This is a genomic window from Flavobacterium sp. LHD-85, from assembly GCF_030929595.1.
In the GTDB taxonomy this organism is placed as follows: Bacteria; Bacteroidota; Bacteroidia; order Flavobacteriales; family Flavobacteriaceae; genus Flavobacterium.
On record NZ_JAVFVR010000002.1, the window covers coordinates 1 to 114059 of the forward strand.

The window sequence follows — 114059 nt, forward strand, 5'->3', positions numbered from 1 at the left end:
AAAGTTCTGATTTGAAAGTTCTGATTTGAAAGTTCTGATTTGAAAGTTCTGATTTGAAAGTTCTAGTTTAAAAGTTCTAGTTTGAAAGTTCTAGTTTGAAAGTTCTAGTTTGAAAGTTCTAGTTTGAAAGTTCTAGTTTGAAAGTTCTAGTTTGAAAGTTCTAGTTTGAAAGTTCTAGTTTGAAAGTTCTAGTTTGAAAATTTAGAATGTTTCACGTGAAACATTTTGATTTGAGGATTTGATTTAAAGATTCCAGTTTTTGGAATTTGGAATTTTTAAAATTGAAGATTAAAAAAAATGCGTTCCACGTGGAACAAGAAAAATATAAATGTAATTCTAGAAACCGCGTTAGCGGTTTTTGGAGAATAATAAAACAAAATGTTTTTAGAAGAATACGATGTTATTGTGGTTGGTGCAGGCCATGCTGGTTCTGAAGCTGCGGCTGCGGCTGCAAATTTGGGATCGAAAACTTTATTGGTTACAATGAGTTTGCAAAACATAGCACAGATGTCTTGTAATCCTGCGATGGGTGGAATTGCAAAAGGACAGATCGTTCGTGAAATTGATGCGCTTGGTGGATATTCAGGAATTGTTTCTGATAAGACTGCGATTCAGTTTAAGATGTTGAATAAATCAAAAGGACCTGCAATGTGGTCACCAAGAGTTCAAAGTGATAGAATGCGTTTTGCAGAAGAATGGAGAATGATGTTGGAGGCAACTCCAAATCTTGATTTTTATCAAGAGATGGTAAAAGGGTTGATAATCGAAGATGGAAAAATAAAAGGAATTAGAACTTCGCTTGGTGTGGAGATTCGTTCCAAATCTGTGGTTTTGACAAACGGTACTTTTTTGAACGGTTTAATTCATATCGGAGAAAAACAATTCGGAGGAGGTAGAGCAGGAGAAAGCGCTGCAACCGGAATTACCGAAGATTTGATCAAAGCAGGTTTTGAAGCTGGAAGAATGAAAACAGGAACGCCACCTCGAGTAGATGGACGTTCTTTAGATTATTCTAAAATGAATGAAGAAAAAGGAGATGCAAAGCCAGCTAAGTTTTCTTATTCAGATGTGACTTCTCCGTTAACGCATCAGCGTTCTTGTTACATGACGTATACGTCGTTGAATGTTCATGATATTTTGAGAGAAGGTTTTGATCGTTCTCCAATGTTCAACGGAAGAATCAAAAGTTTAGGACCAAGATACTGTCCATCGATTGAAGATAAAATAAATCGTTTTGCCGATAAAGAACGTCACCAATTATTTGTTGAGCCTGAAGGATGGAATACTTGCGAAGTTTACGTAAACGGATTTTCAACTTCACTTCCAGAAGATATTCAATTCAAAGCGCTTCGTTCAGTAGCAGGTTTTGAGAACGTGAAATTCTTTAGACCAGGTTACGCAATCGAATATGATTTCTTTCCTCCAACGCAATTGAAACATACTTTGGAAACAAAGTTAGTTGAAGGATTATATTTTGCTGGACAGATTAACGGAACAACCGGATATGAAGAAGCAGCTTCTCAAGGTTTGATGGCTGGAATAAATGCACACTTGAAAGTACACGAAAAAGATCCATTGATTTTAAAACGTGACGAGGCGTACATCGGAGTTCTAATTGATGACTTGATTACGAAAGGAACAGAAGAACCATATCGTATGTTTACATCGAGAGCAGAATATAGAACATTGTTGCGTCAAGATAATGCCGATTTCAGATTGACTCCAATGTCATACGAAATTGGTTTAGCTTCTGAAGCACGTTTACGCAGAATGGAAAAGAAATTGAATGAGTCTGAGAAGATGGTTCAATTCTTCAAAGAAACAAGTGTTACAATTGCAGAAACAAATCCGATTTTGGAAGCAAAAGAATCTGCGCCAATTTCTCAAGGAGATAAAATGTTTAAGATTTTCTCTCGTCCGCAGATTGAATTAGAAGATATGTTGAAATTTGAAAAGGTTGATGCATATATCAAAGAAAATGATTTGGATGAAGAAATTGTTGAGCAAGCGGTGATTCAGGTGAAATATTCTGGATATATTGAAAAGGAAAGAAATAATGCCGATAAACTAAATCGTTTGGAAGAAGTAAAAATTCCAGACAATTTCGATTATAATAAAATTAAATCAATGTCGATCGAAGCAAAACAGAAATTAAGCAAGATTCGTCCTGTAACTATTTCTCAAGCTTCAAGAATCAGCGGAGTATCACCAAGTGATATTTCCGTGCTTTTGATTTATATGGGAAGATAAAAAAAGTATGCAGTCTCAGTTTTCACCTTCCAGTTTTTACTGAGACTGTAAACTGAGACTGAAAACTTTTAAATGTTCCACGTGAAACTATAATTTTTTTTAGTTTCTATTTTTGGAATCCAATATAAATCTAAAATATAAAGTCAGAAATCTAAAATTGTTGCTGTTCCACGTGAAACCTTTTCAAGAAAAAAGAAATGATATTTAGAAAATAAGTATCATTTTTAATCGTTTCAAATATGGAATTGATTTCTCAGAAGCTTAAAAAATAGATTTGCAATTATGTTGAATTATTAAATTTGCGAAGTCAAAAAAGAATTTAAAAGAATAAAGAAAAACAAGAATCCTAAAAGCGATAAATTTTCGTTTTTAGGATTTGCTATAAATTAAACCCAAATATCTATAAAATTTAAAAATGAACGTTTTAAACAAAAAACACTTTCTTACGGTAAAAGACCATTCTGTTTCAAAAGAAATTTTTGATTTGTATTATGATGAAGAATTAGATATGCTAATTACTTCTCCACAACCTGAACTTCAAAATTTGGGTAAATATTACGAAAGCGAAGATTACATTTCACATACAGACAACAAACGTTCGTTATTTGAAAAAGCCTATCATTTCGTAAAAAATATTGCGCTTAAGAATAAATTAAATCTAATCAATAGCCAGCAATCGAGAAAAGGAAAAATTTTGGATATTGGAGCTGGAACTGGAGATTTTCTCTTGACGGCAAAAAATGATGGTTGGGAAACCATTGGAGTAGAACCTAGCGATCGGGCTAAAAATATTGCTAAAGAAAAAGGAATTTCATTTGTAGAAGAAACTAGCACTTTAGAAAGTAATTCTTTGGATGTAATTACCATGTGGCACGTTTTAGAACACGTTCCTAATTTAGAGATTCAGATCCAAGAATTGAAGCGTTTATTAAAACCAACTGGAACATTAATTGTTGCGGTTCCAAACTACAAATCATTTGATGCGGGTCATTATGAAACTTTTTGGGCCGCTTATGATGTGCCAATTCATTTTTGGCATTTTTCTAAAAAATCTATTCAATTGCTTTTTGAAAGAGTAGATATGAAATTAGAAAAGATACTTCCAATGAAGTTCGATTCGTTTTATGTGAGTCTTTTATCGGAAAAATATAAAACAGGAAAAATGAATTATATCAAAGCTTTTTTCGTTGGGTTAAAATCAAATTTAAAAGCTAAAAATACAAAAGAGTATTCATCGCATATTTATGTTTTGAAAAACAAATAAATCAAAAAAACTATCTAAAGCCATTTTGCCTCTAAAAGACAAGATGGCTTTTTCAGTCGGAATAAAACAAGACAAAAAACACCTAAAATATTGCGATAACATTGTTTTATGGCTATATTTTTTTCTATAAATAAAAACAATATCATAAAATTTGCGCATTTTTTAAACTTTATGTTGATGCTATTGATTTTTTTATATTTTTGTCTTCAATACTTAAAAAAATAGAATTAAAAAAAATGAAAAAAGCATTAGTTATTATCGCACTTTCAGTTTTCGCAGTTTCTTGTAACAAAACAGCAGAGGTAAAGGAAGTAAAAACAGCTTACGTGGATACTTCGGTTTTGATGAAAGAATACACTGAGGCAAAAGATTTAGAGGCAAAGTACAAAGCTCAAGCGGAAGAAAAAGGTAGACAATTACAAGCTGAGATTTCACGTTTTAAACAAGACGCTGCTAATTTTCAAAGTCAAGCGCAAGCAAATGGTCAGGCTTGGGCACAGCAAAGAGGTGCTGAATTGCAAAAAAGAGAGCAGCAATTAGGTTATGCACAACAAGCATTAGCTCAACAATTACAGCAAGAAAGTGGTGTTGAGATGGATTCTCTTGTTAGTGGAGTTAAAAAATTCATTAAAGATTACGGAAAGAAAAACGGTTACTCTTACATCTATGGAACAGGAGATGCAGCAACAATTTTGTATGCTGAAGAGAAATACGATATCACAAAAGAAATTATCAAAGCTTTAAATGATAAATACAAAGCAGAGCCAAAAGCAGATGCAAAACCAGCAGCTGAAGCAAAAGAAGGCGAAGCTAAAAAATAAAACTACCAAACTAACTAAATTACTGAAAACCTAAATCCACTAAGATTTAGGTTTTTTCTTTTTATAAAAATGCGGTAATTTTATTATTTAATACAAGCCCAATGCAGAACGTTTCAGAAGCGGCAGCTTACACTTTACAATTCATCAATCAGACTCAGAAATCTATTTTCCTTACTGGAAAAGCAGGTACTGGAAAAACTACGCTTTTGCGAGAAATCATCGCGACAACGCATAAAAATACTGTGGTCGTTGCACCAACGGGAATCGCAGCTTTGAATGCTGGAGGTGTAACTATTCATTCTATGTTTCAACTTCCGTTTGCTGCGTTTATTCCATCGTATGATGTGAGTGCACAATTTACAGAAACAGTAAAATTTGAAAACAGAGAATCACTTCGCCGCCATTTCAAAATGAATAACGTCAAGCGAAATGTAATCAAAAACATGGAGCTTCTTGTGATTGATGAAGTCAGTATGATGCGTGCCGATTTGTTGGACGCGGTTGATTTTATGATGCAGACCGTTCGAAGAAATACACAGCCTTTTGGTGGAGTCCAGGTTTTGTTTATTGGCGACTTGCTGCAATTGCCGCCTGTGATTCGTGATGAAGAATGGCGAACGCTGAAAAACTATTACCGCGGGAAATTCTTTTTCCATTCTCATGTTCTCCAAACGTATCCGCCGATTTATATCGAATTGTCGAAAATTTACCGCCAGACCGATGATGCTTTTATCTCTGTTTTGAATAATTTGCGAAACAATCAAATCACTCCAGAAGACATAGCTATTCTAAATCAATATGTTAAGCCTGATTTCGATTTCAAAGAGAACAAAGGTTATATCACCTTGACGACTCATAATGCCAAAGCAGATTCTATCAACTCTCAGTCAATCAATGATTTAGATGGAAAAGAATATGTTTATACGCCATTTGTGGTCGGAGATTTTCCAGAAAAGATTTTTCCTGTCGAAGAAGAGTTGAAATTGAAAGTCGGCGCACAGATCATGTTCGTCAAAAACGATTTGTCTTTTGAGAAAAGATATTTCAACGGAAAGATGGGCGTAATCAAATCGCTTTCAGATGAAGAAATCTTTGTTCACTTTCCAGAGGAAAACATGACGTTGGAAGTTGAAAAGTACGAATGGAAAAATATCCGATACAAAGTCAATGAACAGACGAAAGAAATAGAAGAAGAGGTTTTGGGAACTTTTGCACATTATCCGATCAAGTTGGCGTGGGCCATTACGGTGCACAAAAGCCAAGGTTTAACTTTTGACAAAGCAGCGCTCGATGTATCGCAAGTTTTTCTACCTGGGCAGGCCTATGTAGCGCTTTCGCGTTTGCGTTCCTTAAACGGGCTTATTTTGCTTTCTCCGATACAGATGAATGGTATTTCGAACGACCAAGATGTGATGGATTATGCTTTGAATAGAGCAACAGAAGAAGATCTGAAGAATTCACTGCATTTTGAAACCAAAAATTTTATTCAGAACTATTTGATAAACAGTTTTAATTGGGGCGAATTGGCGCAAGAATGGCGAAATCATCGTTTCAGCTATAACGAAAATGCGGCAGGTTCCGAAAAAACGAAACATGCGGTTTGGGCACATAAACGCATGGAAATTATAGAGCAACTTTTAGATCCTTCGCAGAAATTCATTTCGCAACTCAATAAAATTTTCATCAAAGAAACGGTCGATTTGTTTTTTGTGAAAGAAAGGGTAGATGCGGCGTATGATTATTTCTTCAAGCCAATGGACAAATTGGTGGATGATCTGATTTACAAAATGGCCGAAATCCAAAAATTTAAAAAAGTAAAAGAGTTCTACGAAGAGCTTAACTTTTTGGAAGATCTTCAGACCAAAGCGGTTTTGCGATTGATGAAAGCCAAGTTATTGATTGAAGTTGTTGTTGCAGGAGAGGAAATCAGTAAAGAAAAGCTTTCGTCGCCAAATATTAAAAATTACAAAACGAACAAAGCGGAAAGGATAAGAGAAGAGCTGAAAACGACAAATACAGACATTTTTAGAACAGAAGAACCCGTTGTTCGATACAAATCAGCTAAGGCAGAGAAAAACGAGCTTAAAACGGCTAAAAAAACGACAGTCGAAGAAACATACGATTTGTGGATGGATAAAAATTCTATTGAAGATATTGCAAGAATACGTAAATTGAATGTCCAGACTATAGAAGGGCATTTGGTAAGACTTATTCAAGCGAAAAAAATCGAAATTACCGATGTTCTTCCGTACGATAAAATTTTGGCTTTGCGAGAAGCATTTCAATTTTATCAAGAAGAATCTTTGAGTCCTTTGAAAGAAAAATATGGAGATGAATTTACTTGGGACGAGCTAAAAATGTTCAAAGCGAGCATCAATTGATTTTTTGAACGTCCCACGTGAAACACGGTTTTCTATTTTTCAAAAATCTAATTTCTAACGCATTAAATTATTTTTGAGATGAAAATATTTAAAATATTGCTAACAATTCTGGTGTTTAATTCTTCGTTTTTGATTGCTCAGGATTTGAAGCCAGAATATCAAAAGTTCATTTCGAAATTTATTCTCGAAGTGAAAAACGGCGATAAAGAAGCAATTGCAAAGCGAATAAAATTTCCGTTTAAGAGAGAATATCCAATTCCATCAGTGAAAGATAAAGCAGATTTTGTAAAAAGATATAATCAAATTTTTGATAAAGTTTTGATTGAAAAAATAACAAAATCAGATCCTGAAAAAGATTGGTCTGAAGTGGGCTGGCGTGGGATTATGCTAAACCGTGGAGACATGTGGATTGATATTGATGGAAGAATTATCAGCATCAATCATCAATCTGACGAAGAATTGAAAATGAAAAATTCGTTGATAGCAGTACAGAAGAAAAATGTAAATGTTTCAATTTCAAATTTTAAAGAACCTGTTGCTATTCTAGAAACTTCAAAATTCAGAATAAGAATTGATGATTTAGGAAATGATAATTATCGCTATGCTTCTTGGTCCATTAAAAAGGAAATGACTGAAACTCCAGATCTTGTAATTGAAAATGGTGTTTTCTTTGCAGATGGAACAGGAGGGAATCATCATTACGAATTCAAAAAAGGTAATTTTAAGTATGAATGCCATTTTACTGTTTTGGGCGAAAAAAATTCGGCGCCTGCGGCGTTATTAGTATATCAGTCTGGAAAAGAAATTTTATCTCAGGATGCAAAAATTGTTTCACGATAAACATTGGAAAGAAGCTGTTTTAAAAAGATCTTTTTTTACAAGATATGGCGTAGATATATAAATATCGGTTAAAACCCCAGCGGAGCGACATATTTATTATAAAATTATGTCGCTCCGCTGGAGCTTTATATTGTAAATATTTATTCTTTGCTATAAATATTTCGCTTCTCCGTAGCTTAAAAAGAATCTGTTCTTTTGAAACAGTTTTTTTATATGGCTGACATTGCTCTTTCTAGCTCCCTTTCTTGTGTAATCTGAGTTAATTTCAATTTCTGAATATTTAGCTCATTTTCTCTGGTCTTAATTTTCTGTTTTTGAATTTCTTCTTCAGAAATTGAAGATGTTGTTATTTTGTTTTCAATTTTCTGATTGACAAGTTCCAGTTTGCTGATTTTTTCTTTTGTCGATTTCAAATCGCTTTCAGATTATGAGAGGTTCTTCTTTTTTGTTTCGAGATCTTTTGCTCTTTTTTTAGCTGATAGATCTTGTCATCCAACATTTTATAATTGTCATTCAATTTTTTTTGCATTTGAATTTCAGCTTGTTGGTGCTCCAATTCTTGTATAGTGTTTGTTGTTTGCTGAGCAAAAAAAGATTGTGAACTCAGCAATAATAAAAGAACTAATGTTTTTAAAATTTTGTCCATAATGTTTAATTTTTTCAAGCGAATTTATTCGAAGAAACTTTGATAAAGTGTGAATCAAAGTCTTGAAAACAACAGAATAGGACAAAAAAAATCCCGCTCGATTAGAACAGGATTTTAAAATTTTATAGGTTTTCTACCAGAATCCAAGCTTGAGGATTTTCGCCTTTTTGTATTTCTTTTTGAGCTTGTTCTGCTTCTTTCATTGTAGCATAACTTCCGTACAAAACAGGAAACAATCCGTGTTTGTTTTCTTTGAGCATTCTTGCTTTGAAACCGTCTTTAATTAGTTGGTTGTAAGCTTTTCTAGCATTTGCTTCACTTCTGAAGGCACCAGCCATAATATGATATGGCATTGTTGTTTCAACAGTTTCAACTTTAGCAGAATCAACAGAAAGAGTTACAGCTGGAAGCGGACTTTTGATAAAGAAAGTGGCTTCTTGAATTTTGTTCTGTACTTTTTTCTGAACAGCCTGCTCTACAACAAGTGTTTGGTTATCAATTTGGTTTTGATATAAGGGGTAACCTATGCTTCCTGTAATTCCAAGTCCTAGAACAAGAATGGCAGCATAACGCAAGAATGGATTTGAAGATTTGGTTTCTTCTTCATTTTCGTATAATAAAACAGCATCTTTTTCTTTTGCTGCAATCTTTTCAATTTTTTTCTCGAAAACCTCTTTTTTCACCATTGGAGAAACGAAAGGACTTAATCCAAAAGAAGTTGCCAGATAATTTGTCTGATCGTTCGGTTTGAAAACAATATTGCTTTCAGAGTTTAAACGAAGTTCGCCAATGTTCTTTAAAAGAATTACGCCTTCTTCTTCCAAAGTTTTTTTCCAATTTAAAACCTCAAAAGCAATTGCGCTCACGGCAAAACCATAAGATGTTTTTTCAGCTTGTGCTATATGATTTGCTAACAATCCGTCATTATTTTTGATACGGCTATTGAAAGAAATGGTTTTTTTTGGAGGAAAAAACGAATTAGTGCTTTCATTCAGCTGCGCCGAATGAGTTTCTGTTAAAAATGCACCAAATCCTGGAACCGTTACACACTGATAACGATACAATAACTGTGAGATATATACTTCGATTTTCATATTAACAAAGTTAGCTAACGAGCATAGTTATCAAAATTTTATTCACAATTTTTATTAACAATTAGGAATTATTTTTAGACAATTCGTTTTCAGTTAGTTAATATATTGTTTTGCCTTCTGTTAAAAGGAAGATAAGAATTATTTGTAAATTTTATTAGGAAATTACTTTGTTTTATAGATATTTGCGCTTCATAAAAAGAAGATTTATCTTTTCTATTTTACATAATGTTTAAAACAAATGACAGATCAAGAATTGTTTAATTTGCTTGCCTTAATGAAGGTTGACGGAGTAGGAGACATAATGGGTAAAAAATTACTTAATTCATTTGGTGATGCTTCCGCTATTTTTAAAGCAAAGAATTCCCAATTGGCTGCCGTTGATGGAATTGGATCTGTTTTATTGAAAAATTTGAAAGATAAAACTGTTTTTGAAAAAGCAGACAAAGAGCTTTCATTTATAAAAAATAACAATATTCAGGTTTCTTTTTTTCAGGAAGAAAATTATCCAGAACGTCTCAAGCATTGCATTGACGCACCAATTCTGATTTTTAATGCGGGAAATTTGGATTTCAAAAACAGGAAAATTATCGGTATCGTTGGCACACGTCAAATTACTTCGTATGGAACTGATTTTTGTAGAAAGTTGATTGAAGATTTGGCTCCGCTCGATCCTGTAATTGTAAGCGGTTTTGCTTACGGAGTCGATATTGTGGCGCATCAAGCAGCAATGGATTATGGTCTGCAAACAATTGGCGTTTTGGCTCATGGACTTAATCAAATTTATCCGCGTGCGCATAAAAAGTATATGGCAAGAATGGAAGAGAATGGTGGATTTATAACTGAGTTTTGGAGTGATTCTAATCCTGATAAAGAGAAGTTTGTCCGTCGAAACCGTATTGTCGCCGGAATGACTGAAGCTACAATTGTGATTGAATCTGCTGATAAAGGAGGATCTCTAATTACTGCAAATATGGCCAACGAGTACAATCGTGACGTATTTGCTGTGCCGGGAAGAGTGACTGATAAATACAGTCAGGGTTGTAATAACTTGATTAAAACGCAGAAAGCAAATGTGCTGACAAGTGCTGCAGATTTGGTATATATGTTGAATTGGGATATTAAAGAAAAACAAAAAAATATTCAAAAACAGCTTTTTATAGAGTTAGATTCTGACGAACAAAAAATCTATGATTTTCTCCAGAAAAATGGAAAGGAATTGCTTGATCTCATTGCTATTGCGTGTGATATTCCAATTTTCAAATTATCAGGAGTTTTGATAGGTATGGAATTAAAAGGTGTTATAAGACCTCTTCCTGGAAAACTTTTTGAATCAATTTAACGCAGAAAATCCTATATATTATATTATGAAAAGGTTGTTCAATCTGTATAAAACATAAATCAGTAAGAGTTCAAAAAGTATATTTAGAATTTGAAATACTTATGGCGAAATATTATAATCCTCAATAATATTTGTCTATCTTTTTTATTTTTAAGAGGTTAATTTATTTGATGTTACGAGAATATATTATAAAAGAAAAACGCTGACCAGTTTTAGTATGATCAGCGTTTCTATCAAAGAGTTTGGTTTAAATTATTTCTGAAATCCTAAAACTTCTCTAACTTTTGCTAGAACACCATCTGCAATTACAGAAGCTTTTGATGCGCCTTTTTTCAATAAAGCGTCAACTTCTTCTAGATTATTGATGTAATAGTTATATTTTTCTCTTTCTGTTTTGAATTTTTCTGTAATCAATTCAAACAAAGCTTGTTTAGCGTGACCGTAACCGTAGTTTCCGCCTAAATAGTTTGCTCTCATTTGTGCAGTTTGTTCTTCGTTTGCTAACAAAGAATAAATGGCAAAAGCATTGCAAGTATTTGGATTTTTAGGTGCTTCAAGAGGAGTTGAATCTGTTTCAATACTCATTACTTGTTTGCGTAATGTTTTGTCATCCAAGAATATATTGATGATATTGTTGGCAGACTTGCTCATTTTTCCTCCGTTTGTTCCAGGAATCAGCATAATGTTTTCTTGAATTTTTGCTTCAGGAAGAACAAAAGTTTCGCCCATTTGGTGATTGAAACGAGCCGCAACATCACGAGTAATTTCTAAATGCTGCAACTGATCTTTTCCAACAGGAACAAATTCAGCATCATACAATAATATATCCGCTGCCATTAACATCGGATAAGTGAAAAGTCCCGCGTTAACATCGTCCAAACGATCTGCTTTATCTTTGAAAGAATGAGCCAAAGTCAATCTTTGAAACGGAAAAAAACAGCTTAAATACCAAGTCAATTCAGTAGTTTGAACCACGTCAGATTGTCTGTAAAACGTCACTTTATCAGGATTTAAACCACAAGCAAGCCAAGCTGCGGCAGTGCTATAGGTGTTTTCTCTTAAAGTTTTTCCGTCTTTAATCTGAGTGATTGAATGCAAATCGGCAATAAACAAATAAGATTCATTTGCTGGATCGTTTGATAATTCGATTGCCGGAATAATTGCTCCTAATAAATTTCCTAAATGCGGTGTTCCTGTACTTTGAACACCCGTAAGTATTTTTGCCATTCTAGTTTTTTTCTGAAATGCAAATGTCGCGATGTTTTTTTTAATTACAAAGTTTGTAGCTTTTTAACGCAAAGAGCGCAAAGGGTTTTCGCAAAGTAAAGAAGTTTTATTTCTTTGAGAAATTGCTTTGCGATAAGTTCGCAAAGCTTTTTATAAATATAAGAAAATATTTATAAATTTACTGTTTTTTAAATTATGACAGAAAACGAAATTTCAAATATTATAATTGGACTAGCAATTGAAATTCATAAAAAACTTGGATCAGGATTGTTAGAAAGTGTATACAAAGAATGTTTGTTTTATAAAATTAAACAGCGTGGGCTTCTTGTTGAAAAAGAAAAATCTTTGGCATTAATTTTTGAAGAAGTTAAGCTGGATTGGGGATACCGCATTGATATACTGGTGGAAAACAAGTTACTAATCGAGATAAAAAGTGTGGAATCTCTTACTGTTAATCATTTAGCATAAACATTAACCTATTTAAGACTAGGAAATTTTAAACTTGGCTTTTTAATAAATTTCAGTGAAAGGCTATTAAAAAATGGCATCAGAAGAATTGCAAATAATTTATAGATAAAGCTTTGTGATCTTGTTGCAAAGCAAACTTTTAAAATAATTACTTTGAAAACTTTGCGAAAATTCTTTGCGCGCTTTGCGTTAGAATAAAGCTTACACTTAAAAAAATCTTGTTTAAAATTCATTTCTGTTTTCTTACATTTGGAGCTATGAAAATATTTAAAATTGCTTTTTGGATTCTTTGGCGAGTTTGGTTTTATGTTTTGATGGCCATTCCAATACTCATTATGTTCCCTTTTCTGGTCGTTTCTATCCTTTCTGAGAAAGGATATCCATACTTCTTTAAAATGGCTCGCATTTGGGCTAAATTTATCCTTTTCGGAATGGGTTTCTTTTATACTGTAAAACGCGAACAAAAGCTGATTAAAGGCAAAAGTTACATGATTGTGGCCAATCATACTTCTATGACCGATATTATGCTTACGTTGGCTTTAATTAAAAATCCTTTTGTTTTTGTTGGGAAGAAAGAGCTGGTAAAGATTCCTCTTTTTGGATTTTTCTATAAAAGAACTTGTATTCTAGTTGACAGAAGTTCGTCTAAAAGTAAAAATGAAGTTTTTAAAAGAGCGCAAAATAGATTAAATCAAGGTTTAAGTATTTGCATTTTCCCAGAGGGCGGAGTTCCAGATGACGAAAGCATTTTGCTGGATGAGTTTAAAGATGGAGCATTCAGATTGGCGATAGATCACCAGATTCCTATCGTACCTATTGTTTATCCAGATAGTAAAGAACGTTTTTCGTATACTTTTTTGAGTGGAAGTCCTGGAAAAATGCGCGCGAGAGTTTTGCCTTTTGTAGAAACAAAAGGATTGACAAGCGACAACAGAAAAGAATTAAGAGATCGAGTTAGAAATATGATTTATAATGGTTTAATAGATTATCAGAAGGAATAACCATAAAAACATTATGTAAAATACAAAAGCCGGTAGATGATAAATCTACCGGCTTTTCTTTGAATTAAAAACCCCTATTTTTATTCAAAAGCTTATTATCTGTGAATTATCTTTTCTGAAATAAAACGCAATACTTTCTTAAATTTCAATTTGGTTTTTCTTCGGTTTTTATTGTACAACAATTCCATTTTTTCTTTCATGATTAAAAATATTAATGGTTGATAATAAAGAGTTTGGTTAATAACTCAAGTTAATGTCACATTATTATAGATTCAGAGAAATATAAAAGGTTGCGTTGCAATTGAAAAAAAATTGACAAAAACCCGTCAGTTTGAACAACCAACGGATTTTTTACTCAAATAACCAACCAATGTAAATTCTAAAAAAACGCCAAATTGATATATGGCAGTACCAATTGCAAACTGCTTTTTTTAATAGATGAGGGATTGGTAAAAAGGTTGCGTGAAAATTTCATTTTTTTTCAAAATAAAAAAAGCCGAGCGATTTTTTTTAATCACTCGGCTTTTTAAGAGTCTTTTTTTAGATTTATTTTTTAGGCATTTGCCAGTTCTTTCATATGTTCTTTAATTTTAACTTCCAGTTCATCAGCAAGTTCTGGGTTGTCTTTAATTAAAGCTTTAACGGCGTCACGTCCTTGACCTAATTTAGTATCGCCGTAGCTGAACCAAGATCCTGCTTTTTTAACGATATCAAATTCAACAGCTAGATCTAAGATCTCTCCAGTTTTAGAAACACCTTCTCCGTACATAATGTCGAATTCGGCAGTTTTAAATGGTGGTGCTACTTTGTTTTTAACAATTTTAACTTTAGTTCTGTTTCCGATTACGTTTTCACCATCTTTAATTTGAGCAGAACGACGAATATCTAAACGTACAGAAGCGTAAAATTTAAGTGCGTTACCTCCGGTTGTAGTTTCAGGATTTCCGAACATAACACCAATTTTTTCACGAAGTTGGTTGATAAAGAAAACTGTACAATTTGTTTTGCTGATAGTTCCAGTAAGTTTTCTCAAAGCTTGAGACATCAAACGTGCATGAAGACCCATTTTAGAATCTCCCATTTCGCCTTCAATTTCGCTTTTTGGAGTTAACGCTGCAACTGAGTCAATTACAACGATGTCGATAGCTCCAGAACGAATTAGGTTTTCAGCAATTTCTAAAGCTTGTTCCCCGTTATCTGGTTGAGAAATGATTAAGTTTTCAATATCAACATTTAATTTTTCAGCATAATTTCTATCAAATGCGTGCTCCGCATCGATAAAGGCAGCAATACCGCCTGCTTTTTGAGCTTCTGCAATTGCATGAAGCGTCAAAGTTGTTTTTCCAGAAGATTCTGGACCATATATTTCGATAATTCTTCCTTTCGGATATCCGTTTACTCCAAGAGCTAAGTCTACACCTAGTGAGCCAGAAGAAATCGTTTCTACTTCTACAATGGCTCTGTCGCCCATTTTCATTACGGTTCCTTTTCCGTAGGTTTTGTCAAGTTTATCAAGCGTTAATTGTAGTGCTTTTAATTTGGCTTCTTTCTCTGAACTCATTTTTTTCTAAATATCTTAAATTATTACTTTGTCTTTCTGGATAAAAATAAGAAAATTCTGCTATATTTTTATTAGTCAGTTTTATAATTTGTAAAATTACTTCTTTTTTTGAAGTTTGATTGTTCCAAATTGTCACAAAATCGCTTTACAAAAATAAAGCCTTTAATTCGGTAGCATCAGAAGGTTTTATTTTGCCAGCAAGCAGTAAACTCAATTGTTTACGACGAAGGGCAGCATCAAAACGTTGGATTTCTATGTCGGTTTCTGGAATAATTGCCGGCACTTCAACCGGTCTTCCGGTGTCGTCAACAGCAACGAAAGTGTAAATAGCTTCGTTGGCTTTGGTTCTATTTCCAGATTCGCGATCTTCTACCCATACGTCGATAAAAACTTCCATCGAACTTTTGAATGATCTTGAAACTTTTGCCTCTACGGTTACAACGCTTCCAAGCGAAATTGCTCTATTAAAAGCAACGTGATTTACAGAAGCCGTTACAACAATTCGGCGCGAATGTCTGCGGGCCGCAATACTTGCCGCTCGATCCATTCTGGCTAATAATTCACCGCCAAATAAATTGTTTAAAGGATTTGTTTCGCTCGGTAAAACTAAATCAGTTAAAATAGTTAGGGATTCTGAAGGATGTTTTGGATTCATTTTTTTAATCTAAAATTTAAAAATTGTACTGGTTAATTCAACCAATAAACTGCCATTACAGCTGGTATAAAATATATAACAATGGTTCTCGCACCATCGTAATCTTTTGCAAGTCTTTGTCCGAAAAGCATCATTAACAAACATATACAAGAAAAAATAGCTCCATAAAAGCCAAATTCTCTGCCATTATTTGTAAATAATTGAATTCCGCCCACAACACATAAAATTCCTGAAATCAATTCTAAAATCAATAAATGAAATAGAGCCAGAGGAACTTGATTTTTTAATGGAGTCTTGGCAAAGTGCTCTTTAAGCCAAGCGACATTATCTTTCCAGTAGAAAATTTTTTCGTAACCCGATTGTAAAAAAGTTAAAGCTAGAAAAGCTAGAAGTAAAATTGAGGCAACATTGTTCATTATGAATTATTTTTTATGAATTAAACGAGTCAATTTGATCGATAAATCGGTAAGAATTATTTTTGCATTTCCGTTTCTTTCAATGTGATACATAGCATCTGAAAGTTCTTTGAATATTTCGTGAATGTTATTTCCGTTTACGAAAGGAGCAAAATTCTCTAATTTGAATTTATCAACTTTCGGCTCAATGTAAACCAAACTTGGTGTTTGATAATTTAACATAAGAGCTTGACGGAACATTTCGATGCAATACTGAATGAATTTTTTCTGGCTTTCGCGTCCCAGTGCAGCGATCTGCTCGCTCCATGAAATTAAATCCTGAATGGCCGCTGCGTTTCCTTTTGCCCTAAAAGCAGCACGAACCCAATTGACAAACCATTGCTCAAATGGAAGATCATCATCATCTTCTTTTAACAAATGCAAAGCTTTACTAAAATTACCTTGCGCCTGATGCGCAATTTTTTTGGCTAAGCCGGCGTCTATATTTTCTTGGGCAATTAAAGCATCGGCAATAACTTTTTCTGGTAGTCCATTAAAATGAATTACCTGGCAGCGCGAACGTATGGTTTGGATAATATCTTCTTCGTTTTCGGAGATCAGAATAAACATCGTTTTGTCTGATGGTTCTTCCAGAAGTTTCAAGAGTTTATTAGAGGCCGCAATATTCATTTTATCGGCCATCCAGATAATCATGATTTTGTAACCGCCTTCGTAAGATTTTAGCGAAAGCGATTTTAGAACTTCTTGTGCATCTTCGACACGAATTTCTCCTTGTTTGTTTTGTACACCAAGAATTTTATACCAATCGAACAAACCTCCGTAAGGCATTTCTTGAATAAAGCTTCGCCAATCCTGAATAAAATCTAAACTTTTTGGTTTTGTTTTTACATCTTCGGTTGTAACGGTAGGGTAAATAAAATGCAGATCGGGATGTGATATATTATCAAACTTAAGATTGCAAGAATCGTTTCCGTTCGAGTTTTCGTCGCCAGTATTGTTGCACAAAATATATTGAGCATAAGCAATGGCGGTTATTAAAGTACCACTTCCTTCTGGACCAACGAATAATTGTGCGTGAGGAATTCTACCAGAAGCAGCACTTTTTATCAAGTGGCTTTTGATGTAATCTTGACCTAAAATTTGAGAAAATTGCATAGGGCAAAGATAGAAGAAAATGTGTAGTCAAAAATTTTCAAGATGAGATTATTTCTGAGCTGAAATTTTCAAATTTTGCAACGAAGCCTTAGGACGTTTTTTAATTTTTTTTCGGATCATTTTCGACAGAATTTTGTTAATAAATATCGTCAAGTTAGTAAATATCAAGGTGTTTTTGTTAATATTTTTTTTCTAAAATCGACAAACGTATGTTTTTTTTGGTTATTTATTGAGTCAATTTTATATTTTTTATAGTTAATATCTTACGATTTTTTAATTAACATTTTTAACAAAAAGCACGTTAAAACGCACATTTTCTCGACATAAGGCTGGTTTTTAAGGTTTTTTTAAGGTTTTTTTTTGAAAAAAAAAGGAGTTGGAGTTGTAATTTAAGTTAATTTATATATTTTTGTTTTTATCAACAACCAATTATAAAATAAGAATCTATGAAAGGGAAAATTATTCTATTTAGTGCTTTTTTTATCTTAACTACTGCGGCTGTTTCAGCACAAGCTAAAAACGCACCGAGAAGTATTATTAGTACAACTGCTCTTATCCGAAAATACCATGATCAAAAAGAATTAAGTGGTATGCAAAAGGGTGAACTTTTGGAATTATACATCGAGCGTATCAAAGTATTAGTTAAAACTCTCCCTTACATTGCTTTGGTTACAAAACCTGGAGTTACTATGGCAGACCTTGGTATTCCAGACGATAGTGAACACAAAAAAGTTTTGGATGCTCAAGCAGTTGGTACAACAACATTCTTAGATACAACAGTAGAATTCCAAAGAAAAATGATGCCTTACTCTGATAAAGGAAATCTAATCGCGGCAATTTTATTCTACGAAAGTACATTGAAATCATTACACGAGTTCAACGATTTGAACGAAATGTAATAAAGTAATTTTTTTAAAATCTTTTTGGGAAAGTCTAAGTGAATACCAGCTTTGACGTTCTTGAAAAACAAAATAAAAAACAACTCACTCTCGAGGGTTCTGAAAAATTTCAGAAAACCCGAGAGGAGTTTTTACATTTACGCATACCCAAATTTATTATTAACCGTAATACCCCCCTTATCATGAAAAAAATTACTCAATTGATCTGCGTTCTTTTGACAGTTGCGAGTATGAATGCTCAACAAGAGAAAGGAATTATGGGCTACACCAATTGGTTAAACAACTGGACAGAGTTTAAGCCTAATAAAGTTGACTATGGAGAAGCAAACCAAATTTTGGCAGGAAATATTTCTGTTAATACTAAGTTGCTGAAAAGAAATATATACGTTCTGCAAGGAAACGTTTATGTTACAAACAATGCTGTTTTAACAATTGAACCTGGAACTGTAATTATCGGTGATTTCGAAACAAAAGGAACATTGGTAATCACAAAAGGCGCACAATTAGTGGCTGATGGTTTAGAAACAGATCCAATCGTATTTACTTCAAACCGCAGCATGAAAAAAGCGGGAGATTGGGGTGGAATCGTAATCCTTGGAGATGCACCAATTAACAAATTCGGAAATGTAGGTTCTTATAACCTAGATCTTGATCCTACAATGACTACTTATGGTGGAGACAACGTAGCTTCAAACTCTGGTGTTTTGAGATTCGTTAGAATTGAATTTGCTGGTAAAAAAGTAAAAGGAGTTGATACTTTTAATGCTTTAACTTTAGCAGCTGTTGGTAACAAAACAGTTTTAGAAAACATCATGGTAAGTTATGCTGGAGGAGATTCTTTCGGAATCTTAGGCGGTGACTTAAATGCTACAAAATTCGTATCTTATAAATCAGTTAACGACGACTTTAAATTTTCTCAAGGAGTTCAGTGTCGTTTCTTCAATTCTCTAGCAGTTAGATCTTCTTACTTCTCAAGTACTAAAGACGGATCTCGTTGTATGGAGGTTAGATCTTATGAGAAGAAAAGTGAAACCGATTTCACTAAAAAACAAACTTTAGTTGTTGCAAGCAATATTACAATGGTTAATGACAGTGAAAACATTAACGCTGACATTCAAGCAGGTTTAGTAAAAGAGGCTGTTTATGTAGCTGAAAATGCTTCTCTTGAAATGAAAAGAAGTGTGATCTCTGGATTCAACCCTGCAGTATTATTAGACAGCAAAACTGAAATCAATGATGCCAACCTTAAAAAAATCAAATTTGAGGAAATGTATTTCAACTTATGTAAAGGAAATATCTTTACTGAATACAATTCGAACAATGAAGATTTAGAGAGCTGGTATGGAAACAGTGTTTTCTTTAACGTTTATTCACAAAGTGATAACAAAGAAACATTCATTGACATCTTCAATCCTAAAAAACCAGATTTCAGATTACAATTAGGAAAAATCACAGCTTCTAGCGGTAATAGATAAATAGTTTCGATTTTTATTTCCCACGCGTAAATTTTATTAATTAAGTCCCCAGACACAATTTATGTATCGTCTTAAGGGCCCAAATAAAGATCAAGACATAATGGTATCTACGAAAAAATATTTTATATATATAATATTTTTGGTTTCGCCTATATCGTTAACTCTATATGCACAGAATACAGCAGAAAAACCTACAAAGGCTGCTGGTTCTGAGCACATTTTAACTTTGGCTTGCAATAACCAAAACGAAAATAATAATAGTGCTGTTATTGAAAACAGCAATTTTAATCAGTTTATAGTAGGGATGTCCAACCCCAAGGACAGCCTTACTATAGCAGCTGAATCAAATACTGTATCTAAAGATTGCGAAGAAAACTCGACACTTGCTGCAACTTCAATTCTTGCAAAAGAAGTAATTGAAAACTACAAGTATGATTTCTCTGAAACATTCATAGATATCTTGTTTTTTGAGCGTATAGATCTAGCAAGAACACGCACTATATGATTCAAAAAATTACTTTATCTTTTTTTAAAGTTATTCTATTATTTAGCATTCTACTGTTTGCTAGATCGAATTCCTATGCCCAAACTATAGTGCCTCTACAGTTAGATGGTCTAGAAAAGCTTTGTGCTGGGAATTCGTTCAATGAATTCTATGCAACATTCAGTTATGTTAATTTTCCTGAAGGAACAACATTTGCAGTTGAACTTTTAGACGCTTCAAACAATCCAATTGCTACAACATTATTGCAGACTGTAGATGTTTCTGCTACGCAAAAAACAATAAAGTTTGCTGTACCAACAAGTTTAGTGGGTTCTGAAACATACGGATTAAGAGTTAAAAGTTCTACTTCAACAACGAGTCCAAGATTTAAGAATTCTTTAGGCAACACTTCATTTCCGGCTTATTTTAAAGATTACGAGACCACATTTTCTATTAACAACAAAGATACAAATGCAACACTTTGTGCAGGAGGAAGCCTAACGCTTTCTATAGACAATGCAACTCCATCGGTACCATCTTCATCTCCTGTAAACTATCCAAATCTTAAATACACTTGGTTTAAAGATAATGTTGCCATTGTAGGACAAAGTGGTAAAACGTTAACTGTAAATGCAGTTGGAGATTATTATGTAGTTATAGACTATGGTTCTTGTACAGACGTAAACTTTAGTTCAAATCATGTTAATGTTGCAACTACATCTTCAGGCTCAGCGGTGACTATTAACTCTAGTTTAGGAAACCCATTTTGTGCAAGTGGTACAGGTACGATTTTAACTGCAACATCAGGAAATAAATATCAGTGGAAAAAAGATGGTAATATTATCAACGGTGCTACGAATCGAACCTATTCAACAAATGAATCTGGTGTTTATTCTGTAGAAGTTGACTTTGGCGGATGTACTGCTATAGGAACTATTAATCTTCAAAGCAATGGTTTCAACGCTAGTATTGATGCTCAAGATGGATATAAATTAAGTGAAGGAGAAACTATAACTGTTACCATAACAACAGATGCTGTCGATCCAACTTACGAATGGTATTTAAACGGCAACTTAATTGCTGGCGAAACTTCAAATTCTTATTTAGTTGCTGTTAAAGGTAATTATACAGCAAAAGTTTCTCAATCATCTGGTTGCGTTGCGAGCAGAGAATTTTCATTTAAAATAAATGGAGAATCTGGGCCATCAAGCGTTATTCCAAATATCATTAAATTATCAGGAGACATTCCGTATTGGAATATTCCAGATGAATATAAAAATGCAAATACTAAGGTAATGATCATTAGTTCAAACGGAGATATGGTTTTGGACGTAGTGAATTACCAAGGCGATTGGCCTCAAAGCAATATAGATTTTAAAAATGTAAATCCCGTTTATTACTATGTCATTCAGTCCGACACAGGTGAAAAAAAAGGATCAATAACTGTTATAAAATAATATGAAGAAACTTTTACTATTCATCACGTTATTTTACGGTTTATCAAATGTACTCTATTCTCAAAATGCTAGCGAGGATGGAGTTGTTTCGTTTTCATTACCCATAAGAAATTCTTTAAAGTTTAATAGATATTTAATTAACCCAACATTTAGTTTTGTTAGAGAGTCAAATCCTTATGTAAGTTTCTATAACAAAAGACAATGGGTTCAGTTTGATAATGCTCCACAGACTTATTTGGCCAATTATTCTGGACGTTTTAGAGAGAATGAAGCATTTGCAGTTGGATTATTTCAACAAAACTACGGACTTATGACTGTTTTTGGCGGAGTTGCCAATTTTGCTCATAATATCGTTCTTGAAGAAGATAGCAACTTAACTTTTGGTTTAAATGCAGGAATTTATCAAAGTGGTATCAATACAGGAAAAATTATATCTGATGATTCAACAATCCTAACTGGAGATTTTCCAAAAAGTACTCTTTTAACGATAAATCCAGGGATTAACTACGGTACTACTTTTTTTGATTTCGGATTGGCTATTAACAATTTAGTGCTTTATAATTTCGGATCTGGAATGGTAAAGGAAGATCCAGAAAGAGCTATTCAATTGCATGCTATGTATACAGGATACATTGATAGTTATGGTTTTTTTGATAGAAGTAAATTTTCTGGAATTGTTAGAACAGAAATTAAAAAAGACAAAACAGTTATTTCAGGTTTAGGAATGCTTGCACTTCAACAAGGAGTTTGGGCACAATTCGGCTATAATACATTATATGGAGTTTCAGCGGGACTGGGAGTTAATATCTCTCCAAGTATTGCCATCGAATATAATTACGAAAGAGGAATGGGCAATTTCTCTAATTTGGGAGGTTCTCATGAATTTGCCATTGCCTACAAATTCAAGAATAGAAATTACTATTACGGAGATGACGATGAAGGTTCATTGATTGATCCTTCAAAACCAAAATCTGTACCAGCAAAACCAAAATCGGAAGCGACTCAGGTTAACAGAACTGAAATTGCTGAAAAGAATAGATTGGCTGCAGAAGAAAAAGCAAAAGCAGATGCTGAAGCTAAACAAGCAAGATTGGCGGCGGCAGAAAAAGTTAGAGCCGACGCAGAGGCAGTAGCAAAAGCAAAATTAGAAGCAGATAATAAAGCTAAAGCAGATGCTGAAGCTGTTAAGATAAGGTTAGCTGCAGAGGCAAAAGCAAAAGCAGATGCCGCAGCCGCTGCCAGAGCACAAACGGCAACAGCAAATAGAGCGGTTGCTGCAACCCAAAAAACACAAGCTCAATTGTCTGCTGACAAAGCAAGAGCAGATGCAGAAGAGCGAAGAATAAAATTAGCAGCAGATAATAAAGCTAGAGTAGACGCTGCGGCAGCTGCAAGAGCACAGGCTGTTGCAAACAAACCTACAGCTACAGCAGCTCAAAAAACGCAAGCTCAATTGGCTGCTGATAAAGCAAAAGCTGATGCAGAAGCAATGAAGTTGAAATTGGCGGCAGATGCAAAAGCGAAAGCAGATGCTGAAGCAGCTGCTAAAGCAAAAGCAGAAGCGACGAAAACAACTGCAGCTCCACAAAAAACGGCAGCACAATTAGCAGCCGATAAAGCACAGGCAGATGCTGAAGCAATGAAATTGAAATTAGCGGCGGAAGCAAAAGCGAAAGCAGATGCAGAAGCGGCAGCTAAGGCAAAAGCAGAAGCTACAAAAACAGCTCCAGCACCACAGAAAACACAAGCTCAATTGGCTGCTGAGAAAGCAAAAGCCGATGCTGAAGCAGCAAGACAAGCAAGATTGGCAGCTGCTGAAAAAGCGAAAGCTGATGCTGAAGCAGCAAGATTAAAATTAATTGCTGACAATAAAGCAAAAGCAGATGCTGCTGAGGCAAAACGTAAAGCAGACGCTAAAGCAAAAGCTGAAGCTGCAGATATGCAATCAATATTAGCTGCTGATGCAAAAGCAAAAGCAGACTCAGATGCATTGCAAGCACGTCTAGCAGCAGAAGCTAAAGCAAAAGCTGCTGCAGAGGCTAAAACTAAAGCTTCTATAGATGCAGCTAACAGAGCAAAGGCCGCTGCGGATTTAAAAGCAAAAGCTGCTGAAGAAGCTGCACTTAAAGAAAAAGCGGCTGCAGATGCAAAAGTAAAAGCAGATGAAGAAGCGAGACAAGCGCTTATCGCCGCGGAAGCAAAAGCAAAAGCAGATGCAGAAGCACTGAAAATAAAACAGGCCGAAGAGGCACGTCAGGCACAATTAGCGGCAGAAGCAAAAGCGAAAGCAGATGCTGAGGCACTTCAAGCTAAACTTGTAGCAGATGCTAAAGCTAAAGCGGATGCCGAAGCTGCAGCAAAAGCAAAAGCAGATATGGAGGCTTTGCAAGCTAAACTAATTGCTGATGCAAGAGTGAAAGCAGATGCAGAAGCTACAGCAAAAGCAAAAGCCGAAGCTGAAGCTAAAAAATTACAAGAAGAAGAAAATGCTCGTCAAGCGAAATTAGCTGCAGAAGCAAAAGCAAAAGCAGATGCTGAAGCAGAGAAAGCAAGATTGGCAGCTGAAGCAAAAGCAAAAGCAGACGCTGAAGCAGAAAAAGCAAGATTAGCAGCGGAAGCAAAAGCAAAAGCGGATGCTGAAGCTCTTCAAGCTAAACAAGCAGCTGAAGAAAAAGCTAGAGTAGAAGAAGAAGCACGCCAGGCTAAATTGGCGGCAGAGGCAAAAGCAAAAGCCGATGCAGAAGCAGAGAAAGCAAGATTGGCAGCTGAAGCAAAAGCGAAAGCGGATGCAGAAGCATTACAAGCTAAACAAGCAGCTGAAGAAAAAGCTAGAGTTGAAGAAGAAGCTCGCCAGGCTAAATTAGCAGCAGACGCAAAAGCAAAAGCCGATGCAGAAGCATTACAAGCTAAATTGGCAGCAGATGCTAAAGCAAAAGCAGATATGGAAGCTCTTCAGGCAAAATTATTAGCTGATGCAAAAGTAAAAGCAGACGCAGAAGCAACAGCGAAAGCTAAGGCAGAGGCAGAAGCTAAGAAATTACAAGAAGAGGAAGATGCACGTCAAGCGAAGTTAGCGGCAGATGCAAAAGCAAAAGCTGATGCGGAGGCATTAAAAGCTAAACAAGCAGCTGAAGAAAAAGCTAGAGTTGAAGAAGAAGCTCGTCAAGCGAAATTGGCGGCCGATGCAAAAGCAAAAGCGGATGCAGAAGCATTAGAAGCTAAATTGGCAGCAGATGCAAAAGCAAAAGCAGATATGGTAGCGCTTCAGGCAAAATTACTAGCAGATGCAAAAGCAAAAGCCGATGCCGAAGCTACTGAAAAATTGAAAGCTGAAGAAGAAACAAGATTGTTAAGAGAAGAAGAAGAACGTCAGGCAAGGTTAGCAGCAGAAAAAGCAAAGGCAGATGCAGAAGCAGCAGCTCTAGCAGCAAAAGCTAAAGATGATACAGGAAAAGCTATTGAAAACTTAACAAAATCGGTTGAGAGTACAAGTAAAGTACAAACGGATTTATTAGATCAGTTTAAAGCTACTGTTGCAAATAAGCAAAAAGACTTGAACGATCTGAAAGAGGAGAATGACTTAAGTGAAAAAGGTATTTATAAAGAGCCAAAACCATTCAAGAGTGTAGCGGCAGAAAACAGTCAGATTGAAGCATTAAAAGTTCAGATTGCTGATGCAAACAACAGCATGAAAAATGAGATTGCAAAGCTGACAAATCTTTATAACGAAAGACTTAAAAAGTTCCCTAAAGATGATCCTTTGAATAAAGCTTATCTAGAAAAGATAAACGAATTGAAAGCGGCTCAGTTGAAAATGGAAAGAGAAGGCGCTGCTTTAATTGCCGATTTGGAGCGTATTAAAACAGAGACTGAAATTGAGCGTAAACGTAGAATTAAACGTGCGGCTTATGAGAATGATGAAGGAAGATATGCGCAGGATGTTGCCGCTCTTAAACGAATTAAAGAGACAACAAAACTAAGCAGCACACCATTGAAAGCAAATGATTTTGATTTTGGTGAAGAGCAGTCGAATATGCAGATTATTAAGAATATTAAAAATTCTGATAACGGGTATTATATGATTATTGCGGTTCACAACAGTGTAGAGAAACGTGATGAGTTCTTAGCGAAAGCAGTAGCTGCAGGACGTTCGGATATTAATTTCTTTTACAATGTGACAACAAGTAAATATTACATCTATTATGAGAAGTTCGATGGTTTACAAGAGGCAACAAAAGCTTTAGAAGCAAAAGGTAATAAACCATACAACGGAAGAATGGCCATTGTAAAAGTGGAGAATTAGTAAAAACAGTAGTCTCTCTTGAAAGCAAGAGAGACATTGAAATAAATGTTATCAAAAACAAATTTTTTTATTCACTAATGCCCCTTAGAGGATAAACAGAAGTAACAAAAAATGATTATGAAAAAACCTACTACTTTAAGAACGCTGATTTTTGTTTTAGCTCTGCTATTCAATTTTGCCTCCTATGCGCAAAATTGGGTTGCATATAATTCAAAGCTTAATTCAAGCTCGAATGAGAACTTATTCTTAAAAGCAAATAATCAGTTTGACAGTCAATTTGGTCTTGGGACTAATTCAGAAAATGGACCTGGGAAACCTGCTTATGCAATGGTCAATCCAGCAATTAAGTATGCACAGTCTCCTTACTTGGGGACAGTTTCTATCTGTCCAAATGACGGTAAAGAGTTGCCAAAATTATTTCTTTGTGGAAGTAACGAAACTAGGGAAATTAAAACAGGATTAGTAAATCCGATCTCAATTGTTTGGGAGAAATTTAAAGCAGGAGGTTCTTGTTTAAATGTTTTGAATACCAATTGTGCAAATGAATCATCAGCCGCTTCATGCTGGACATCTGTTGGAACTGCAGTTGATTATGTGGCAAATGAAGCAGGACAATTTAGAGTTCGAATAGTAGACAGTGCAGGAGTACCATATACTTTTTATTTTAATGTGTACCAGAATACGCTTGATCCAGGCGCTATTGCTAAAAACGATATTATTAAGTACGGTACAAGTTGTACGCTTAACGGAAAAATTACCGTTAATGGTTTTGGAGGTGGTTACGAATATGGTTTAACTACAAGTACATCTCCACCATCAACATGGCAGGATAGTAATATTTTTACAGTTACAGCTGCTGGAAGTTATAATGTGTTTATTCGATTAAAAGGAGTATCGGGTTCTTGTGATTTTAAAGTGCCTAATGTTGTTATTAAGAATACAGATTTTAGCGTTTCAACGCAGATAAATTCGCCTAAATGTAGTGGTGAATTAGGAAGTATTAGAGTATTTAATACAGATGTAAATTTACAATACATATACAAACTTAGCGGACCTACTAATATTACGACTCCGGCTATATCTGATCCAGAGTATATTTTTAAGAATCTAGCTTCTGGAACGTATACAGTAGAAACTACAATTGTGGGTGCGCCAAATTGTATGAAGGATACCAAAACAAACCAAGTAATTGTCGTAAGTCCTAACGTTTTAACGAATACATCAAGTAGAACAAAAAGATTAACAGCTTGTGCTGCAGGTACAATTACTGGTTCGGCAAGTGGAGGAAAAACACCATATCGTTATTCTGTAAATATTAATGATGCTGGATTTGTAAATGTTGCAGATGTTGATGGTAATATTACAGTAGCTCAAGCAGGAACTTATGTAGTACGTGTGGAAGATGGTAATGGCTGTACAGCAGATAAAACCATTACTATAGCTGATGTTGTAAAACCAATCTACAACGTTCAAAAAGAAGATGGAAATTGTACGGGTAAAAAAGGAAGTATAACTGTAAATGTAACAAATCCTAATGGATTTACAGATATAAGATATAGTATCAAAAATGGTGCTAGTAATAGTTTTGTAACTACACCGTCTTTCAGTAATTTATCACCTGGTATTTACTATGTTGTAGTGCAATATAAAAATTCTACAACAAGCGGAAGTAATAATTCTTATTGTGTTGATCCGCCAATTATGATTACAGTTGGAGCAGCAAACCCATTATCGGCTTCTGCAGGTATCGCTGCTTTGTCAGGTTGTGGTCCTGCAGGTGAAGAGTTGAAAGGTCTTGCGCGTATAGTAAACCCGCAAGGAGGTATTCCATTCCCTGGAGCAAATCCTTATAAATATAGTTTTATGGGATCGCCTTGGCAGGATTCAAACGAAATGTATATTAATCCAGGAGGACCATATACATTTAGTGTAATGGATGCGGCAGGATGTACTTTCGATATGACTGGTATTTATTTAGATCCAAAGCCAGCACCGCCAACTATAAAAATTTTAGATCCTGTGTTCAATTGTGATGGTTCGGCTACTAGTACGGTTCAAGTAAATGGTGGAGTGCCAGACGCAAAATACAGTTACAAATATTATATTGATGGTTTTCTTAATCCAAATACACCATCAAACGTATTTTTAAATGTTCCTCAAGGGCCTCATACTATTACAGTAGAATACACCGTAACAAGTGTAACAACTTATAGTAACTTATTGGTTGAAAATTTTGGAAGTGGAGGAACTACTACTACCCCAGGTATTGCAGGTACATATTGTTTTAACGACCAAAGAGTTGACCCGCCTTATACCTGTTCATTAAATGGAAATCCAACTCGTTCAGTTGAGGATAACCAATATTCTGTAACTAACTTCTTTTGGAGAAGTGATGATTATAACAATAGTGGTGGATTTACAGGAAATGGAGCATGGTTTCACTTTAAAGACCATACAACAGCTAGTAGTACTACGCCAGATGCTGAAGGAAGATATTTATTGATAAATATTGGTAAAGCGGCGGGAGATTATGGTGTTTTATATAGTAAGCCAATTGTTGACGTAATTCCTAATCAGCCAGTTTTAATTGACTTGTATGTTGGTAACTTACTTAAGCTAGGTAAAGATGGAGATTCACCAAGTCTTATTTTCGAATTAGTAGATGAGGCTGGTAATGTTGTTGCTACAGATAGAATTGGTAAAATTGCTGAAGATAAAAATGGTTCAGAAAGAAACAAATGGTTACTAAAATCATTAGCATTAAATCCTGGAGATAATAAAAAACTAACGTTCAAGATTCGTTCAGGAAGTGTCGAATATGGAGGAAATGACTTGGTTATGGATGATATCTGGGTTCGTCAGATACCAAAAGCTTGTGGAACTGTACAAGATTTTGATATTACCATTGATCCATCGAAATCATTCTCTGCATCAATTACAGGTGTAAAAGATGTACTTTGTTTTGGAGATAAAAATGGAGAGCTTACCATTAATGCAGTAAATTTTGATCCTAACAAAGGATTCCAATATTCTATTGATGGAGGTGCAAACTGGTCAACTGTAAAACCAGTACCAGCTGCATCTACAGGAAGTGTTACCATTAAAAACCTAGAAAGTAAAATTTATGATATCCGTGTACGCTATGAGGATAAGGCAGGAAGCTGTATGTGGCCATTTTCTCAGGATATTAAATCGCCGCCAGTTTTAGATGTAACAGCAACGATTTTTAAACCAGCAACATGTATAGAAGGTGCTACTATTAGAGCAAAAGCAACAGGAGGAACTCCAGCTTATGAGTTTGAACTTTTGGATGCTGCTACAGGTGCGGTTGTAAAACCAAGGCAGCCTGTTTCAGATCTAGTTGAAATGACAACTGATTTTACAGATGTACCTAAAGGAGTATATAAAGTAAAAGCATATGACAAAAATGGCTGTAAAAATAATGTTGATGTTACAATCACTGTTAATACGCCAGACCCAATTGAGGCAGTTTTAGCAACAAGTTCTAATCTTTGCTATACTGCTACTAATAAAGCTAGCATAACTGTTACTGTAAAAGGTGGTACAGCTCCTTTTACTTATAGTTTAAACGGAGCTCCAGCTGTAAACTCTAATACTTTCAATGATTTAGTACCAGGTTCTTATGTAATCACGGTAACAGATGGAAATGGTTGTAAAGATGATACAGAGGCAATTGTAATTGAACCAGAACTTACTGTTGCTGCTTCTGTAACGCAAACATTAAAATGTGTGGCACCGCCAGCAACAGCTTCTGCAGTTATTACAGGTAAAATTGAAGGAGGAAAATCACCATTTGGTGTAACGCTTCTTTCTGGTCCTGGAACAGGAACATTCAATTATCCAACTTCTGATACATTTACTTTTACAGCAACTGTTCCAGGTATCTATACTTTTGAAATTTCAGACTCGCAAAAGTTTGTTTGTAAAACTACTGCACAGGCAGAAATTAAAGCGCCTACTAAACCAGTAGCTTCAGCAGCACCTGAAAACCCTAAATGTTACAATGCTGCAACAGGATCTGTTGTATTGTCAGGTTCTTTAGGATCAGGAAGCGGTTACGAATATAATTTTAATAATGGCGGGTTTAAAACAAATGCAACTTACACTGGATTAAGTGCAAATGTTACTTATAGCTACCAAGTTAGAGATGATAATGGTTGCGTATCTGATGTAAAAACATTTACATTAACACAGCCAAGCGAATTAAAAGCAACCATTAAAGCAACTGAGCTAGGGTGTAATGGTACAGCTACTGCTGAAGCAGTTGTCACTGTTACCGTAACTCCTGGTACAGGTACGGGTCCAACATACCTGTATAGTTTTAATAACAATACCAGTTATTCTACAAAAAATACTTATAGTACATCTGTTGCAGGAGATGTAATTGCTTATGTTAAAGATTCAAATGGTTGCGAAATTGTACTACCAAAAGTTACAATTGCACCTTTAGATAGAATTAGCGGTATCACAATTACGGATAGTGGATATGATTGTTCTACTACACCTCCGGGCGGGCACGTAAATATTGCAGCAGTAAAAACTGATATTTCGACACCAATTCGTTATCAGATTATTTCAGGTCCTGCAGGATATGATACGGCACAAAATTCTGATGGTGAATTTAAATCATTGGCACCTGGTGACTATATATTCCAAGCTATTGATCTTAAGACAGGCTGTGCTTTTACTAGAGAATACACAGTAAAAGGAATTCCAGATATTAAAGCAGGTGGATCTGTTGTTACCTCTATCAATTGTTTTGGAGGTACAGGAAATATTGAATTTACTGTAACTGGGGTAAAAGACAGAGGTTATGATTATGTAATTACAAATGGTTCAGGAACGATTATTCAACAACGTAATAATGTTTCAGAAACAATAACAACTGTAACTGTTCCTACTGCATTGCCAGCAGGAGTTTATACAATTAAAGCAACTGATAGAAAAACGAAGTGTGAAGCTACTTATGCAGTTACCATTACGGGACCTGCAGCAGCATTGGCTGTAACGGCAACAGCAGCTAAGATTACTTGTAATAATGGTAAATCTGATATTACAGTAGTGGTTGTTGGAGGAACTAAAAATTATCAATACGCAGTAGCAAAAAGTACTGATCCTGCTCCAACAGTTTTTGGCACAAGTGAAGTTCTAACGGTTAATACTAATTTGGGTGCAGATGTAAAATGGACTGTTTATGTAAAAGATGCTAATGGATGTCCAGGAAGTTTTACAGTTGATATTGAGAGCGAACAAAAACCAACAGTTACGGCTGTTTTAGATAGTCAGTGTGGACCAACTGGTACGGGTAATATTTTTACGATTACGGCTACTGGTAACGGATTGGCACCATTGAAATATAGTATCGATGGAACAACTTTTAAAACAGGAAATACATTTAATGTTCCAGCAGGTATTTATACAGTAACTGTAGAAGATAAAAACGGCTGTAGAGCAACTGCTCCTACAAGTATAGTGGTGAGCGAACCTTTAACAGCTTTAGCATCTGTTACTAAAGGATTGGATTGTACTGCTACACCAAATGCACAAATTACTGTTGACATTACAGGTGGTAAAGGATCTTATAATTATACTATTAAAAAAGGAACAGCAGCAGCTGGAGGTGTAAACACAATTACAGCAGGACCAATTGTACTGTCTGTAGCAGCAGCCGATGCAGATACTTATGAATTTGATATTACAGACGCTAACGGATGTAATGTAAAAGTAAGCGCTACAGTTTTACCAATAACAAATCCTGTAGTATCTGTAAAATCTTTTGTTAATCCGTCTTGTGATGGTTATAGCGATGGTGCTGTAGAATTACAGGCAACAGGTGGATCTGGTAGTGGCTATAAATTTAATTTTAATAATTTAGGATTTAGTGATGACACATATTATTCTAATTTAGGAGAAGGAACTTACCCATATGAAGTAATTGATGGAAAAGGATGTAAACATAGCGGTTCAATTACTTTAACAGCACCTGAAAAACTAATTGTTTCAATTGATGTAGTACCATTTTCTTGTGATGTAAACAGTGCTAAAGTACCGGGAACAGTTACTTTAAATGTTACTTCTGGAGGAACTGCACCATATAGATATAGTTTTAATGGAGGAGGTTTAAGCGGAGCTCCTGGAGCTAACGTATTAACTTTAAATGATAATACTGCAGGAACAGATCAGTCTTATACTTATACCGTAACCGATGCAAACGGATGTTCTGTCTCTGGTAACGGAGTTTTAAAAGCATTAAACGCACCTAAAATTCTTGAAATTAAAGGAACTCCTATTTTCTGTCAACCTGCTACAAGACAAGTAAGTACAGTTACAGTAACAAAAGTTGCTTCAACAGGTGTAGATCCTGTAACTTATGCTATTATAGAGCCAGCTTCTCAAACAGGGAATGTTACAGGGGCAACTTCTGGAGTGTTTACAGATCTACCAGTAGGGATTTATAAATTTAAAGTAACAGATAACAACAAATGTTTCGCTATTGGTACATACGAAGTTAAACCAGTTGTAAATATTGACCTAAATGCTTCTATCTCTAAACAAGTATATTGTAAAGATGATAATAGCGGAGTAATTTTATTAAATGTTTCAGGTTTTAATACAACTTATAAATATAGTGTTAATGGTGTAGAGACTACAGGTGTATCTGCTTCAACAGTTACTATACCTAATTTAGCTGATGGAGATTATAGCATTATTGTTACAGACGAAGAAACAGGATGTACAGATACTGCAACATTAAAAATTACAGAACCTGTAAAAGCATTGACTGCTACAATTGTTCAGAAAAATGCGAACTGTAAATCTACAACGTCTAAAATTACAGTAACTGCCGATGGTGGAACTGGAACTTATACTTATGCTTTTGTACAAGATGGAACTGATCCTTCAACAAAATATCAAGCAAGTAACGTAGCAGATCTTGGTGTAACTCCAACTCCAGATTGGGATGTTTGGGTAAAAGATGCAAATGGATGTACATTTAAAATAGATGTTAATGTTAAAATAGATGCTGCACCTACAGTTACTGCTTCGGCTGTTGGACAATGTTTAGGAGATGGCGATTATACCATAACAGCAACTGGCTCTGGAGTAGGAACTTTGGAGTATAGCATTGATGGTACAAATTTTAAAACAGATAATAAATTTATCGTAACAGTTGCTAAAGACTATACTATAACAGTTAGAGACGGAAATGGTTGTACTGCAACTACAACTGCTCCAGTACATGTTTATGATAAAGTAACTTTAAGCGCTAGAATAGACAAGAACATTACGTGTAAAGTTGGTAGCGAAGCTGCTATAATTACATTAATCCCTGGTGGAGGAAAACCTGGATATACATATACAAGTAATCCTACTACTGGAACTTTTACAAGCCCAGGAGTATTTGAAACTACTACACAAGGAAATTATATATTTACAGTAACTGATGCAAATGGTTGTTCTGCAACTATACCAAGTGCTGTAATTATTAAAACACCAACAACTCCAGTAATTACATCTGTAACTCCAATAAATATTTTATGTAATGGAGCTACTACAGGTGCGCTTACAATAGTTTATAACAATACTCAAGGAGTAGGTCCATTTGATATTAAAGTAGAACAATATCAAGATGCATTGCATACTATTTTGGTTAATGATTTTGGTACACAAACTACAGGATTACCTGCAGGTTACTATGTTGTAACATTAAAAGATTCTAATGATTGTACTGTTACTGCATCTGCGCAAATAACAGAACCAGATCCAATTAAGGTTGTTTTTACTACTGAAGATCTTAAATGTACTGGTAAAGGAATTACCCAAGGTAGTATCACGATTCAGCAGGTGACAGGCGGAACGCCAAATTATAGTTATATTGTAACTGGTATTAATAATTATTACAAAAGAATTGACAATCAGAATGGTAGTGCACGTTTTGAAATTGTAGATTTCGGCTTATACCAGATTAGGATTGAAGATAGTAAAGGTTGCGCGCCTTTTATTATTAATGATGTTTTAATTGCGGCACCGGTAAATGAATTAGACATAGAGGTTTCTGCAACAGCAGATTGTACAAACGGAGGTAAAGCTGAAGTTAGAATTTTAGGAGACTTTACAGGAAGTGGTGCGTTCCATTTTAATATTTATGATGGAACTACTCAAACATGGATTAAACCAGTTAATCCAACAGATCCAACAGATCCAGACGTAATTACAAATAAAAACAATGGATGGATAGATGAAACTTTCCCAGGAAGTAAAGTAGCAGAATTTACTGGTCTTACACCTGGTAAAGTATATACTTTCATCATTTATGATGAAAGTACAGAATGTTATTATTTCCAAACATCGGAAGATCCTATTCCTAGTATTTCAACATTAAAAATTGAAAGTTTTACTCCAGAAAACATTACATGTAAAGGGGCTAATAACGGAAATGTTAGTTTTGATATTACAAATGTTTATGCTACTCCTGTAGATATTAAGTATGAAGTATTCACTGCATTCACCAATAATTTAATTAGTACTGGAACTCGAACAATTCCAGCTGGGGGTACAATAACGGTAAATCAAGCCTCTGGAGTACCATTGCCAGTAGGAACGTATTATATTTTAGTTTCTGAGACATCTGGTGCAAATGCAGGTTGTGGTGTTTCTTCTGTTAATTTTAATATTAAAGAATCGACTGTATTATTAACAGTTACGGCTTCTGTTGCTAAAGATGCTAATTGTAAAAATTTATCAGGAATAATTACAGCTAGTGCAGTTGGTGGAACTCCTTTTGTTCCAGTTCTCCCAGCTACAGGACCAGCATATTTCAAATACATGCTGTTATTACAAACAGATGCAGCACCGACAGATCCAAAAGATACGCGTTGGGTGACTAACAATACTTTCTTTGCAAATGCAGCAAATTATACTGTATACGCATTAGATGCTTACGGATGTATTGCAGAATTTGATGTTGTTTTAACGAAAGATGCAGACCCTGTTGTTACTTTGCCTGCACCATTTTGTTATGACGGATCTACGCCATTTACAATTACAGTAACGGGTACAACAGATTCATCAATTGCAGATGCGCCAACATATAGCGTAAACGGAAGTAATTTTACAACAAATCCAGATTTCGAGTTCAATGCAGCTGGAAATTATGATATAACAATTAAAGATGGTAATGGTTGTACAGACACTAAACGTTTTGTAGTTTATCCGCAATTGAAACTAAAAGTGGAGAAGAAAAAAGGTTTAGATTGTACTCCAACACCAAATGCTCAAATAGAACTTACAGCTTCAGGCGGAGAAGGATCTTCTTATGTTCTTGAGTATTCATTAAATGGAACTGGATATTTACCAGTAACATTGACAGCAGGAAATATTTTCAATGCTGCTGTAGCTGGAGATTATATTTTTAGAGTTACTGATACAGGTAATCCTGCAACTCCGTCTTGTTTTGTAACAGAGACGTTGAAAATAGATGCGATTCCTGCAATCACATTCGATACAATCGAAACTAACTTAACTTGTAACGGAAGCGGTAACGGTTCAATTACAGTTAATGTTACTGGTGGAGTGGGACCTTTCAAATTCACATTGACAGATGGTACAACTACGTGGGGTCCTCAAGATGCAAGTGAATTTAGAAATTTAGCTGCAGGAACAAACTATACGGTTACCGTACAAGATGGTACTTCATGTACATTACAAGAAAATAATATTGTAATTACACAGCCTTCAGTTTTAAATGCTACTGCTTCAGTTGCGCCTTTCAATTGTGATCCAGTAAATAATGCTGTTCGTAAGGCAATTGTAACAGTTAATGTTACAGCTGGTACAGGTACAGGACCATACAAATATAAGTTTGGTACAGCTACAGATTATGATGATAATAATACATTAAGTGTTGATAGTAATTTTACAGGTATCAAAACAATTAGTTACTCTGTTCAAGATGCTAACTTATGCGTATTCAATGATACAGTAGATGTAGATGCATACAAAATGCTAACTGGATTAACAATTACAGGAACTGATGTTACTTGTATAGCTACACAATCTGATGTAACAGTTGTTGCAAATGGAGGTTATCCAGGTTACACTTATGCGATTGTTTCTCCTGCATCGGCAATTGGAAATATTACTGGTGCAACATCAGGAATTTTCACAGGTCTTGATCCAGATACTTATAGATTCAAAGCAACAGATAGCAACGGATGTTCAATTGAAGGGGATCACACAGTGGAGCGTGTAGTAAATATTACAGCTTCAGGTGCAAACGTGAAAAATGTAGATTGTAATGAAACACCAGCACAATCTAATGGTTCAGTTGCTTTTACGATTGCAAACTTTACAGGTGCATATACATATAGTGTAAGCGGACCTGCAACAGGTACAGAGACAAAAGTTAGTTACGTAGGTTACGATGTAATTACTGTAACAGGACTTCCTATAGGAAAATATAAAATAGATATTTTAGATTCAGTAACAGGTTGTGTGGCTTCAGCAGAAGCAGAAGTAGGTCAGCCAGCAAACCCAATCGGAATTTCAATCGTGAGCAATACACATGCTAACTGTAGATTTGGTGCAAAAGTTACTGTAAAAGGTGAAGGTGGTACTATTGGTACAGGATACAAATATGCATTTGCAGCTGATGGAGCAACTCCAGTGTTTGGTGCTAGCGCAAGCAGCGTTTTAGATCCATCAAAAACTTGGATAGCTTACGTTCAAGATGCTAATAATTGTACGGCAGAAATTCCAATCCCAATTGTAGTAGATCCAAACCCTACTATAGATAGTGTTAGCAATGTATGTTATACAGGAGGACCAATAACAGTTACCCTTTCAGGAACTGTAGCGGTAGGAACAGGTGCACCTAGATATAACATAGGTAACGGATGGACATATGATAATACTTTCAAATTAGATGCTCCAGGAGATTATGAATTTTCAATAATGGATGGTAATGGTTGTACTTCAGTTACGAAGTTTAAATACACATTAAACCAAGAATTATTGTTAACAGCAACTTTAAAAGATGATATCACTTGTAAACCAGGTACTGCAGGAGACGCTGTCATCGATTTAGTAGCAACTCAAGGCGCGTATACATTACCTTACAAAACTATTCAGTATTCTACAGACGGTATTACATTTAATGATGTTCCTTCTGTACCGTTTACAACAAACGTAGCAGGAACTTATACCTTTAGAGTAGAAGATGCAGCAGGTTGTGTGGCAGTTTCTAAAGAAGTAATTGTTTCTCCTAAAACAACTCCTGAGTTTACATACACTAAAAAGGATATTAGCTGTTTTAACGATAACAACGGAAGTTTTGCTATTACACCAAGCGGCGGTCTTGAGCCATATCAATATAGTATTGATGGTGGAGTAACTTATGATCCTCTAGTAAGCGAATATATTGGTTTAGCTAAAGGAATATATCATGTTTATGTTAAAGACGCTAAAGAATGTGTTGTAACACATGATATTGAAATTATTGAGCCTGCTCAATTACTTGTAAATCCTGTGGTAACTCCATTTGGATGTAGTACAAGTAATAACATTGTAGATGCTGTGGTAACACTTGATGCTACATTTGGTACAGCACCATACAGCTATAGTTTTGATAACGGAGTAAATTTCTCAGATATTATTAAAAGTATCTCGGTTAATACTGCGAAAACAATTAAGTATGTTGTAGTAGATAAAAACGGATGTAGAGTTTTTGGAGACGCGGTTGTAAATCCTTACAGTCCACCAAAAGAAATTACTCTAGATGCAACACCTATCTATTGTAATACACCTGGAGCTGTAACAACAGTAACAGTTACAAGTGTTACTGGACCACCAGCAGGAACAGCGTATACGTATGAGATTACTAGCCCAGCAGCTTTTGTAGTTTCTAATAATACAGGAGTATTCCCTAATTTAGTTGCAGGTAACGTATACCAATTTAAAGTAACAGACGATGCTTCTCATTGTTATGCGACAGGTTCTATTGAAGTTAAGAAAGCTTCAGAAATCAGTGTTATAGAACAATCATCAAATGATGTTTTCTGTAACGGAGATAGTACAGGAGCTATTACATTTGAAATTAGCAACTATATAACAGCAGGACAATACAGTTTTAACTTAAGTCCAAATCCGTTAGCGATAGTGCCAGTTCAAACTGGTGATGTAGTTACGTATACAGGTTTAGGCGCAGGAACTTATACGTTCACAGTAACAGATAATGTATCTGGTTGTACCGATGCGGTTACTGATTTCTTAATTGATCAGCCAGCAAATCCTCTAGCTTTTACAACAGTTGCTACAGATATTAACTGTATTAAGAAAACGGCTTTAATAACAGTAACAGTTGCGAATGGTACAGGAACGCCAGGTTACAAATATGCAGTATTAGAATCAGGTGATACATCTGCTCCAATTTATGGAGACAGTAATGTACTTGAAGTAGATACTGATAACGGAACAAAACTAGCATGGGATGTTTATGTGAAAGATTTGAATAATTGTTCTCTAACACAAGTTCAAAATATTTCAACAGCACCACTGCCAGGAGGTATTACAATTGACCCTTACAGCCAATGTAGAGATGACATTACAGGCAAGTATACATTTACGGTAAGAGTAGCGACAGGTGTCGGACCATTTAAATACAGCGTAAATGGTGTAGATTTCCAAGACAGCGAAACATTTGTACTTGATAATCCAGGTTCATTTACTGTTACGGTAAAAGATGCTAATGGTTGTACAATTACAGCGCCAGCTCAAGTAGTTATTTCAGACGAATTAGTATTAAGCTATAGCCTTGATTTATTACCTAGCTGTGATGAAAATGATGGAGAAATTAATGGTAGTGCAACAGGAGGTTCGTCTAGTGCAAACTATATTTATACATTAGACAATAATGGTTTCCCACAAACAGGAGCGAGCTTTAAATTTATAAATGTTTCTTCTGGACATCACTTTATTGAAGTGTATGATACAGTAACAAAATGTACAGATAGAGTAGAATTTGACATTAACCCAGCATTACCAGTTTCTGGATTTAAAGTAACAGGAAGAGGGGTAACTTGTTTTGGTAGCACAAATGGTACTATTACAGCTTCTATTGATGCAGGAGCATTAAATGACGGCCCTATCAAGTATGAGTTATTTGGTACAACAAAAGGAAGCCCAGTACGAGATGTAAATTTACCAGCACAAGAAAATGGTACATTCACAAATCTTAAACCGGGAGATTATACAGTAACTGCTGTTTCTGCAAGAGGTTGTAGAACACCGTTACCGTTTAGAGTAACTGAACCAGATCCTATTACAGTTCAACCACCAGTGGTGAGCCAATATAAATGTACAGCAGATAATACATCTAACTACGCTACAGTTACTGTAGATAAGAGTACGATTCTGGGTGGGTCAGGTACATATACATACTTCCAGTTTATTAAAAACGGAACAGATATCGTTTATGAAGGACCTTCTAACGTATACACTGAAACGGATTACGCTGGAGGAAAATATAGTGTAAATGTATTTGACAATAAAGGATGTATGGGTACATCTCTAGAAAGTGAAGTATTCCCATTCGTTGCAATGGATAGAATTGATGTTGCAATTACGCCAATAACTTGTGCAGTAAACGAAAGCATAGTAGTTAGTGTAAAAGCATTTGATGGTAGTACAATAACGCCTTTAGAGTATTCAGTTACAGGAGTAAAAGGAACTGTGTATAATCAATCAAACACAAATGGTTCATTTACAGGTTTAGCAATCGGACAATATGTAATCTCGGTAAGAAATCCATTAACTGGATGTATTATTAAGAAAGACCATTTTGTTAACGATCCAAATACATTCGATTTAACTGTAGAAAGCTATAGCAACATCAAATGTTACGGAGCTGCAGATGGAAGCGTAGATTTAGTTCTAGTAGATAACTTAAAAGTGCCAACTGATGACGCAGGAGAATTTGATTATACTATTACAGATAATTTAGGAAACCCTGTTACTGGCGGAAGAAGTGATGCAGCAGGAAAAGTAACTGTAAGCGGTTTAGTAGCTGGAAATTATAATGTAAAAGCGGTTCTTGTTGGCTCACCATATTGTGAGGTTGGAACAAGCTTTACAATTCAACAGCCAGTAAAAGCGCTTGAGATTTTTGAGACACACAACCCAATTTCTTGTTCACCAGGAAACGATGGAAGAATTGTAATCTCTGCTGACGGTGGATGGCCAGGAGTTTACCAATATGAATTGACTGGACCAGTAACTTCACTATACTCTGATAAATTTGAATTTACAGATTTACCAGCAGGAACTTATACATTAAAAGTAAAAGATCTTGGAGGCTGTGAAGCAACAACAACAGTACAATTAAATAATCCGTTGCCTATAACTGCAACAGCTACAGCAACAGCGACAATGTTGTCTTGCTATGGAGCTACTGATGGTGTAATTACAGTTTCTGGTGTAACAGGAGGTCAAGGAAGTAACTATGCTTACATCTTAAACATGTTATCGGTTACTCCAGTTATCTCTACTGTGTCTCAAGATTCTCCAATCTTTACAGGATTAGGAGCAGGAAGATACTCAGTAACTATTGTAGACCAGCTTAATTGCTCGGGAACAACAGTAGAAGTTACTATTAGTGAGCCAGCGGAAATTGTTCCAACGTTAGAATTGGCTACAGGTATTACTTGTAAAACTGATGCAACGTTAACATTAACAGCAGTTGGAGGAACAGGAACATACGAATATAGTGCTGATAAAAACTTTACAACAGTATTAGGTACATTGCCAGCAACGTTCCCAGTATCAGTTGGGGATCACCAGTACTTTGTAAGAGACACTAACGGATGTATTTCGTCTATCTCAAACAACGTAACTATAGATGAGTTAGAACCTTTAACTTTAGATGTAGATTTAAGCAATGCTATTGTTTACTGTAAAGGAGATGCAACTGCGGCAATTGATGCTGTTGCAAAAGGAGGTTTAACAAATTATCAATATACTCTATTTGATGGTAATGGTAATCAATTAAGACCAGCGCAATCTGAAGGATATTTTGATCTGCTTCCTAAAGGAACTTATGTTGTACGTGTAGATAGTGGAGATTGTCAATATGATTCTGCTGCAATAGTAATTGATGAACCAAATGAAGGTCTTACAGTTACCTCTACAGCAATCGATGCAACATGTTTTGCTGCAAACGACGGAAAAATCACAGTTACAGCATCTGGCGGTACAGGTGTAATTAAATATGCAATTTCACCAAACTTAGGTTTATTTGATGAAAAATCAGTATTTGATCGTTTAGCGCCAGGTAAGTATACGATTTTAGTACAAGACGAAAATTCTTGTTTCAGAATCCTTGAACATGAGATCAAAGAACCAAACTTATTAGTAGCAAAAGTTCTTGGTCCAATTGTACAGGAAATTTGTGATGGCGATAAAGATGGAGAATTCAGTATCGAAATTTCTGGAGGAACACCTCCATATACTGTAAGTTTAGATAATGAAAACGGAACTTATGTAGCAGTTAATGGTACTCAGCATACTTTTAGCGCTCTTAAAGGAGGAATCCATAATGTGTATATCAAAGATGCGAGCTGTATCACTATGTTAGAAGTAGCAATGGATAAAGCCGTTATTCTTAAGCCAGTTGCAGAAGTAACATACGACTGTGTTAACAATGCACAAGCAAATATGGTAGTTGTGACAATTGATGCTTCTAATACTAATCCTACTGATGTAGATTACTCATTGGATAACAGTGGAACATACCAGCCAAGCAACATTTTCACAAATGTTCCTGCTGGTGATCACTTCATCGTTGCAAGACATACTAACGGATGTGAAGTGCCAACTCCAATCTTTACTGTTAATGCAGTTGCGGAACTTGGTTTAGTAGACATCACAAACCAAAGCAAAGACATCAATACAATTGTTGTACAAGCTTCTGGCGGAGTTGCTCCTTATGAGTACAGCTTCAATGGTGAACCATTCTCATCATCTAATAGTTATAGAATCTATAAAACAGGTGATTATGTGGTTATCGTTAGAGACAAAAATGGTTGTGAGGCTACAATAACAGTTCATGGTACATTCTATGACTTCTGTATGCCAAACTACTTTACACCTAACGGTGACGGGCAAAATGATACTATTGGTCCAGATTGTGGTGCATTAGCGTACAAAGAGTTAACATTTGACATTTATGATAGATATGGTAGAGTAGTAGCGAAATACCATGTAAACGGAAAATGGGATGGTAGATATCATGGAAATGAATTGCCAACAGGTGATTACTGGTACGTTCTTAAACTGAATGATCCAAAAGATCCAAGAGAGTTTGTTGGACATTTCACATTATACAGATAACAAAATTATAGCCCCAATGATGTTATCTAAAAAAATTATTACAATGAAAAAGTTTATTTTATCCTTAGTACTCATGGCTGTAACAACAAGTTACAGCCAAGAGTTAAACCTACCAGTGTTTACGCAGTATTTAGCTGATAACCCTTTTATTCTTTCTCCTGCTTATGCCGGTATTGGAGATAATCTCCGTATTAGAGCCAACGGTTTAACGCAGTGGGTCGGAATTAAAGATGCACCAGATAACCAGTCATTGTATGCGGATTTCCGTATTTTGGATCGCTCGGGAGTTGGTATATCATTGTATAATGACAGCAATGGTAATACAAGACAAACAGGAGCAAAAGTGTCTTTTGCTCATCACTTGATTTTAGATTATCGTACAGAACAGTATCTTTCGTTTGGTATATCATATAACTTTAATAGTTTTAGAATCGAAACAGGAAACTTTACTGGTGATGTAAATGGTGTTCCAGTAGCATTAGATCCGTCTATTACAGACAATCGTTACAACTCAAATAATAACTTTGACGTGAGTGCCTTGTATCGTAACAGAGGATTTTATTTAAGTTTTAACGCCAATAACGTTTTAAAGAAAAACACTGATAAGTATAGAGGAGTAGAGCCAGATCTACTCTCTAACTTTCAGGTATATTCAGGATTCACTTTTAAAGACGGAGAAAACAGACGTATCGAATACGAACCATCAGTTTTCTTGCAGTACTTTGCGAGTGACCAGCGTTCTACAACCGATTTTAACTTCAAATACAGACGTTACAACCGTTATGAAGATTACTATTGGATAGGAGTTTCTTACCGTTTCTTAAACGACCAGTTCCCAAAACCTCTGGCAATGGGACCAATGGCTGGTTTTATGAAGTCTAAATTCTATTTTGCATACTCTTACCAGCTTATGTTTAATGGTCTTGGATCGTATAACTCAGGAACCCACTCCATCACAATTGGATTCGATTTCTTGCAATCAATCAGTAACTGTCCTTGTACACAAAGTCCAGTTCACGATTAAACAAATAATTTTTATCATCTTTAAGAATTATTTTGTTGGTTTTCATAATTTACAACGTTTTCGTTTTTATTAATGGATTATTTTTGCTTTTTTGAAATTTAGACTTCACTAAAAGTCCTATATTTGTTATTCTTTCAAAAAATTAAAAAAATTAGCAGATGAAAACTTTAAACGATTTCGATTTTAAAAATAGAAAAGCAATTATTCGTGTTGACTTCAACGTGCCGTTGGATGAGAATTTTAATGTAACAGATACAACACGTATTGAAGCAGCAAAGCCAACAATTGATGCTATTTTAGCCCAAGGCGGAAGTGTGATTTTAATGTCGCATTTAGGAAGACCAAAAGGAGCAGAAGAGAAATATTCTCTAAAACATATCTTAAAAACAGCTTCTGAAATTTTAGGAGTTCAAGTAAAATTTGCTGAAAACTGTGTTGGAGAACCAGCTCAAACTGCAGCAAAAGATTTAAAACCAGGCGAAGTTCTTTTATTAGAAAATTTACGTTTTCACGCTGAAGAAGAAGCAGGAGATGTAGCTTTCGCTAAAGAATTAGCTTCTCTTGGAGATATTTATGTAAACGATGCATTTGGTACAGCTCACAGAGCGCACGCATCTACTACAATTATTGCGCAATTTTTTCCAAACGATAAATGTTTCGGAACATTATTGGCAAAAGAAATTGACAGTTTAAATAAAGTTCTTAAAAACAGTGAAAAACCTGTAACTGCTGTTCTTGGAGGTTCTAAAGTTTCTTCTAAAATTACCGTTATCGAAAATATCTTAGATAAAGTAGATCACATGATTATTGGAGGAGGAATGACTTTTACTTTCGTTAAAGCTCAAGGAGGAAAAATCGGTGAATCTATCTGCGAAGATGACAAATTAGATTTAGCTCTTGAAATTTTAAGATTAGCAAAAGAAAAAAATGTTCAGGTTCATATTCCTGTTGATGTTATTGCTGCAGACGATTTCTCAAACAATGCAAATACTCAGGTTGTAGACGTAACTGCAATTCCTGACGGATGGCAAGGTTTAGATGCAGGTCCAAAATCTCTAGAAAACTTCAAAAAAGTAATTCTAGAGTCAAAAACAATTCTTTGGAATGGTCCATTAGGAGTTTTTGAAATGGAAACGTTCTCTAAAGGAACAATCGCATTAGGAGATTATATCGCAGAAGCTACAGCAAATGGAGCATTTTCATTAGTTGGTGGTGGAGATTCTGTTGCAGCAGTAAAACAGTTCGGATTTGAAGATAAAATGAGCTACGTTTCCACTGGTGGTGGGGCTATGCTAGAAATGTTAGAAGGAAGAACCCTGCCGGGAATTGCTGCAATTTTGTAACAAAATAGGACATTTAACATTTTTTTAAACACTTTTCTTCAATAAAGGGCTTAGATTTGCAAAAATACAACTCTTGTAATTTGTTGAATTACAGAATTTTAAAATAATGTTATATGATTGTAAAAAAATTATCACTAGTGGTTTCCGCTTTCTTTTCGTTGGCTGTCTGTGCACAGGAAACGGCAAAGACAGACGTAGAACTGAAGCCAGAGGTTAAGCTTTCATATTTAGATTCTATTAAAAGCACATTCAAAAGAGACCATTTAGCTTCAAAAGTGGATAGTCTTTGGATGAACGAATTAGTAAGTCTAGATATTTATGATGATCTGACCAAAGACATTCAAACCATTAACAAAGATGTTACTGTTGATGAAGAACTCCCAACCGAATTGCTAAAACAGCGTTTGGCTGCGATGAATCAGAAATCACCTTTTGAAATTCAATACAATCAAGGTTTAGAAAATATAATAAAGTCATTTCTTAAGAACCGTAAAAAATCGTTTTCTCGATTAATGGCTTTATCAGAATATTATTTCCCAATGTTTGAGGATGCTTTTGCCAAACAAAATGTGCCGTTGGAAATAAAATATTTAGCCGTTGTAGAATCTGCTTTAAACCCTAAAGCAGTTTCTAAAATGGGCGCTACCGGACTTTGGCAGTTTATGTACGGAACCGGAAAACAATATGCTCTTAAAATCGATTCTTATATCGACGAAAGAAGCGACCCTCTTAAAGCTACAGCCGCAGCATCAGAATACATGACCAAAATGTTCAACATTTTTGGTGACTGGGAACTGGTTTTAGCTTCTTACAATTCAGGCCCTGGAAATGTTACTAAAGCGATTCGTCGTTCTGGCGGAAAAACAAAATACTGGGACATTCGTAATTATCTTCCAAAAGAAACTCAAGGTTACGTACCAGCTTTCTTAGCGACAATGTACCTTTTTGAATACCACAAAGAACACGGAATCAATCCGGAAAGAGCTGTAGTTAAAAATTTTGAAACAGATACTGTAGCTGTCAAAAATCAAATGTCTTTTAAACAGATTGCCGATTTGCTAGATATGCCGCAATCTCAAATTCAGCTTTTAAATCCGTCTTATAAAATGGGAGTTGTGCCTTTTTACCAAGGAGAACAGCATTTTATTCGTCTTCCAAAAGATAAAGTAGCAACATTTGTTTCAAACGAAGAGCAAATTTATGCCTACGTAAAATACGATAAAGAGTTTAGAGCAACGTCATCTAGATTAGCTGTAAAATATGCTCCAAAAGCAAAGCCAGCTGCAGCAAAACCAGCAGCGGTTGATAATGGTGATTTTGAATTTTATAAAGTTAGAAAAGGAGATAATTTAGGAGCGATTGCCTCTAAGTATGACGTAAGTATTTCTGATATTAAAAAATGGAATAACTTAAAAACAAATGCCGTAGCAATTGGAAGAAGTCTAAAAATCAAGGCTGAAGAAGCTCCTGTTAAAACGGTTCCTGCAATTGTAGACAAAGAACAAGCAATTGCATCTGTAGAAAATAAAGAGAAAACAGCCGTTGATATGGACTATGTTGTAGTGTCTGGAGATAATTTAGGCAGTATTGCAAAGAAATTCGGTACGACTATTGCGGAGTTAAAAGAACTTAATAATTTAACTTCAAATAATATTGGTTTAGGAAAAACACTAATTATTTCTAAAGCAGCAATAGTTATAGAAGAGCCTGTTTCAACAGCAATTGCATCAAACTCGGTTGATTCATTCAAGAAAAAAGCGCCTTCTAAAAATGTAAGTGAAGATTATTACGTTAAAAAAGGAGATTCTTTATACAGCATTTCTAAAAAATATCCTGGAGTAACAATTTCAGATATTAAAAAATGGAATGGCATTAAAGATGAAGATATTAAACCGGGAATGAAACTTAAAATAAACGGATAATAGAAAAATCTTATTAAATTTGGGTTTTATTTCATAAATTAAAAAAATGAATAAAACCCATTTTTTATTGCTATTAGTGCCGTTTTTCCTGACTTCTTGTTTCAAAAGTGAAAAACAAAGCGAAACAGTTTCTGGAAAAACCAATACTATTTCGGTCATTATTGACGATCAGTTGTGGTATGGTGAAGTAGGCGATAGTATCAGAAATAAATTTGCCTCACCTGTTCTTGGTCTTACCCAAGAAGAACCCCTTTTTACCATAAACCAATATCCTGCCAGATTGCTAGAAGGCTTTGTTACCGATAGCCGAAGCATTATTGTAGTCAAAAAAACGGCAGCCGAAAAATTCGAAATCATTCGAAGCAAAACATTACCTCACAATACTTTTCGCATTTACGGAAAATCGGTAGACGATATTATCTGCAGTCTTGAATTGAATGCGCAGCAAATAATCAAAATTATCCACGATGCCGAAATTCAGAAAATTCAAGAAGATAACAGTGCTTCATTGCTAAATAAAGCAATAATTAAAAATAAATTTCACATCAATATTCAAATTCCGACAGGATACGAATACATGCTGCATAAAAAGAAATTTATTTGGCTCAAAAAAGAAATCATAAGCGGTAATACCAGTTTATTGATTTACCAGATTCCACTTAATAGCTTTAAGAAGAAAAAAGATGTTGTAAATGCTATTGTCAAGATGCGTGATTCAATTGGTAAATACATTCAGGGCCGAGAACCCAACACACAAATGATTACCAGTGAAGCTTACGCACCTTATTTTTCAAAAATAATGCTGGACAATAAAGAAGCTTTTGAAACAAAAGGAACTTGGGAATTGAAAAATGATTTTATGACTGGACCATTTATCAATTATGCGATAATGGACCCAACATTTAATCGAGTTTTGGTTATCGAAGGATTTTCTTATTCCCCCTCACATCAAGAACGTGATTTAATGCTAGAACTCGAAGCAATTATAAAAACAGTGAGAATCGACAAACGATAAGTTTTTTTGTTTCAGGTTTCAAGTTTGAGGTTTCAAAATCTCACGGTTAAATGTTCGCATTTCTTAGCGAACTTCACCTTTTCAATATAACTTAGCGTCCTTTGCGTAAATTCTTTGCGAACTTTGCGGTTGAATTGCCAAAGTATGTCAACTTGAAACCTGAAACTTTAAACTTGAAACAAAATTTTTCGTACTTTTATTCATAACAAACATAAAAACAATTAGTTATGAAAAAATTAACCGCAACCTTAGCACTAATAACCTTGTGTTTTATTTCTTGTAAAAAAGAAGTAAAGGAAGAAGCTGCAACTCCAGTAACAACAGATTCTATTAAAACTGAAGAACCTGTTGCCGAAGCGCCATTAGATTCTGCGGCACAGATGAAAGCCTGGCAAGAGTATGCAACGCCTGGGAATCCGCATAAAATATTGTCTGATGAAGTGGGAACATGGAATTGCGATATGACATTTTGGGCTGATGCAAATGCAAAACCTGAAAAAGAAACTTGTGTAGCCGAAATCAAAATGATTTTAGGCGGACGCTTTCAAGAGGGAACTTATAAAGGCACTATGATGGGGCAGCCTTTTGAAGGTAAGGGTACTGTAGGTTATAATAATGCTACTAAAGAATACATCTCTACATTTATTGATAATATGGGAACAGGAATGATGACTAGCAAAGGAAAGTATAACGAAAGTACCAAGAGTATAGAATATAATGGAGAAATGGCCGATCCTGTAACTGCAAAAAATACAAAGTATAGAGAAGTTTACACTATCGTAGATGCTAAAACTCGTAAAATGGAAATGTACGATACAAAAAATGGTACAGAATATAAAAGTATGGAAATCGTGATGACGAGAAAGTAGTTTTTTATTTAGACGCAAAGAAACAAAGCCGCAAAGGCACAAAGTTATACTTCATGAGGATAAACTTTGTGCCTTTGCGATTTATACAAAAATTTTAGCGCAGCAAAAAAATAATATAACTTAGCGTCTTCGTGCCTTGGTGGCAAAAAAGAAGTAAAAATGGAATTAAAATGGAAAATAAAGCCCTTTGAGGCATTAACTGCTCACGAGTTATATGATTTGTTAAGACTGCGAAGTGAAATCTTTGTAGTGGAGCAAAATTGCGTTTATTTAGATCTTGATGGCAAAGACAAGAAAGCTTTGCATCTAATAGGTGAATTTGAAGGTAAAATCGTGGCTTATTCGCGCTTATTTGATGCCGGAGTTAGTTTTGACAACGCTTCAATAGGAAGAGTTACTGTAGATGCCAATTTCAGAGATAGAAAATGGGGACATGAACTAATGCGACAAGCGATATCAGAAATTAAATGTAATTTTGGAAAAGATAAAATTACCATTGGAGCCCAATTGTATTTACAGAAATTCTACGAAAGCCACGGTTTTGTCCAAACCAGCGAAATGTATTTGGAAGATGATATTCCGCATATAGAAATGGTGAGAGAATAATTAGAAATAAAGTAAATCTACAAGAATTTAATCTTATTCCAATAAGCAAGAAAACTTAGGGTCTTAGCAACTCAGCATCTTAGTAGCTTTAAGAATTAAATTTTAGTAATCACAAACTCCACCCGTCGATCATAATTATCTCCTTTTCCTAACGGATATCGATTGCCGCATCCAACATACGTCATGCGGCTTTTGGATACTTTTTTGGACATTAAATAATGAAAAACGGTTTTGGCGCGATTCCAGGAAAGTCTCCTTTCTTTAGTATCTCTATCAATTCCGTCGCTATAAATTTCGGGTGTACAACAGACATGCCCTCTAATTTCAAAATATAGATTTCTATGCTTCTGGAGCGTTACCGCAATTTTATCCAATTCTTTTTTTGAGCTGCCGGTTAGTTTCGCGCTCCCAATTTCAAATAAAATAGACTCTAAATACACTTTATCGCCTACTTTCAAATTGTCTTTGAACGAAGTATGTACCCCTTTCCCGAAACTATTTTTCTTAACGACAATTAAGTCAACCCGCCGATTTCGCAAACGCGTTTCAGACAGATTCTCTACCGTGTCGGCTTTTACAACAACCCGCCCTTTCCCTTCAAGAATAACAATTTTACTTTCGTTGAACCCTTTATTGATCAATATATTCTGAATCGTATTAGCCCGATTATTTGATAATCTAAAGTTATACTCATCATTTCCTCGATCATCACAATAGCCATAAATCTGTATAGACTCAACCTTTGCTGTGTCTATGTTTTTTATAAAGTTAGAAACCACACTAATTTGTTTTTCTGTCAAATCATATTTGTCAAACTCAAAATAAATTGTTTCAACAGGTTTTTGTTGTGCCGTTACTGTATAAAATGAAAAAAGAGTCAGGGCTAGAGTTATCTTCATTCACTACATTTTTAAAATCGTCTTATATTCTGTTTGGTTATTTAATACACTAACTGCTCTTTTAATTTCTGAATTGTTTTTTAGATAATACTGATACAAACCTTCTTGATACTGATATCTTTTGATCAGTTCTTCTAAAATCATGTTTTTGATTTCTTTTTGGTTTTTGTCCAGTAAAGTAGTTTCGCTTTTTTCTAAAGCATTCAACAATTGCTGATATTCGGCAGTAATGGTTTCTTCTATTTTTTCTTTTTTAGCTGCTGCTAAAGTATTTTTCAAAGCCACTTCGGTTTCTGTATCAAAAGTGATTTTGTTCGTTTTCAGATATTGTTTGAAAGCCGTATAATCAGCATCAGTCAAAGTCGGAATCTTATCTCCCAAATTTGGATTTTTGTAATAATATGTTGTAGCATAATCAAAAACTCCATCGTTTTTGATCAAAGCGGTCGCAATTGCACTGGTTTTTGCTTCTTCCAATTCGATATCTGGTAAAACTCCACCGCCATCATATACTGTTCTTCCTTTTCTGGTTTTAAAAGCATTGAAATTTTTAGCATCAGTTTTCTGAGCCACACCGTTTTTGTCTTTATGCGCATAATCCAGAGCCTGAATACATCTGCCAGAAGGGGTGTAATATCTCGAAATGGTAACTTTCAGCTGCGTTCCATAAGTTAAATCAACAGAACGTTGAACCAGACCTTTACCAAAACTTCTGCTTCCTAAAATAACAGCACGGTCTAAATCCTGCAATGCACCCGAAACAATTTCTGACGCCGATGCGCTTCTACCATTTACTAAAATGGCTAAAGGAATTTCTGTATCAACAGGTTCTTTCTGTGTTTTGTACGTATTATTGTGTTTTTCAATTCTAGATTTAGTTGTTACAATAACTTCATTTTTCGGAACAAACAAATTACAGATATCAATGGCTTCGTTTAATAAACCTCCTGGATTGCCTCTTAAATCCAAAACAATTTGTTTCGCACCATCAGCTTTTAATTTTTCAAGAGCGTCTTTCACTTCGGCAGAAGCTTTTCTGCTAAAATGCGCCAAAACAATATAACCTGTTTTATCATCAATTTTTCCGTAAAAAGGAACCGATTTAATATCAACTTCATCCAAAACTAGAACCGTAGTATTTGGTTTTCCTTGACGAAGATATTTGATGTTGATTTTAGTGTTTTTTGTTCCTTTCAATAGTTGAGAAGCGTCGTCTTTAAAGTCAGCAATCAATACATCGCCGATTTGGATAATTTCGTCACCTGCTTTTAGTCCAGCTTTATCGGCAGGATAATTTTTATAGGGTTCGCGAACAATCAAACGGTCTTTTTTTCTAGAAATCAAAGCGCCGATTCCAGTATATTCTCCAGTATTATTTATTTTAAAGTTTACAACATCTTGTTCGTTAAAATAAACCGTGTAAGGATCTAGACTTCCCAACATGCTTTTGATGGCTTTATCCATTAAATCACCAGGATTAGTTTCGTCAACATAATTGGTATTTACGGCTTTAAACAAAGTCGTGAAAATTTCGATCTGTTTGGCAATTTCAAAAAAATCTTCTCTAAAACTGGTTCCAACAAACAACATTCCCGCCGCAGCGACTGGTATAATAAATTTCTTTTTGAAATACGGATACATGATTATTCTTTTTTTCTTCTTTTTAATCTTTTTCTAATAAAATAGGCAAATACAACAAACAAAATTACAAATGGCCAAGCGCTTAATAATGAAAGCAATAAATCGGACAAAGTATAGAATCCGGATTTAACGGCGTTCCAAAGCTTTGAGCCGTAAGATATTTTAACACCTTCTTTTTCAGGTATTATTTTATAAAATGAAATGGTAATTGTACTTTCAGAAACGCGGCTTTCGAGATATTTCAGCTGGCCTTCTTTGGCTTCAATTTCTTCTCGAATAGTTGAAATTTGTTGTTCAATTTCTAAAATCTCACTGACTTTGTTCGCTTTCTTTAAAATTTCAAGATAACGCTCTTCAAGTTTTTTCTTTGTTTTCAATCTTGAAGTAAGATCGATATATTCAGCTGTTACGTCTTCCGCAGATATATTTTTAACTTCAAAATATGAAACTCCTTTTGAAACTCCACTTATAAAACGGTCAAAATTTTGGCTTGGAACTTTTACTATTAAATTTCTAGAAATAGTCCCATAATCTTTTTCCTCTGAATCGTTAATAATTCTAGCTTTATTATTGGCAACAGCTAGTTGAATTTGATTGAAAGTGTTTTCAAGATTGTCGGTTTCAAATCGTAAAGTCGCTTCCTTTATAATTTTCTGTTCTATTTCTTGTTTGATTTTTACAGGAGGTGCCGCTACTGGATCAGAATCTTTATCATAAGAACTAGCTTCTGCCTTTTTTGGAGGCAATTTTACTGCTTCAATAGAGATTGCGCTTGTTTCTGCTTCATAAGATTTGCTGCAACCACAAAGAATCAAAACGAAAAAAGATAAAAAGAAAAGTTGACGCATAAAATTTCAATTTAGAGCTAAAACTACGATTTTTTTGTCTAATTTGAATAATAATCTTACGTTTTGAAATTTACGCTTCTGTTTTTGTTTCAGAATCTTGAGGTTTGTTGATTTGAGCAGAAAATTTCTCAAACAGCTGAATCATTTTGGTGTTGATTTCTTCGTAAGATAAACGGTCTTTGGTCTGATAAAAAAGCATTATCGAATAGGGCTGATCCAAGTTATCCAAAAGCAAATGTTTGTTTAAACGATAGGTTTCTCTCAGAACTCTTTTGAAGTAATTGCGATCAACGGCTTTCTTGAAATATTTTTTAGAAACCGAAACGCCAATCTTAGTCTGTTCTTCTGAATTTGCTTCCGCTTGACGGTAAACCAAACGAAGCGGATATTTGGACACCGATTTCCCTTCAGAAAACAGTAATCCAATTGTCGTTTTGCTTTTTAAACGTTCGTTTTTAGGGTAAGTAAAGTTCATTTAATTCAGAAAAAATTTGCAAATTCTAGTGCAAAGGTACAATTAAACCAGAAAAACGGTTATTGTTTTCAATTTTAATAAGTCTAAAAATATATTTACTACTTTTGCGCATTAATTTTTGAAGCATGGAAAAAATTATTTCTTATCCGCTATCGGTAATTTACTATCTATTATTTGGTTTATGTTTGGCTGTTTTTCATCCAATTCAGTGGATTTGTTTAAATGTTTTTGGTTACCAGGCTCACAAAAAAAGTGTTGATTATTTAAATTTCTGCCTTTTAAAGTGTACAAATCTTGTTGGAACAAGATATACAATCGAAGGCGTAGACACGGTTCCGAAGGGTGTGCCAATTATTTTTGTGGCAAATCACCAAAGTATGTACGATATCGTGGCAATGATTTGGTACTTTAGACGTTTTCATTGTAAATTTGTAAGTAAGAAGGAGTTAGGTAGCGGAATTCCGAGTGTTTCTTATAATTTGAAATACGGAGGATCTGTCTTAATTGACCGAAAAGACCCTAAACAAGCGATACCAGTTATCAAAGGCTTGTCTGAATATATCGAAAAAAATACAAGATCTGCCGTAATCTTTCCAGAAGGAACAAGAAGTAAGACAGGAGTACCAAAAGAATTTGCGCAAAGCGGTTTAAAAATTTTATGCAAATATGCACCATCTGCATACGTTGTACCGGTAAGCATCAACAATTCTTGGAAAATGGTAAAATTTGGTTTTTTTCCTGTTGGTTTAGGAAATCACCTCACGTTTACAGCTCACAAAGCTTTAGCTGTTAAAGATTACAAATTTGAAGAGCTGATGGAGATAACTGAAAAAGCAGTTAAAGAAGGAATAAATGAATATAAACAAGTTTAAGTTTTAGTCCGAGCTAGAACGTACAACTCAAATCTATAATAAGTAATGTCTATAAAAAACATTAGATTAGAAGTAATGCAGTTTTTGGAAAAAAACGTGGATAGCTTCGTTGAACAGTATTTAATTCCAGTGGAAAAAATTTGGCAGCCGTCGGATTTCTTACCAAATTCTCAAGGAGAAAACTTCTTTGAAGAGGTAAAAGAATTACGCGAGATTGCTAAAGAACTTCCGTACGATTTCTGGGTTACGCTTGTTGGTGATACTATCACTGAGGAAGCTTTGCCTACATATGAGTCATGGTTAATGGATGTGGAAGGAATAGATCAGCAAGAAGGAAGTCAAGGAAACGGCTGGGCTAAGTGGGTAAAACAATGGACTGGTGAAGAAAACCGTCACGGAGATCTTTTAAATAAATACTTGTATTTGTCTGGTCGTGTAAACATGCGTGAAATCGAAATGACAACACAGCACTTGATCAACGACGGTTTTGATATTGGAACTGGAACTGACCCATACAAAAACTTTGTATACACTAGTTTTCAGGAATTAGCAACTTATGTTTCGCACAATAGAGTAGCTCAGATAGCTAAGAAATTTGGCGATAACAAATTGTCTAAAATGTGTAAAATGATTGCAGGTGATGAAATGCGTCACCACCATGCATACAGTGAATTTGTTACTAGAATTTTCCAAGTTGACCCAAGCGAAATGATGCTGGCTTTTCAATACATGATGAAGCAGAAAATCGTTATGCCAGCTCACTTCTTGAGAGAATCTGGACAAAAAATAAGCACTGCTTTCGAACAGTTTTCTGATTCGGCACAGCGTATTGGAGTTTATACAGCAAATGATTATGTAGAAATCATGCAGAAATTGATCAACAAATGGGAAATCGATAAAATTTCTAATTTGAGTGATGAAGCCGAAAAAGCGCGTGACTATTTAATGAAATTGCCAGCTCGTATGGCGAAAATCTCAGAGAGAATTGTGATACCAAAAGAATCGCATATTTTTAAATGGGTTGAACCAGCGAGACTTTAAATTTTAGATTTTAGAATGTAGATTTCAGATTCTTGATTGGAATTTGGAATTTAAAATATTTGAAATTTTAAAAAAGCAACATTGTTGCTTAAAAACATATTTGTTGATTGTTGGAGAAATAAAATCTTCAACAATCAACTTTTTTTATAAACCGTAAAAACTTCTGTATGAGCGACGCAGCATTAATTATTAAAACCATTGCTTTTGTAAAAGAAAAACTAAATGATGCCGAGGGCGGACATGATTGGTTTCATATTGAGCGTGTTTATAAAAATGCGCTGCTGATTGCAAAAGAAACGGAATGCGATCTTACCATTGTACAATTGGGAGCTTTATTGCATGACATAGCTGATAGTAAATTTCATAACGGAGATGAAACTATTGGTCCAAAAACTGCAAGAGCGTTTTTAGAAGCCCAAAATGTTTCAGAGGATATAATTGCTCATGTTGTTAAGATAATTGAAAATATCTCTTATAAAGGCGGAAATTTCGAAAAGAAATTCTCTTCTGTCGAACTCGATGTTGTTCAAGATGCCGATCGTTTAGATGCCATTGGTGCCATTGGAGTTGCAAGAGCGTTTAATTACGGCGGATTTAAGAACAGAGCGTTGTACAATCCAGAAATTGCTCCGGTTACCAGTATGACTAAGGAAGAGTATAAAAACAATAGCGCTCCAACAATAAACCATTTTTACGAAAAGCTTTTACTTTTAAAAGATAAAATGAATACCGAAAAAGGAAAAGAAATCGCTGCTGAAAGACATCAATTTATGCAAGTTTTCCTTGCTCAGTTTTATGCAGAATGGGAAGGAGTTAAATAATTTTCTGGATGAATGTTCTTCAATAAAAACAAAAGGTGGCTTCAAATTCTGAAACCACCTTTTGTTTTTAATCGATCAATGGAAGTTGCAAAAACTTTTATGTTCGTTTAGGATTTAAATTTTATGAGGCACATTATTCCGAAAGCGCATAAAAAGCCAAAAGAAAACCATAGTAATCTGCTAACTAAATTGTCTCTTACAATTTCATTTTTTTCGAAGTCTGTCATTATGATGTAGTTTTAATGATGCAAAATTAAATTTAATGAGCAAGATAATAATGCCTTTAAAAGCCTTTAAACCATCACAATAAGACATTTTTTTCTAATCGAAATCTGAAGAGATTAAATTTTAAAATAGCTTTCTTTAATCGTTATTTTTTAGCAAGAACAAACCCTTCAACGGTATTCTTAAATGCTTTATTCTGTTCGTAATACAAAATATGTCCGCCATTAATAATCTTAACTTCTTGATTCGGGAACTTAAACAAACGATAATGTTCTGGACCAATGTTGTTATCTTTTGTTCCTGAAATTATTAATGTTGGAACTTTAATAGAAGCGGTTTCTTTGGTAAAATCACTAAAATACAATGGGCCGCTTAACGCGTGTTGTGCAAATGAAGAGTTTCTTTTTTCGCTATTGTCAATACTATCTAGCTTTTCGACATTTGTTCTGTTATCAGACAGCATTTTATAATCTAAATCGGCTTTTTTAATTTGCTGTTTAGCTTCAAAAAAAGTACTTAGAATTGAATCTTTACTTTTTACAGAGAAATCTTTTCCAAGAGTTTTACCCATAAAAGCAATCTGATTCAATAGAGAATCGTTTATGTCAAGAGTAGAATTCAGTAGAATTAAACCTTTTACATGCTGCGGATATTTCTCAGTATACTTGGTAGCCAAAATTCCTCCAAATGAATGCCCAATTATAAATACTTTGTCCGTTTTAAGATGAGCTCGAATTTCTTCAATATCATCAATCATTCTGTCCATACTGTAATTATTGTCTATTGGAGATCCAGATCGGCCGCAACCTCTTTGGTCAAAATAACACATAGTTAGTTTATCTTCCAGAACATTTCCTCCAAATTCTTCAAAAGATTTGCTCCATGCGCCTGGGCCGCCATGAACAAAAATACAAACTTCGCCTTTTCCTGAAACTTTTAAAAACAAGGGGACTCCATCTGAAGTGGTGAATGAATTGATTTTGTTCTGTTTTGAATTTGCATTTTGACAAAATCCATTGAAACTTAAACATAAAAAGAAAAATAGAAAAGAGGCTTTTTGTATCATTTTTTAATAATTTGAAGAGTTAAAATTATCAAATTTTAATGAAACTGCTGAGAAAAGAAAAAGCTTCAAATAGAATTTAAATTCTACTTGAAGCTTTTCACTTTGTAACTATGAACCTTTGCGCCTTTGTCCCTTTAATCAAGAACATCCACAATCGGTTCCCCCGCCACAGTCTTTTTTCTTTTTCGATTTAAAGAAGAACTTTTTAATCAAAAAAGCAACCGCAAATCCTAATATGGCAAAGGCTATTATTTCTTGAAACATAACTTTTTATTTTAAAAGTTGATACGCAATTAATGCGGTAATATAAGCGAGACCACTCATTAAGACCAACTGCATTGCAGGCCATTTCCATGAATTGGTTTCTTTTTTGGTAATTGCCAATGTACTGGCACATTGCATTGCAAAAGCATAAAATAGCAGTAAAGAGATTCCGGTGGCAAAGTCAAATACTTTCTTTCCGGTATCGGGACGAACTTCTGCCTGCATTTTGCTTTTTATGGTCGATTCATTATCAGTATCTCCAACACTATAAATGGTTGCCAATGTTCCTACGAAAACCTCACGGGCTGCAAACGAACTGATTAAGGCAATTCCGATTTTCCAATCGTAACCCAAAGGCTGAATCGCTGGTTCGATCGCTCTTCCCATTAATCCGATATATGAATTTTCTAGTTTTTGAGAGTTAACTTCATTTTCAAATTGAGTTTCATCCAAAGTTGTATTGGCAAATCTTTCTTTGACGATAGTTTCAGCTTCATTAAATTCTTTTCCTGGACCGTAAGAAGCTAAGAACCATAAAATAACTGATATTGCTAAAATAATTTTACCAGCACCAAGAACAAATGCTTTGGTTTTTTCTACTACATTGATTCCGACATTTTTGAAAAGCGGCATTTTATAACTTGGCATTTCAACAACGAAATATGTTTTTGATTCTAGTTTTAAAACTTTATTTAAAACATAAGCTGATAAAATGGCCATAAAGAATCCTAAAACATAAAGCGACATAAGAGTTAATCCTTGAAGGTTTAAAACTCCAAAAACACGTTTGCTAGGAATTACTAGTGAAATAATAATGGCGTAAACAGGTAATCTTGCCGAACAAGTTGTAAATGGTGTTACCAAAATAGTAATCAAACGTTCTTTCCAGTTTTCGATATTTCGAGTTGCCATAATTGCCGGAATCGCACAAGCAGTTCCTGAAATTAAAGGCACAACACTTTTTCCTGAAAGTCCAAACTTGCGCATGATTTTATCCATCAAGAACACGACACGGCTCATATAACCGCTTTCTTCTAGAATAGAAATGAACAGGAATAAAAAGGCAATCTGCGGAATAAAAATAATTACGCCGCCAATTCCTGGAATAATTCCCTGCGAAAGCAAATCGGTCAAAATACCGCTTGGCAGTTCTGCAGCAACCCAGCTGCTTAAAGAAGCAAAAGTGCTGTCAATGAAATCCATTGGAATAGTGGACCAGCTGAAAATAGATTGGAAAATCAAAAACAGAATCGCAAAAAAGATAACGTAGCCAAAAACTTTGTGTGTTAAAACGCGGTCAATTTTGGCACGAATGTCTTTTGCCATTGAAGTATCGACTTTTAAGCCTTCCTTTAAGACATCATTGATAAATTGATATCTTTTGATAGTTTCTTTTTGCTGTAAACGTTTTAATTCTGAATGCGATTTGGTAAATGTACTTCTGATTTCATTTCGATCTAAATTCAAGAAATTAACATCTTGGGTAATTACCAGCCACAATTTGTACATTAATTGGTTTGGAAACGCTTTTTGCAATTTTTCAAAATATTCAGGATCAATTACAGAAGCGTTCAAACAAGGTTCGTGCGGAATGGTTTTATGCGAAACAATCAGTTCTTTTAATTCTTCGATTCCTAAACCTTTTCTTGAACTTACTAAAGCAATTTTTGTTTTTAGTTTTTCTTCTAAATACGGAATGTCCAAAGAAATTCCTTTGCGTTCCATTCGATCAGACATATTGATAACCAAAATCGTCGGAATTTCAAGATCTTTTATCTGTGTGTAAATCAGTAAATTTCTTTTTAGATTTTCAACATCAGTTACAACTACCGCAACATCTGGATATAATTTGTCGTTTTTGTTTAGTAAAAGTTCGATTACCACACTTTCGTCCATAGAACTTGCGTTCAAACTGTACGTTCCTGGTAAATCTAGAATATTAGCTTTTACATTATTAGGCAGCTTGCAGAAACCGATTTTCTTCTCAACCGTAATTCCAGGGTAATTTCCAACCTGTTGGTTAAGACCCGTTAATTGATTGAAAACTGAAGTTTTTCCGGTATTTGGATTTCCAATAAGGGCAACATTGATATTTTGAACACTCATTACAAATTGGTTTTGATAAGTTCAACTTCAATTTCACGAGCTGTTTCAATTCGAATGGCAACATGAGAACCGTTTATGTCTAAATATAATGGATCGCCAAAAGGAGCAACTTGCAACAATTCAACTAAGCTGCCAGGAAGACAACCCATTTCTAATAATTTAAGTGGAATAAGATCGATATCAAAATCTTTGATAATGGCTTTTTCGCCTTTTTTCAGAGTGTGTATTGTATTTTGCAAGCTTATTTAGATTGAATTTAGATTGCAAAAGTAGGCAATTATTCTTTATTTCAAGGTATTTAACACTTCCACAAATGCTAAATGTTTCTAAAAATAAGGGATTTTACTCTTGAGAGAGGAATTCGATGTCTTCTAAAAGGCGTTTTACTTCTTCTTTGTTTGTTCCGTCATAAAAACCTCTAACGCGGCGTTTTTGATCGACCAAAACAAAATTCTCTGTATGTACCATATCATAAAGCTGATCTGGTCTACCCAATTTCACAGCCAAATACGATTTTCTGGCCATGGTGTAGATTTCTTTTTTATCGCCTGTCACCAAATTCCACTTGCTGTCTACAACACCATATTTTATGGCATAAGCTTTTAAAACAGAAACGCTATCAACTTCAGGGAAAACGGTGTGAGAAAGTAACATTACCTTAGGGTTATTTAAAACTGCTTTTTGAACATCTACCAAATTGGTTGACATTTTAGGGCAGATTGATCCGCAGGTTGTAAAGAAGAAATCGGCAACATAAATTTTTCCTTCGTAGTTTTTCTGGGTAATGGTATCGCCATTTTGATTGATAAAAGAAAAATCGGCAATGGTGTGGTATTTGCTTTTATATTGAACGGTACTGTCTACCAGTTCAGGATTTACATCGGCTGGATTATAAATTGGAAGTGTCTTTTTAGGTTTCAGCGCAGAGTAAAACAAAGATATCGTAACAACCGAAAATACTATTAAAACAATAAAGAATTTGCGGTATTTATATAAAAGCGATTTCATAAAAATAATTTGGCGCAAAAATACAAAAAGCAGATTTTAAAAACTTTACTGTATTATTTTTTTAACAGCCTTTTGTAACTTTTACTTGAGTCTGTAGACATATACCTCAATGTTTAAATTCTATTTGTGAAATTTATCCGTCTTTTTGACTGTACAGTTAGAATTTTAACACAATTTTTGAAATAATAACAATATGTTTGTATTTTCCCTTAAACTATAACTTTTTATGAAAAAACAATTTGCTAAACCTGTGTTTGGTGTGATATCTGCAATGTTTGCAATAACTGCAGCTCAAGCTCAAACAGCGCCAAAAGAGCCAGGTATTAATGTATCTTACATGGATACGAAAATCAGCCCAAGTCAGGATTTTTTCAAATATGTAAACGGCACTTGGCTGGAAAAAACAGAAATTCCGAGTGATCGTACGACATGGGGAAGTTTTAATGAACTAATTAAAAGAACCGACAAAGATGTGATGGAGGTTTTAAAAGAAGCTTCCAAGAATCCGAAATACAAATCGAATACAGATCAAGGAAAAGCGGTTAACCTATTTAATACTTACTTAGATTCTATCGGAAGAAATAAGAAAGGAATCGAACCTTTAAAACCATATCTGAAAAAAATCGATGCAATTAAAAGCATTGCTGATGTTCAGAAATATTTGGTTGAAATGGAAAAAGAAAGTAATGCTGGATTTTTCGGAATTTACATTGGAGCTGATGATAAAGACAGTTCTATAAACTCTGTAAATTTAGGCCCAAGCCAATTAGGACTTCCAGATAAAGATTATTATACTTCTGAAGATAAAGATTCTAAAGAAAAACGTGCTAAATATGAATTGCATGTGGCAAGAATGCTTCAGTTTATTGGAGAGTCTCCAGAAAAAGCAAAACAAAGCGCTGCTGAGGTTTTAGCTCTTGAAACAGAATTATCTAAACCAAGATTGAATAGAGTTGAAAGAAGAGACAGCCGTTTGCAATACAATCCAATGACAATTGCCGAGCTTCAAAAATTAACTCCAGCCATTAAATGGAATCAATATTTTGCTGGTTTAGGAATTACTAAATTAGAGACTGTTATTGTAAACGAGCCAAAATATATGACGGCTTTAGAAACTGTTTTCAAGGAAAATAAAGTAGCACAATGGAAAGAATACCTGAAATGGGATTTGATTAACGGTGCTGCTGGTAAGTTAACAACTGAAATTGATAATGCTAATTTTGACTTTTACAGTAAAACATTAAGAGGTGCAATAAAACAGCTTCCGGCTGAAGAAAGAGCACTAAATGTTGTAAACGGAAATGTTGGTGAAGCCCTTGGAAAGCTTTATGTAGAAAAAGTTTTTCCAGCTGAAGCTAAAACTAAAGCGATTGATATGATTCATAATGTTATTACGGCTTACCAAAATCGTATTAACAATTTAAGCTGGATGTCTAAAGACACTAAAGCGAAAGCAATCGAAAAGCTGAACAAAATAACGATTAAAGTTGGATATCCTGATAAATGGAAAGATTACTCGGCTTTAGAAATTAAAAGCATTGCAGAAGGAGGAAGCTATTTTGAGAACTCTAAAAGCTTAGCGTTATGGAGATTTAAGAAAAGCGTAGATAAATTGTCTAAGCCTGTTGATAAAACGGAATGGCATATGTCTCCGCAAACTGTAAATGCATATTATAACCCATCTTATAACGAAATTGTATTCCCAGCTGCAATCTTACAACCTCCTTTCTACAATTATCAAGCTGACGAAGCTGTTAATTATGGTGGAATTGGTGCCGTAATTGGACACGAGATTTCTCACGGATTTGATGATTCTGGAGCGCGTTACAATGCTGAAGGAAATTTGGTGGATTGGTGGACAGAAGATGATTTGAAACAGTTTACAACTTTAGGAAATGATTTGGCAAATCAATACAGTGCTCTTGAGCCATTGCCAGGTATTCATGTTGATGGTCATTTTACATTGGGTGAAAATATTGGAGATTTAGGTGGAATCAATGCGGCTTATGATGGTTTGCAATTGTATTTGAAACAACATGGAAACCCAGGTTTAATTGACGGATTTACTCCTGAGCAAAGATTCTTTATTTCTTGGGCTACCGTTTGGAGAACAAAATCTAGAGATGAAGCAATCAAAAATCAAGTAAAAACAGATCCGCACTCTCCTGGAATGTACAGAGCTTATGTGCCAATTCAGAATGTTGATGCTTTCTACAAAGCATTTGATATTAAGAAGGGTGATAAAATGTACGTTGAACCAGAAAAACGAGTTAAAATCTGGTAATATATTTTAATGATAAAAAAAGGCGGTTCCGAATATCGGAACCGCCTTTTTTGCTTTACTATGTTTAGATAATCAAACGATGTTCCGTAGGAACATTTCGTCGGTAGAAAAAATATTGACGACCCATTTTTTACGTTCCGTAGAAACGTGTGATTTTGACGTAAATTTTAACCATCCAGCATATCAAACGTTCCTACAGAACGTAAATGGTTAATAACATAATTTTCTACCGACGAAATGTTCCTACGGAACATCTTGTAATTATTTTAAATTACTGTAGATGTAAGCTTCAATTGCTTTTAACTCTTCATCAGACATTGCTTGAGTTATGGCAAAATTGGTTTTCATAACCTCAAACTGACTTGGATCTACAATTGGTTCTGCATTTCCTTTTAAGAAAGTAACAATGTTGCCATTTTTGTCTTTGTAGATTTTGGCAATTTCCTTAATGCTTGGTCCAACTACTTTTTGATCGGGCTGATGACAAGCAAAACAGTTTCCTGTGCTTTCAAATATTTGTTTTCCTAATTCTTCTGGACTTTTGGCCTTCGCCGATTCGCCTTCAGAAACAGATTCGGTTGCTGCGTTTGTCGGCTCAGAAGTTTCTTTTTTACAAGAAGCAAAAGCTAAAACAGCAGATAAAAATAAAACCTTTTTCATCTTATTTCTTTAAAAGTATTGCTGCTTCTTTAGCAAAATAAGTAGAAATAAGATTAGCACCCGAACGTTTGATGCACATTAATTGCTCCATCATAATTTTATCGTGATCCAGCCAGCCTCTTTCAGATGCCGCTTTTATCATAGCATATTCTCCAGAAACCTGATAAACAGTTACAGGTACATGTACTGTATTTTTTATTTCGCGAACAATATCCAAATAAGCAATTCCTGGTTTTACCATAACCATATCGGCACCTTCTTCAACGTCTGATAGCGCTTCTTTAATCGCTTCGATACGATTGGCATAATCCATTTGGTATGTTTTTTTGTCTTTTGGAACCACAACATCAGCTTCTTTTGGAGCCGAATCTAAAGCATCTCTAAACGGACCATAAAAAGCAGAAGCATATTTAGCAGAATAACTCATGATTCCCACATTCTGAAATCCTGCTGCATCCAAACCTTCGCGAAGGCGTAAAACGCGTCCGTCCATCATATCGCTTGGAGCAACAAAATCGGCACCAGCTTCTGCGTGCGAAATGGCCATTTTTACTAAAGCATCAACTGTGCTGTCGTTTTCTACATCGCCATCTTTTATGATTCCGTCATGACCATAAATAGAATATGGGTCTAAAGCCACATCTGGCATAACGATCATTTCTGGACAAGCCGCTTTTATGGCACGAATAGCTTGCTGCATTAACCCATCAGGATTCCAAGCTTCTTTTCCAGTATTGTCTTTTAAGTTTTCGCTAACTTTTACATAAATGTTAACGGCGCGAATTCCTAAATCAAAAAGTTCTTTTACTTCTTCAACGGTTAAATCTATAGATCTTCTGAAAATTCCAGGCATCGACGGAATTTCGACTTTTACATTTTCTCCTTCAGCAATAAACATTGGAAACATAAAATCCGATGGACTTAAGCTGGTTTCGCGTACTAAAGAACGAATGGATTCATTTACTCTTAATCTTCTGCCTCTTTGTAATGGGAACATATAAATTTAGATTTTAGATTTTAGATTTCAGATTTTAACCTGAATTTGAAAACAGATTGATAAATCCTTATTCTAAAATTGAAGTTGTTTTTTATTTTTTTGAAGTTATCTCACTTTTTGTTGAGTGGCGCAAAGTTAAAGAAAAAGGAATAAAATAAGGCGTTTAGCTTGCTGTAGAATGAGTTAATATTATCTAAAAATTTCGATTTTTTATTGTTTGAAATCAAAGCATGGTTTTTCAGAATATTCCATCTAAATTTGCAAAATGAAGAAAATTCTCGCTTTATTTTGCTGTCTGCTCTTAACAAGCTGTTTTGAGATTACAGAAAGAATTAAACACCACGATGACCAAAGTGGCGAATATACGTTGATGATCGACTTTTCGAAATCTTGGTTCAAGACCAAATCGGCTATCTGGCTGGAAGAAGTGGACGGAGTAAAAATTCCAAACGAACAGGAAATTACACAGAAATTGGAAGATTTTAAGGTGAAAGCTGTAAAAATTGACGGGATTTCGAATGTTACTACAAAAACAGATTTTCAGAATTACGTTTTCATTATCAAACTCAATTATGCGAATCTTAAAGCGTTAAATGCTGTCGTAAATACGATAAACAATCAGCGGGATCAGATTCACTTTAGCGGAAGCGGTAAAACTTTTGAAAGAATTGCATCTTATCCAGTTCCTGAAAAAGTGGTAAACGACCCAACGAAAAAGAAAGATCTTGAAGAAGCTAATATTATCGCCATTTATAGTTTTGATAAAGATATTGTGGCTGTAGATAATGCTAACAGCAAAATTTCAAAAAATAAAAAAACGGTTTTTTTAAAGCAAAGTATGTACAGCGTATTTAAGAAATCGACTTTAATGAATAATACAATCCAATTAACGCCTTGATTTATGAAGCATTTTTACACTCTAATTTTTCTATTTGCCACGTATTTTACTTTTGGACAAACGAGTCCAGACAAATACGATTATTTTGTACAGTTTAACGGAAATCAGCTTTCTAAAAAAGTCAGCATAGATGAGGTGCTGAATCATTCAATTATTACTATATACACGAGTAAAAAACCTGATTTTGATTTGCGTCAATATACTTCGATCATTCAATTGGACCAGAAAATTACGGTTCATGGAAATTTCTTAGATAGTGTTCCGTTTTATCAGGTTACTATTCCGATAAAAAACAAAGAAGCAGTTAGACAATATCTGATTGAAAAACAAGGAGCTAATGAAAAGAATGGCATAATTGAAGAATTTGGCAAATATGCTGTTTTTACACCAAGCGGTTTAAAGAGATCATTTGTTTGGAATGATAATTATTTGGTCATATTTGAATTAACAAAAAGACTTCCTAATAAATTTTATGCCTCGCCAGATGGGCCTCCTGTTTTAAACGATTCAATAGGAATTTCGGAAGCGTATGAAGAAACGGTAATTGTAGATACACCGAAAGTATATGGAGTAGAAGAAGCGCCAAATCCGCCGAAAATAGCAGAACCGTCTGTAGTGCGCGATGAACTGATGGTAGCTGATGTGCCAGCCGGATCAGCAGAGACGGGAGAACAAGATTATTTGTACGACGGAAATCCTTATCAAGAATATACGGCTGAACAGGCAGAATTTGATAAAAAACTAGCCGAACAGCAAAGAGAAATTATAAAAGGCTTATTTGAAAATGGTTTTACAGCGCCAAGTTTTTCAAAAATAAATGCTTTAGCAGATATTTCGTCTTGGGTTAATTATAGCGGATTGATGTCCAGTTTTTATTCGTTGTACAATTATCCTTTGGCGCTGTTTGGCGGTTATGATAAATACCTGCCAATGCAGAAGAATTTTGGGAATTTTATAAAAGGCATTAATCTGGATTTTTATTTTGATAATGATAATTCTCGAATAGAAGAGGTGGTTGAATATGCTCCAGAAATTGCTGCTGTTGTAAGCAAAATTAGTGATAGAAAAATCAATAAAAGTATCTTTAGTTATTTTCCAGCAGAAAAACCTTTAGGTTACATTTCGTATCATGCCAATACAAAAGCGACACTTGAAAATTTTCCATCATTGATGTCTGAATTATTTCAGAATCCAAAATTCGCGAAGGAAGATATTACGCTAATTACAGATCTGATTTCTACAATTGTTGACGAAGAAGCGACAGCAAAGCTTTTTGATGGTGATTTAAGCGCTTTTTTATACGGTACGAAAGAAGTTGAGGTAATGACCAAAAAGTATGATTATGATGAGAATTATGAAGAAAAAATAACGGAGGAAAAAGTGAAAAAAGATATTCCACTGTTTTCTGTGATTTTTACTTCCACACATCCGACTTTTGGAGATAAATTATTGCAATTGGGAGTTCGTAAAAAAGTTCTGGTTCCAAATGGAAATTCATATATTGTGGTTGGCACTCAGGAATATGGTGATATTTATATTACGAAAGATAAAGATGTCGTAATTGTTGCCAATACAAAAGATTATTTTGGAACAGGAAAAGGTTCTTTTGTCAAAGACGCAAAGAAAGAATTAAGCAAAAATTACATTTCTGGAAAACTGGATATTGCGCAAACCGTAAAAACATTCGGTAAAAATGCAAAAGATTCAGAATTGGATCGAATGACCAAAATTTCATCTCAGTTTTCAGACGTATCAATTGAATCGCCTAAAAAACTAATTGACAATAAATTGAAGTTTGTTTTTAAACTAAATTCTTTCAAGTCTGATAAAAACATTATTCTGCAGACATTAGATCTGGCAGAAGAAATGACTTCTAAATAATCGAAAAAAGAAAAATCCCTGATATGAGAGTATCAGGGATTTTTTTATTCAAAAAAACAATTCATTCCGTAGGAATGTTTCATCGGTAGAAAAAAAAATTGACGGTACCATTTATTTACGTTCCGTAGGAACGTTTGATTTTTTCAGCTTGCTAAGTAATTGAAGCCTGATAAATTCCTTTAATCGTTTCTTTTAATTCAGCATTAAATTCTTCATCAGATTGGCCAGCGGTAAGTCCTTCAGACAATGCTCTAGAAAAACTGGCAATCAATCCGTGGTTTTGTGAGAGTTTTTGATTTGCATCTTCTCGTGAATATCCGCCAGAAAGTGCTACAACACGAATCACATGAGAATCTGAAATAAGATCGCTGTAAAAATTGTTCACGGTCGGAATCGAAAGTTTCAGCATTACTTTTACCTCTTTATCCAATAAATGAAGCTGTTTTTGAATTTCTTCTTTCAGAATCTCTTCCGATTTTTCTTTATCAGGACTGTAAATATCAACTTCAGGTTCTATAATTGGGATTAAACCTTTGCTGAAGATTTGTTTTCCTACTTCAAATTGCTGGGCAACAATATCTCGTATTCCGTCAGGATTCGCTTCTTTAACTACAGAACGCATTTTAGTTCCAAAAATATTTCGTTCTACAGCCCGATCTAACAATTCATTTAAGCCAGAAATGGGTTTCATTAGTTGTACGCCATTTGCAAGATCTGCAAGTCCTTTATCTACTTTCAAGAATGGAATAATATGTTTTTTCTCCCATAAATAATCGGCTGTCCATTGTCCGTCTATTTTACGATCCATTGTATTTTCAAACAAAATAGCACCTAGAATATATTGGCTGTCAAAAGCAGGACTTTTAATAATTCTAGTTCTCATTTCATGTACAAGAGTGTACATTTCTTCGTCATTTTTATATTGATTTTCTTGAACACCATATTGCGATAATGCCTTTGGTGTGCTGCCACCGCTTTGGTCAAGTGCTGCGATAAACCCTTTTCCAAAATGCATGAGATTTAATTGTTCTGTGTTCCTATTTTCCATAATAATGAATTTTAGTTTTTCATAAATCTCTCTAATTTAAGCATTTTTATTGTGCTTGCGGTTTATTTCAGATTAAGATTTCTTACAGTCCGATTTTTTCATTGACCTTATCGTAGACTTCTTTTACCTTTTTAGGAGGATCAAATCGATACCCGACAGACAATTTTAGAGTAGAAATATTATCATTCAATCGCGGATCGGCTTTGTCATCTTGTGCAAAACCTATGGTGTTAAGACTTGCAAAACCAAAAAAGCGGTCTCTGTTATAAGCCAGCTTCAAATTGAAGTCGGCCTGATATAAAGCTGAGGTTTCTTTATCAATAATGTTAAGACCGCCACCCAAAGCAAGTCCGGCGCCAATTAAAACCCGATCGCTAATTACAAAATTGTAAAAATAGGAGGGCGCCAGCGTTATAACATAAATATCTCCAGGAGACGAGTCGGGAGTGTTTAAATCTAAATTGGTGTAATAAAATGAGAAAGTCGGAATGAAACTTCCAGAACTTTTAGTCTGCCATTCGTTTTGGCTTACAAGTGTTTTAAAAGAGAATTTATCATTAAAAACATAAGCAGTCGATCCGCCAATTTTTGTGGTTCGCATATTAGGCAGCTGAGCTGTAATATTATCATCACTGATATAAAATCCTTTTTGATTGATAAAAGTCAAAGACTGCATCCATTTTTTATAGTAAAAACGGGTATTGAAATTAAAATGCTTAGAATGAGAATCGCCTTTATTCTGGCTTAGAAATTTAGGCGCAAAACCAATTGTGACATCAATAATTTTGTAATTCAAATTAAAACCAATTTGTTCTCTTCGATTCGGAATTAGATTCACATACATTTTCGGATCAGTATTGTCTGAAGCAATCTGAAAACTATTGGAAGTATCTAAATAATAAATACTGGCGGTAATTTTATCATTGTATGATTTAAAATACGGATTTTGCAGGGAATCGTTTTGGGCAAAACACCCAAAAATGCTAGTAAAGAATGTGGCGTAAATCAGTTTCAAAATAATGTGGTATTTAAAAATGCTTCGGAGAAGCAAAATATTTATAGCAATTATAATAATCGAATAAGATTGAAGCTCCAGAGGAGCGACATAAATTAAATATCATCAAACAGATATTCATTTTTAAAATCAATATTGAATAATTTTAGAAATGCGATATATTCTTCTTTAAACGTTTTGGTTTTATGATGTTCTTCTTGATTTTCAATGTATTTTATAACAGGTGTCAATTGTGAATGTCCATATGAAAACGCTCCAAAACCTGTTTGCCATTCGAATTTCCCATTTATCCATTTTTGTTCATTGATAAATTTGGATGAACTTGATTTAATATCTCTTACCAAATCTGATACTGAAATATTTGGTTTTATTCCAACTAAGATATGAATATGATCTGGCATTCCGTTTATTGCAATCAGTTTTTGTTTCTGATTGGTAATAATTCCTGTAATGTATTTAAAAATTTCATTTTTCCAATTTTTGGAAATTAAGTTCTGCCTTCCTTTTACAGCAAAAACAATTTGAATGTATAATTGAGAATAAGTATTAGCCATGTTTTTAAATAAAATTTATTGAAAGGTTAAATCTAGTCAATAAATTTAATTGTAGGATAAATATTTCTTTTTTATGCAAAATAAATATGTCGCCCCTCTGGGGCTCTTTTAAAGAGATGTTAGATTATGCTATAAATATTGGGCTTCTCCGAAGCCTTTTCTGATTTTAGTATAAAAAATAGATGGAGTGCGTAAAAAAAATGCTCCAGCGGAGCAAAATATTTATAGAAATTGAATTGACAAAAAAAAGAAGCCCCAGAGGGGCGACATATAATTATCAAATTAAATAAATTTTTGACTATGAAATCCACTCACGCGGATTTGCCAATACATTGATCAATTTTTCTTCTTCGCTTCCTGCTTCTGGATGATGATCATAAACCCATTGAACATGCGGAGGCAAACTCATCAAAATACTTTCGATTCTTCCGTTGGTTTTTAAACCGAATAAAGTGCCTTTGTCATGAACCAAATTGAATTCAACATAACGACCACGACGAATTTCCTGCCAGGTTCTGTTCTCTGGAGTATATTCTAAAACCTTTCTTTTTTCTACAATTGGCACATAAGCTTCAAGGAAACTATTTCCCACTTCGGTTACAAAATCGTACCAGTTTTCCATAGACATTTGCTCATTTGCTTTGCAATAATCAAAGAATAAACCGCCAAGTCCGCGGGCTTCATTTCGGTGTGCGTTCCAGAAATACGAATCACATTGTTTTTTATATTTTGGATAAAATTCTGGATTGTGTTTATCGCAAGCTGTTTTACAAGTTTGATGAAAGTGAATTGCATCTTCTTCAAACAAATAATAAGGCGTTAAATCCTGTCCGCCGCCAAACCATTGCTCAATTACTTTTCCAGATTCGTCATACATTTCGAAATATCGCCAATTGGCGTGCACGGTAGGAACCATTGGGTTTTTCGGGTGAATCACTAAGCTTAATCCACATGCAAAGAAATCTGCTTCACCAACACCAAACATTTTCTGCATCGTTTCAGGAAGTTTTCCGTGAACGGCTGAAATGTTTACACCGCCCTTTTCGAAAACCGCCCCGTTTTCAATAACACGTGTTCTTCCGCCACCGCCTTCAGGACGTTTCCATAAATCTTCACGGAATTTTGCAGTTCCATCAACAGCTTCTAATCCAGCGCAGATTTGATCTTGTAAATTTTGTATGTATGCGTAAAATTTGTCTTTCATGATTTTATGTATTCTGATTTAAGAAGTCCGAAGTAAACAGAGTTTTGCAAAGTGCCATCGCCATTTCTAAATTCGTCTCTTAAAATTCCTTCTTGTTTAAAATTATGTTTTAATGCAATTCGCTGACTTGCGATATTTACTTCTGATGTACAAATGAAAATCTTGTTCATCATTAATTCATTGAAACAAAAATCAAGTGCATTGGCAACCATTTTTGAGGTTATTCCTTTTCCTTGATAATCTTCATCAATAAAATATCCGAATTCACATTTAGAAATGCGATAATCGATCGTTTTTACACACAAATAACCAATTAGATTATTTGTTTTTATATCTCGGGCGAAGAAATAATATCCTTCACCGTTTCTTTCTTTGTCATTATTAAAGGAGATAAAATTTTCTGCTTTTTCTGGTGAGTCAGAATTAGCTAGTGTTACAGGGAAAGTTTTTTCAATGTGGTTTTTATTCTTGTCAATGAGTTTATAAAACTCTTCAGGAAGAATATTTTCAATTCGGTCTGTTTTCCAATCTGTAAAACTCATTGCTATTTGTTTTTTAAAGAAGAGATTTTAGTATTAATTCCAAACGAAAAAACTTTGCTTTCCTTTTGGATATATTGATAAATCGCTAAAGTTTTATCAGTAAAATTATAGTTTTCATCTTTAGAAAATTCGATTAAAATATCTCCGAATTTCTCTAAATGTTCCCAATCAAAATGAAGACGCATTAATAATGTGATTAAATCGTCATTTGTTTGGCTGGATAAAGTTTCGAGGTTCAGCCCAATTTCTTTCAGCTGATTTTCAATATTTTCTTTTTCCAGATTGTTCAAAGGATAAGGGACATAAACAAGAGTTCTCAACGTTTTGAGGACGTTATCAATTCTTATTTTTTCTTCGTCTCTTAAGCCTTTGTTAAGCATGGTTTGTAAGTTGATGGTTGATGGTTTTTGGTTGATAGTTTGGAATGTTCCATCAACCATCAACCAAAAACCATCAACTAAATTAATTCCCGTATTCCTTAACCGCGTCAATAAACGCTTTTGCATGGTCTACAGGTATATTTGGTAAAATTCCGTGACCTAAATTTACGATATATTTATCTTTTCCGAATTCGTCGATCATTTCGTGAACCATTTTCTTGATAGTCGGAATTGGAGAAAGTAATCTTGACGGATCAAAGTTTCCTTGTAAAGTAATGTTTCCACCAGATAAATAACGAGCATTTCTAGCCGAACAAGTCCAATCAACCCCTAAAGCCGAAGCTTTACTTTTACCCATTTCGCCAAGAGCAAACCAGCACCCTTTTCCAAAAACAATAACTGGCGTAATATCCGCTAAAGCATCAACGATTTGGTTAATGTATTTCCATGAAAATTCCTGATAATCAACCGGAGAAAGCATTCCTCCCCAAGAATCAAAAATCTGAACCGCATTTACACCCGATTTTACTTTTTCTTTTAAATATAAAATAGTTGTATCGGTGATTTTTTGTAATAATGTATGTGCTGCAGCTGGGTTTGAAAAGCAGAATCCTTTTGCTGTATCAAAGCTTTTAGAACCTTTTCCTTCAACAGCATAACAGAAAATGGTCCATGGAGAACCTGCGAAACCAATTAAAGGCACTTCATCGTTCAGCATTTCTTTAGTCAATTTCACAGCATCAAAAACATAACCTAAAGTTTCATTTACATCTGGAACATAAACTTTGTGAACATCAGCCAAAGAACGAATCGGATTTGGAATAATTGGTCCCAAATTGTCTTTCAATTCTACGTGAATCCCCATAGCACGAGGCACTACCAAAATATCCGAAAACAAAATAGCAGCATCTGGAGCAATTCTACGAATCGGTTGAACTGTAATTTCAGCAGCTAATTCTGGAGTTTCACAACGCGTAAAGAAATCATATTTATCACGCAATTCTCTAAATTCTGGTAAATATCTTCCTGCCTGACGCATCATCCATACTGGCGGACGCTGAACAGTTTCTCCTTTTAATGCTCTTAAAAATAGGTCGTTTTTTAACATCTCTTATTTGTTTTTCCTACAAGGTTTTTAAAACCTTGTAGGTATTATTTGTTGATTTATATTTAAACCTACAAGGTTTTGAAAACCTTGCAGGAAGTCGTAAACATTATTTGTATTCGTGAATTACATCTTCGATCACGTCGTCAATTGTTGGTTGATCTGCGATGATGATATTCTTTGTTATTTTTGACAAAGCTTCTGCGGTTGTATCGCCAATGCAGAAACAGATTTGTTTATTGATGGTATTGTCTTTCAGATAACTTTTAACTCCAGACGGACTAAAAAACAAAATCGCTTCAGGATTTGCTTTTATTTTCTGAGGCTGCAGCGTAGTTTCGTAAACCTGAATTTCATTGAACTTTATTCCAGCTTCTTTTAAAGCTTCGGGTAAAGTGTCTCTTCTTAAATTGCCACTGAAAAAAGTATAACTTTCATTTCCATAAATCAAAGTGATGATTTCTGCTAAATCTGAAGCATAACCTGTGTAAGCCACCACATTAAAGCCATTATCGCTTAAAAGCGTTTTGGTTTTAAGTCCAACGCAATACACGTTTTTCTTTTTTAATTCTTCTGATTTGGGATCAGATAAAACACTATGAACGGCATTCTGACTTGTAAAAATTAGACTTTCGTTGAGGTCTTTTAATTCGAAAGGTTTATTTTCTGTTTTAATGAAATCAGCTTCGATTAATTCAACGCCATATTTCATTAACTCTTGTTTATGAAGAGGAGATAATATTTTGGTAGATAATATCTGAACTGGATTTGCCATTATTTTTTTAGGGATTCTTTGATTTTCTGCATTAATTCCGTTCCACCATTATTCAAAATCTCTTGAGCAGAGTTGAAACCTAGTTTTTTCCATTCAGAAATATCAACCGTTTTGTTGATTTCCAGTTTTTGTTTTCCGTCAATAGAAAGTAAAACACCCTGAAAATGCAAAGTATCTTCGTCTTCGTTATAAGTAACCAAAGCTCCAATTGGTGCAGTACATCCGCCTTCAAGGGTTCTTAAAAACTGACGTTCGATATAGGTACAAATTTCAGTTTCAATATCATTTAACTGCGAAAGTGCATCCAAAGTATAATTGTCATTTTCCATTGCCACAACCAGCATTGCTCCTTGTGCAGGCGCAGGAATCATCCAATCTAAATTGATATAATTTTCAGGTTTTAAGTTGATTCGCTCCAAGCCCGCAGCCGCAAAAACAGCTCCGTCCCAATCATTATCTTGTAACTTCTGCATGCGCGTATTCACGTTTCCACGTAAATCAACCACAGTATGATTAGGATATTTATTGAACCATTGTGCTTGACGACGTAAACTTCCCGTAGCAATAGTACTTGGATTTGTAAAATCAGGATTTCCTTTATGAACTAAAATATCCAAAACATTGGCTCTTGGCAGAACAGCTGCTTGAACAATTCCTTTTGGTAAAGCCGTTGGAACATCTTTCATAGAATGCACAGCAATGTCACAATCTCCATTGATCATGGCAATGTCAAGTGTTTTGGTGAAAATTCCAGTAATTCCTAATTCGTAAAGAGGTTTATCAAGAATAATGTCACCTTGAGATTTAACCGCAACAATCGAGGTTTTATAACCTAAGTCGTTTAGTTTTTTCTCGACAGTATGTGCTTGCCAAAGTGCTAATTCGCTATCGCGCGTTCCAATTCTGATTGTTTTTTCAGCCATGTTTTGTTTTTTAAACCATATAAGTTATATAAGTAAATTTAAGCGGTTTGAGTAAAACGCAGTTTAAATAGGCTGATATAACTTTTATTTTTTTAAACCATATAAGTTGTATAAGTAGATTTAAGCAGTTTGGGTAAAACACAGTTTTTAAATGAACTTATACAACTTATATGGTTTAAATTTTATTTAAGATGCTTTTATTTTAAAGACTTTCTCGATCCATTCGATGCTTTCATCAACCATGGTATCGTCGTCTTTTAAATGATTTGCAAAATGTGTAGTGATTTTTTGAATGATGCGGTTACTGATGATTTCAGCTTGCTCTTCATTAAAATCGGCGATTTTTTTGCTTTGAAAATCCAATTCAGAAGCTTTAATAGCATTTAATTTCTCTTTCAAAGCATTAATTGTCGGAGCAAATTTTCTTCCTTTCATCCAAGTAACAAATTCTTCTTTGATTTCTTCGATGATCGCTTCAGCTGCCGGAATGTGTAATTTTCTGTTTTCCAAAGTTTCATCTGTCAATTGAGACAAATAATCCATGTGAATTAAAGTTACACCTTTTAATTCCTCAACATTTTCATTTACGTTTTTCGGAATCGATAAATCCAGAATTAACAAAGGTTTTTTAAGATTCAAAATTGCTTTGTCAACCGTTGGGTTTTGTGCGCCAGTTGCAACAACGACAACATCGGCTTTTTGAAGTTCTAAATGCAATTCAGAGTAATCTTTAACAATCAAATTTAATTTTCCTGCTAATTTTTCTGCTTTATCTTTAGTACGGTTGATTAAAGTAATGTGCTCGTTTTTGGTATGTTTTACTAAATTCTCACACGTATTTCTTCCGATTTTTCCAGTTCCGAAAAGCAAAATGTTTTTGTTGCTGATATCTTCAACATTCTTCAAAATATATTGTACAGATGCGAAAGAAACCGAAGTAGCACCAGAACTAATTTCTGTTTCGGTTTTGATTCTTTTACTTGCCTGAATTACCGCATTTACCAATCTTTCCATAAAAGCATTGGCTAATCCCATTGATTTTGAATGCGTAAAACTGGTTTTTATTTGAGATATAATTTCGAAATCACCTAAGATCTGACTGTCTAAACCAGTTCCTACGCGAAACATATGATTTATCGCTTCTTGATTTTTGTAAACGAAACCTACTTTTTGAAAAGCATCTACAGATCCGTTACTATTATCGCAAATAAGTTTTATTAATTGAAATGGATGTTCGGCAAAACCGTAGATTTCGGTTCTGTTGCAAGTTGAAGTAACCAGTAAACTTTCTATTCCATCGTTTTTAGCTTGTTCCAGTAAACGTGTTTTCGCAACGGCATCCAAACTAAATTGACCTCTAACCTCAGCATCAGCTTTTTTATAACTCAGACCAACTGAGTAAAAATAAAGGTGTTTCGGTACGTTATTGTTTTCCATAAATTCACTTTCATAAAAGTGCAACAAAATTATTACTATACCATCGATAAAAATAACGCTAAAAGTACTTTTTATGTCGCTGTATGTTTTTTTGAACCTAAATAGGTGTTTTTGAGTAAAAAGGACTACTTTTGTAGCAAAATCAACTCCTTTGAAGTGATTAGTTTAGAGTCGTTCTAAATAACATTTTGAGTTTGTTTTGATTTTCGTTTCAAAAAAATATCGCTATGAGTTCTCAAGAAGTTATAAAAATTGAAGACGACTTTACGCTGATCCGTTTTCAAAACGATGGTTCAGAACCTTTCTACGCGCAGCACGAAATAATAGGTACTGGCCTGATACAGTTTCACTTCGGGATAAAAGGAAACGCGAAATTTTTATTCAATCAGGGCAATTATGCCTTAGAATTGAAAGAAGAGAAATCGTTGCTTTTATACAATCCACAGAAAGAATTGCCGCTAAATTTAGAGCTGGCTCCAAACTCGTGGGCGATTTCAGTAATTGTTTCCATCAAGAAATTTCACGCCTTATTTTCTGCAGAAGCCGATTATATTACTTTTCTAAGTCCTGACAATAAGGATAAAAAGTATTATAACGAAGGAAATATCAGTCCATCAATGGCAATTGTTTTGAGTCAGCTGTTTCATTACAATCTTCATCCGTCTATAAAAAACCTTTATTATAAAGGAAAAGGATACGAATTGTTGAGTTTGTATTTCAACAGAACCGAAGACCCAAATGCAGAACAATGTCCGTTTTTGATTGATGAAGATAATGTTCTAAAAATCAGAAAAGCCAAAGAAATTGTAATCGCTAATATGGCCGAACCTCCAGGATTGCAAGAACTGGCAGATGAAATCGGTTTGAATTTGAAAAAACTCAAAATGGGTTTCAAACAGATTTATGGCGATACGGTTTATGGTTTCTTGTTCGATTATAAAATGGATTTCGCTAGAAAACTTTTAGACAGCGGTTCTTATAATGTAAACGAAGTAGGATTGAAGATTGGTTACAGTACGGGAAGCCATTTTATAGCAGCGTTCAAAAAGAAATTCGGAACAACGCCAAAAAAATATTTGATGTCGATTAATGCGAATGTTTAAAAAGGGTTTGCCACTAATTTCACTAATTAGCACGAATTTAAAATCTGCTAAATCTCCCGAATCTGCGAGAGAAATTGATTTTAGATATTCTACAATAATTAAAAAGTAATAATTATCATATTTCGAATAAAGTACAGCGTTTACTTTTGCCGAAATTTTTAAAAACAAATAAAAAGCTTAAAGCCTAGTGCTTAAAGCCTAAAGCAAAAAATACATAATGAAAGGCGCACTTTTAATAAACTTAGGATCACCAGACAGTCCAACACCAAAAGATGTAAAACCCTATTTAGATGAATTTTTAATGGATAAATACGTAATCGACGTTCCGTATTTATTGAGAGCATTTTTAGTTCGTGGAATTATTTTAAGAAAAAGACCAGAAGAATCGGCTCACGCTTATGCGAAAATCTGGTGGAAAGAAGGTTCACCGTTAATCGTTCTTTCTGAAAGAATGCACAAAAAAGTACAGCCTTTATCAAATGTTCCAGTTGCACTTGCCATGCGTTACGGATCTATGACAATCGAAAAAGGTCTACAGGAATTGAGCGACCAAGGCGTTACCGATGTGTTGCTTTTTCCTTTATATCCGCAATATGCAATGGCTTCTACTTTGACGATTTTGGTTTTGGCAGAAGAAATCCGCAAGAAGAAATTCCCTCACATGAAATTCTCAGATGTTCCAGCGTTTTTCAATAAACCAGATTACATCAAGAACGTAGCTGATTCAATCAAAAAGCATTTACGTGATTTCGATTATGATCAATTGGTGTTTTCGTATCACGGAATTCCAGAGCGTCATGTTCGTAAAACAGATAAAACAAAATCGCATAAAAAATTCGTAACCAACGAAATGTGCTGTGAAGTAGGAACTCCAGAAGCCGAATTCTGCTACAGAACGCATTGTTACGAAACAACTCGTTTGGTAGTGGAACAGTTGGGAATTCCAAAAGACAAATATTGCGTGACTTTCCAGTCAAGATTGGCGGGAGATAAATGGCTTGAACCTTATACAGATGTCGAAATCGACAATATGCCAGGAAGAGGAATCAAGAAAATTGCGGTTGTAACTCCAGCTTTCGTTACCGATTGTTTAGAAACTTTGGAGGAAATCGCTATGCGTGCTAAAGAAGATTTTGAAGCAAATGGAGGAGAAGAGTTTCTTGCAATTCCTTGCTTGAACGATGATGATGAATGGTGCGAGACTGTTGCAAATTGGATTAATGATTGGGCTAAGTAATTTTAATTTTTATAAATGAATAGGTTAAAATTTTTTTCGGTTTTACTTTTTGCTTTAGTAACAATAACGGCATGTAAGAAGAAAAACACTTTTGAAAATAATCGTTTTTTTGACAAAACATTTAACTGGGAAATTGCAATTCCTGATGATTATGAAAAGGTAATCCAAAAGGAAAAAGGAGAAGTTAAAGGAGATACGGCTTTAGTCAAAAAAGAAAACGCTATTGTAGCTTTTAAAAGAGATGAAGCAAATTATTTCTCAGCAAATTTCGAAAATTATACTGCTGGAGATATTCATGGAGTTGATCTAAAGATGAGGTTAAAAGATTTTCTTCTTTTAAAAGACATTGGAAAAGTTTATCCAAAAGGTAAAATGGGAAATTACTCGGTAAGCAGCGAAAATATTTCGGGATTGCAATTTAGAAAATCTGAAATTGAAATTACTGAAGATGGAAAAACAGCTGCTACAGCGGTAATTTTTTCTAAAGCCATTGGTGACAAAATTTTTATCGCTTCAATAGTCTATGAAGATGAAGATTATGGCAAAGATATGGTTGATCTTTTTAAAAAATCTACATTCAAACAATAAATGGAATATTACAATTATCTAAAATCACTGCATCTTATATTCGTAATCACATGGTTTGCGGGTTTATTTTATATTGTGCGTTTGTTTGTTTACCAAATTGAGGCCAATGAAAAACCTTCGCCAGAAAAAGAGATACTTCAGGCGCAATACAAAATAATGGCCTACCGTTTGTGGTATATTATTACGTGGCCATCGGCGGTTTTGGCGAGTATTTTTGCTTTTTGGATGCTGTTTTTTACAGATGCGGGAAGCGTTTGGATCAAAATGCCTTGGATGCATGTAAAATTATGTTTCGTTTTCCTTTTGTATTTATATCATGGAAAATGCCATCAGATTTTTAAACAATTGCAAAATGATGAGGTAAAATATTCTAACAATTTCATGCGTTTATGGAACGAAGGCGCAACGATTATTTTGTTTGCCGTTGTTTTTTTAGTAGTTTTAAAAAGTGCCATCAACTGGATCTTCGGCGTAATCGGAATTATTTTATTCTCGGTTTTAATTATGCTGGGATTCCGTTTTTATAAAAGAATAAGAGAAAGGAAATAATTATGAGTTATGAATTATGAGTTGTAAGTTTATGACGCATAATTCATAATTCATAATTCATAATTCATAACTCATAATTATGTTTAACTTCAAAATGTCAATGCTATCGCTTCGTACTAGGATTTTCCTGTCGATGATTGTATTGATTGTAGTGGCATCTTTTTTATTGGCTTCGATTTCGATTATTCAGTTTAAAACCGAGGCCAAAGAATATCATCAGGAACGTTTAGAGAGAAAAGAAAATGCCGTAAAAGAACACATCAATTACGTTCTGGCGACGACGACTTATCCGTTGAAAACCCAAAATCTGGATTTGATTTTTAAAGATAAAATCCATGAGTTAGCGCAGATTCATAAAATCGAAATCAATATTTATAGCCTTGACGGGAAGCTTTTAAAATCTTCAAAAGAGTCTTTTGCCGTTGATAAAATTGCACCGCCAATTCCAGAATATATCCTAAAATTGGTTCGTTCTTCTATCGAAAAACGATTCGTGGATATTAAAACTATTGATGGAGTTAAAAATAGATCTTCATACAGTTTAATTAAGGACGAAAAATTCAAGCCACTCGGAATTCTAAATCTTCCTTATCTTGAAGACGACGGTTATTACGATAACGAGTTGAATACTTTCCTAATTCGTCTGAGTCAGGTATATTCTTTTATGCTGATTGTGGCTTTTGCTTTGGCTTATTTCCTTTCGACTTATATCACAAAATCACTAAAAACAATTTCTGAAAGATTAGAAGAAACTAATTTAGACCAGAAAAACGAGAAGATTGTTTTGGAAGCGAATAGCAAAGAAGTCAATTTCTTGATTACAGCTTATAACGGAATGGTGGACAAATTGGAAAAAAGTGCGATCAAACTTGCGCAAAGCGAACGTGAAGAAGCTTGGCGCGAAATGGCGAAACAAGTTGCGCACGAAATTAAAAATCCGCTTACGCCAATGCGTTTGACGGTTCAGAGTTTCCAGCGAAAATTTGATCCTTCTGCTCCCGATGTAAAACAGAAAATGAATGATTACTCCGAGACTTTAATTCAGCAGATAGATACGATGACGGCCGTAGCTTCGGCGTTTTCGAACTTTGCTTCGATGCCTGCGCAACAAAACGAAACTTTAAATGTGGTTGAGGTTGTCGAATTGGCTTTAGATATTTTCAACGAAGATTATATTTCTTTCGAAAAAGAAGAAGAAGAAATCATTTCCAAAATGGATCGTACACAATTGATTCGTGTGATTACCAATTTGGTTAAAAATGCGACTCAAGCCATTCCCGAAAGTCAGTTTCAGAAATCAATAGTTGTATCGGTAAAAAGACGAGACAATAATGTTGAAATTGCTGTAAAAGACAACGGAATCGGAATACAAAAGCAAGATATCGGAAGAATTTTCGAACCAAAATTTACTACCAAAACCAGCGGTATGGGGCTTGGACTCGGAATTATTAAAAACATTATCGAAAATTACAAAGGAACAATTACCTTTGAATCAACTTACGGAAAAGGAACTACGTTTACGGTTTCTCTACCTATCACAAACTCATAAAATATAGCGTCATGAATTACGAAAATATCTTAATTTCAATAGAAGAGAAAGTTGCTACAATTACCATTAACAGACCAACTAAATTGAATGCTTTAAACAAAGCAACAATTAGTGATTTGAGTAATGCCATTCAATCATTGGCTAAAAATGATGATGCTCGTGTTATTGTTTTAACCGGAAGCGGAGAAAAAGCTTTTGTAGCTGGAGCAGATATTTCGGAATTTGCCAATTATACTGTTGTTGAAGGTGCGCAATTAGCGGCTGAAGGGCAGGAATCTTTATTTGATTTTATCGAAAACCTTAAAAAACCCGTAATTGCTGCCGTGAATGGTTTCGCTCTTGGAGGCGGACTAGAATTAGCAATGGCTTGTCATTTTAGAATTGCTTCAGATAATGCAAAAATGGGACTTCCAGAAGTTACTCTTGGTTTAATTCCAGGTTACGGAGGAACGCAGCGTTTGCCTCAATTAATAGGAAAAGGCCGTGCAATGGAATTGATTATGACTGCCGCGATGATTACTGCTGAACAAGCAAAAGAGTACGGTTTGGTAAATCATGTCGTGCCTCAAGAAGAGCTTTTATCATTCACTAACGTAATTGCTCAGAAAATCATCAAAAATGCTCCTTTTGCTATCGGAAAAGCTATAAAAGCCATAAATGCTAATTTCAAAGATGGTAAAAATGGTTTTGATACCGAAATAAAATCATTTGGAGAATGTTTCGGAACACAGGATTTTAAAGAAGGAACAACAGCCTTTTTAGAAAAACGTAAAGCCGAATTTACAGGAAAATAATTTTTTTCTTAACCGCAAAGTTCGCAAGGGACTACGCAAAGCACGCAAGAAAATTTAAAAACTTAGCGAACCTTGCGGTTAGAATAGACAAAGATTATAAAACCTTAGAACCTCAGCATCTCACAACCTTAGCAACTTAAAAAAAATGTACGAACCAATATTTGCCCTTTTTTGTGAACGAGTTAAAGAAAGCATCCAAAGCGGAACTTTCGCAAAACTGACTTTGGCCAAAACCATGGGCGATACCGAACTTAAAAATGTGTATTTCAGATTGGTTCTCAATGAAGATAATACATTTTCAATTTCTCTGACTTTTAGATATAAAACAGAAGAAATTGAAAGCATTCATACTTTAGATGAAGCCTTATTAATTTTAGGCACTCACATTAAAAATCCTTTTTTAACTGCGCTTTTATTCACAACTGACGATGATGTTACGTTTAAAGTAAATAAAAAGAACGCAGGAAGTATTATTGAGCAGCCACCAACGTTTAAAAATGCTTCGCCGGTTATGTTAGAAATGATTGAGAAAGGGATTGTTTAGTTTTTAGGAGCTAATCCCGCTATCCGTTTCAATCTTTTGTGGCGAACCCCGCCACAAAAGGATTTTCACTACTATCGGGGCTAGGAATCCGGCTCTCAAAAGTAAGTTTTTTGGCTAGTTTGTCATTTCTCATTCGTTGAAATGACAATATTATGTGTTTTTGAATTATTTGTTCTCATCAAGAAGCTAAAAAGTCTTCGTGTATTTCCATGAAACACCACCTAAACCAACTTCACAAACAAATTAGAGGCAATTTTATTAGAAATAGATAACTCATTCCCATTTACCTTAATTTTTACCGATAAATCGAAGGATTCTTTAGAAAGAAATTCAATTTTAGAACCCAAAGCAATTTCTTGTTTATCGAGATATTTCAAAAACTCTGATGAAGTGTCTTTTACGCCAACACAAACTCCTGTTTGATTTTCTGATAACTCGGAAAGCAAATGTTTTTCAATTTTGATAATTCTTCCATTCGCATCCGGAATCGGGTCTCCGTGCGGATCTTCCGTCGGATTTCCAAGAAAATCATCCAAACGGTTAATTAATTGTTCTGATTTTATATGTTCTAATTGTTCAGCGATATCATGAACCTCATCCCAGCTGAAGTTTAGTTTTTCAACCAGAAACACTTCCCAAAGACGATGTTTTCTCACAATCATTTTGGCAGCTAGTTTTCCGTTTTCAGTCAAAGAAACTCCTTGGTATTTTTTATAATTAACCAAATCTTTCTCTGCCAGCTTTTTAAGCATATCGGTTACAGAGGAAGCTTTTGTTTCCATAATTTCTGCAATAGCGTTCGTACTAACTTCAGTTTCCAAAGCTGCCGTTAGATGATAGATCGATTTTAAGTAGTTCTCTTCTGAAAAGGTCATTTTTTTTCTTTTTGAGTGACAAAGGTGCAAAGGGACAAAGGTTCAAAGTAGAAAACCTTTGTCCCTTTGTAACTCTGAACCTTTGCCACTTCATTTAACAATCAACAAAGGTATCGAAATTTTATGTCTCAATTTATCTACTGTTGTACCGAAAAGAATATCTTTTAAGCCAGTGTGGCCGTGGGTTCCCATTACGAGAATGTCAAAAGTACCACTATTGATGATTTCTGGAATTGTTTTGTTTGGTTTTCCGAAACCAAGTTCTGTTTCAATGCTAAATCCTTTCTCCGAAAGCATTTTTTTATATTCTAACAGCAATTTTTCGTCAATCGTGGTTTCGTGATCGTGAATGTGTGTTCCATACATTAAAGCCCCAACAGTTTCTACAATATGAATAAGAGTGTATTTGGCATCTATGCCTCCCAATTCGAAAGCGTGATTCAGGGCCGCTTCATCGGCATTTGAAAAATCAACAGAAATGGCAATGTTTTTTACTTCATGAGTTTTCTTTTGGGCAAAATGAAGTTTTAGATTGTGCGGTGAATGATTGATGGTTTTTGCTTTGAATTTGGCAATAAAAGGTTTGAAAACAATGTATAATAACAAAGCTAAGAATCCGAAAGCGAGTGGAACAACCGTAAACCAAAGAACCATTGGGTGCTTGGAACTTTCTAGCCAAGAACTGATTTCGTCATAAACCAATTTAGCATTCAACGAAACAATGATAGATGCGATAATCCAAGAAACGACCTGAGTGGTTCTCGAAATATGAAAACCATTCATTTTAGATTTATCACTCACAAAATGAATGAGCGGAATAATGGCAAATCCGAGCTGTAAACTTAAAATTACCTGACTCAGAATTAAAAGTTTTCCTGTCACACTTTCGCCATAAATTAAAATCACAATTACGGCTGGAATAATGGCAATCAAGCGAGTTATAATTCTACGCACCCAAGGCTGAATTCTAAGATGCAGATAACCTTCCATTACAATTTGTCCGGCAAGAGTTCCTGTTACAGTCGAACTTTGCCCAGCAGCTATCAAGGCTACGGCAAATAATATTGGCGCCCATTTAGTACCCAACAGGGGTTCAAGAAATTGATGTGCATCTTGAATTTCGGCAACTTCAAACATTCCATTTTTATGGAAAGTAGCCGCCGCTAGAATTAAAATGGCTGCATTTACAAAGAAAGCAAGATTTAAAGCAATCGTAGAATCGATTAAATTGTATTTTAAAGCCTGTTTAATTCCTGCTGGAGTTCTGTCAAATTTTCTGGTTTGCACTAAAGACGAATGCAGATACAAATTATGTGGCATTACCGTTGCTCCAATAATTCCGATGGCAATATACAAAGCAGCTGAATTTGGAATAGAAGGAATAAGCCCTGCTAGAACCTTGTGAACTTCTGGTTCTGCAAAAATCATTTCGAAAATAAAAGAGAAGCCAATTATCGCTACTAATGCTATGATAAAGGCTTCCATCTTGCGAATTCCTTTATTGATCAGGAAAAGCAGTAAAAAGGTGTCTAAAACGGTAATTAAAACGGCTTCGAGTAACGGAATTCCGAAAAGCAGATTAATCCCGATTGCCATTCCAAGAACTTCTGCCAGATCGCAAGCCGCAATGGCAATTTCGGCAAGAAAATATAAAATGTAGTTGATGTATTTGGGATAAGTCTCTCGAGAGGCCTGTGCAAGATCACGCTGTGTTACAATTCCGAGGCGAGCACTTAAACTCTGCAATAGCAAAGCCATTAAGTTACTCATTAATAAAACCCAAACTAAAGTGTATCCAAATTGGCTTCCTCCGGCAATGTCAGTTGCCCAGTTTCCCGGATCCATGTAGCCAACGCTTACTAAATATGCAGGGCCTAAGAAGGCTAAAATTTTTCTAAAACCTTTTTTTTTGTTTTCGGTCGAAACCGATTCGTGGACTTCTTCTAAAGATTTAGTCATTGTAAAAGTATTGTTTTCACAAATATATAGAAAAATTATGTTCGCGAAACAATATTTTTAGACAAGTCTAAAAGTTAAATGTTAGAATTTAAACAATTCGGACACAATCCTGACAATGTAAAATTGATCTCATTTACTTTATAATTATGCGGCATAATGTAACTTGGTTTTACAGTTTCAAGACAAGTTATCTCATGACAATTCTCGCAGCTAAAATGAGCATGGTTATGAATGTGTACGCGCTGATGTGAATGATTGCATTTGGCGTACTTTACCGTTCCATCCAAATTCGAAATTTTATGAATAATATCTTCATTAATTAATCGGTCTAGAATTCGGTAAATGGTAACGCGGTCGCACAAATCATTTAATTGTTTGTGAATTTCGGTATGCGAAAGAGCAGTCTTAGATTTTTCAAACACCTCTAAAACAGCCGTCTTTGCTGCGGTATTACGTGTAGTTTTCATTTTTTATGAAATTAAAAATTAAACGCAACAATGTTGCAATTGATAAAATTGTATATATTTGCAACAAAATTGCATTAAGCAAAAGTACACATAATGAAGAAAATAAGCACACCTTTTTATGATATTTTAGGAATTTCGAGCGCGACCATTTGTCTGGTTCATTGTTTGATTTTTCCTCTTTTAACGATCCTTCCTTTGGGGTTGAGTCACAATCCGTTTATAGATTTACTATTTGCTTCGATAGGTCTATTTGCAATTCTCAAAATTATAAAAAAATCAGCTCTTTTGGTATCATCAATTTTGGTTGTTTCAATGGCGTTGATTTGGATTAGTGTTTTGACCGAACTTTTATTAGATATTCATCTGGATCTGATCTATTTTGGAGGAATTGGAATGATTATCGGACATTTAATCAATTATAAATTACATAGGAAACAAAATCATTAAAAATAGAAATATGGAACAGAAGCATTTTGAAGTGATTATCATTGGCGGCAGTTACAGCGGATTGTCTGCAGCAATGAGTTTAGGGCGCTCCTTGCGTCGGGTTTTGGTTATCGACAGCGGTTTGCCTTGCAACAGACAAACACCACATTCTCATAATTTCATTACGCAAGATGGTGAAAAGCCAGCAGTCATTTCGGCGAAAGCCAAGCTGCAAGTTGATATTTATAAAACAGTTCAATTTTATAACGGACTTGCCGTGAAAGCGCTTAAAACAGAAAACGGTTTTGAAATCACAACCGAATCTGGAGCTGTTTTTACTTCAAGAAAAGTATTGTTTGCAACGGGAGTTAAAGACCTGCTTCCTGAAATTAAAGGATTTGCAGAATGTTGGGGAATTTCGGTTTTACATTGTCCGTATTGTCATGGTTATGAAGTCAAAAATGAAAAAACGGCTATTATTGCCAATGGAGAAATGGGATTTGAATTTGCTAAACTAATTTCTAATTGGACAAAAGACTTGAGATTGTGTACCAACGGAAAATCGGAATTGACTTCAGAACAAACACAAAATCTTAAAAATCATGGTGTTCAGATCTTTGAAGAAGAAATCGATTCTTTTGAGCATAATCAAGGTTATATTAAAAACATCATTTTTAAGAACGGTGAAAAAGTGGAGGTTAAAGCGATTTATTCCAGACCACCTTTTGAACAGCACTGTCCAATACCTGAAATTTTGGGATGTGATATTAGCGAACAAGGATTACTGAAAGTAGATGCGATGCAAAAAACAAATATCAAAGGCGTTTTTGCTAGCGGAGATTGTACAACGCAAATGCGATCTGTGGCCATTGCGGTTTCTACGGGCTCGTTCGCAGGAGCGGTAATCAACAAAGAACTTATTGAAGAAGATTTTTAGTCAATAGAAAAGAATGTTAAACCATATAAGTTGTATAAGTTCATTTTAGCTCTAACTTAAATTAACTTATACAACTTATGTGGTTTATAAGAATCTAACATCTTGAATTAAATCAGTTTAAATTTTTTAAACTAAGAATAATTATTTGTCAAATTTAATTTTTAGATTTGTCTAAATTTAATTTTATGATAATGAAATATTTATTTTTGGTAATATTGCTAATTTCAACGAAAAACACTTTTTCTCAAAATATCTCTGGAAAAGTAGAAAGTATACTTCCTATTGATCAAGAAATTACCATTCGTTTGTTAAATACAAACTTTAAAACACAAGCCGATTCTTTAGGATTTTATCAATTAGAAAATATTCCAAACGGAACTTATAAAATAAATGTAACTTCAACAGGATTCAGATCAATAACTCAAAGAATTTCAGTTTTAGAAAATGAAAATTTGAATTTAGATTTTGAATTAGAAGAAGATCAAAATGAATTGAACGAAGTGGTTGTTTCTGGAACCTTAAAACCTGTAAAAAGATTAGAAAGCGCTGTTCCGGTTGAGGTTTATTCGCCTGTTTTCTTCAAAAAAAATCCAACTCCTAGTATTTACGATGCCCTTCAAAACATAAATGGTGTTCGTCCGCAACTTAATTGTGGCGTTTGTAATACTGGCGACATTCATATAAACGGACTAGAAGGTCCTTATACTTTGGTTATGATTGACGGAATGCCAATTGTGAGCAGTCTTTCGACGGTTTATGGCTTGTCTGGAATTCCAAATTCTTTGGTAGAAAGAATAGAAATTGTAAAAGGCCCAGCTTCGTCTCTTTACGGAAGTGAAGCCGTTGGAGGTTTAATCAATATCATTACTAAAAACCCGACTAATGCACCGACTTTTTCAGCCGATTATTTTACGACTTCTTATTTTGAAAGCAATCTTGATTTGGGAACAAAATTTAATGTTGGAAGAAAAGCGACTTCACTTATCGGAATTAATTACTTCAACTATGATCAGGTTATTGATAAAGACAAAGACAATTTTACTGATGTAACGCTTTCTGAACGAATTTCGATTTTTAACAAATGGAGTTTTCAACGAAATCAAAATCGTCTTTTTACCATTGCTATGCGCGGAATGTATGAAGATCGTTGGGGCGGAGACATTCGTTGGGAGAAAAAATACAGAGGTGGTGACGAGATTTACGGCGAAAGTATTTATACTAAAAGAGCCGAATTAATTGGAAGTTATCAATTGCCGTTTGAAGAAAAATTGATGCTTTCGTTTTCTGGAAATGTCCATTATCAAGATAGTCGTTATGGAACAACCTCTTATATCGCCAATCAGAAAATTGGATTTTTACAGCTGACTTGGGATAAAAAGATCGGACGAAATGATTTGCTTGCAGGAATTGCAAGCCGATACACATACTATGACGATAATACGCCCGCAACAAAAGAAGCTGAAAACACTTGGCTTCCTGGAATTTTTGTTCAAGACGAAATTACATTTTCTCCTAAAAGCCAGGTTTTGTTAGGAATGCGTTACGATTACAATTCGATTCACGGATCTATTTTCACTCCAAGATTTGCTTATAGATTCAAGGCCAATGAAAATACCATTTTTAGATTAAATGCCGGAACTGGGTTTCGTGTTGTGAATTTATTTACAGAAGATCATGCGGCCTTGACGGGTTCTAGAGATGTTATTATTAAAAATGATTTGAAACCCGAACAATCTGTAAATGTGAATTTAAACTACATTCAGAAAATCAATTTCGGAAACGGAACCTTTATGGGAATTGAAACGACTGCTTTTTATACGAGATTCAGCAATAAAATCATTTCAGATTATGAAACCAATCCAAACGAAATTATCTACGACAATATTGATGGTTATGCGATAAGTCAAGGGATCAGTACAAATGTTGATCTTAATTTTCCTTCGGGATTAAAATTTATTGTTGGAGCAACGGTTTTAGACAATAAAAATGTGGAAAATGGTATTTCAGAAAGGCCTTTTTTGACGGAGAATTTCACTGCAACATGGAGTGTTTCATACAAAATTCAGCCTTGGAATTTGTCAATGGATTATACAGGTAATGTTTACAGTCCGATGAAATTGCCTTTGCTGAGCGAGACCGATCCGAGAAACCCGAATTCGCCTTGGTATAGTATTCAGAACATTCAGTTTACTTATTCAGGATGGAAAGATTTTGAAATTTATGGTGGAATCAAGAATTTGCTGAACTTTACACCAATGCAAAATAATCCGTTTTTGATTTCGAGAACGAATGATCCTTTTGATAAAAATGTGCAATACGATTCGGCAGGAAAAGTATTGGTAACACCTGATAATCCTTATGGTTTGACATTTGATACGACTTACGTTTACGGACAGAACCAAACAATTCGCGGATTTTTGGGATTGCGATATACTTTTAGGTGATTTTTTTAAACACATAGAAACATAGTGTAACTTTGTGTAAAAAGGTGTTTCACTTGTATCAATTCACATAGCTATGTGTGGAAGCTAGCTTCTTTTGTAATCTTTAAAAGAAAAGAAATCTATGTTTCTATGTGTTAAAATTTTAGAAAGATTGTTTTTCTCTGTCAGGCTGAGCGAAGTCGAAGCCCCATTCCAATTGAAGCGCCCTTCGACTTCGCTCAGGGAGACAAAAGAAGTGAAAAAATCTTTTCTAATCCTTTTAATCTGTGGCAAAAAAAACAAAAAAATGAAAAAGCTGTTTCTCTTAATTTTCTTCGGAATAACTTCAACAGGTTTCTGCCAATTAAAAAGCAGAACTTTTGAAGAAGTAGACAGCTTACAGCAAATTCAAAAACGGAAAATGGTTGTTTTCATTCATACCGATTGGTGTCAGTTTTGCCAGCGAATGAAAGCCACAACTTTTAAAGATCCAGAAATTATAGAAAAACTAAATTCCGATTTCTATTTTATTGACTTCAATGCAGAAGAAAGACGAGATATTACTTTTGCTAATCATACTTTCAAATATCGGCCTTCTGGAAATAATGTCGGAGTTCACGAACTGGCATTGCAGCTGGGAACAATTAATAATCAAATCGCGTATCCGACTTTGTGCGTTTTAAATGAGAAAAACGAAATCATTTTTCAGTACAATATCTATTTGGGTACAAAAGATTTTAAAACTCTTTTAGAGAATCTTGAAAAATAAATTTTCTTATTTTTGGGAATGAATTCTTCGCAAATCCCACATTTCGACTACATTTTTACTGGAACTGGACTCGCATCTCTGATGACGGTTTATAAAATGATTTTGTCTGGAAAATTTTCTAATAAGTCAATTTTACTTCTTGATCAGGATTTGAAGAAAATCAATGACAGAACTTGGTGTTTTTGGGAAAAAGAAGAAAGCGTTTGGAATTCGATTATTTCAAAAAAATGGGATTTGGCTTTTTTTGCGAACGAGAATTTCAGACGCGATTTGGACTTAAAACCTTATTCATACAATAAAATCAAGGGTTTAGATTTTTATGATTTTGTTTTTGACGCTATTTCGAAACAATCGAATATTACTTTTTTAAACGAAAAAGTAACCGATATAAACGAATTGGAAACTCACGTTTTTGTTGGGACAGAAGAGAATCGATATACCTGTAATTATCTTTTTAATAGCATTTATACTAAGGCTTTCGCCGAAAGGCAAAACCGATATCCTGTTTTGCAACAACATTTTGTGGGCTGGTTTGTAAAAACTCAAGAAGAGGTTTTCAATCCCGAAGAAGTGACTTTTATGGATTTTTCGGTGGAACAAAAAGGAAACACAAGATTTATGTATGTTTTGCCAACTTCAAAAACAGAAGCTTTGGTTGAATATACTTTGTTTTCAGAAAAACTTCTCCTGAAAGAAGAATATGAAAACGAGATTAAAATTTATTTGAAAAACCTCGGAATCGAACAATGTGAAATTCTTGAAAAGGAGCAGGGAAACATTCCAATGACGTGTTATCCTTTCTGGAAAAAAAACACCAAACGAGTACTGAATATTGGCACGGCTGGCGGCTGGACAAAAGCGAGTACGGGTTATACATTTAAAAACTCAGACAAAAAATCTTCGAAATTGATTGAATTCCTTGAAGAGAAAAATGCTTCGACTCCGCTCAGCATGACATCGTTTTATAATAAAAGCAGGTTTTGGTTTTATGATTTACTGCTTTTAGATATTCTCTATAAAAATAATGAATTAGGAAGTTCTATTTTTTCTTCTTTGTTTAAAAAAGGAAATCCTGAACTGATTTTTAAGTTTTTGGACGAAGAAACGAATCTTTTTGAAGATCTTCAAGTGATCCTAAAATGCCCGAAAGTGCCATTTATAAAGGCTTTCTTTAGATTTGTTTTTAAATAAAAACAGACAGAATTTAGGTTTTCAACTTTACGACTTTTCAACTTTCGAGTAAATCAATTGAACTATAACAAAACTTTATACTTCAAAGTAACTAGTTGCGAGTAAACTTTGTAACTTTGCAGTTCAAAAAGTACAATTTAAAAGACAAAAAATATGTATCCACTAGAAATGGTAAAACCAATGGAGGCTGAATTAACAGCTGCTGGTTTTCAAGACTTACATAGTGCTGAAGCTGTTGAAAATGCGATCAAAGCTGAAGGTACCACTTTAGTTGTTGTAAACTCTGTTTGCGGGTGCGCTGCAAGAAATGCACGCCCGGGAGCAAAAATGAGTTTGGATAATGCTAAAAAACCAGATCATTTAATCACTGTTTTTGCAGGTGTAGACAAAGAAGCTGTTGATGCTGCAAGACAACATATGTTTCCATTTCCTCCATCTTCGCCATCTATGGCTTTGTTTAAAAACGGAGAATTGGTTCACATGTTAGAGCGTCACCACATTGAAGGACGCCCAGCTGAATTAATTGCTGAGAATTTACAGGATGCGTTTAACGAGTTTTGTTAATTCGTAAGGTTCAAAGAAGCAAAGGTACAGAGGTACAAAGATTAAAAAACAAAAAGCACCATATTTGGTGCTTTTTGTTTTTATTGATTAGGGTATAAAACTTTGAACCTTTGTACCTCAAAAATCAAAGATTCCATCCCCCGCCAAGTGCTTTGTACAATTCAATCATTGAACTCAATTGTCTTTCTGATAATTGTGCTAGACTTAGTTGTGCATTGAAAAGGTTGGTTTCTACATCTAAAACTTCTAAGTAAGAAACGTAACCGCTGTCATATCTTTCATGAGATAATTTGTAGTTTATTAAAGCGGCCTGAACTTGTCTGTTGCGTGCTTTCCATTCTTCTTGATAAGTTCTGACGTTTTGTATAGATTGTTCTACTTCAGAGACAGCATCAATATATTTTTGTTGATAAAGAAATTTGAACTGTTCTGCCTGTTGTCTGTTTATTTCAACTCTTCTTTTGTTTTTTCCGAATGCAAATATTGGCCCTGCAATTCCACCAGAAGCATTTTGCATATAAGAACTTCCTAAAAAGAGATTACTCAAATCGGCGCTGGCAAATCCTGCAATGGCAGCTAGATTAATAGATGGAAAACGCATTGCCTGAGCGACACCAATTCTTTCGTTGGCGGCAGCATATCTTAATTCAGCCGCTTTTACATCGGGTCTGTTTTCTAATAAGGCAGACGGAATTGACAATGGAATCTTACTTACAATCTGCAATTCGGTATTGCTTTTTCCTCTCGGAATTTCAGTAGGAAGCTGACCCGTAAGTATTGCAATTGCATTTTCCTGATATGTTATTTGCCTTTCAATGTTAGGAATTGCAGCTTCAGCAATGGCAACCTGCTGTTCAATCTGTACTTTATCAACTTCAGAGATATACCCTTTCTCAAATCTTTCGCTTATGATTTGATAGTACTTTTCTCTGGTTTCAAGAGTGTGTTTGGTAATTTCCAGCTGATCATCAAAATTTCGCATCTGAAAGTACGCTATTGCAATATTGGCTACGATATCAGACAATATTACTTTACGAGCTTCTTCTGTAGCAAGAAGTTCATTTTTAACAGCATTATTTTCATGGCGAAATTTTCCCCAAAAATCAAGTTCCCAAGACATGCTGGCTCCTGCTGTTGAAGGAGTAATATACTTTTCGTTGCTGTTTATAGTAGCTCCATATTGAATGCTAGGAAATAAATCGGCTTTGGTATAGCCTAATTGGGCACGAAACTGCTCAATTCTTGAAACCGCAATTTTTAAATCGTAATTGTTCTCAAGACCTTTTTGGATAAGACCTTTTAAAACATCATCATTAAACAAATCAAACCATTTTAAATTGGTTACCGAAGCGAGACTGTCTAAATTTCTTTCGTTTCTATAAGAATCTGATTTTAACTGCTCAGGTTTTTTATATTTTGGTCCAACCATACATCCTACCGGAATAAAGGAAAGAACCAATACAATAACGATTATTTTATATTTCTTACTCATGGTCTGTAGTATTTGATTCTACATTGTTTTCTCCTGCTACGATTGTTTCTTCTTTTTTATGTCCAATTTTTTCAATCATAACAAATAGACCTGGTACAATTAATACCCCTAAAACGGTGGCGATCAACATACCGCTAAATACAGCCATTCCCATTACAATACGAGCTTGAGAACCTGCACCTGTAGCGGTCAGTAACGGAACAACTCCAAGAATGAAAGCAAAAGCAGTCATCAAGATCGGACGGAAACGAAGTCTTGCCGCATACATTGCCGATTCGTAAAGAGGTTTTCCTTTTTCATATTCTTCTTTGGCAAACTCAACGATCAGAATGGCATTTTTCGCCACTAATCCGATAAGTAAAACGAGTCCGATTTGCGCAAAAACGTTGTTGACATAAGCGTCACTTCCAAATCTTGCCAAAAGGAGCCCTAAAAACGCTCCAAATACGGCAAAAGGAGCTCCAAGCAATACGCTAAATGGTAGTTTCCAGCTTTCGTATTGTGCGGCTAGGATTAAGAACACAAAGACTAATGCCATAATGAATACCGAAGATCCTCCAGGCGAATGTTTTTCCTGATACGATAAGTTGATGTAATCGTAACTCATGTCTGCAGGCAAAGTCTCCTTGGCGACTTCCTCCAATGCAGTTAAAGCCTGCGCACTACTATAACCATCGTTTGGACTTCCTCCAATTTCAGCAGATCGGAATAAATTTAAACGATTCGTAAAATCGGGACCTGAAACTTTAGTTGCGGTAACTAATGTCGAAACTGGGAGCATGTCGCCTTTATTGTTTTTGACATAAATCATGTTTAGGTCTTCGGGTTTAACACGATTGACGGCTTCTCCTTGCACATAAACTTTATATTGGCGTCCGAAACGGTTAAAGTCATTTACATAACTTCCTCCCAAAAAGGCTCCAAGCGCTTCGGTTACTTTAGAAACAGGTATTCCTAATTTCATTGCCTTGTCGTTGTCGATATCCAGTTTAATTTGTGGAGTACCAGCATTAAAAGTGGTATAAATTCGTTTTATTTCAGGGCGCTGCTGTGCCGCGGCAATAAATTTTTGTGTCTGTTCTGCTAAATATTGCGGCGTATTTCCTCCACGATCTTGCAGCATTAAACTAAATCCTGCAGAGGCACCCAAACCTTGAATGGCGGGTGGACCAAATGAAAAACAAGTCGCAGTCGTAATTTGAGTGGCCAGTTTTTTATTGAATCGGTCTACAAACTGTTTTGCCGTTTCAGCTCTTTCTTCCCAAGGTTTCAAGGAAATAAAGATGAAAGCGTTATTAGGCTGATAAGAGTTTGTAAGCATACTAAATCCGTTTATCGTGGTATAAGACAGAATCGATTTTTCTTCTTTAAGGAAACTGTCTACTTTTTTAGATATTTCATCGGTACGCTGCAATGATGAAGCAGGAGGCAAGGCAATATTTACCAAAACATAACCTTGATCTTCTTCAGGAATAAATCCTAACGGAATCTTTTTGCCCAAAAGAACAATGGAAACCAATATGACAGCCAGTAAAACAACAATACGCATTGCTTTCTTGGCAAAGAATGTTGCTCCACCAATATATTTTCCTGTAACATTTTCGAAAACTCTATTAAACCAAGAGAAGAATTTGGCAAGCCATCCTTTTTGCTGATCGAGAGGTTTTGTTGGTTTTAAAAGCATAGCACAAAGTGCCGGACTTAAAGACAAAGCACTAAATGCCGAAAAGGCGACCGAGACGGCAATGGTTATGGCAAATTGCTGATAAAAACGACCGGTAATTCCGGGAGTCATAGCTACTGGTATAAAAACGGCACATAGAATTAATGCAATGGCAATTACTGGTCCCGAAACCTCTTTCATTGCTTGAACAGTTGCCTCTTTAGGAGTTTTTCCGTGTTCGATATGGTGTATTACGGCTTCTACAACCACAATTGCATCATCGACTACAATACCAATTGCCAATACTAATCCTAAAAGCGAAAGGGTATTAATCGAAAATCCCAGCATTGGGAAAACGGCAATAGTACCTATCAGCGAAACTGGAACTGTAATTAACGGAATTAAGGTCGCGCGCCAGTTTTGCAGGAATATAAATACCACCAAAATAACCAATATAATAGCCTCAAAAAGAGTGTGAACAATATCATCAACCCCTGCGGTAATGGCAAGTGTAGTATCCAAAGATTCTTGGTATACAATGTCTTGCGGGAATCTCTCAGACAATTCTTTCATCGTTGCTTTTGCAGTTTCTGCCACATCAAGAGCATTACTTCCTGGCATTTGGTATAAAGCAACAACTGCACTTGGCGAACTATTTCTTCTAGCTGTTGAACTGTAATTTTCAGTTCCTAATTCGATTCGGGCAATATCGGCAAGTAAAACCTGCGCTCCATCTTCTTTGCTTCGAACTACGATATTTCCAAATTCTTTTTCAGTTACCAATCGGTCTTGAAGTGTTACACCGTAGGTGAATTCAGTATTAGGAGGTGCTGGTTCAGCTCCAAATTTTCCTCCTGGACTGATCATATTTTGTGCATTCAGTGCATTTTTGACATCTTCAACGGTTACACCGAGTTTACTCATCACATCAGCTTTTAACCAAATACGCATCGAGTAATCACTACCTCCAAAAAGAGCAACCTCTCCAACTCCTTTAATACGAGCCAGCTGATCCACAACATTTATACTTGCGTAGTTATTTAAAAATTTAGCATCATATTTCGGATTGGTAGATGTGATCGTAAAAAGCATCATCGGGAACGAAAGGGACTTTTTTACCACAACCCCCTGTTGTTTTACGCTTGAAGGCATAAAGGGAGCAGACTGGTTTTGTCTGTTTTGCGTAAGCATATTGGCGTTGTCCAGGTTGGTTCCTACGTCGAAAGTTACTTCGATGGTACAAGCACCATCAGAAGTATTGATCGATTTCATGTACAACATATTTTCGACACCATTCACTTTTTGCTCAATAGGAGTAGCTACTGCTTGTTCTACATTCAGCGCGTTTGCTCCAGTAAAAGAAGTAGTGATTTTTACAACTGGCGGATTAATATCCGGATATTGTGAAATAGGTGTTTTTTGTAATGCCAGTAATCCAAGTATCACAATAATAATACTAATAACAATGGCAACAATCGGTCTTCGGACGAAAAATTCTCCCATAATAGTATGTGATTTAGATTACTTTGCAGCTACAGTTTCTGGATCGCCCAATTGCCATTGAACGATTTTAGGGGTAATGACACTTCCGTTTTTCAATAACGAAGTACCTCCCATGGCTATCTTGTCGCCAGGTTTTAGTCCTTCTTCAATAATATAACCGTTTTTAACAGAAGGGCCTGGTTTTACAATTTGCATTTGTACTTTGTTATCATTGCCTACTACATATACTTGATAGATTCCTTGAACTTCAATGACTGCGCGCTGCGGAATCACAATTGCGTCTTTGCGAATGTCTGTAAGCAATGCCACTTTTACATATTGTCCCGGACGCAGTAATTTGTCAGGATTAGGAAATGTAGCTTCAAATGTGATCGCTCCTGTAGAAGGATCAATCTGTCTGTCGGCAAAACTTACTTTTCCTTTTTCTGGATAGATAGAACCGTCAGATAGTTTTATAGTTACAGTAGCGCCAGAGCCTTTTAAGGCAGAATTTGGTTTGCTAAACTCTCTAAAAAGACGCAGAAATTCCTGTTCACTAATCGTGAATCGTACTCTTACATCACCAAGATCAGAAATAGTGTTTAAAATAGACATGGCGCCAGGTCTTACATAATCGCCAACGCGGACTTTAGAAATACCAATTAATCCTGAAATTGGTGCCAATATTTGGCAATAGCCCAATTCGATTTGAGCATTTTGAACCGAAGCGTCAGATGCTTTAATCTGCGCTAATGAAGCATTGTACGCTGCTTTTGCCGAAACCAATTCTCGCTGGCTGACCGCATTCATTTTGGCTAATGGAGTAATCATGTCCAAATCTGATTTGGTTTTAGATAATCTCGCCTGCGATTCTGCGGCAACACCTTGAGCTTCGTTAAGTTTGGCTCTGTATGGTAAAGGATCAATTGTATAAAGAACCTGTCCTTTCTTGACAAAACTTCCTTCTTTAAAATTCATACTTTCGATAATACCATCAACTCGGGGGTTAATTTGTATATCAGATTGACCAAAAGTCTGCCCCGTATATTCAGATTCTAAATCTACATCTTGCTGTAAAACTGAAGTAACTGAAATTTCTAAAGGTTTGGGCGCTGGCGGGGTTTCTTTTTTGCAGGAAAAAAATAAGAAACTTAATAAAATTGCTGAAGAATAGATTTTGTTCATTGTTAAATTCTTTAGATAAAATTCATTAATTACAACTGACTAAAAACCAATAAAGTGCAATAGCTAAGTTAGCGTTTTTTTGTTTAGATGATTAAATATTGTACGAATTTTGTTAATTTTAGTTAAAATTTTATATGTCTGTATATCAATTGATACTGTAAAGTCGGATGAAAAGCCATTTAATGCCGATAAACTGCAATTTTGTAAGAATAAATTATTCAATGAAGTAGAAATAATAATTAAAAAATTTATGTAATCATGTCAAAAAATAATAAGAAAAAGCATAAAAAAGATGGAGAGGATGATAATGATTTAAAAAAATTAAATAAAAAGGAATTATTACATCGAGCAAAAAAATTTTCTGAGCAATATTGTGTTGGAGAGGATAAGAACTTCACATTAAAAGATAAACCAACTTCTTATTTTGGTGAAGCAGAAAAAGTCTCTATTCAAAAAACATTAAAGATGGGAGTGAAGGCTCTCGCCGCCATGCAGGATATTTTGTACGCACAAGATAAATGGTCAGTTCTTATTATTTTTCAAGCTATGGATGCTGCTGGAAAAGACGGTGCAATCAAACATGTCATGTCGGGGATAAATCCACAGGGCTGTCAAGTCTCTTCTTTTAAAGGGCCAAGTTCAGAAGAGTTGGATCATGATTATTTATGGCGTTGTCAAAAACATCTTCCCGAAAGAGGAAGAATAGGAATTTTCAATCGCTCTTACTATGAAGAAGTATTGGTGGTTCGTGTTCATGAACAGATATTGAGAGGACAAAAACTTCCTGAGAAACTGATTACCAAAGACATTTGGGATAATCGTTTTGAAGACATTCGCAACTTTGAAAAATATCTGAACAGAAACGGAACAGTTGTCATTAAGTTTTTTCTAAATGTTTCTAAAGAGGAACAAAAGAGAAGATTTATTGAAAGGGTCGACAATCCGGATAAAAACTGGAAATTTAGCGCTGCCGATGCCAAAGAGCGAGGTTATTGGGACGATTATATGCATGCGTATGAAGAATTAATTAAAAATACCTCTACCAAAAAATCACCTTGGTATGTCATTCCGGCCGATGATAAATCGTATGCTCGAATTGCGATTGCTTCTGCAATCATTCACGCTTTAGACGAAATGGATCTAGAATACCCGAAAGTAAGTCCAGAAAAAATAGCAGAACTCAATGAGGTTAAAAAAGCATTGTTGGAAGAGAAAGAGTAACTTTTTGCAGCTATAAACATTCATTTATAATTGTGAATTACTACTATCTTAATCTTTTTTAATATGATTTCTAAGCTTTTACCTTCACTAGATTGGATTAAAAATTATGAAAAACAGAATTTCAAAAGAGACTTTATTGCAGGAGTAACTCTTGCCGCTTACGGAATTCCTGTTTCTCTTGCCTATGCAACGCTTGCAGGTTTACCGCCTCAATATGGAATTTACGGATACCTCATTGGCGGAATATTTTATGCTTTGTTGGGTTCTAGCAAGCAACTTGCAATTGGGCCAACCTCTGCCATTTCTTTATTAGTAGGCACAACTATAGCTGGTATGGCAAATGGCGATGTACAGCGTTGGTCTGAAATTGCTTCGCTTACGGCATTAGTATTTGCAGGAATGGCAATTGTAGCTTATCTGCTAAGATTAAGTGGGATTATCAATTTTATCAGCGAAACGGTTTTGGTGGGGTTCAAAGCGGGAGCGGCGATTACTATTGGTTTAACACAATTGCCGAAATTGTTTGGAGTTAAAGGAGGAGGTGATAATTTCCTTGAACGAATTGTTATTCTCTTTCATCAAATTCCAGAAATGAACACAGCTGTTTTTATTTTCGGGATAATTGCAATTCTAATATTAATCATAGGAGAAAAAGTGGCTCCGCAGTTTCCAGTAGCAATATTAATTGTCATTTTATCTATTATTCTTATTTCGGTTACATCATTAAAGTATGCCGAATTCCATACGGTTGGAATTATTCCGACAGGACTTCCTGAATTTCATGTGCCTTCTCTCCGAATTCGAGATGTCGAGGGGGTTTTGCCACTCGCAATGGCCTGTTTTTTATTATCTTATATCGAAAGCGTTTCTGCTGGACGCACATTGGCTCAAAAAAACGGATATGTTATTGATCCGCGCCAAGAACTTCTAGCGCTTGGAGTCGCTAATGCGGCCGTATCTCTCGGACACGGTTATCCTGTTGCAGGCGGTTTGTCGCAATCAGCCGTAAATGATGCAGCAGGTGCCAAAACACCATTGTCACTTTTGTTTGCTTCGGCTACAATTGCTTGCTGTCTTTTGTTTTTGACAGGATATCTTCAAAATCTGCCGACCGTAATTTTGGCCGCTATTGTCCTAGTAGCGATAAGAGGGCTTTTTGATTGGAAAGAAATGAGACATCTTTATAAAATAAACAAACAAGAATTTGCTGTTGTGATGATTGCGCTTGCAGGAGTATTGATCTGGGGAATTCTCGCTGGAGTTTTGCTTGCAACTCTTGTAACTTTATTGCTATTATTAAAAGCTGCGTCAAAACCGCATGTGGCTTTTTTAGGAAGGGTTCCAGGAACGAGAATTTATACAGACCTGAAAAGACATCCCGATAATGAAGAAATAGATCACATATTGATTGTTAGAGTAGAATCCTCCATATTTTATTTTAATGCAGAATATATTAAAGAGCGAATTTTAGAAAAAATCTACAGCGAGCAAAGTTCTTTAAAAACAGTAATATTAGATCTCAATTCGTCACCGCGAGTCGATATTGCGGGCGCGCGTTTCTTAAAGAATTTGTTTATTGATTTGCAGGCCAAAAATATTACCCTAAAAATTGCAGAAGCCCGTTCTGATGTTAGAGATAGCCTTCGGGCAGAAAATCTTGAAATTCTCTTTGGACATATTAGCCGCTCTGTTTCTGTAGATGATTTGGTGCAACGTTCTGCAAAAGAACATTAAAAGGATTGACACATACTGAAAATCAAACTATAAAGAGCTGAAAGATGTTAAAAAAATCAGATAATTAGGTCAATACAATTTTTAATCTCAAAATAAACCCTAAATTTGCCGCAGATTTTAAAGAAAATCTAAAAAACATACATTCTTAACTTAAAACTGTTTATAGCATGCAACTGTATAACACTTTGAGCGCAGAAGAAAGAGCTATCATGATCGATGATGCAGGACAACAACGACTTACGTTGTCTTTCTATGCGTATGCCAAAATTCAAGATCCACAAAAATTTCGTAATGATTTATTCGTAGCCTGGAATGCACTAGATGCACTAGGAAGAATTTATGTTGCCAGTGAGGGAATAAATGCTCAAATGAGTGTTCCTGCCGAAAATTTTGAAGCTTTTAGAGAAACGCTTGAGGCTTACGATTTCATGAAAGGCATTCGATTGAATGTTGCTGTAGAACATGATGATCATTCGTTTTTAAAATTGACTATCAAAGTGCGTCACAAAATCGTTGCTGACGGTTTGAACGATGATACTTTTGATGTTACTAATATTGGCGTTCACTTAAAAGCCAAAGAATTCAATGAGATTTTAGATGATCCAAACACAATTGTGGTTGATTTTAGAAATCACTACGAAAGTGAAGTAGGACATTTCAAAAATGCTATTACTCCAGATGTTGAAACTTTTAGAGAAAGTTTGCCAATAATCAACGAACAGCTTAAAGACCACAAAGACGATAAAAATCTGGTAATGTATTGTACGGGAGGTATTCGTTGCGAAAAAGCGAGTGCTTATTTTAAACACCAAGGTTTCAAAAACGTTTATCAGTTAGAAGGCGGAATTATTAATTACGCTAAACAATTGAAAGAAGAAGGTTTAGAAAGCAAATTCATTGGAAAAAACTTCGTATTTGATAATCGTCTAGGCGAAAGAATTACAGATGATATTATTTCGCAATGCCACCAATGCGGAAAACCTTGCGATAACCACACAAACTGTGAAAACGACGGATGCCATTTATTGTTTATTCAGTGTGATGAATGTAAAGCAGCAATGGAAAACTGCTGTTCTACAGAATGTCTAGAGATTATCCACATGCCATTAGTTGACCAAGTTCGTTTAAGAACTGGAAAACAAGTTGGAAACAAAGTGTTCAGAAAAGGAAAATCTGAAAATTTGAAATTCAAACATTCAGGTGAATTGCCAGAGACTGCTTTGGCAACAGCTCAAAAGCCAGCAGATATTCGTCAGAAAATAAAAGTAAAAAAAGTACTTCTTGGAAAAGCAGAACATTATTATGTAAAAGCTCAAGTTGGACAATTTACTGTAGAAAATCACGAATTAAATAGCGGTGATAGAATCCTTATTTCTGGTCCTACAACTGGTGAACAGGAATTGGTTTTAGACAAAATCATTGTTAATGGAGCAGAAACTCAAACTGCTAAAGTTGGTGATAAGGTTACTTTTAAGGTTCCATTTCGTATTCGTTTGTCAGATAAATTGTATAAAATTGTAAATTAGCGGTTTTTAACGCTATTTTACAATGTCACATTCTTTTGCCAAATTATGGATTCACGCCATTTGGTCAACCAAAGACCGTAAGGAATTAATTGACTTTTCAATTGAAAAAAAGGTACACGATTATATTCACAATGAGTTAATTGAATTGGGTTGTCCTGTTAGAATCATAAACGGAATGCCTGATCATGTACATGTTTTATTTTTATTGAATCCCCAAAAATCTATTTCGGATGTAATTCGTCAAGCGAAAGGAGTTTCATCTCATTGTATAAATGGAGAAAATCTAATTCTTGAAAAATTCGCATGGCAAAAGGGCTATGCGGCTTTTGCTGTAAGCGAGTCTCAGCTTGATCTTGTTTTTAATTACATTAAAAAACAAAAGCAGCATCATCTCAAAAAGGATGGACAGCAGGAATTTGATGAATTTGTAAAACTGCATGGGTTTGAAAATTAAATCGATCTCAAAACATAAAAAATATCACAATATAGAACATAGCCCACGGTTTCAACCGTGGGAAACGTATTGTTGCATAACGTTAAGGATGCCCATTGTGTTCCCACGGTTGAAACCGTGGGCTACATTTGATAAAGATTGCGTTACAATTATGGACATAGCAAATGATTTATCATTGGGCTACTGCGAATAATTTTTAAAACATAAACTATGATATAAATCATAGAAATCTAATCTACACCCACAGTATTTTTGCCAATTGTTAGATGACTGATTAAAAATCATTTCATTGAAATAATAAAATCAAAAATGACAATTAACAATACAATTGAACTCATGGCTCCTGCGGGAGATTTTGAGTCGCTTCAGGCTGCTTTAGATAATGGCTGTGATTCTGTATATTTTGGAGTTGAACAGCTTAATATGCGTGCACGTTCGACGGTGAACTTTACTATTGACGATTTAAAAGAAATTGCCAATCGATGCGAAGCCAAAAACGTTCGAAGCTATCTTACTCTAAATACGATTATTTACGATCACGATTTATCAGTCGTAAAAACATTATTGACAAAAGCTAAAGAAGCTAATATTACAGCTGTAATTGCTTCTGATCAGGCAGTAATTGCTATGGCAAGATCAATCAGAATGGAAGTTCATATTTCAACACAACTGAATGTAACGAATATTGAAACCATTAAATTCTACAGTCTATTTGCTGATACAATGGTTTTAAGTCGTGAATTGAGTTTGCGTCAAGTAAAAAATATCACAGACCAAATTGAGAAAGAACAGATCAAAGGACCAAATGGAAATTTAGTTGAAATCGAAATCTTTGGACATGGTGCTTTGTGTATGGCGGTTTCAGGAAAATGTTATTTGAGTTTACATTCGCATAATTCATCTGCAAATCGTGGCGCATGCAAACAAAACTGCCGAAAAAAATATACGGTTATCGATCAGGAAACAGGTTTTGAAATCGAATTGGATAATGAATACATGATGTCGCCTAAAGATTTGTGCACACTTGATTTCTTAGATCAGATTATCGATTCTGGAATTAAAGTTTTAAAAATTGAAGGACGCGGCCGTGCACCAGAATATGTGGCAACGGTAACCAAAACGTATCGTAAGGCTATTGATGCCTATTATGAAGGAACTTTTTCAAAAGAAAAAACTGCAATTTGGATGAAAGCACTAGAGACCGTTTACAATCGTGGATTCTGGTCTGGTTATTATCTGGGGCAGGAATTGGGAGAATGGAGCGATATTCCAGGATCTGCTGCAACGCAGAAAAAAGTTTATGTTGGAAAAGGAACACATTATTTCCCAAAAGCAGAAGTAGGGCAATTTAAAATTGAAGCTTATGATATTAAAATCGGTGATAAAATTTTAGTAACAGGGCCAAGTACAGGTGCTCAGGAAATGATTATTGATGAAATGTTTGTCAATGATGTTGCAGGAGAAAAAGCTACAAAAGGGGATGATTGCAGTTTTAAATTGCCGTTTAGAATCAGAATGTCGGACAAACTATATAAAATTGTTGAGGCGTAATGGTTGTCATAACTTTACAAAGAGATAAGTGCATTGGCTGTAATTATTGCGTTGAAATGGATCCAATTCATTTTCAAATGTCAAAAAAAGACGGGAAATCGGTTCTCATTCATTCGCAGAACGCAAAAGGTTTTTTTACATTGAAATCTCCGAATCATGCCATTGTTGAAAGCTGTGAACTGGCAGCAAAGGCTTGTCCGGTTAAGATTATAAAAGTTAAGGAAACTTAGAATTACAGATTATATAAAAAACAAGCCCTATTTTGTACTGCTACATATTAGGGCTTGTTTTTTATGTTAAGAGAAATTTACATCCCAATTTTAGCATTGATATTATGCTTATCGACATAAGTTTGAGCAACATTCATCAATTTGGTAAATTTTGCATCTATATCTTTTTGAGTTGAAGCGTCGAAATCTGCAATTGCTTTTTCAATTTGCTCTGGCGAAGCTTTTTCGTCTTTCAGCTTTGCAATTGGCAAATAACCTTCTTTTTGTTTAGCAATCGCATAAGAAAATAAATCTTTTGATGCCTGAAGAAGCTCTTTGTTGTCTTCGTCTTCTGGTATGTCCTGAATTGTTTTTAATCGCGTTTCTAAATTTGTTATATCGTATTTAAAAGAATCTTGATAAGTAGACGGAATCATCTTTTTTTGAGTTTCATCATAAACTTGTGCTTCGGATTGCAACTTTTCGTTGATTTCTTTACTTCCAAAACGAGATAATAAATTCGAATTTAAAGCAGCAATTTCAAAGGTTTTTTCTGGTGAAAGGTTGGTGCAAGAGGTAGAAACTAAGCTTCCGGCAATTAATACTAAAAATAGGGTTGTGGCATTTAAGATTTTTTTCATTTTGTGTTTATTTATATTTATCCTTTTAAAATTTTACTTTTTTCAGCATCAAATTCTTCCGATGTCAAGATTCCGGCGTCAAGAAGTTCTTTTAAGTCTAATAATGCCTTTTTCTTTGCTTCCATCGGATTTGAAGCTTCGGTTTTTGGAACTTCGGGTTGTTGAGGAGTATTTATTGGATTTACAGCAGTTCCTGAGGGAGCATATTTCAGAATCAGTTCTGTAATTTCATTAAAACCTTTTACATTTGAATAATCAATCGCTTTTTGTTCTTTCACGTTCACGATTGAGGCATCGGCTTTATTGTCCAATAAATATTTTACAACATCTTTCTTTCCATTTGCGGCGCTGTAATGAAGTGGCGTGTTTCCAGATTCGTCCTGAATGTTAATGTTGGCTCCAGCTTCAATCAGAAGTTTCACCATGCTTAAGTTTCCTTTTTTGGTGGCGACATGCAACAGGCTTTCTCCTCCGTAGGAATAAGAACCGTTAAGCGTAAAACTACTTTCGTTTGAAATATTTGTTGCACTTACAATCCAATCCAAATAATCATTCATTGAAGAAGTATCGCTAGCAGCAGGTTTGCTGTAATTCACATCAACACCGTTTTCTAAAAATAAAGCCACGATTTCCTTTTGATTATTCGCGCAAGCGTACCAAATAGCAGAATATCCAGTATTACTTGAAGTAAATACATCTGAACCTCTTTCAACCAATAGCTTAGCTAACATCCTGTTGGTTTCATAGCACGCAATAAGGAGCGCATTTTCGCCAGAATGATTCACATGGTTTATATCGGCACCATTATCTAAAAGTAATGTTACCATCGGAATCGATTTGGTATAGCAAGCATAAATAAGCGGTGTGTTTCCCTGTTTATCGGTTACATTAATATCGGCGCCATTGTCTAGAAGCAATTGAATAATTTCTCTATTTAATTTTGTTGAAGCCAGCAATAGCGGAGTTTCTCCATTGTTATTCAGTAAGTTAATGTCAACTCCGGCTTGAAGCAACTTTGTTGCGATTTCCATTTGAGCCGTCTGAACTACTAAATGTAGTAGGCTATTTCCGTATTTATCATTCTTTGTGATTTCTACTCCATTTTCTAAAAGATAAAGTGCAGTTTGTTTCTGTTTTTGAAGACAAGCAAAGTACAAAGGAGTTTCTCCTTGATGATCTTCGTAGTTAATGTCGGCACCTTCTTCGTGTAGAATTTTTACAATATCGAGATAACCACGGTGCGCGGCATAATGGATTGCAGTTCTTCCTTTCTCATCAGTATATTTAACATCTACTTCTTTATTTTGAAGCAGCAATTCGGCTATTTTTCGGTTCCCGTTTTCGCAGGCAACTATAAATGACATTGACATATTTGGGTAATTTTTAAGTAAATGATCGTTTTATTGTTTCATTAAAAGTTCGACAGTTTTAATTTTTAGGTTATCACCCGAAGCAAGCATCAAAGCCGTTTCGTCTTTGTCGTTGGTAACCGAAATGTCGGCACCCTGATCTAATAACAGTTTTACTTTTCTATAGGTTTCTTTTGCCATTTCTGAATCGTAATTAACATTATAAGCGCAGACTTTATGCAAAATGGTGTTTCCTCGATTGTCCTGTTCATTAATATCTAAAGAAACATTTTCTAAAACAGATTTTAATATATCTGATTTCTTTTCGACAATAAAATCAATTCCCGATTTAGGCTGGCCGTAATATTGTGCGCAGAAATTCACATCGGCACCATCAGATAATAATCTTTCTAAAAATGAAATATCATTTGGAGAACCAGAAACAGAACTGATGAAATTAGTAAACAACGTTCGGCCGTCTTTATTTACAATATTAAAATCAGGAGATGAAATTGATGTTAAAGCATCATACATCTCAAACGAAAACTGCTCTGCAACAGCATAATAAAAAGCAGTGTTGTTGAGGTTGTCTGTTTCGTTGGGATCTGCCCCGTTTTCAAGTAAAAATGGCAGAAGTTCTTTTCTGTTTCTTTTAACAGCGCACATTAAGGGCGTAGTTCCAACGATATTTTTTCCGTTAATATCGACTCCGTTATTTATCAGAGTGGTTATGTATTCCTTTACTTTTTCAGGATCTAGACCGTAAATATTCAAAACACTATAAATGAAATTTTCATCTGCATTGTTCTTATACTGAGTGTTAGCCCCAAAATCATCAACTAAAACTTGAACTATTTTTGGTGAAATTCCTTTTTCAAGAAAATAACCAAGAAGAGTTTTATCGCTGATTTCGTCATTAAGGTTATCCATTTTAGACATCAATTCTTTGAAAAAAGCAATCGACTCTTCATCATCTTTTAAATATAAAGTCAGGGGTTTGAAAATAGATTGGTCAAAACTGTCCAATTCGTAAATGTCGGTTTCAATAAAACCTGCTTTTATTAGTTTTTGGATGAAATCAATTTCTTTAGCTTCAATAATTTTGGCTGCAATCTGCGAAAAATTGTTTTTTAGATATTGCTCGTTAAATTTTTCTCCGTTATTTAGACATTCTCTAGCCTCGTCAAATTTTCCTTGAAAAAGGAAATTTTCAATCTGGTTTTGTGTTTGCATTTGAAATATATTTAAAAATGATGATAAGTTTTAATTGTAATTTGGCTTGTAATTGTTGACTTCGCAAACCCTGCTGTAAGATAAAACATAAAAATCGTAAATATATTTTAGGATTAATAATTAAAATGGATTTTTAGAGTACAAAACAGACAGAAAGTATATTTTAAGCTTATCTAGATTTAGTTTTTTACTAAAAAAGTGGCAAAAATAACATTCGGTATCCAGCAAATCCAAGCGGTTTTTTGTAAACGATGGTAAAATCTTTAACTATGAAAATTAGTAAAGGAAGCCATGTTCGTGGGGCAATTGCGGCAGAATAAGCAGCATAACTATATATAATCCATTTTTGATGAGCATTTATTTTGGTTTTTCGAATAGTTGTGTACGCTAGTAATGTTGAGGTAAACCAGATTAAAGCAAGTAAAACAAAACCTATCGTCGAGTATGTTTCCTCCAGTTGTAGAAAAACCAATATAAATTCCAGACAAAGAACTTATTACAACTGAAATAACATAAACCTTTCCTATGTTGCGATGTAATTTGATGTTTTTAGAGCTTAGTTTAGCAATAAATTGAATTCATCCAACAAGCAAAGCGATTCTTCCTGATACAATGTGCGAATAGAAAGTGACATTCCAACAAAAACTATATAAAAGCTCATCAGGTTTAGTTTGTAATAATCCAAATTTCCTATCGATCAAGGAATAAATTGTTGGATGTAAACCTATAATTTATGCAAGTAGGATGAATAATTTTTAAAATGGTTTTTTCATAATCTTAAAAGTGTAAAAGAATGTTTCTAAAGTTAAAGGCGCAAGTTGTTTTTTATTAACGAACAGGATTTTGTGTACAAGGGCAATTACTAATGCCTTGAAAGAAGTCAAGACCGATCGTGATAACATGTGTTCCAGAATTGTACGCTCCAATTTTATTTAAAGATGCCAGATAGGAGTATCCAAAATAGAAATTAGATTTTTTAAAGCCAGCCATTGGACCAATCGTTATCGGTTCAAGGATCTGATCATTAAGGAAACGATAGGAAGCCCCTATCCAAAAATAATCATCATATCTATTAAATTGGCGGTACTTAAAGTTTACATCTGTACTGGAACGTTTATCACTTTCAAATAATTGAAAGAAAATTGAAGGTTCGAACTCAATCCTGTTTTTACTGTTTCCTCTAATAATATAGCCTGCATAAACCTGATAATTTCGTAGCAAAGCAGGTTCTTCACGATAAAATTTATCAATGTTTTTGTCTAAAATATTGGCAATATTTAAACTAAGGTAAAAATCTTTGTTTCGATACAAAGTTCCTATATCAAAATTCATATTTGAAAGACGACGATTGTCCGTTACTGCTGGATCTATCGTGCCAGATATTCCATTTCCGGAATTAAATTTATCAATGTCAATTTTGAAAGTATTGATATTGTATGAAATACCAAACGATAAATATTGTTTAGAATAATAATCTAGTGTTAAATGGTGGGCAAAAGATATTTTTGCTCCTGTTTGTTTGGTGTTTCCGTTTTTATCATTGTATAGTGAAATTCCGATTCCAGAGCGATCTAGAATCCTCATGTCGGCATACAATGATTGATTATCCGGAGCATCTTTGATGCCAACCCATTGTGTTAATCCATTTGTTCTTATTCTTAAATTGTCTCCAATTCCAGCGTAGGTTGGTGAAATCGAAAAAGGGTTGTCTGCTAAATATTGTGTAAAAACTGGTAAATTTAATTCTTGGCTGTAACCCGAAGTTACAGCCATTAATAAATATATTAGGATAAATTTTTTCATTTTGTTTAATTTTAGATAACGAAAGGCTGTTATTATTTATCTGTAAAGCGTAAAATGTCCAACAAATTCTCTGTTATCTTTAGGGTCATTAAGTTTTATAACATACCAGTAATCTCCAGATGTAAGTTCTTGTCCTTTATATTTTCCATCCCATTTTTGACCAAAGTGATAATTTGCCAATTCGCGGCCGTATCTGTCAAAAATGGTATAGGTTAACTTTTTGTAACTTGATGAACAATCAGGACCCCAATAATCGCTAATTCCATCACCGTTTGGAGTGAAGTAATTTGAGATACATAAATCGATGTAATCAAAATATTTTGACGCGCTAAAAGTACATCCGCTTCCATCCCTGACCGTGATGTTGTAAGTTCCAGATTTATAAATAATAAATTTATTGTTTGTGCTAAAGGATTCACCTTCAAAAGAGTATTGATAGTTACCACTTCCATTTTGACCTGAGGCTGTAATTTCATTTAACTCTCTGTTAGTTAATGACAGGTCTAGAGGTTGGATAAAATCAATAATAAAAGGAGCTGTACTTTCAAGACAACCGCTTAAATGTCTGGCTGTAATGGTGTGTGATCCTGGAGATAAATTTTTGAAAACGTTCTCAGACTGGAAAGCTCCTCCATCAAGCGAATAATCTATTTCATTAAAAATAGCATTGCTTTGAGGAACAGTTATAGTAACATAGTTTGAAGGGCCGTTGTCTTCACAAGTATAGTTTGTATTTGCGATAGGATTCATTGCAATTCCATATTCTATAGTTACCTCTTGTTCTGTTGTGCAGTTTAATGCATCTTTTACGTAAACAATATATTGCCCGCCTGCAAGATTGCTAAAAGTATAATCTGAGTCAATTACTGATTGGTAAATTCCATTTATATCGTTTAAAGCTACTTTATACGGAACAGTTCCTCCTGTAATTTGAATACTAAAGCCTCCATCTTGTCCACCATTGCATGTTTCTCGTAATAATGTGTTTGGTATGAGTTCAGAAGTTAATGCTGAACCAACATTCAGATTAAGAACCTCGTCTGCCGTACACCCATCGTTTTCTATTTTTAGATTTGTTGAAACAGAGTAATTAATTCCAGTAACGGACCATAAATAAGATTCGCCAAAACATATTGTTTTAGATGTAACAACGTCAGCGGGTTTAGAGCCTACAGTCAAGTTCAGCACTTGGTCAGCGGTGCATCCGTCATTGTTTTTAGTATATGTTCCAGACGTATTGTAGTTCAGTCCTGTCATATTCCAATGGAAGACTTCTCCAGAACATATTGTTTCATTGGTTACAATAGCAGCCGGTTTAGGAGCAACAGTCAGGTTCAATATTTGATCAGCCGTGCATCCGTCATTGTTTTTAGTGTATGTTCCAGACGCATTGTAATCCAGTCCTGTCATATTCCAATGGAAGACTTCTCCAGAACATATTGTTTCATTTGCTGCAATAGGAGCAGGTTTAGGAACAACAGTCAGATTCAATATTTGGTCAGCCGTGCATCCGTCATTGTTTTTAGTGTATGTTCCCGTCGCATTGTAATCCAATTCTGTGATATTCCAATGGAAGACTTCTCCAGAACATATTGTTTCATTGGTTACAATAGGAGCAGGTTTGGGAGCAACAGTCAGATTCAATATTTGGTCAGCCGTGCATCCGTCATTGTTTTTAGTGTATGTTCCAGACGCATTGTAATCCAGTCCTGTCATATTCCAATGGAAGATTTCTCCAGAACATATTGTTTCATTTGCTGCAATAGGAGCAGGTTTAGGAGCAACGGTCAGATTCAATATTTGGTCAGCCGTGCATCCGTCATTGTTTTTAGTGTATGTTCCAGATGTGTTGTAATCCAGTCCTGTAACATTCCATGAATAAACAGTTCCAGAACATATTGTTTCATTGGTTATAATAGCAGCCGGTTTAGAAGCAACAGTCAGATTCAATATTTGGTCAGCCGTGCATCCGTCATTGTTTTTAGTGTATGTTCCAGATGTGTTGTAATACAGTCCTGTGATGTTCCAAAGGAAGGCTTCTCCAGAACATATTGTTTCATTTGCTGTAATAGCAACTGGTTTAGGAGCAACAGTCAGATTCAATATTTGATCAGCCGTGCATCCGTCATTGTTTTTAGTGTATGTTCCAGATGTGTTGTAATCCAGTCCTGTTATATTCCAATGGAAGATTTCTCCAGAACATATTGTTTCATTTGCTGCAATAGGAGCAGGTTTAGGAGCAACAGTCAGATTCAATATTTGGTCAGCCGTGCATCCGTCATTGTTTTTAGTGTATGTTCCAGATGTGTTGTAATCCAGTCCTGTAACATTCCATGAATAAACAGTTCCAGAACATATTGTTTCATTGGTTATAATAGCAGCCGGTTTAGAAGCAACAGTCAAATTCAATATTTGATCAGCCGTGCATCCATCATTGTTTTTAGTGTATGTTCCAGACGCATTGTAATCCAATCCTGTGATATTCCAATGGAAGATTTCTCCAGAACATATTGTTTCATTTGCTGTAATTACAGTCGGTTTAGGTTCTATATAAATATTTCCAATTGCTACTTTATTACCACAATCTTCAGTTATTAAAGGAACACTAAACCAAAATTCACCCAATTCTGTTGGTGAACCATTAAGTTTAATAGTGTTGTCTGAGGCTGACCAGATAAGAGAAAGGCCAGAAGGCAATTCTACTGGTGTTCCTATTCCTGAAACTTTTCCTGATATTAGCTCGCAAACAGTCTTATTGATAAATTCATCCCCAATACATGTTCTAAACGCTAGTTGCGTTATTATAATTTCTTCTTTAATAGTTAAATTCAATACTTGATCTGCTGTACATCCGTCATTTGTTATTTTTAAACCTGTTTGCGATGTAGAATAGGTAATTCCATTAGCCGGCCATGTATAAGTCTGTCCAGAGCATATCGATTCTGAAGTTGCAATATCGGCGGGTTTAGAACCTACAGTCAGATTCAATACTTGATCAGCGGTGCAACCGTCATTTGTTATTTTTAAACCTGTTTGCGATGTAGAATAGGTGATTCCATTAGCAGGCCATGTGAAGGTCTGTCCAGAACATATCGATTCTGCAGTTATAATATCGGCGGGTTTAGAACCTACGGTCAGATTCAGAACTTGATCTGCCGTGCATCCGTCATTAACTATTTTTAATGCATTTTGTGATGTAGAATAGGTAATTCCATTAGCAGGCCATGTATAAGTATGTCCAGAGCATATCGATTCTGAAGTTACAATATCGGCAGGTTTAGAACCTACAGTCAGATTCAGAACTTGATCTGCCGTGCATCCGTCATTTGTTATTTTTAAACCTGTTTGCGATGTAGAATAGGTGATTCCATTAGCAGGCCATGTGAAGGTCTGTCCTGAGCATATCGATTCTGTAGTTACAATATCGGCAGGTTTAGAACCTACGGTCAGATTCAGAACTTGATCTGCCGTGCATCCATCATTTGTTATTTTTAAACCTGTTTGCGATGTAGAATAAGTGATTCCATTAGCCGGCCATGTGAAGGTCTGTCCAGAACATATCGATTCTGTAGTTACAATATCTGTTGGCTTTGGAATTAGAACATATTGATATACTATATCTGCTGTACATCCATCTTTGCCCTCTCTCTCTAGACCAGGATATAAATCTCCTTCACAGATTTCAATGGTTTTAATAATGTCAGTTGGCTTTGGGGTCACCGTCAGATTCAGAACTTGATCTGCTGTACATCCGTCATTTGTTATTTTTAAACCTGTTTGCGATGTAGAATATGTGATTCCATTAGCAGGCCATGTGAAGGTCTGTCCAGAACATATCGATTCTGAAGTTACAATATCGGCAGGTTTAGAACCTACAGTCAGATTCAGAACTTGATCTGCCGTGCATCCATCATTTGTTATTTTTAAACCTGTTTGCGATGTAGAATAGGTAATTCCATTAGCCGGCCATGTGAAGGTCTGTCCAGAGCATATCGATTCTGAAGTTACAATATCGGCAGGTTTAGAACCTACGACCAGATTCAGAACTTGATCTGCCGTGCATCCGTCATTAACTATTTTTAATGCATTTTGCGATGTAGAATAAGTGATTCCATTAGCAGGCCATGTGAAGGTCTGTCCAAAACATATCGATTCTGTAGTTACAATATCGGCAGGTTTAGAACCTACGACCAGATTCAGAACTTGATCTGCCGTGCATCCGTCATTAACTATTTTTAATGCATTTTGCGATGTAGAATAAGTGATTCCATTAGCAGGCCATGTGAAGGTCTGTCCAAAACATATCGATTCTGTAGTTACAATATCGGCAGGTTTAGAACCTACGGTCAGATTCAATACTTGATCAGCTGTGCAACCGTCATTTGTTATTTTTAGACCTGTTTGCGATGTAGAATAAGTGATTCCATTAGCAGGCCATGTATAAGTCTGTCCAGAACATATCGATTCTGCAGTTACAATATCGACGGGTTTAGAATCTACAGTCAGATTCAATACTTGATCTGCCGTGCATTCGTCATTTGTTATTTTTAGACCTGTTTGCGATGTAGAATAAGTGATTCCATTAGCAGGCCATGTATAAGTCTGTCCAGAACATATCGATTCTGCAGTTACAATATCGACGGGTTTAGAATC

Annotated in this window: 84 protein-coding genes and 2 pseudogenes; 45 read left to right on the forward strand and 41 right to left on the reverse strand. The window is 34.9% G+C overall.

Translation table 11 applies throughout. From position 1 onward, the window contains the following. Positions 1–378: 378 nt before the first annotated feature. The 5 genes from mnmG (at position 379) to RB618_RS05515 (ending at position 7556) form a co-directional block, all read left to right on the forward strand. Entirely contained in the window at positions 379–2250 is a 1872-nt protein-coding gene (mnmG, locus tag RB618_RS05495; RefSeq protein ID WP_308067839.1) for a tRNA uridine-5-carboxymethylaminomethyl(34) synthesis enzyme MnmG, read from the forward strand. A 415-nt stretch (positions 2251–2665) separates the two neighbouring features. Then, positions 2666–3514 carry a class I SAM-dependent methyltransferase gene (locus RB618_RS05500; protein ID WP_308067840.1) on the forward strand — a complete coding sequence of 283 codons (849 nt, stop codon included), beginning with the start codon at positions 2666–2668 and terminating at the stop codon, positions 3512–3514. 236 nt (positions 3515–3750) lie between these two features. After that, entirely contained in the window at positions 3751–4335 is a 585-nt protein-coding gene (locus RB618_RS05505) for an OmpH family outer membrane protein (RefSeq protein WP_308067841.1), read from the forward strand. A gap of 101 nt (positions 4336–4436) precedes the next feature. Further along, positions 4437–6716 carry a helix-turn-helix domain-containing protein gene (locus RB618_RS05510; protein WP_308067842.1) on the forward strand — a complete coding sequence of 760 codons (2280 nt, stop codon included), beginning with the start codon at positions 4437–4439 and terminating at the stop codon, positions 6714–6716. A gap of 78 nt (positions 6717–6794) precedes the next feature. Then, positions 6795–7556 (forward strand): hypothetical protein, encoded by a 762-nt coding sequence (locus RB618_RS05515; RefSeq protein ID WP_308067843.1) that lies wholly within the window; start codon positions 6795–6797, stop codon positions 7554–7556. A 209-nt stretch (positions 7557–7765) separates the two neighbouring features. On the opposite strand, the gene RB618_RS05520 is transcribed toward RB618_RS05515, so the two are convergent. The 3 genes from RB618_RS05520 to RB618_RS05530 form a co-directional block, all read right to left on the reverse strand. Continuing rightward, complete coding sequence (locus tag RB618_RS05520) at positions 7766–7969, reverse strand: hypothetical protein (protein WP_308067844.1); 204 nt, start codon at positions 7967–7969, stop codon at positions 7766–7768. Next, a complete protein-coding gene (locus tag RB618_RS05525; RefSeq protein ID WP_308067845.1) occupies positions 7966–8202 on the reverse strand; it encodes a hypothetical protein in 237 nt (78 codons plus the stop codon). The genes RB618_RS05520 and RB618_RS05525 overlap by 4 nt, the downstream gene beginning before the upstream one ends. Positions 8203–8324: 122 nt before the next feature. Then, positions 8325–9296, reverse strand: a complete 972-nt coding sequence (locus tag RB618_RS05530) for an SPOR domain-containing protein (RefSeq protein WP_308067846.1) — start codon at positions 9294–9296, stop codon at positions 8325–8327. A 238-nt stretch (positions 9297–9534) separates the two neighbouring features. On the opposite strand from RB618_RS05530, the gene dprA reads away from it, so the two are divergent. Further along, entirely contained in the window at positions 9535–10635 is a 1101-nt protein-coding gene (gene dprA, locus RB618_RS05535; protein ID WP_308067847.1) for a DNA-processing protein DprA, read from the forward strand. Positions 10636–10887: 252 nt separating this feature from the next. Here dprA and trpS read toward each other — a convergent pair whose 3' ends face one another. Then, positions 10888–11862, reverse strand: a complete 975-nt coding sequence (gene trpS / locus RB618_RS05540; protein WP_308067848.1) for a tryptophan--tRNA ligase — start codon at positions 11860–11862, stop codon at positions 10888–10890. 195 nt (positions 11863–12057) lie between these two features. Between trpS and RB618_RS05545 the strand changes: the two are divergent. Next, a pseudogene (locus RB618_RS05545) lies at positions 12058–12435 on the forward strand (GxxExxY protein). 152 nt (positions 12436–12587) lie between these two features. Beyond that, positions 12588–13331, forward strand: coding sequence for a lysophospholipid acyltransferase family protein (locus tag RB618_RS05550; protein ID WP_308067849.1), 744 nt, complete (start codon positions 12588–12590; stop codon positions 13329–13331). A gap of 553 nt (positions 13332–13884) precedes the next feature. Here the strand turns inward: RB618_RS05550 and recA are convergent. The 4 genes from recA to RB618_RS05570 all read right to left on the reverse strand — a co-directional run bounded on the left by recA (position 13885) and on the right by RB618_RS05570 (position 17118). Next, entirely contained in the window at positions 13885–14892 is a 1008-nt protein-coding gene (recA, locus tag RB618_RS05555) for a recombinase RecA (protein ID WP_308067850.1), read from the reverse strand. Between the two features lie 145 nt (positions 14893–15037). Then, positions 15038–15547: an acyl-CoA thioesterase gene (locus tag RB618_RS05560; RefSeq protein ID WP_308067851.1), complete on the reverse strand. Its 510-nt coding sequence runs from the start codon at positions 15545–15547 to the stop codon at positions 15038–15040. A 32-nt stretch (positions 15548–15579) separates the two neighbouring features. Next, complete coding sequence (locus tag RB618_RS05565; protein ID WP_308067852.1) at positions 15580–15963, reverse strand: DoxX family protein; 384 nt, start codon at positions 15961–15963, stop codon at positions 15580–15582. Between the two features lie 6 nt (positions 15964–15969). Continuing rightward, a complete protein-coding gene (locus tag RB618_RS05570) occupies positions 15970–17118 on the reverse strand; it encodes a DNA polymerase III subunit delta' (protein WP_308067853.1) in 1149 nt (382 codons plus the stop codon). Positions 17119–17564: 446 nt separating this feature from the next. On the opposite strand from RB618_RS05570, the gene RB618_RS05575 reads away from it, so the two are divergent. From RB618_RS05575 to RB618_RS05630, 12 genes are all read left to right on the forward strand, one after another. Beyond that, a complete protein-coding gene (locus RB618_RS05575; RefSeq protein WP_095930184.1) occupies positions 17565–18017 on the forward strand; it encodes a hypothetical protein in 453 nt (150 codons plus the stop codon). Between the two features lie 182 nt (positions 18018–18199). After that, positions 18200–19492, forward strand: a complete 1293-nt coding sequence (locus RB618_RS05580) for a hypothetical protein (protein ID WP_308067854.1) — start codon at positions 18200–18202, stop codon at positions 19490–19492. Positions 19493–19592: 100 nt separating this feature from the next. Beyond that, a complete protein-coding gene (locus tag RB618_RS05585; RefSeq protein ID WP_308067855.1) occupies positions 19593–19997 on the forward strand; it encodes a hypothetical protein in 405 nt (134 codons plus the stop codon). Beyond that, positions 19994–21433, forward strand: a complete 1440-nt coding sequence (sprC, locus tag RB618_RS05590) for a gliding motility protein SprC (RefSeq protein WP_308067856.1) — start codon at positions 19994–19996, stop codon at positions 21431–21433. The genes RB618_RS05585 and sprC overlap by 4 nt, the downstream gene beginning before the upstream one ends. A gap of 1 nt (position 21434) precedes the next feature. Next, the gene (locus RB618_RS05595; protein ID WP_308067857.1) at positions 21435–25736 is read left to right on the forward strand and encodes a PorP/SprF family type IX secretion system membrane protein; all 4302 of its coding nucleotides are present in this window, start codon (positions 21435–21437) and stop codon (positions 25734–25736) included. Positions 25737–25853: 117 nt separating this feature from the next. Next, complete coding sequence (locus tag RB618_RS05600; protein ID WP_308067858.1) at positions 25854–42140, forward strand: T9SS type B sorting domain-containing protein; 16287 nt, start codon at positions 25854–25856, stop codon at positions 42138–42140. Positions 42141–42183: 43 nt separating this feature from the next. Then, positions 42184–43164 (forward strand): type IX secretion system membrane protein PorP/SprF, encoded by a 981-nt coding sequence (locus RB618_RS05605; RefSeq protein WP_308067859.1) that lies wholly within the window; start codon positions 42184–42186, stop codon positions 43162–43164. A 158-nt stretch (positions 43165–43322) separates the two neighbouring features. Then, complete coding sequence (gene pgk / locus RB618_RS05610; protein WP_308067860.1) at positions 43323–44507, forward strand: phosphoglycerate kinase; 1185 nt, start codon at positions 43323–43325, stop codon at positions 44505–44507. A 113-nt stretch (positions 44508–44620) separates the two neighbouring features. After that, positions 44621–46429, forward strand: coding sequence for a LysM peptidoglycan-binding domain-containing protein (locus RB618_RS05615; RefSeq protein ID WP_308067861.1), 1809 nt, complete (start codon positions 44621–44623; stop codon positions 46427–46429). Between the two features lie 46 nt (positions 46430–46475). Further along, a complete protein-coding gene (locus tag RB618_RS05620; RefSeq protein ID WP_308067862.1) occupies positions 46476–47444 on the forward strand; it encodes a DUF4837 family protein in 969 nt (322 codons plus the stop codon). Positions 47445–47671: 227 nt separating this feature from the next. Beyond that, positions 47672–48313 (forward strand): DUF1579 domain-containing protein, encoded by a 642-nt coding sequence (locus RB618_RS05625; protein WP_308067863.1) that lies wholly within the window; start codon positions 47672–47674, stop codon positions 48311–48313. Between the two features lie 159 nt (positions 48314–48472). After that, complete coding sequence (locus RB618_RS05630) at positions 48473–48919, forward strand: GNAT family N-acetyltransferase (protein WP_308067864.1); 447 nt, start codon at positions 48473–48475, stop codon at positions 48917–48919. A gap of 95 nt (positions 48920–49014) precedes the next feature. On the opposite strand, the gene RB618_RS05635 is transcribed toward RB618_RS05630, so the two are convergent. From RB618_RS05635 to rnpA, 4 genes are all read right to left on the reverse strand, one after another. Continuing rightward, positions 49015–49818, reverse strand: a complete 804-nt coding sequence (locus tag RB618_RS05635) for an OmpA family protein (RefSeq protein WP_308067865.1) — start codon at positions 49816–49818, stop codon at positions 49015–49017. Between the two features lie 3 nt (positions 49819–49821). Continuing rightward, the gene (locus RB618_RS05640; RefSeq protein WP_308067866.1) at positions 49822–51459 is read right to left on the reverse strand and encodes a S41 family peptidase; all 1638 of its coding nucleotides are present in this window, start codon (positions 51457–51459) and stop codon (positions 49822–49824) included. A 2-nt stretch (positions 51460–51461) separates the two neighbouring features. After that, positions 51462–52307 (reverse strand): DUF4349 domain-containing protein, encoded by an 846-nt coding sequence (locus tag RB618_RS05645; protein WP_308067867.1) that lies wholly within the window; start codon positions 52305–52307, stop codon positions 51462–51464. A 70-nt stretch (positions 52308–52377) separates the two neighbouring features. Further along, positions 52378–52782 carry a ribonuclease P protein component gene (gene rnpA, locus RB618_RS05650; RefSeq protein WP_260671923.1) on the reverse strand — a complete coding sequence of 135 codons (405 nt, stop codon included), beginning with the start codon at positions 52780–52782 and terminating at the stop codon, positions 52378–52380. Between the two features lie 125 nt (positions 52783–52907). On the opposite strand from rnpA, the gene RB618_RS05655 reads away from it, so the two are divergent. The 3 genes from RB618_RS05655 (at position 52908) to RB618_RS05665 (ending at position 55516) form a co-directional block, all read left to right on the forward strand. Beyond that, positions 52908–53654: a lysophospholipid acyltransferase family protein gene (locus RB618_RS05655; protein WP_308067868.1), complete on the forward strand. Its 747-nt coding sequence runs from the start codon at positions 52908–52910 to the stop codon at positions 53652–53654. A 45-nt stretch (positions 53655–53699) separates the two neighbouring features. After that, entirely contained in the window at positions 53700–54695 is a 996-nt protein-coding gene (locus RB618_RS05660; protein WP_263523693.1) for an acyl-ACP desaturase, read from the forward strand. 167 nt (positions 54696–54862) lie between these two features. Then, a complete protein-coding gene (locus RB618_RS05665) occupies positions 54863–55516 on the forward strand; it encodes an HD domain-containing protein (protein WP_308067869.1) in 654 nt (217 codons plus the stop codon). 370 nt (positions 55517–55886) lie between these two features. On the opposite strand, the gene RB618_RS05670 is transcribed toward RB618_RS05665, so the two are convergent. The 5 genes from RB618_RS05670 to RB618_RS05690 form a co-directional block, all read right to left on the reverse strand. After that, positions 55887–56807: an alpha/beta hydrolase gene (locus tag RB618_RS05670; RefSeq protein ID WP_308067870.1), complete on the reverse strand. Its 921-nt coding sequence runs from the start codon at positions 56805–56807 to the stop codon at positions 55887–55889. Between the two features lie 138 nt (positions 56808–56945). Beyond that, positions 56946–57071 carry a FeoB-associated Cys-rich membrane protein gene (locus tag RB618_RS05675; protein WP_085949274.1) on the reverse strand — a complete coding sequence of 42 codons (126 nt, stop codon included), beginning with the start codon at positions 57069–57071 and terminating at the stop codon, positions 56946–56948. A gap of 6 nt (positions 57072–57077) precedes the next feature. Beyond that, on the reverse strand, positions 57078–59177 hold the full coding sequence (feoB, locus tag RB618_RS05680) for a ferrous iron transport protein B (protein WP_308067871.1): 2100 nt from the start codon (positions 59175–59177) through the stop codon (positions 57078–57080). Further along, positions 59177–59416 carry a FeoA family protein gene (locus RB618_RS05685; protein WP_008465698.1) on the reverse strand — a complete coding sequence of 80 codons (240 nt, stop codon included), beginning with the start codon at positions 59414–59416 and terminating at the stop codon, positions 59177–59179. The genes feoB and RB618_RS05685 overlap by 1 nt, the downstream gene beginning before the upstream one ends. Positions 59417–59519: 103 nt before the next feature. Continuing rightward, positions 59520–60185 (reverse strand): SCO family protein, encoded by a 666-nt coding sequence (locus RB618_RS05690; protein WP_308067872.1) that lies wholly within the window; start codon positions 60183–60185, stop codon positions 59520–59522. Between the two features lie 226 nt (positions 60186–60411). Between RB618_RS05690 and RB618_RS05695 the strand changes: the two genes are divergently transcribed. Continuing rightward, positions 60412–62469 carry a M13 family metallopeptidase gene (locus RB618_RS05695; RefSeq protein WP_308067873.1) on the forward strand — a complete coding sequence of 686 codons (2058 nt, stop codon included), beginning with the start codon at positions 60412–60414 and terminating at the stop codon, positions 62467–62469. A 261-nt stretch (positions 62470–62730) separates the two neighbouring features. Here RB618_RS05695 and RB618_RS05700 read toward each other — a convergent pair whose 3' ends face one another. Then, the gene (locus RB618_RS05700) at positions 62731–63129 is read right to left on the reverse strand and encodes a c-type cytochrome (RefSeq protein ID WP_308067874.1); all 399 of its coding nucleotides are present in this window, start codon (positions 63127–63129) and stop codon (positions 62731–62733) included. A gap of 1 nt (position 63130) precedes the next feature. Then, positions 63131–64126: a porphobilinogen synthase gene (gene hemB / locus RB618_RS05705; protein ID WP_308067875.1), complete on the reverse strand. Its 996-nt coding sequence runs from the start codon at positions 64124–64126 to the stop codon at positions 63131–63133. A 265-nt stretch (positions 64127–64391) separates the two neighbouring features. On the opposite strand from hemB, the gene RB618_RS05710 reads away from it, so the two are divergent. Continuing rightward, positions 64392–65024 (forward strand): hypothetical protein, encoded by a 633-nt coding sequence (locus tag RB618_RS05710; RefSeq protein WP_308067876.1) that lies wholly within the window; start codon positions 64392–64394, stop codon positions 65022–65024. Positions 65025–65027: 3 nt separating this feature from the next. Further along, positions 65028–66905, forward strand: coding sequence for a hypothetical protein (locus RB618_RS05715; RefSeq protein WP_308067877.1), 1878 nt, complete (start codon positions 65028–65030; stop codon positions 66903–66905). 151 nt (positions 66906–67056) lie between these two features. Here RB618_RS05715 and RB618_RS05720 read toward each other — a convergent pair whose 3' ends face one another. The 10 genes from RB618_RS05720 to hemA all read right to left on the reverse strand — a co-directional run bounded on the left by RB618_RS05720 (position 67057) and on the right by hemA (position 75888). Continuing rightward, the gene (locus tag RB618_RS05720; RefSeq protein WP_308067878.1) at positions 67057–67953 is read right to left on the reverse strand and encodes a fructose bisphosphate aldolase; all 897 of its coding nucleotides are present in this window, start codon (positions 67951–67953) and stop codon (positions 67057–67059) included. A gap of 82 nt (positions 67954–68035) precedes the next feature. After that, positions 68036–68968, reverse strand: a complete 933-nt coding sequence (locus RB618_RS05725) for a DUF4421 family protein (protein WP_308067879.1) — start codon at positions 68966–68968, stop codon at positions 68036–68038. A 95-nt stretch (positions 68969–69063) separates the two neighbouring features. Continuing rightward, the gene (gene tnpA, locus RB618_RS05730) at positions 69064–69522 is read right to left on the reverse strand and encodes an IS200/IS605 family transposase (protein ID WP_308067880.1); all 459 of its coding nucleotides are present in this window, start codon (positions 69520–69522) and stop codon (positions 69064–69066) included. Positions 69523–69820: 298 nt separating this feature from the next. Further along, positions 69821–70726, reverse strand: a complete 906-nt coding sequence (gene hemF, locus RB618_RS05735; RefSeq protein ID WP_308067881.1) for an oxygen-dependent coproporphyrinogen oxidase — start codon at positions 70724–70726, stop codon at positions 69821–69823. Further along, positions 70723–71268, reverse strand: a complete 546-nt coding sequence (locus RB618_RS05740) for a GNAT family protein (protein WP_308067882.1) — start codon at positions 71266–71268, stop codon at positions 70723–70725. The genes hemF and RB618_RS05740 overlap by 4 nt, the downstream gene beginning before the upstream one ends. A 2-nt stretch (positions 71269–71270) precedes the next feature. Then, positions 71271–71774 (reverse strand): hypothetical protein, encoded by a 504-nt coding sequence (locus RB618_RS05745; protein WP_308067883.1) that lies wholly within the window; start codon positions 71772–71774, stop codon positions 71271–71273. Next, the gene (hemE, locus tag RB618_RS05750; RefSeq protein WP_111377708.1) at positions 71731–72756 is read right to left on the reverse strand and encodes a uroporphyrinogen decarboxylase; all 1026 of its coding nucleotides are present in this window, start codon (positions 72754–72756) and stop codon (positions 71731–71733) included. Before hemE ends, RB618_RS05745 begins: the two co-directional genes overlap by 44 nt. A 106-nt stretch (positions 72757–72862) precedes the next feature. Then, entirely contained in the window at positions 72863–73528 is a 666-nt protein-coding gene (locus RB618_RS05755) for a uroporphyrinogen-III synthase (RefSeq protein ID WP_308067884.1), read from the reverse strand. Continuing rightward, on the reverse strand, positions 73528–74451 hold the full coding sequence (hemC, locus tag RB618_RS05760) for a hydroxymethylbilane synthase (protein ID WP_308067885.1): 924 nt from the start codon (positions 74449–74451) through the stop codon (positions 73528–73530). The genes RB618_RS05755 and hemC overlap by 1 nt, the downstream gene beginning before the upstream one ends. Positions 74452–74637: 186 nt before the next feature. Continuing rightward, entirely contained in the window at positions 74638–75888 is a 1251-nt protein-coding gene (gene hemA / locus RB618_RS05765; protein WP_308067886.1) for a glutamyl-tRNA reductase, read from the reverse strand. 227 nt (positions 75889–76115) lie between these two features. Here hemA and RB618_RS05770 point away from each other — a divergent pair, with 227 nt between their 5' ends. The 7 genes from RB618_RS05770 (at position 76116) to RB618_RS05800 (ending at position 82252) form a co-directional block, all read left to right on the forward strand. After that, positions 76116–76991, forward strand: coding sequence for an AraC family transcriptional regulator (locus RB618_RS05770; protein ID WP_111368228.1), 876 nt, complete (start codon positions 76116–76118; stop codon positions 76989–76991). 217 nt (positions 76992–77208) lie between these two features. Continuing rightward, a complete protein-coding gene (gene hemH / locus RB618_RS05775) occupies positions 77209–78228 on the forward strand; it encodes a ferrochelatase (protein WP_308067887.1) in 1020 nt (339 codons plus the stop codon). 15 nt (positions 78229–78243) lie between these two features. Further along, positions 78244–78816 (forward strand): hypothetical protein, encoded by a 573-nt coding sequence (locus RB618_RS05780; protein ID WP_308067888.1) that lies wholly within the window; start codon positions 78244–78246, stop codon positions 78814–78816. After that, a complete protein-coding gene (locus RB618_RS05785) occupies positions 78817–79365 on the forward strand; it encodes a CopD family protein (protein ID WP_129022684.1) in 549 nt (182 codons plus the stop codon). It begins immediately after the preceding gene. A gap of 133 nt (positions 79366–79498) precedes the next feature. Then, positions 79499–80914, forward strand: coding sequence for a HAMP domain-containing sensor histidine kinase (locus tag RB618_RS05790; RefSeq protein WP_308067912.1), 1416 nt, complete (start codon positions 79499–79501; stop codon positions 80912–80914). A gap of 11 nt (positions 80915–80925) precedes the next feature. Continuing rightward, positions 80926–81708, forward strand: a complete 783-nt coding sequence (locus RB618_RS05795; protein ID WP_308067889.1) for an enoyl-CoA hydratase-related protein — start codon at positions 80926–80928, stop codon at positions 81706–81708. A gap of 145 nt (positions 81709–81853) precedes the next feature. Beyond that, on the forward strand, positions 81854–82252 hold the full coding sequence (locus tag RB618_RS05800; RefSeq protein ID WP_308067890.1) for a hypothetical protein: 399 nt from the start codon (positions 81854–81856) through the stop codon (positions 82250–82252). 221 nt (positions 82253–82473) lie between these two features. Here the strand turns inward: RB618_RS05800 and RB618_RS05805 are convergent, their stop codons facing one another. The 3 genes from RB618_RS05805 to RB618_RS05815 all read right to left on the reverse strand — a co-directional run bounded on the left by RB618_RS05805 (position 82474) and on the right by RB618_RS05815 (position 85553). Next, complete coding sequence (locus tag RB618_RS05805) at positions 82474–83127, reverse strand: metal-dependent transcriptional regulator (protein ID WP_308067891.1); 654 nt, start codon at positions 83125–83127, stop codon at positions 82474–82476. A 90-nt stretch (positions 83128–83217) separates the two neighbouring features. Continuing rightward, positions 83218–85086: an Nramp family divalent metal transporter gene (locus RB618_RS05810; RefSeq protein WP_308067892.1), complete on the reverse strand. Its 1869-nt coding sequence runs from the start codon at positions 85084–85086 to the stop codon at positions 83218–83220. 74 nt (positions 85087–85160) lie between these two features. Continuing rightward, positions 85161–85553: a transcriptional repressor gene (locus RB618_RS05815; RefSeq protein WP_308067893.1), complete on the reverse strand. Its 393-nt coding sequence runs from the start codon at positions 85551–85553 to the stop codon at positions 85161–85163. Positions 85554–85646: 93 nt separating this feature from the next. Here RB618_RS05815 and RB618_RS05820 point away from each other — a divergent pair, with 93 nt between their 5' ends. The 6 genes from RB618_RS05820 to RB618_RS05845 all read left to right on the forward strand — a co-directional run bounded on the left by RB618_RS05820 (position 85647) and on the right by RB618_RS05845 (position 91863). Continuing rightward, positions 85647–86000 carry a MerC domain-containing protein gene (locus tag RB618_RS05820; RefSeq protein ID WP_308067894.1) on the forward strand — a complete coding sequence of 118 codons (354 nt, stop codon included), beginning with the start codon at positions 85647–85649 and terminating at the stop codon, positions 85998–86000. Positions 86001–86010: 10 nt separating this feature from the next. After that, complete coding sequence (locus tag RB618_RS05825; protein ID WP_308067895.1) at positions 86011–86916, forward strand: NAD(P)/FAD-dependent oxidoreductase; 906 nt, start codon at positions 86011–86013, stop codon at positions 86914–86916. A gap of 191 nt (positions 86917–87107) precedes the next feature. Continuing rightward, positions 87108–89360, forward strand: coding sequence for a TonB-dependent receptor (locus RB618_RS05830; RefSeq protein WP_308067896.1), 2253 nt, complete (start codon positions 87108–87110; stop codon positions 89358–89360). A gap of 286 nt (positions 89361–89646) precedes the next feature. After that, a complete protein-coding gene (locus RB618_RS05835; RefSeq protein WP_308067897.1) occupies positions 89647–90108 on the forward strand; it encodes a thioredoxin fold domain-containing protein in 462 nt (153 codons plus the stop codon). A gap of 18 nt (positions 90109–90126) precedes the next feature. Beyond that, positions 90127–91299, forward strand: a complete 1173-nt coding sequence (locus RB618_RS05840; protein ID WP_308067898.1) for a lycopene cyclase family protein — start codon at positions 90127–90129, stop codon at positions 91297–91299. A gap of 153 nt (positions 91300–91452) precedes the next feature. After that, on the forward strand, positions 91453–91863 hold the full coding sequence (locus tag RB618_RS05845; protein ID WP_111368202.1) for a BrxA/BrxB family bacilliredoxin: 411 nt from the start codon (positions 91453–91455) through the stop codon (positions 91861–91863). A gap of 124 nt (positions 91864–91987) precedes the next feature. Here the strand turns inward: RB618_RS05845 and RB618_RS05850 are convergent, their stop codons facing one another. Genes RB618_RS05850 through RB618_RS05860 form a run of 3 tightly spaced genes read right to left on the reverse strand, consistent with a single transcriptional unit; the run spans position 91988 to position 97685 of the window. Continuing rightward, the gene (locus RB618_RS05850) at positions 91988–93355 is read right to left on the reverse strand and encodes an efflux transporter outer membrane subunit (protein WP_308067899.1); all 1368 of its coding nucleotides are present in this window, start codon (positions 93353–93355) and stop codon (positions 91988–91990) included. Continuing rightward, positions 93348–96521: a multidrug efflux RND transporter permease subunit gene (locus tag RB618_RS05855; RefSeq protein WP_308067900.1), complete on the reverse strand. Its 3174-nt coding sequence runs from the start codon at positions 96519–96521 to the stop codon at positions 93348–93350. The genes RB618_RS05850 and RB618_RS05855 overlap by 8 nt, the downstream gene beginning before the upstream one ends. Before the next feature lie 18 nt (positions 96522–96539). Beyond that, positions 96540–97685 carry an efflux RND transporter periplasmic adaptor subunit gene (locus RB618_RS05860; protein WP_111377688.1) on the reverse strand — a complete coding sequence of 382 codons (1146 nt, stop codon included), beginning with the start codon at positions 97683–97685 and terminating at the stop codon, positions 96540–96542. A gap of 258 nt (positions 97686–97943) precedes the next feature. Between RB618_RS05860 and RB618_RS05865 the strand changes: the two genes are divergently transcribed. The 6 genes from RB618_RS05865 (at position 97944) to RB618_RS05890 (ending at position 104401) form a co-directional block, all read left to right on the forward strand. After that, positions 97944–98906 (forward strand): polyphosphate kinase 2 family protein, encoded by a 963-nt coding sequence (locus RB618_RS05865; protein ID WP_308067901.1) that lies wholly within the window; start codon positions 97944–97946, stop codon positions 98904–98906. Between the two features lie 63 nt (positions 98907–98969). Beyond that, positions 98970–100640, forward strand: a complete 1671-nt coding sequence (locus tag RB618_RS05870) for a sulfate permease (RefSeq protein WP_308067902.1) — start codon at positions 98970–98972, stop codon at positions 100638–100640. 167 nt (positions 100641–100807) lie between these two features. Then, complete coding sequence (locus RB618_RS05875; protein WP_308067903.1) at positions 100808–102166, forward strand: rhodanese-related sulfurtransferase; 1359 nt, start codon at positions 100808–100810, stop codon at positions 102164–102166. Between the two features lie 22 nt (positions 102167–102188). Beyond that, complete coding sequence (gene tnpA / locus RB618_RS05880) at positions 102189–102620, forward strand: IS200/IS605 family transposase (protein ID WP_308067904.1); 432 nt, start codon at positions 102189–102191, stop codon at positions 102618–102620. A gap of 309 nt (positions 102621–102929) precedes the next feature. After that, positions 102930–104171: a peptidase U32 family protein gene (locus RB618_RS05885; protein WP_308067905.1), complete on the forward strand. Its 1242-nt coding sequence runs from the start codon at positions 102930–102932 to the stop codon at positions 104169–104171. Next, positions 104171–104401, forward strand: coding sequence for a ferredoxin (locus RB618_RS05890; protein ID WP_308067906.1), 231 nt, complete (start codon positions 104171–104173; stop codon positions 104399–104401). Before RB618_RS05885 ends, RB618_RS05890 begins: the two co-directional genes overlap by 1 nt. 77 nt (positions 104402–104478) lie before the next feature. Here RB618_RS05890 and RB618_RS05895 read toward each other — a convergent pair whose 3' ends face one another. The 6 genes and pseudogenes from RB618_RS05895 to RB618_RS05915 form a co-directional block, all read right to left on the reverse strand. Then, positions 104479–105021 carry a hypothetical protein gene (locus RB618_RS05895; protein ID WP_308067907.1) on the reverse strand — a complete coding sequence of 181 codons (543 nt, stop codon included), beginning with the start codon at positions 105019–105021 and terminating at the stop codon, positions 104479–104481. 17 nt (positions 105022–105038) lie between these two features. After that, the gene (locus RB618_RS05900) at positions 105039–106391 is read right to left on the reverse strand and encodes an ankyrin repeat domain-containing protein (protein ID WP_308067908.1); all 1353 of its coding nucleotides are present in this window, start codon (positions 106389–106391) and stop codon (positions 105039–105041) included. Between the two features lie 30 nt (positions 106392–106421). Continuing rightward, positions 106422–107603, reverse strand: coding sequence for an ankyrin repeat domain-containing protein (locus tag RB618_RS05905; protein WP_308067909.1), 1182 nt, complete (start codon positions 107601–107603; stop codon positions 106422–106424). Between the two features lie 190 nt (positions 107604–107793). Then, a pseudogene (locus RB618_RS23700) lies at positions 107794–108181 on the reverse strand (DUF2306 domain-containing protein). Positions 108182–108431: 250 nt separating this feature from the next. Further along, on the reverse strand, positions 108432–109406 hold the full coding sequence (locus RB618_RS05910; RefSeq protein WP_308067910.1) for a type IX secretion system membrane protein PorP/SprF: 975 nt from the start codon (positions 109404–109406) through the stop codon (positions 108432–108434). A 36-nt stretch (positions 109407–109442) separates the two neighbouring features. Beyond that, on the reverse strand, positions 109443–114059 hold a 4617-nt coding region (locus RB618_RS05915; protein WP_308067911.1), incomplete at its 5' end, for a T9SS type B sorting domain-containing protein.

Coding starts and splice junctions, on each gene's coding strand:
- mnmG (WP_308067839.1), top strand. CDS start 379: ATGTTTTTAGAAGAATACGATGTTATTGTGGTTGGTGCAGGCCATGCT.
- RB618_RS05500 (WP_308067840.1), top strand. CDS start 2,666: ATGAACGTTTTAAACAAAAAACACTTTCTTACGGTAAAAGACCATTCT.
- RB618_RS05505 (WP_308067841.1), top strand. CDS start 3,751: ATGAAAAAAGCATTAGTTATTATCGCACTTTCAGTTTTCGCAGTTTCT.
- RB618_RS05510 (WP_308067842.1), top strand. CDS start 4,437: ATGCAGAACGTTTCAGAAGCGGCAGCTTACACTTTACAATTCATCAAT.
- RB618_RS05515 (WP_308067843.1), top strand. CDS start 6,795: ATGAAAATATTTAAAATATTGCTAACAATTCTGGTGTTTAATTCTTCG.
- RB618_RS05525 (WP_308067845.1), bottom strand. CDS start 8,202: ATGGACAAAATTTTAAAAACATTAGTTCTTTTATTATTGCTGAGTTCA.
- RB618_RS05530 (WP_308067846.1), bottom strand. CDS start 9,296: ATGAAAATCGAAGTATATATCTCACAGTTATTGTATCGTTATCAGTGT.
- dprA (WP_308067847.1), top strand. CDS start 9,535: ATGACAGATCAAGAATTGTTTAATTTGCTTGCCTTAATGAAGGTTGAC.
- trpS (WP_308067848.1), bottom strand. CDS start 11,862: ATGGCAAAAATACTTACGGGTGTTCAAAGTACAGGAACACCGCATTTA.
- RB618_RS05550 (WP_308067849.1), top strand. CDS start 12,588: ATGAAAATATTTAAAATTGCTTTTTGGATTCTTTGGCGAGTTTGGTTT.
- recA (WP_308067850.1), bottom strand. CDS start 14,892: ATGAGTTCAGAGAAAGAAGCCAAATTAAAAGCACTACAATTAACGCTT.
- RB618_RS05560 (WP_308067851.1), bottom strand. CDS start 15,547: ATGAATCCAAAACATCCTTCAGAATCCCTAACTATTTTAACTGATTTA.
- RB618_RS05565 (WP_308067852.1), bottom strand. CDS start 15,963: ATGAACAATGTTGCCTCAATTTTACTTCTAGCTTTTCTAGCTTTAACT.
- RB618_RS05570 (WP_308067853.1), bottom strand. CDS start 17,118: ATGCAATTTTCTCAAATTTTAGGTCAAGATTACATCAAAAGCCACTTG.
- RB618_RS05575 (WP_095930184.1), top strand. CDS start 17,565: ATGAAAGGGAAAATTATTCTATTTAGTGCTTTTTTTATCTTAACTACT.
- RB618_RS05580 (WP_308067854.1), top strand. CDS start 18,200: ATGAAAAAAATTACTCAATTGATCTGCGTTCTTTTGACAGTTGCGAGT.
- RB618_RS05585 (WP_308067855.1), top strand. CDS start 19,593: ATGGTATCTACGAAAAAATATTTTATATATATAATATTTTTGGTTTCG.
- sprC (WP_308067856.1), top strand. CDS start 19,994: ATGATTCAAAAAATTACTTTATCTTTTTTTAAAGTTATTCTATTATTT.
- RB618_RS05595 (WP_308067857.1), top strand. CDS start 21,435: ATGAAGAAACTTTTACTATTCATCACGTTATTTTACGGTTTATCAAAT.
- RB618_RS05600 (WP_308067858.1), top strand. CDS start 25,854: ATGAAAAAACCTACTACTTTAAGAACGCTGATTTTTGTTTTAGCTCTG.
- RB618_RS05605 (WP_308067859.1), top strand. CDS start 42,184: ATGAAAAAGTTTATTTTATCCTTAGTACTCATGGCTGTAACAACAAGT.
- pgk (WP_308067860.1), top strand. CDS start 43,323: ATGAAAACTTTAAACGATTTCGATTTTAAAAATAGAAAAGCAATTATT.
- RB618_RS05615 (WP_308067861.1), top strand. CDS start 44,621: ATGATTGTAAAAAAATTATCACTAGTGGTTTCCGCTTTCTTTTCGTTG.
- RB618_RS05620 (WP_308067862.1), top strand. CDS start 46,476: ATGAATAAAACCCATTTTTTATTGCTATTAGTGCCGTTTTTCCTGACT.
- RB618_RS05625 (WP_308067863.1), top strand. CDS start 47,672: ATGAAAAAATTAACCGCAACCTTAGCACTAATAACCTTGTGTTTTATT.
- RB618_RS05630 (WP_308067864.1), top strand. CDS start 48,473: ATGGAATTAAAATGGAAAATAAAGCCCTTTGAGGCATTAACTGCTCAC.
- RB618_RS05635 (WP_308067865.1), bottom strand. CDS start 49,818: ATGAAGATAACTCTAGCCCTGACTCTTTTTTCATTTTATACAGTAACG.
- RB618_RS05640 (WP_308067866.1), bottom strand. CDS start 51,459: ATGTATCCGTATTTCAAAAAGAAATTTATTATACCAGTCGCTGCGGCG.
- RB618_RS05645 (WP_308067867.1), bottom strand. CDS start 52,307: ATGCGTCAACTTTTCTTTTTATCTTTTTTCGTTTTGATTCTTTGTGGT.
- rnpA (WP_260671923.1), bottom strand. CDS start 52,782: ATGAACTTTACTTACCCTAAAAACGAACGTTTAAAAAGCAAAACGACA.
- RB618_RS05655 (WP_308067868.1), top strand. CDS start 52,908: ATGGAAAAAATTATTTCTTATCCGCTATCGGTAATTTACTATCTATTA.
- RB618_RS05660 (WP_263523693.1), top strand. CDS start 53,700: ATGTCTATAAAAAACATTAGATTAGAAGTAATGCAGTTTTTGGAAAAA.
- RB618_RS05665 (WP_308067869.1), top strand. CDS start 54,863: ATGAGCGACGCAGCATTAATTATTAAAACCATTGCTTTTGTAAAAGAA.
- RB618_RS05670 (WP_308067870.1), bottom strand. CDS start 56,807: ATGATACAAAAAGCCTCTTTTCTATTTTTCTTTTTATGTTTAAGTTTC.
- RB618_RS05675 (WP_085949274.1), bottom strand. CDS start 57,071: ATGTTTCAAGAAATAATAGCCTTTGCCATATTAGGATTTGCGGTTGCT.
- feoB (WP_308067871.1), bottom strand. CDS start 59,177: ATGAGTGTTCAAAATATCAATGTTGCCCTTATTGGAAATCCAAATACC.
- RB618_RS05690 (WP_308067872.1), bottom strand. CDS start 60,185: ATGAAATCGCTTTTATATAAATACCGCAAATTCTTTATTGTTTTAATA.
- RB618_RS05695 (WP_308067873.1), top strand. CDS start 60,412: ATGAAAAAACAATTTGCTAAACCTGTGTTTGGTGTGATATCTGCAATG.
- RB618_RS05700 (WP_308067874.1), bottom strand. CDS start 63,129: ATGAAAAAGGTTTTATTTTTATCTGCTGTTTTAGCTTTTGCTTCTTGT.
- hemB (WP_308067875.1), bottom strand. CDS start 64,126: ATGTTCCCATTACAAAGAGGCAGAAGATTAAGAGTAAATGAATCCATT.
- RB618_RS05710 (WP_308067876.1), top strand. CDS start 64,392: ATGAAGAAAATTCTCGCTTTATTTTGCTGTCTGCTCTTAACAAGCTGT.
- RB618_RS05715 (WP_308067877.1), top strand. CDS start 65,028: ATGAAGCATTTTTACACTCTAATTTTTCTATTTGCCACGTATTTTACT.
- RB618_RS05720 (WP_308067878.1), bottom strand. CDS start 67,953: ATGGAAAATAGGAACACAGAACAATTAAATCTCATGCATTTTGGAAAA.
- tnpA (WP_308067880.1), bottom strand. CDS start 69,522: ATGGCTAATACTTATTCTCAATTATACATTCAAATTGTTTTTGCTGTA.
- hemF (WP_308067881.1), bottom strand. CDS start 70,726: ATGAAAGACAAATTTTACGCATACATACAAAATTTACAAGATCAAATC.
- RB618_RS05740 (WP_308067882.1), bottom strand. CDS start 71,268: ATGAGTTTTACAGATTGGAAAACAGACCGAATTGAAAATATTCTTCCT.
- RB618_RS05745 (WP_308067883.1), bottom strand. CDS start 71,774: ATGCAAAAGCGTTTATTGACGCGGTTAAGGAATACGGGAATTAATTTA.
- hemE (WP_111377708.1), bottom strand. CDS start 72,756: ATGTTAAAAAACGACCTATTTTTAAGAGCATTAAAAGGAGAAACTGTT.
- RB618_RS05755 (WP_308067884.1), bottom strand. CDS start 73,528: ATGGCAAATCCAGTTCAGATATTATCTACCAAAATATTATCTCCTCTT.
- hemC (WP_308067885.1), bottom strand. CDS start 74,451: ATGGCTGAAAAAACAATCAGAATTGGAACGCGCGATAGCGAATTAGCA.
- hemA (WP_308067886.1), bottom strand. CDS start 75,888: ATGGAAAACAATAACGTACCGAAACACCTTTATTTTTACTCAGTTGGT.
- RB618_RS05770 (WP_111368228.1), top strand. CDS start 76,116: ATGAGTTCTCAAGAAGTTATAAAAATTGAAGACGACTTTACGCTGATC.
- hemH (WP_308067887.1), top strand. CDS start 77,209: ATGAAAGGCGCACTTTTAATAAACTTAGGATCACCAGACAGTCCAACA.
- RB618_RS05780 (WP_308067888.1), top strand. CDS start 78,244: ATGAATAGGTTAAAATTTTTTTCGGTTTTACTTTTTGCTTTAGTAACA.
- RB618_RS05785 (WP_129022684.1), top strand. CDS start 78,817: ATGGAATATTACAATTATCTAAAATCACTGCATCTTATATTCGTAATC.
- RB618_RS05790 (WP_308067912.1), top strand. CDS start 79,499: ATGATTGTATTGATTGTAGTGGCATCTTTTTTATTGGCTTCGATTTCG.
- RB618_RS05795 (WP_308067889.1), top strand. CDS start 80,926: ATGAATTACGAAAATATCTTAATTTCAATAGAAGAGAAAGTTGCTACA.
- RB618_RS05800 (WP_308067890.1), top strand. CDS start 81,854: ATGTACGAACCAATATTTGCCCTTTTTTGTGAACGAGTTAAAGAAAGC.
- RB618_RS05805 (WP_308067891.1), bottom strand. CDS start 83,127: ATGACCTTTTCAGAAGAGAACTACTTAAAATCGATCTATCATCTAACG.
- RB618_RS05810 (WP_308067892.1), bottom strand. CDS start 85,086: ATGACTAAATCTTTAGAAGAAGTCCACGAATCGGTTTCGACCGAAAAC.
- RB618_RS05815 (WP_308067893.1), bottom strand. CDS start 85,553: ATGAAAACTACACGTAATACCGCAGCAAAGACGGCTGTTTTAGAGGTG.
- RB618_RS05820 (WP_308067894.1), top strand. CDS start 85,647: ATGAAGAAAATAAGCACACCTTTTTATGATATTTTAGGAATTTCGAGC.
- RB618_RS05825 (WP_308067895.1), top strand. CDS start 86,011: ATGGAACAGAAGCATTTTGAAGTGATTATCATTGGCGGCAGTTACAGC.
- RB618_RS05830 (WP_308067896.1), top strand. CDS start 87,108: ATGAAATATTTATTTTTGGTAATATTGCTAATTTCAACGAAAAACACT.
- RB618_RS05835 (WP_308067897.1), top strand. CDS start 89,647: ATGAAAAAGCTGTTTCTCTTAATTTTCTTCGGAATAACTTCAACAGGT.
- RB618_RS05840 (WP_308067898.1), top strand. CDS start 90,127: ATGAATTCTTCGCAAATCCCACATTTCGACTACATTTTTACTGGAACT.
- RB618_RS05845 (WP_111368202.1), top strand. CDS start 91,453: ATGTATCCACTAGAAATGGTAAAACCAATGGAGGCTGAATTAACAGCT.
- RB618_RS05850 (WP_308067899.1), bottom strand. CDS start 93,355: ATGAGTAAGAAATATAAAATAATCGTTATTGTATTGGTTCTTTCCTTT.
- RB618_RS05855 (WP_308067900.1), bottom strand. CDS start 96,521: ATGGGAGAATTTTTCGTCCGAAGACCGATTGTTGCCATTGTTATTAGT.
- RB618_RS05860 (WP_111377688.1), bottom strand. CDS start 97,685: ATGAACAAAATCTATTCTTCAGCAATTTTATTAAGTTTCTTATTTTTT.
- RB618_RS05865 (WP_308067901.1), top strand. CDS start 97,944: ATGTCAAAAAATAATAAGAAAAAGCATAAAAAAGATGGAGAGGATGAT.
- RB618_RS05870 (WP_308067902.1), top strand. CDS start 98,970: ATGATTTCTAAGCTTTTACCTTCACTAGATTGGATTAAAAATTATGAA.
- RB618_RS05875 (WP_308067903.1), top strand. CDS start 100,808: ATGCAACTGTATAACACTTTGAGCGCAGAAGAAAGAGCTATCATGATC.
- tnpA (WP_308067904.1), top strand. CDS start 102,189: ATGTCACATTCTTTTGCCAAATTATGGATTCACGCCATTTGGTCAACC.
- RB618_RS05885 (WP_308067905.1), top strand. CDS start 102,930: ATGACAATTAACAATACAATTGAACTCATGGCTCCTGCGGGAGATTTT.
- RB618_RS05890 (WP_308067906.1), top strand. CDS start 104,171: ATGGTTGTCATAACTTTACAAAGAGATAAGTGCATTGGCTGTAATTAT.
- RB618_RS05895 (WP_308067907.1), bottom strand. CDS start 105,021: ATGAAAAAAATCTTAAATGCCACAACCCTATTTTTAGTATTAATTGCC.
- RB618_RS05900 (WP_308067908.1), bottom strand. CDS start 106,391: ATGTCAATGTCATTTATAGTTGCCTGCGAAAACGGGAACCGAAAAATA.
- RB618_RS05905 (WP_308067909.1), bottom strand. CDS start 107,603: ATGCAAACACAAAACCAGATTGAAAATTTCCTTTTTCAAGGAAAATTT.
- RB618_RS05910 (WP_308067910.1), bottom strand. CDS start 109,406: ATGAAAAAATTTATCCTAATATATTTATTAATGGCTGTAACTTCGGGT.